This window comes from Neisseria sp. P0021.S007 (assembly GCF_051956855.1).
This window is the reverse complement of the sequence record NZ_JBQCXA010000002.1, coordinates 343,882-453,918: the sequence shown is the minus strand read 5'-3', so window position 1 is coordinate 453,918 and position 110,037 is coordinate 343,882. Positions and strand designations below refer to the sequence as shown.

Genomic DNA, 110,037 nt, shown 5'->3' with positions numbered 1-110,037 from the left:
GCACCAGTTGCACCGGTTGCACCATCTTTAACGACAGTAGTAGTGGTGTTACCGTTACCGTCTTTGATGGTTACAGTGTGAGTACCGTCGCCGTTGTCTTTAACTTCAGCTTCAGCGTTCTTACCGTCGGCACCAGTTGCACCGGTTGCACCATCTTTAACGACAGTAGTAGTGGTGTTACCGTTACCGTCTTTGATGGTTACAGTGTGAGTACCGTCGCCGTTGTCTTTAACTTCAGCTTCAGCGTTCTTACCGTTTTCACCAGTTGCACCGGTATCGCCTTTGGCACCAGTTGCACCGTCTTTAACGATAGTGGTAGTAGTTTTACCGTCACCGTCAACGATGGTCACTGTATGAGTACCGTCGCCATTGTCTTTAACATCGGCCTTGGCATTCTTACCATCGGCACCAGTTGCACCAGTATTACCAGCTTCACCTTTAGCACCAGTTGCACCGTCTTTAACGATGGTAGTAGTGGTATTACCGTTACCGTCTTTGATGGTTACAGTGTGAGTACCGTCGCCGTTGTCTTTAACTTCAGCTTCAGCATTCTTACCGTCGGCACCAGTGTCACCTTTAGCACCAGTTGCACCGTCTTTAACGATAGTGGTAGTGGTGTTACCGTTACCGTCTTTGATGGTTACAGTGTGAGTACCGTTGCCGTTGTCTTTAACGTCGGCTTCAGCGTTCTTACCGTCTTTAACGATAGTGGTAGTAGTTTTACCGTCACCGTCAACGATGGTCACTGTATGAGTACCGTCGCCATTGTCTTTAACATCGGCCTTGGCATTCTTACCATCGGCACCAGTTGCACCAGTATTACCAGCTTCACCTTTAGCACCAGTTGCACCGTCTTTAACGATGGTAGTAGTGGTGTTACCGTTACCGTCTTTGATGGTTACAGTGTGAGTACCGTTGCCGTTGTCTTTAACGTCGGCTTCAGCGTTCTTACCGTCGGCACCAGTTGCACCATCTTTAATGATGGTAGTAGTGGTGTTACCGTTACCGTCTTTGATGGTTACAGTGTGGGTACCGTTGCCGTTGTCTTTAACGTCGGCTTCAGCGTTCTTACCGTCGGCACCAGTGTCACCTTTAGCACCAGTTGCACCGTCTTTAACGATGGTAGTGGTGGTGTTACCGTTACCGTCTTTGATGGTTACAGTATGAGTACCGTCGCCGTTGTCTTTAACGTCGGCTTCAGCGTTCTTACCGTCGGCACCAGTTGCACCATCTTTAATGATGGTAGTAGTGGTGTTACCGTTACCGTCTTTGATGGTTACAGTGTGGGTACCGTTGCCGTTGTCTTTAACGTCGGCTTCAGCGTTCTTACCGTCGGCACCAGTTGCACCATCTTTAATGATGGTAGTAGTGGTGTTACCGTTACCGTCTTTGATGGTTACAGTGTGAGTACCGTTGCCGTTGTCTTTAACGTCGGCTTCAGCGTTCTTACCGTCGGCACCAGTTGCACCAGTTGCACCAGTGTCACCTTTAGCACCAGTTGCACCGTCTTTAACGATGGTAGTAGTGGTGTTACCGTTACCGTCTTTGATGGTTACAGTGTGAGTACCGTTGCCGTTGTCTTTAACGTCGGCTTCAGCGTTCTTACCGTCGGCACCTGTTGCACCAGTTGCGCCGGTATCGCCTTTGGCACCAGTTGCACCGTCTTTAACGATAGTAGTAGTGGTGTTACCGTTACCGTCCTTGATGGTTACAGTGTGGGTACCGTCGCCGTTGTCTTTAACGTCGGCTTCAGCGTTTTTACCGTCGGCACCAGTTGCACCAGTATCGCCTTTGGCACCAGTTGCACCATCTTTAATGATGGTAGTAGTGGTGTTACCGTTACCGTCTTTGATGGTTACAGTATGAGTACCGTTGCCGTTGTCTTTAACGTCGGCTTCAGCGTTCTTACCGTCGGCACCTGTTGCACCGGTAGCGCCGGTATCACCTTTGGCACCAGTTGCACCGTCTTTAATGATGGTAGTAGTGGTGTTACCGTTACCGTCTTTGATGGTTACAGTGTGGGTACCGTCGCCGTTGTCTTTAACGTCGGCTTCAGCGTTCTTACCGTCGGCACCTGTTGCACCGGTAGCGCCGGTATCACCGGTATCACCTTTGGCACCAGTTGCACCGTCTTTAACGATAGTGGTAGTAGTGTTACCGTTACCGTCTTTGATGGTTACAGTGTGGGTACCGTCGCCGTTGTCTTTAACGTCGGCTTCAGCGTTCTTACCGTCGGCACCAGTTGCACCGGTGTCACCTTTTTCACCGGTTGCACCAGTAGCGCCAGTAGCACCGTCTTTACCATCTTTACCGTTTTTACCGTCTTTAACGATGGTAGTAGTGACTGAGCCATCACCTAGATTAGTAATAGTGATGGTATGGGTACCGTCACCATTATCTACAACTTCACCTGTGATGCTGTCGCCTTTGTCGCCTTTAGCACCGGCTGCGCCAGTGTCACCTTTATCGCCTTTAGCGCCGGCTGCGCCAGTAGCGCCGTCTTTACCATCTTTACCGTTTTTACCGTCTTTAACGATGGTAGTAGTGACTGAGCCATCACCTAGATTAGTAATAGTAATGGTATGGGTACCGTCACCATTATCTACAACTTCACCTGTGATGCTGTCGCCTTTGTCGCCTTTAGCGCCGGCTGCGCCAGTGTCACCTTTGTCGCCTTTAGCACCGGCTGCGCCAGTGTCACCTTTATCGCCTTTAGCGCCGGCTGCGCCAGTAGCGCCGTCTTTACCATCTTTACCGTTTTTACCGTCTTTAACGATGGTAGTAGTGACTGAGCCATCACCTAGATTAGTAATAGTGATGGTATGGGTACCGTCACCATTATCTACAACTTCACCTGTGATGCTGTCGCCTTTGTCGCCTTTAGCGCCGGCTGCACCAGTGTCACCTTTGTCGCCTTTAGCGCCGGCTGCGCCGGCTGCGCCAGTGTCACCTTTGTCGCCTTTAGCGCCGGCTGCGCCAGTGTCACCTTTATCGCCTTTAGCGCCGGCTGCGCCAGTAGCGCCGTCTTTACCATCTTTACCGTTTTTACCGTCTTTAACGATGGTAGTAGTGACTGAGCCATCACCTAGATTAGTAATAGTGATGGTATGGGTACCGTCACCATTATCTACAACTTCACCTGTGATGCTGTCGCCTTTGTCGCCTTTAGCGCCGGCTGCACCAGTGTCACCTTTATCGCCTTTAGCACCGGCTGCACCAGTGTCACCTTTGTCGCCTTTAGCGCCGGCTGCACCAGTGTCACCTTTGTCGCCTTTAGCGCCGGCTGCGCCAGTGTCACCTTTGTCGCCTTTAGCGCCGGCTGCGCCAGTGTCACCTTTGTCGCCTTTAGCGCCGGCTGCGCCAGTGTCACCTTTATCGCCTTTAGCGCCGGCTGCGCCAGTAGCGCCGTCTTTACCATCTTTACCGTTTTTACCGTCTTTAACGATGGTAGTAGTGACTGAGCCATCACCTAGATTAGTAATAGTAATGGTATGGGTACCGTCACCATTATCTACAACTTCACCTGTGATGCTGTCGCCTTTGTCGCCTTTAGCGCCGGCTGCGCCAGTGTCACCTTTGTCGCCTTTAGCGCCGGCTGCGCCAGTGTCACCTTTGTCGCCTTTAGCGCCGGCTGCGCCAGTAGCACCGGTATCACCTTTAGGGCCAGCAGGACCAGTATCGCCTTTGTCGCCTTTAGCGCCGGCTGCGCCAGTAGCGCCGGTATCACCTTTAGGGCCAGCAGGACCAGTATCGCCTTTTTCGCCTTTAGGGCCAGTTGCGCCAGTAGCACCAGTTGCACCGGTATCGCCTTTAGCACCAGTTGCACCAGTATCGCCTTTAGGACCAGTCGCGCCGGAAGCACCAGTAGAACCACCACCGATTACGCTCAGGGTGTATTCGTTAGTGCCGTTTGAGGTCATTGTCAAACCGTTACCGGCGATCAGTTTCAGGGTGTTATTGGCATTTGATTTAGGATCGTATTTGTAAGTACCTTCAGCAGGTGAGCTACCGCTACCATTGTGGCCTGAGAATACAAATGGATTCAGGTTTTCGATGCGATTTGCAACAGCGTACAATTGAGAGCCGTTGATTGCATCGGTAGAAGTTGCAGAGATACGGCCTGCGGCAACGTTTTGAATTTGACGTTCTTTACCTGCAGAACCTACAGACAATACTGCGCCATTGCCCAAACCGCTGGTTGCACCTGCGAAGCCGCTGTAAGTGTAGCTGCCAACAGTAGCAGTGTTAGTAGGTACGAAGTTGCTGGTTGTAGAACCGTTACCCAGAGCTACGCTGTTTTCGATAGTAGATTTAGCTTCAGTACCCAAAGCCAGAGTGTTTTTAGCTGTTGCTTGAGCACCGTTACCCAGAGCAGTTGCATATTCACCGCCATTAGCTTGAGCACCACGGCCCAATGCAATTGCTTGTTTAGAAGCAGCGTTACTTTGTACGCCCAAAGCTACTGAGTATTTACCAGTTGCTGTAGCAGCAGGACCGAATGCTGCAGCAGAAGTACCATCAGCTACGGAACCACGACCGATTGCTACGTCAGAACCTTGTTTGGCTTGAGCGTCGCCACCCAATGCTACCGCGCCGTTTGCCAGAGCTTTAGAGCGCTCACCGATGGCTGTTGCTACGATACCGGTTGCTTGAGCTTCTGTACCGATTGCCATTGCCGAACCGGCATTATTTACTACGCCGTCGCCATCAGCGCCAGTAGAAGTACCGTCAGCTGTAGCAGCATGACCTACGGCAACGTCAGCAGCTTGCTTAGCAGTTGCACCGTTACCTTGAGCGATAGAGTTATTGCCAGCAGCTTTAGATTGAGTACCCAAAGCGATAGAGTTGTTACCGATTGCTTTAGCAGCAGTACCTGCTTTATTACCCAGAGTACCATCCATCGCACCGCCAATAGCTACAGAATTTTCACCTGTTGCTTGAGCGGATGCACCACCAGCAAATGAGCCTGTGCCATTAGCTTGAGACAATACGCCGATAGCGGTACCACGGTTAGCAGTTGATTCAGCATAAGCACCGATACCAATTGCGTTATCGCCTCTAGAAACTGTTTTAGTACCGACAGCAATGGAGTTATTGTTAGACGCAGTGGCAGTTTGACCCACAGCAATAGAGTTAGACTCAGCAGCAGTAGCGTTAGAACCTACAGCAACTGCAGCTTCTTTATTGGCTTGCGCATATGGACCAACTGCAACTGTCAGATTACCTTCTGCTTTTGTATATGAACCAACGCCGACAGCTTGAACACCTGACGCATTTGAGCTGGTACCCATTGCCATCGCATGGTCTTTACTTGCTACAGTATCTTTACCGACAGCAATAGCATTGGTCCAAGCACCATGAGCGTTATTACCAATAGCGATAGAATCTTGTTTTTCGGCGTTTGCATGCGTACCTACAGCAACTGCAGCAGCATTTGCATTGGAGTTATCACCAATAGCTGTTGCAAATTGTGCACCAGCATTTGCACGGTTACCGAATGCACTTGCGGAGTCTTGAGTAGCAGTTGCACGGTTACCTACTGCAGTCGCACGAATTTGAGTTGCTTGGGCTACATTACCGATTGCAACAGAAGCTTCACCACTTGCAACAGAGCTTACACCCATTGCAGTCGATGCACCGCCGGTTGCGATATTGTTATTACCTACTGCCAATGCTGCGTTTGCAGTCGCAGTATTGTTAGCACCGTAAGCGATAGTGCCATCTTGACTGCTGGCAGTATTTTGATAACCCACTACAACAGAGTTGACACCAACGTTTCTGTTAGAACCGTTGTAAGTACCATTTGGAGTAATGTTTACCGCACTACCACCCAAATCTACACCTGCCTGAGCAGCACTAGAAGCCATCAACGCACCTGCCGCTGCAACTGCAGCAGCTACGGCTTTACGCTTGTCAGAAGCGGATTTTTTGCCGTGTGCATGGCTGATTTCGGAAACCGCGGTCCATGTCTGGGTCGCGTGGTTCCAAATGACTTTAAAGACTTTATTCATATCGATTTTCCTGTAAGGGGTTTGATTTCTTTTGGGACGTTTGCTCGGCTATAAACCGCCTGCCCATACATATGCCGCACTTCAGAGTTTCCCCTTTATGCGGTTTTACGTCGTAATCTCTTGTATGCAATTCCCGTGCCAAAAGTTTCCACTCGGCCGAATGGCAGCTAAATTCCTGTTTTATGGGATTTTATGCTGATACATTTTGGGAAGCTTGTGAAGTTTGGGAAACGATGTGCCGTTTTTTGTCAGCTTGTTTCTTAACCAGTCACTTTTTGTCAGCTTCTTTCAATGCATTCGGAATCCTTGTCCAAATTTTATATGCGTTTGGTTTTACAAATCAACTCTTCCGATAAAGTGTTACTTTTTCGGCCTCAACGGTCATGCCCGTTAAATTTACTTGTTGCTTTTTTTAAACGGTTTTTCTAGCTATTTGATTTTACTTTTTTATTCTCAAACAATAATGATTGATAAATAATATATAATTTGAATAGTTTCTTTAGTGATAGATTTAAATGTGGGCTTTTATTTAGAGAATTAATGAAATTTGTATTGAAGATCGGCTTAAAACGTGTGATAGGTTTATATGGCCTGTTTTCAGACGACCTTTGACGTTTCCTAACATATAAATAGTAACCAAATGATACGAATTTATGCGCTATTGAGCCGATGGACAGCGTTAAAAAGGCAAGTGTAAAACTTGCCTTTACGTTTGGAATCGGTCTGTTTTTATGGTGTAACACCATGCCGTATTTCAGACGGCCTTACCAACGGAATGTTTGGGTTACGCCTGCGGAAGCGCCGTTGTTGCCTGCATAGCCGTAGCCGCCGGTATGGCTGGAGGCGCAGGCGGTGAGTGTGGCGAGGGTCAGGATGAGGAGGATGTGTTTCATGTTTTTTTCTCTGAGTGGGTTGGTTTTAGACTTGGGACGTTTTGTTGCCGTATGAATCGGAATGGATATGGCTTTGTTGCTTTGTCTTGATTTAATGTATTGAAAAAGGCCGTCTGAAATCGGTTTTCAGACGGCCTTTATTTTATATCAGCTTATTAGTGGCGGAAATGGCGAATACCCGTTACTACCATCGCAATACCGTGTTCGTCCGCTGCGTCGAAGACTTCTTGGTCGCGCATGGAGCCTGCAGGGTGGATGATGGCTTTGATGCCCTGCTCGGCAATGACATCTACGCCGTCGCGGAATGGGAAGAAGGCATCGGAAGCGGCACAGGCGCCGTTGAGGTCGAGATTGGCATCTTGCGCTTTGCGGGCGGCGATACGGGTGCTGTCCACGCGGCTCATTTGGCCTGCGCCGATTCCGTAGGTTTGACCGCCTTTACCAAAGACGATGGCGTTGGATTTGACGTATTTGGCGACGTTCCATACAAACATCAGGTCGTTCCATTCTTGCTCGGTCGGTTGGCGTTTGGAGACGACTTTCAAATCGGCACGGTTGAGGCGGTGGATATCGGGGGTTTGTACCAACAGTCCGCCGCCGACGCGTTTGAGTTCAAAGCGGTTGGCACCTGCTTCGAGCGGAACTTCCAATACGCGCACGTTTTTCTTGGCAGCGGCGATTTCGAGGGCTTCGGCGGTGAACTTCGGCGCCATGAGGACTTCCATAAATTGGTTGTCGGTAATTTGTTTGACGGTTTCGCCGTCCACTTCGCGGTTGAAGGCGATGATGCCGCCGAATGCGCTGGTGGTGTCGGTGGCGTAGGCGAGTTTGTAGGCGGTCAAGGTATCGGCGGCAACGGCTACGCCGCACGGGTTGGCGTGTTTCACGATCACGCAGGCCGGCGCATCAAAGGATTTGACGGCTTCCCATGCGGCATCGGCATCGGCAATGTTGTTGTACGACAATTCTTTGCCTTGCAGCTGTTTGTAGGCGGAAAGGCTGCCTGCGGCTGGATAAATATCGCGATAGAACGCGGCGCGTTGGTGCGGATTTTCGCCGTAGCGCATGTCTTGCACTTTAATCCAGCTTTGGTTGAACTGGCTTGGGAATTCGCCGATTTGGGGCTGACCGCTCAAGACGTCGTCTGAAAGCGAGGTCAGGTAGTTGGAAATCATGCCGTCGTATTGGGCGGTATGGCTGAATGCTTTGCGTGAAAGGTTGAAACGGGTTTTGTCGCTCAATGCGCCGTTGTTGGCTTCGAGTTCGGCTGCGATGGCCGGGAAATCGGCGGTGTCGGTAACGATGGCGACGTGTTTCCAGTTTTTCGCGGCGGAGCGCACCATGGTCGGGCCGCCGATGTCGATGTTTTCAATCGCGTCTTCCAATGTGCAGTTTGGTTTGGCGATGGTGGCGGCGAAGGGGTAGAGGTTGACGCACACTAAATCGATATTGCCGATGCCGTGTTCTTCCATCTTAGCGACGTGTTCGTCCAAATCGCGACGGCCGAGGATGCCGCCGTGGATTTTCGGATGCAGGGTTTTCACGCGGCCGTCGAGCATTTCGGGAAAACCGGTATAGTCGGCAACTTCGATAACGGGAACGCCTGCATCAGCCAAGAGCTTTGCTGTACCGCCGGTAGAAAGGATTTCTACACCGAGCTTGGTCAGGGTTTGGGCAAATTCGACTGCGCCTGTCTTGTCGGACAGGCTGATCAGGGCGCGTTTGATGGAAGACATGAGATTTCCTTTGTTGAAGGTTTAATCGATATGGGATGAATTTTCAGGGCGGTATTATCCGCTATTTTCGCCTTTTTGGCAGTAGGTTTTTATAGATATTGTTGACAATTTTATTGTAAAAGGCCGTCTGAAACTCGGTTTCAGACGGCCTGATGTTTTTGACTATTTAAATCCCATTTTCTTCGCCACGCATACTGCGCCTGCCATGCCTGCGCATAAGGGCATGAGCAAGGCAACGGGGGCGTAGGTGAGTTCTAAAACAAAGACGATGGCCGTCAGGGGCATTTTGAGGGAAACGCCGAGGAAAACGGCGGCGCCGACAACGGCCGCGCTTTCGGAGGACATGGCAGGAAAGAAAGTATTCCACGCGGCTGCGGCGGCAAAGGCGATGGTGCTGCCGAGCATCATGGACGGGGTAATCAGGCCGCCGTATGCGCCTGCCGCCAGCGCCATCAAGACGACCAGCCATTTGACGGCGGTCAGCTCAAGGCTGTGTTGCCAGTCGGTCAATCCGCCAAAGGTCAGTTGGTTGCCTGCTTTGCCGTTGCCCAAAATTTCGGGAAACCAAACAGCAATCGCGCCGATGAGTGCAAACATGCAGACGGCCAAGGGAATGATTTTGATGTTGTCGCGCTTGATGAAGGGGAATTTTTGGGCGGTGCGCTGGAAAACGACGGCGGTTGCGCCCAGTATCGGGCCGATGATGACGGAAAACCAAAGTAATGATGTGTTGATGGAAAGGTTGGCCGGATGATATTGCTGTACGTCGCCCAAGCCGATGCGCGCGACGGCGGTGGCGATGACGGAAGTCAGCAATGCGGCAGCGACGGCTTGCTGCGTCCATACGCCCAGCATGGCTTCGAGGATGAAAAGTGTGGAGGCGAGCGGCACGTTATACACGGCCGCCAAACCTGCACCCGAGGCGCAAGCAATGACCAGCCTTGCGTCGTCTTCGCTCGATCCGAAACGGTTGACACCGACTGAGGCGAAAGCGGCGGTCATTTCGCGCGGCGCAACTTCGCGGCCGAGCGGCGAGCCCAGCCCGACAGTAATGATTTGCAACAGGGCATGGCTGACGGTTTCAAAAAACGGAAAACCGGCAAGCGGATTTTTAACCACGGCTTTGATACCCGGTTGCGGCCTGCCGTAGCGTTTGAGCAACCACCACCCCAAGCCGACCACCACGCCGCAACAGGCCACGACCACGATACGCCGCGCAGGACTTGCCTGCGCTACGCCCTCTCGGAATGAAACGTATAGGCCGTCTGAACCGTAACCGTAGGCAAGATGTTGAATCGTATGCATGATTTCGGTTAATACAATGCCGACCATGCCGCCGATGATGCCGGTAATGATGAGGGCGGCCCAAAGTTTATGCGTTTCTTTCACGGGATTTGACTTGAGGTAGTAGTGGTTTGATCAAAGCGTTTTTCGAGGGAACTATTGTCCGCCCAAGGGATAGTTTTTGGGGGCGACGTGGGTTTTGCCGTTATAAGGGAAAATATATTTCTGATTTTTATAATTTTTCTTTCCTGATACGCCGCTGAGTTTTGCAGTCAGCGCCCATACGCCGGATACGGCAGGACGGCTTTTGTCAAAAGCAATTTTGGCTTCCAGACTGGTATATCTGTCTTTGCAGAGGCGTTTTTCACGCCCTTTCAATTCATCGCAATCGCCAAAATATGCGCCGTTATCGTTACCGCTGATCATGACGCTGTTGCGGATTCGGTTGCTATCATCGGTAAACAGGAAGTTTTGCGAAGTCGTCGTGTCGCCTTGGCCTGTATAACTTGATTCGGCAACATAGCCCCAGTTTTGTGCGCCCACCTGAACAAACTTCCATTCCTTATTCTCCGGCGGCTCGCCCCATGCGCCGATTTTATCTTTTCCGTGCTGTTTGATTGCCCACTTGCCGTCTGTTTTCTCCAAAACAAACAATTCTGCCAGACCGGAAGAAACATGAGCGTCCTGTTTTACTTTTTGTTCCATATCGTAGGCAAAACCTGTGTACAACACATAGCGCGCGGCTTTGCCGTTGCGCGTTACGGTATGATTGGCAACAGGTTTCATGCAATACATAATGTTGTCAGATGCTGTCTCACTGTCTTTCGGCGGCTTGGCGAGCTGGCATTTGTGCGCGGCAAGCGGTCGGTTGTAATACTTGGCAATGACGGCCTGTACAGCGGCTTTGTCGTTATCGGGTGCAGCCGACGTCAAAATAGGGCAGGCAAGCAAAAGCAGGGAGATAATGCGTTTCATAGAAATTTTCCCAAAATGTTTATTGAAAAAAGATACTGCTTACTTCAGGCCGTCTGAAACCGTTTTCAGACGGCCTTTTTGTGTTTGTTGCTGACACGCGCCAACATACCGGCGACAAAAGTGGACGCAATAACAACGGTAATGCCCATCGCAGACATAGCACTTAAATGTTCGCCCAAAATTAACACCGCCATGATAACGCCGATGACAGGCTCAAGCGAAATCAGCAGGCCGGAGACGTTGGCAGGGACTTTGTTCATGCCTTTGTTCCACAACAGATAGGCAAGCCAACTGCAACCGATCCCCATATACAAAATCGACAGCGTACCGCCCCATGACCAGTTGATTTGATAACTGTCTGCCAACACCAGCGAAAACGGCAGACACAATACCGCCGCCACCGCCATGGAAGCCACGGTAAATGCAGGCGCACCGATGCGGGCAATCATCTGCTGGCTCGGTCGTATCACGCCTGCAAAACCCAATCCCGCAAGCAAAATCAGCAAACAGCCGAACCAATCAATCGTGCCGCCTTCTTCTGCACCGCCCATTACCATCATGCCCACGCCGGCAAACGCCACCGCGCCGCAAATCCAGTGGTAAATTTTCGCTTTGTCGCTGAAAAAGAAATGACCGACAAAAACCACCAGCAAGGGTTCCAGCCCGACCATGGTAATCGCGCTGGCGGCAGACGTGTATTTCAAACCGATAAACTGAAGCATCAAAACGACAACGTAGTTGACAAAGGAAATCCATAACAACGGCTTCCACTCGCTCCGCGGAATCCTTCCCAAATGACGGCGGCACGACGGCAGTACCATCAACGCGGCAATCAACAACCGTGCCTCAACCATCAGCGCAGGGTCGATCATCTCGTAAGAATACTTGGCAGCGATAAAAGAGCTGCCCCAAATCAGCAGGGCAAGTATTTGATAGAACATGGTCCGACCTTTTAAAAAGGGTTAATCGTTTCTTCTCTATATTTATTATTCAGACGGCCTGGAGGGTTGGCCTTTTTTATTTTGTCTGCGTCAGAGAATCCAAAAAGTCGAAGAGTTTGGCATTCATTTCACTGAAATCCGCCGCTTCGATTTTATCCGGATGCTGGACATAAGTTTGGGCTTGGCTTTGTTCGGCCACATTTTCGCGTCCGTCCGCCGCAATCAGCAGCCCGACGGCTTCACGGTCAAACTCCAAATGGGCCTGGAAGGCATAATGTTTGGGCGCAAAACGGATAATCTGGCGCGGACAGCCTTTGCTGGTTGCCAACACAACCGCCTTATCCGTCAAACCGGGCATATCGCCGTGCCAATGGCCGGTATTCAGGGTTTTGCCCAACAGGGAAACATGGGCATCCGCCAAACCTTCCGCCGTCAGCTCAATCGGATAAATGCCGATTTCACGCTCAGGGCTGCGTGTGTGGCGCGCGCCGTAGGCAACGGATAAAAGCTGCGCACCCAAACACACGCCGACAATATATTTATCCGCCGCCATCGCCTGACGCATCAGGCGCAGCTCGGATTCGGGGTCGTAATACGAGAATGCCTGCCTGTCTTCATCAGGCGATTGCGGCCCGCCCATCACAATCAAAAAATCTATATCGTCCACATTGTCAGGCAGGGTTTCCCTTTCGTACACTTTGGTTGTACTGATGTTATGTCCGCGCCATTGCGCCCATTTCAAATATGCTCCCGGCACTTCAAATGCCTCGTGCAAGATGAAATGGATATTTAATTTATTCGGATTTTGCATTGTTATTTCTCCTTCGACCGTCAGGACGGATTGCCCTGCCGTATTACAGCATACCGTGCTGTTGTAATTTTTTACGCAGGGTATTGCGGTTCAAACCCAAAATAACGGCCGCTTTAGACTGGTTTCCGCCGCATTGCTCCATCACGCAGGCAAGCATCGGCTTTTCCACTTGATGCAATACCATATCATACACACCGCAAGGTTCCGTACCATCCAAGTCTTTGAAGTATTGTCGTAAGTTTTGTTCAATACATTGCGCAATGTCAGTCGTCGTTTGATTCATCGTGATTGTCTTTCTTTAGATTTGTTTTTAGATGATGAGTCCGTCTGAACATTCAGACGGCGTTTATTTAATTTGATTGAGAAATTTACTCTATTCAATTCTTATTTTTTATCAAAATCTTATACTGCAATAGATTTCTGTAATTTACTATCCCAAAATGCCCGCCATATCCCGTTTTCTTGAGCCAGATAGATAACAAATTCATTATTGGCATGATCGGCAACGTAACGAATGGAATACGGTTTTTCTTCACAATTGACTATCCAAACATGAAATTTCCGTGCTTTTTCCCAAGATTGGCGGTTATATCCTATTTCTTGATACGCTCTAGGAATAGGCGATTGAGCCTCTTTTTCCAGAGAGGTTTGAACCTGATTATCCCATGCGTTCAAACGCTGCAGGATTTCCATACATTGAGCTTCATCCCCTGAGGCAAAATACAGCAGGATATTATGCGCTCCCTCACTTAACTCCAGCTCAACCGTATTACCCTGCTCGTCATAATGCCCTTCATCATTGACCAGCCGACGAGTGGCATCAGCCAATTCCTGTTCCCAATCCACATGTTCGAAACGATTGCGCGGAAACATGGAATCAGCTTGATGCTTTTTAGAAAATATACGTTTAATCAACTGAAACATAGGGTTTCCTGAAACCATCTCCTCACACAACCTACTGCTCAAAGCAAGTAATCTTGCCAACCTTTTCTCCGTCAGGTTCGATTTCTGCTACATTATCTCCATATTTATTACCCCAAAAGAAACGCCCGTTCTACTCATACCAAGGCTTGCCCAGTACATACCAAGCCTTGTCCAAACTGTCACCGGGGCGGATGGTTTCGCATGTTGCTTTATCCTTACCTGCACTCAGCATACAAGCATCATGTTGACGACAATCAGGATTCATGCACCTGCTCTTGTCTTCATTCCAATAGCGATCCATTAATTTACAGGCTATCAGATTGTAGTCATAAGCATAAATACCAAATCCTGTCAGCAACAGCACGGCTATGCCGAAGCGTTTGAACCGTGAGGTCAATTTCATATTTACTTCCCCAAAAGAAAAATGCCGTCTGAAACCCTTTAGCCTTCCCGATAGTGGCATACCCAACGGTCGGTTTTCTCTGAAAGCGTCTCAAGATAGGCGGCAAGGGTGTCGTATTGTGCTGCGGCGCTGTCCAAGCGGTTGATGTCTCGGCGTGTTTGCTCGCCGTTGGGCATTTCATCGATGTACCAGCCGATGTGTTTGCGGGCGATGCGTACGCCGGCCACTTCGCCATAAAATTCATACATAGCGCGGATGTGGTTCAAAATGGTGGCGTTGCATTCTGCCAAGCTTAAGGCCGGCGGCAAAACGCCGTGTTCGGCGTAATGTTTTAAATCACGGAAAAGCCACGGACTGCCTTGTGCGCCGCGCCCTATCATGATGCCGTCTGCGGCGGTTTGCTTGAGGACGGCGGCAGCTTTTTGCGGCGAAGTAATATCGCCGTTGACCCAAACGGGAATGTTCAGACGGCCTTTGGTTTCGGCAATCAGTTCGTAACGCGCTTCACCTTTGTACATCTGCGTACGGGTGCGGCCGTGGATGGCAAGGGCTGCGATGCCTGATTCTTCGGCGATTTTGGCAATGGTCGGCAAATTTTGATGTTCATTGTGCCAGCCCAAACGGGTTTTGAGGGTAACGGGTACGTCCACCGCGTTGACAACGGCTTCCAAGATTTCGGCAACCAAAGGCTCGTTTTGCATCAATGCGCTGCCTGCCTGCACATTACAGACTTTTTTGGCCGGACAGCCCATGTTTATATCAATCACCTGAGCGCCCAAGCCGACGTTATACCGCGCGGCTTCCGCCATCTGCTGCGGATCGCTGCCGGCAATCTGCACGGCCACCACTCCGCCCTCGCCTTCAAAATCGCTGCGGCGCAAAGTTTTTTTGGTATGGCGCAAGCTCGGATCGCTGGTCAGCATTTCGCATACCGCCCACCCTGCGCCAAACTCGCGGCAAATCCGGCGGAACGGTTTGTCCGTAATGCCTGCCATGGGGGCGAGTGCGATGGGGTTGTCAATGAAATAGCCGCCGATGTGCATGATGTGTGCGCCAAATTGAAAGGGCTGAAATTGTACAATTTTTAAGCAATTTTTCCAATTGTATTTACATGTTGCACAATGAAAAAGGCCGTCTGAAACTGAGTTTCAGACGGCCTTTTCAGCCAAAACATTTAAATAAACAACATGACAACCATCCGCACTGCGTCCTGAATCATGGCAATAATCGGCCAAATCAGTTTGGCCAGCAGGCCGGTAAACAACAGGATCAGGATAATCCATGTGCCGTATGGCTCGATTTTACGGAACTGCATGGACTGTTTGGCGTTGAGAAAGGTATCGATAAAAATACCGCCGTCCCAAGGCAAAATCGGAATCAGGCTGAATGCGACCCAAATCGAGTTCACCATCACGCCGTAACCGGCCATCTGCGCCAAGGGCGCTTGATAAGACTCAGGCACATACGCGGCAAGTACGACGACAAAACCCCAGAAGAACGCCAAAATCAGATTGGCTATCGGACCCGAAATCGACACCCAACGCCACGCGCGGCGCGGATCACGGAAATTGCGCGAATCGATGGGCATGGGACGCGCCCAGCCGAACAGAAAACTGCCTATCATCAGACACACCAACGGCACGACAATCGTACCGACAGGATCGATGTGCGGCAGCGGATTGAGCGTCAAACGCCCAAGCTGCTCGCCAGTATGGTCGCCCCAATACCGCGCCGTATAACCGCGTGCCACTTCGCGCACGGTAATGGCCAACAACACGGGCAATACTGCCAGCAGAAATACGCCTAAATCAAAATTTGCAAACATGGTTTTCCTTATCAAACATGCCGTCTGAAAACAGAAAATATCCTTTCAGACGGCCTGAGGCTTTAATCTTCTTCTGTCTTATCCGAATCGAAAGACTCTTTCAGCTCTTCCCAAGTAATGCCTTTACCTTGAGGATTAAATTTGAAGACTGGTTCACTATAAAGTAATGGCGAATATCTTTAATAAAAGGCCTGTCATGCTGAAATTTAACACGCAATACCGATTCCATAAAGGTTTTCAAACGGCATGATTTATTGCTTCTCGCTATCATACCTAATTCAATTGCCCTATCTATTTCAAGCCTAAAGGCCGTCTGAAACTTCAAATCCAGTTTCAGACGGCCTTTGATTTCCTATTTAAAATGCCTCAGCTGTTTTACAGGCTGTAATACATTTCAAATTCCAGCGGATGAGGTGCCATGCGGATACGGCGGACATCTTCCTCTTTAAAGGCAATGTAGCTGTCGATCCAGTCTTTGCTGAATACGCCGCCGCGCAGGAGGAATTCGTGGTCGGCTTTGAGGGCGGCCAGTGCTTCTTCCAAAGAGGCGCAAACGGTAGGCACCAATGCATCTTCTTCCGGAGGTAGGTCGTACAGGTTTTTATCGGCAGGGTCGCCCGGATGGATTTTGTTTTGAATACCGTCCAAACCGGCCATCAACAAAGCGGCAAACGCCAAGTATGGGTTGGCGGTCGGATCAGGGAAACGCGCTTCGATGCGGCGTGCCTTGCTGCTGTTCACGGACGGAATACGGATGGAAGCGGAACGGTTTTTGGCGGAATATGCCAGTTTGGTCGGTGCTTCAAAGTGCGGCACGAGGCGTTTGTAGGAGTTGGTGGACGGATTAGTAATCGCGTTCAGGGCTTTGGCGTGTTTGATGATGCCGCCGATGTAATAAAGGGCGGTATCGGACAAACCGGCATAGCCATCGCCTGAGAACAGGTTTTGACCGTCTTTCCAAATGGATTGGTGAACGTGCATACCGCTGCCGTTGTCGCCCATGATGGGTTTGGGCATGAAGGTAGCGGTTTTGCCGAAGTTGTGGGCGACGTTTTGAATCACGTATTTCATGTCTTGGGTTTGGTCGGCGCGTTTAACCAAAGTGGCAAAACGGGTGCCGATTTCCATTTGGCTGCCGGTACCGACTTCACTGTGGTGCACTTCCACTTCGATGCCGAGTTCTTCCAAAACATTGACCATGGAAGAACGCAGGTCTTGACCGCAGTCAATCGGTGCAACAGGCGCGTAACCGCCTTTGACGGTCGGACGGTGGCCGGTATTTTGACCGTCCATGTGCAGGCCGCTTGACCATGCGCCGCTTTCGGAAGTGATTTCGTAACGGGTTTTGTGCATGTCGGTTTCGAACTCTACGCCGTCGAAGACGAAGAATTCAGGTTCTGGGCCGAAATAGGCGGTGTCGCCGATACCGGAAGATTTCAAATAGGCTTCGGCGCGGCGTGCGATAGAACGAGGGTCGCGGTCATAACCTTGGCCGTCAGCAGGGTCGATAACGTCGCAGGTAAAGACAACGGTGGTATCGTCGTAGAAAGGATCGACGAAAGCTGTAGACGCATCGGGACGCAACTGCATATCGGAAGCCTGAATACCTTTCCAACCGCCGATGGACGAACCGTCAAACGCTTGACCGTTTTCGAACCATTCTTCGGGATCGTCGAGAACGATGCGGGCGGGGATGGTAAAGTGGTGCTGCTTGCCTTTGGTATCGGTAAAGCGCAAATCTACGAAGCGGGCTTCGCTTTCTTCAATCAGTTTTACAGCGTCTTTGATGGACATCTTCAGCTCCTGAGGGATTGGGTTTAAGTTGTTATTCTATCACGGTAAGGCCGTCTGAAATACATCAGGGCACCCGTTTTTACGCAATGAAATATAGTTTCAGACTGTTTAATTGTCAACAATTTTACATTACGCTTTCTTAACATAAAGACCGCTATAATAAGCACTCTTTTCTTTTGTTTTCTCAGACCCATTTTATGAACAACACTCCGCGTTACGCCGTTTTCGGCAACCCCGTCGCCCACAGCAAGTCGCCGCAAATCCATCGGCAGTTTGCCCTTCATGAAGGCATCGACATCGAATATGAGCGCATTTGTGCCGAAATCGGCGGTTTTGCCGAGGCTGTTGCGGCGTTTCGTGCCGAGGGCGGGCAAGGTGCGAATGTAACTGTCCCATTCAAGCAGGAAGCTTTTGCGCTGGCGGACGAGCATTCTGACCGCGCTTTGGCTGCCGGCGCGGTCAATACGCTAGTGTGGTTGGAAGACGGCAGGATACGCGGCGACAATACCGACGGTATCGGTTTGGCCAACGACATCACGCAGGTCAAAAATATTGCCATCGAAGACAAAACCATTTTGCTTTTGGGCGCAGGCGGCGCGGTACGCGGCGTGATTCCTGTTTTGAAAGAACACCGCCCTGCCCGTATCGTCATTGCCAACCGCACCCACGCCAAGGCCGAGGAATTGGCGCGGCTTTTCGGCATTGAAGCCGTCCCGATGTCGGATTTGAACGGCGGTTTTGATATCATCATCAACGGCACATCCGGCGGCTTGAGCGGTCAGCTTCCTGCCGTCAGCCCTGAAATTTTCCGCGGCTGCCGCCTTGCCTACGATATGGTTTACGGCGAAGCGGCTCAGGCGTTTTTGAACTTTGCCCAAAGCAACGGCGCGGCCGAAGTTTCAGACGGCCTGGGCATGCTGGTCGGTCAGGCTGCCGCCTCTTACCATACTTGGCGCGGATTTACGCCCGATATCCGCCCTGTTATCGAATACATGAAAGCCCTGTAACCATGTTCCGCATCATCAAATGGCTGATTGCCCTGCCCATCGGCATCTTCATTTTCTTCAACGCTTATGTGTACGGCAACATCATTACCTACCGCGCCGTCGCGCCCAGCAAAACCGCCTTCATGTCCATGCGCATGAGCCAGTTTGCAAAAGAAGGCCGCGATGTCAAGCTGGATTACCGCTGGGTGCCTTACGACCAAATTTCCGTCAACCTCAAAAAAGCCCTGATTGCTTCCGAAGACGCCAACTTTGCCGAACACAGCGGCTTTGACTGGAACGGCATCAAATACGCCATGAAACGCAATAAGCAAAGCGGCGAAGTCAAAGCCGGCGGTTCGACCATCAGCCAGCAGCTGGCGAAAAACCTGTTTCTCAACGAAAGCCGCAGCTACATCCGCAAAGGCGAAGAAGCGGCAATTACGGCAATGATGGAAGCGGTTACAGACAAAGACCGCATTTTTGAGCTGTATTTAAACTCAATCGAATGGCACTACGGCGTATTCGGCGCGGAAGCGGCGTCCCAGTATTTCTACAAGAAACCTGCCTCTGCCCTCACCCGCCAACAAGCCGCCAAACTCACGGCGCGCGTTCCGGCTCCGCTGTTTTACGCAGACCACCCTAAGAGCAAACGGATGCACAACAAAACCAATATCATCCTGCGCCGCATGGGTTCGGCAGAATTACCTGAAAGCGATATGGATTAATGAAAAAGGCCGTCTGAACATTTCAGACGGCCTTTGTTTTTAGGCTTTCTCTTCCGGCTCCGGTACGTCAAACACTTGGCGCAGGTAAGCGAGGAAGGTGTTGTTGGTGGTCATGGTTTTGCCCGGGGAGTCGGAGAGCTTGGCGACGGATTGGCCGTTACACTCGACGAGCTTCAAAACAATGTTCAAAGGCGTGTGTCCCAAGTCGTTGGTCAGATTGGTACCGATACCGAAACTGGTTTTGAAACGGTCTTTGAAGTATTGGTGCAACGCCCATGAACGCTCAATATCGAGGCCGTCTGAAAAGGTCAGCATTTTGGTGCGGCTGTCGATTTTAAGTTTTTTGTAATGCTCGTAGGCTTTGTCGCCCCAAACATAAGGATCGCCGCTGTCGTGGCGCAGGCCGTCGAAGAGTTTGGCGAAGTACAGGTCGAAATCACGCAAGAAGGCATCCATGCCGACTACGTCGGTCAGGGCGATACCGAGGTCGCCGCGGTATTCATGTACCCAGCTTTCCAGCGCGGCTTTTTGGAAATTACGCAAACGTACGTCCAAGGCTTGGAAGGCTTGGAGGAACTCGTGTGCCATGGTGCCGATGGGTGTGATGCCGAGCTTTTTGGCCAGATAAACGTTGCTGGTACCGCGCACGATGTCGGGAGCGGCTTCCAACAAGGTGCGGATAACGTGTTCCTGCCATGCAAGGGTGTAGCGGCGGCGTGTGCCGAAATCGGAAATAAGGAACGGCGGATCATTCGGATTTTGTGTAGCCGCAATTTCCTTCAGCTGTTGCGCTTTGGCCTGCAAACGGCGCTCGCCTTCTTCGATGACGGCAGGCGTTTCCAAGCGGCGGAAATAGAGTTCGTTGACGATGGCAAGAATAAAAATCTCGAAGAACATCGCCTGTACCATCGGGCCTTCGATGCGGATGTTCAGACGGCCTTGATCGTCAGGGCTGACTTGGACGAAGCGGCGTTGGAGTTGAAAAAGTTCGAGATAATCGACAAAATCGCTTTTGATAAAACGCAGGCTGCGCAGATAGTCGAGTTCGTCATGGGTAAAGCGCAGCTGGCACAGGGCGTTGAGCTCGCGTTCCAAGTCTTCTTGAATATCGGCCAGCGGATACACCATCTCTTTGTTGCGGCAGCGGAATTCGTAGAGGCTGTGGGTTTGCGGGAATTGGTGCAACACGACTTGCAGCATGGTGAATTTGTACAGGTCGGTATCAAGCAGGGATTGGATAATGGGCTGATAAGCAGACATAAGTTTTCTCTGAGTAAACGTGGGCGTTGAGGTATCAATTTTAATGGGAAAGGCCGTCTGAAAGAAACCTTATTCAGACGGCCTTTATCTTATTAATCCAGCTGCGCTACGGAAACCGGCAAAGAGCGGATGGTAGACAACATCGTGCTGGCATCTTTTTGCTGTTTGCGGAACGCGGCCATATTGGTCGGGGTCAATTTCGGCGTCGGCAGGGCGACGGTAGTCGGGTTGACCGGCTGGCCGTTGACGCGTGCTTCGTAGTGCAGGTGCGGGCCGGTCGAACGGCCGGTTGTACCGACAAAACCAATCACTTCGCCGGCGCGGACTCTGCCGTCGGCAGGGCTGAACGCGCTCATGTGGCCGTACAGGGTTTCCACACCGTTGGCATGTCGGATCATCACGGTATTGCCGTAGCCGCCTTTCCAACCTTTGAAAATCACTTCGCCGTCGGCAGCAGCCTTAATAGGCGTACCGGTCGGCGCGGCATAGTCGATACCGGTGTGCATACGAACGGTATGCAAAACCGGATGGACACGGTAGCCAAACGGGGAAGAAATGCGCGTGTATGCAACAGGCTCGGTATTAAAGCCTTCTTTTTGTTGCAGGGACTTACCGTTTTGGTCGTAGTAGCTGCCGCTTTCTTCGTCGCCTTTGCCTTGGCTGTAATAATAGGCTTGGTAGGTTTTGCCGTCTTTAACCACTTCAGCCGCCAAAATATCGCCGACCGCCATTTGTTGGCCGCGGAAATACATGCTGTTGTACAAAAGACGCACGGTATCGCCTTCTTTCAAATCGCTCATATTAAACGAGTCGGCAAAGATTTCTTTGAGCTGGATATACACTTCGGAAGGGATTTCGGCACGGAGCATATCGCCGATGGCGGAAGTGCGGATTTGCACAGAACGCAGGGTCGGCATGGTTTTCATGTCGATTTCGGCATTGGAGATGCGCCATTTACCTTTGACTTTTTCCAAAGCCACCAAGTTGCGTTCCAATTCTTCATCAGTAAAGAATTGAACGTCGGTCACTTGGCCTGAAGAATCGATGCGGATGTTGACGGATTGGTTGGTCCGCAGGTTTTTCATGTCGAGGTTGGCATTGTTTTTCGCCATGATTTGCTTGATGTCTTCTTGGTTGACACCCATACGTGTCAAAACGTCTGCCAAAGAGTCGCCGGCTTGGACGGCTTCTTGCGCCCAATAGCTGGATTGATAGGTATTGGTTTCCACATAAACGGCAGGCAGCTCTTCGGAAATACGCTCGACTTTAAAATCGGTTTGTGCAGGTTGAGGGTCGGTAATGGCGTATGCGGTCATGATGCCTGAAGCCGGCAGCAGAAACGCTAAGAGGGTTGCTTTGAATCGAGTGGAATATTTGTTTTTAATCACGCGTTATCCTTAATGGGGCGGTCTGTTTTTGAGGTTTGCAGAATGCCGGCACATCCGGCCTGCTGCGACCGCCTGCTGGTTTAAACAGTTTTGGGGATAAAGGACTTTGAGTCTTTTTTCCGATCTGAAAATCAGGTTTTCATTCGGAATGAATGAGGTCGTGTTTGAGATTGACGTTATTATCAGGGCTATTGTGTTGATTTACACCCTGTTTTTCTGAAATTTACGCCACGCATTTTAGCATGGCAGCCCGTTTTTTCCAAACCGGCCGTCTGAACGGCTCTTTTTGAGTACGTGAGGGCAAGGTTCCGAAACGCATCATTTGTCGCGTAAAATAACGGTTTTTCTATCTATTTGCGCTTATGAAGCTGACCCTCGCCCTCCCCTCACTCAACCGCTTTGCCGACGAATCCGTCCCTGAGCTTGCCTTACCTGCTTTTAACCGTCTTTTGCGTTACGGCACATTACGCAAAGAAACACTCAGGCCGTCTGAATTTTACGGACGCCATTTGTGGGGCGGCAGCCTCATTGCCCAAGTGCAACGTTTACGCCACACAAGCCAAAAACGCACAGCCGCTTTTGCCTCTCCGGTTTGGCAACAGATGGGCATGCACCATGTCAACATTATCAGTGGCGAGTTTATCGGCATCCAAAAAGAGGAGGCGCAACGGTTATGTGCGGACTTGTCGGCGTTTTATCAAGATAAAGATTGGCAATTCGAGCCGCTTTGCGAAAGCATGTGGCTGCTCAGTATGCCGACGATAGAAGATTGGGGGGCGGAATGTGTTTTGGATGTGTGCGGGCAGCCGGAAATGGACGGTCAGGCGCACGGCAAAGATGCGGTGTCTTGGTTGGCCGTGCAGACGGAAATCCAAATGTTTCTCCACTCGCATCCGATTAACCAAGCGCGTGAACAACAAGGATTGCCGGAAATCAACGGTTTGTGGCTGTGGAACGATGCGAACGGCACACAGTCTGCGGATATTGTCGCCTCAGACAGCGCATGGGCGCGTTTTTTAGATACGCCCAAACTCGATGCGCCGTATGATTTGAAGGCTTGGTTTGAGATGGTTCAAGAAACAGGCAGCACAGTTTCAGACGGCCTTATCTTTTTGGACGACTTGGTTTCCACCTTACAGACAGGCGATGTTTGGGCATACAAAGATATTTTGGAAAGCTGGGAAACCCGTTGGTTTTCGCCTTTATGGGACGCACTCGCCTCAGGCCGTCTGAAAACTGTATGCATTACCACAGACGGCGAAAACGGCGGCACGCTGGAAATCGGCCGCCGTTCCAAATGGGCATTTTGGCGCAAAGCTAAAACGTTTAACGGATCGTGGTAAGCGGTTTTAAGCCTCCAACGCCTCCAATTTGGCAGAAATTCTATCCCACACATCCTGCAAAGGAATCGCTTTCAACAAACGTGTCGGATCGTTGGTATCGATACTGTCGGGGTGAGGCAGTTCGGCATAATCGCCGGCATAAATGACTTCGGCCTGCTCGGAATACGGACGCCATTTATCCACCCATGATGCGCCAAACAAAGCGATTTGCGGTTTATCCAAAGCTGCAGCGATGTGCATCGGTGCGGAATCGACACCGACAAACAGCTTGGCGCCCTCAATGGCCGCCGCCAATTCACGCAGGCTCAAACATCCGGACAACACATATACTTTTCTGCCTTCCGGAATATTCAGACGGCCTATAATTTCCTGAAGCATGTATTGTTCGACAGTGTCGGGAGAAGCAGTCAATACGACATTCTGTCCGCTGTTGAGCAGAAGTTGTACGATGGCGGCGTTTTTGCCGTCTTCCCAACATTTGAAATGCCAACGCGCACCCGGGTGCAGTAACACATAATCTTCACCGCTCCACCCCTGCTCACGCAATTTCTGCTGCATGCTTTCCCTTGCATCTTGTGCTACCCAAAGGCGTACCTTCGCATCGGCGACGTCTTCAGGCTGGATAAGCGGCGCAAGGATATTCAATTGGTTTTCAACGATATGATGGCTGGGATCAAGCTCATGGTTGATAAAATCATGACAGAAACGCCACCAAAAACCGTCGCGCTTGATGCAGTCAAAACCCACACTGCAACGGGCGCACAGTTTGGCGATTATTGCCGCGCGCCATTGGTCGGACAGGTTGAAAGCCCAGTCGTAATCGCGCGCCTTCAGCTTAGACAAAAGGTTTTTCTCACACGCCAACTGCTTGAATACGCCTAGCTTCTTCCAATTTCGATCAATGGTCAAAATCTGCGCAATCTGCGGATTATCAGCAATCAGCTGCTCCGTACCGGCATACACCAGCATATCGATTTCGCAATCGGGGAAACGGGTTTTCAGCGCATCGACCACCGGCGTGCTCAAAAGCACATCGCCATGATGGCGCAATTTGATGATCAGAATACGTTTGGGTTGGGCTAAAGACATACAAAACTTTCAGACGGCCTGTTGATTGGCTGCTATTGTAAAGCGGAAAACAGGTTTCATAAAATACAAAACAGGCCGTCTGAAAGCTATCCTGCTGATTCATCGCTATAAAATCCGCACAAGTCATGCAATTTATATTACAATCCGCACCCCGTGGTTCGAAAACCTCCCACATTAAAAAACTAAGGAAACCTCATGTCCCGCAACAACGAAGAGCTGCAAGGCATCTCCCTTTTGGGCAACCAGAAAACCCAATACCCAAGCGAATACGCGCCTGAAATTTTGGAAGCGTTCGACAACAAACATCCAGACAACGACTATTTCGTCAAATTCGTCTGCCCCGAGTTCACCAGCCTCTGCCCGATGACTGGCCAGCCCGACTTTGCCACCATCTACATCCGCTACATCCCCCATATCAAAATGGTGGAAAGCAAATCACTGAAACTCTATCTCTTCAGCTTCCGCAACCACGGCGACTTCCATGAAGACTGCGTCAACATCATCATGAAAGACCTCATCGCCCTGATGGATCCGAAATACATCGAAGTATTCGGCGAATTCACACCGCGCGGCGGCATCGCCATTCATCCGTTTGCCAACTACGGCAAAGCAGGCACAGAGTTTGAAGCTTTGGCACGCAAACGCCTGTTTGAGCACGATGCACAATAATCCTATTCAGACGGCCTAACGCCCTTTTCATTGCAAGACTTTCTCTATTGCACGGTCTCGCAAGGCTTCATGCCGTCTGAAAAAACTTCCGAAAGATTTCCATGTACGAATTTACTGCCGCACAGCAGAAGAAAGCGCTCTTCTGGCTGGTGCTTTTCCATATTTTTATTATCGCCGCCAGCAACTATCTGGTGCAGTTCCCCTTTCAAATTTTCAGTATCTTTACCACTTGGGGCGCATTTTCCTTCCCCTTTATCTTCCTCGCAACCGACCTGACCGTGCGCATTTTCGGCGCACCGTTGGCGAGACGGATTATTTTTTGGGTGATGTTCCCCGCCCTGCTGCTCTCTTACGTCTTCTCCGTCCTCTTTCATGACGGCAACTGGACAGGCTGGGCATCTTTAGCCGAATTTAACACCTTCGTCGGCCGTATCGCATTGGCCAGCTTTTCTGCCTATGCGCTCGGGCAAATCCTCGATATTTTCGTGTTCAACAGATTACGCCGTCTAAAATCATGGTGGATTGCCCCCACAGCTTCTACCGTTGTCGGCAACGCTTTGGATACGCTGGTGTTTTTCGCCGTTGCCTTTTATGCGAGCAACGATGAATTTATGGCGGCAAACTGGCAAGGCATCGCATTTGTCGACTATCTATTCAAACTTGCCATCTGCACCCTCTTCTTCCTGCCTGCCTACGGCATCGTATTGAGCATCTTGACCAAAAAACTGACTTCCTTAAACGTCCGTCAAGAAATGCCCGAATCGGTTTTAGCCAAATAAGCAGTAGATAAAAAACAAGGCCGTCTGAAACTTTAATCGTTCAGACGGCCTTTTATGTTTTAAACAATTAACCGGTTAATTGTTTGGTAATCAGTTTTTTCAGCGGCGGGAAGTTATTGCTTGCACGCAATACCAAACCGCGCAGCAGTTTTGCCGGAGCAGTTTCATTGGTAAAGAGTTTCAGCAGCATATTGGTGCCGTGGTAAATCGGATGGGCGTGTAGCATATGCTTGGTGCTGTATTTTTCCAGCAGGCTCTTCGCACCAATATCCTGACCGCGTTGCTCGGCTTCAAGAACCAATTTAGCCAAAAGATCGGCACTTGCCAGACCCAAGTTGAAACCGTGCGCAGTAACCGGATGCATACCGACTGCGGCATCGCCGATCAACGCGCTGCGTTTGCCGTAGAAACGTTGGGCAATCATGCCGACCAAAGGATAATTGTGAATGGTGCTGACCAATTCCATATCACCCAAACGGCCTTTGAGTTGCTCTTTCACGCTGGCTGCCAACTCTTCCGGCGACATGTTTTTAATCGTCTCGGCTTTATCGCTGTCCACCGTAATCACCGTATTGGTTAAATGCTCTTCCAAAGGCAGCAACGCAATGGTACGGCCGTAGTGGAAGCATTCATATGCGGTATGCAGATTAGACAAAGTATGCTTCATGCGGCACACAAACATAGTGCGGCTGTAATCGTGCATATCGGAAGAAATGCCCAATTGACGGCGCGTTTGCGAGAAGCGGCTATCGGCGGCCAACAACAGACGGCCGGTCAATACTTCGCCGCTTTCCAAAATAACTTGCGCCTCATTGTCGGAAGTTTTAACTTCTTTAACATTGGTGCCGGTCAAGATTTTGACGTTATCCAATTTGGACACGACTTCATAAGCGGCTTTACGGATGTTGTGATTGGAAATCAAATAGCCCAAGCAGTCCGCAGGCTCACCGCGTGCCTCTGTCGGTTGCGGGAAGTGGAGCTGGTAATCGGAATGACCGTTCAACACTTTGGCATCGCGCAAAGGATAAATTTCGTCTTTTGGAATCAAATCCCACATACCCAATCGCTGCATGATTTCGCGCGACAAGTGCGTCAGTGCGATTTCACGGCCGTCATACGGCGGATTTTGCAACACTTCTAAAGGACTTCTTTCAATCAGGGTTATGTTCAAACCGCTTCCGGCCAACTCTGCGGCAAAACTTAATCCGGCAGGGCCTGCGCCGACGACGAGAATATCACTGTGTAAGCTCATGGGAGGAATTCCTTGTATTCAACTGATACGGATTTTTTCAGACGGCCTTAAGTTTACTGTGTTTAGCTACATGAGGGTAAATCAAAGGCATTTGATAGATTATATAGAAAGCATTGATAGAATAAAACAAATGTTATCAATTGTAAGCGCGTTTTTACTTTGGCCTTAATATAAATCAAGCTTCACGACATACGGATTTTATCAAACGGACAAACATTCAGATAAACAAAAACCGCATTCCGAAAAGGGAATGCGGCTTTCAATCGTAAAACGATTATTCTTCAGAACCGGTGTAAGGACGGATGCTGACAGTTTTACGGTTCAGCGCGCCTTTGGTTTTGAATTCAACGTAACCGTCGACTTTAGCAAACAAAGTGTGGTCTTTGCCCATGCCTACGTTGTCACCTGCGTGGAATTTAGTACCGCGTTGACGAACGATGATGGAGCCTGCCGGGATCAGCTCGTTGCCGTAGGCTTTAACGCCCAAGCGTTTGGCTTCTGAATCGCGACCGTTGCGGGTGCTACCGCCTGCTTTTTTACTTGCCATTTGTAATACTCCTGAACTTACTTGAAATTAGGCGATTGCCACGATTTCGATTTGGGTGAAATTTTGGCGATGGCCTTGGCGTTTTTGGTAGTGTTTGCGACGACGCATTTTGAAAATGCGTACTTTCTCGCCACGACCATGAGCAACGACTTTGGCTGTTACTTTTGCGCCTTCGATAAAAGGTGCGCCTACTTTTACAGATTCGCCGTCAGCAATCATCAAAACTTCAGTCAGTTCGATTTGGCTGTCGAGTTCGGCTGGTATCTGTTCTACTTTCAATTTTTCGCCAACGGAAACTTTGTATTGTTTACCGCCGGTTTTTATGACCGCGTACATACTCAACTCCATGAGAATTAGGTTAACATTCCGCACACCATGTGCGAAACGAGCTATTCTATTTCTATTTGCCTATTTTGTCAAAATTTATTTTATTTACAACTGAAAAGGCCGTCTGAAAGATATGTTGCATGCTTTTTAACTGATATAATCACGCGCTGGATTGCTGATATCTTTATGCAACGTTATTACCCCGACCGAATGTACGGGTTTAAACAGATTCATTGGAGCCTCCGCTCCGTTTTATCAACAGAGAATGTTTTATGCTCGAAAACCTGCCTTACTTCCAACGCCACCTGCCCGATGACCTTGCCAAAGTGAACGCGGTCATCAACCAAGCTGTTCAATCCGATGTCGCGCTGATTTCGCAAATTGGCACATACATCATCAGCGCGGGCGGTAAGCGACTGCGTCCGATTATTACCATTTTGGCAGGCAAAGCAGTCGGGCATGACGATGAAAAGCTGTATTCGCTGGCAGCGATGGTGGAATTCATCCACACCTCCACCCTCCTGCACGACGATGTCGTTGACGAAAGTGAATTGCGCCGCGGCCGTAAAACCGCAAACAATCTCTTCGGCAACGCAGCGGCCGTTTTGGTCGGCGACTTCCTCTATACACGCGCCTTCCAACTGATGGTCGGTTCAGGCAGTATGCGTATATTGGAAGTGATGGCCGATGCGACCAACATCATCGCCGAAGGCGAAGTCATGCAGCTGATGAACATCGGCAATACGGATATTACCGAAGAGCAATACGTCCAAGTTATCCAATACAAAACAGCAAAATTGTTTGAAGCGGCCGCGCAAGTCGGCGCAATTTTGGGCAAGGCTTCCCCCGAACACGAGCAAGCCTTGAAAGACTACGGCATGTACGTCGGTACGGCTTTCCAAATCATTGACGATGTTTTGGACTATTCAGGCGAAACCGAAGAAATCGGCAAAAACGTCGGCGACGATTTGGCAGAAGGCAAACCTACCCTGCCATTGATTTACCTGATGCGAAACGGCTCCGAGCAGGCCGCCAACGATGTGCGCTATGCTTTGGAAAATGCCGACCGCAGCTATTTTGAAAAAATCCACGACTATGTCGTCAACTCCGACGCTTTGCCGTATTCGATTTCTGAAGCGAAAAAAGCCGTTGACAAAGCCATCGCTTCATTGGACGTGTTGCCTGACAGCGAAGTCAAAGAAGCCATGATCCAACTGGCAAAAGAATCTTTAGCCCGAGTATCTTAATCCGATGAATTTCAGCTTTGTCCCTTTGTTTCTGGTTACGCTGATTTTTTTGGGCGTCGTCAGCAACAACAACTCGATTACGATTTCGGCGGCGGTATTGCTGCTCATGCAGCAGACGGCCTTGTCGCAATATCTTCCCTTGGTGGAAAAACACGGTTTGCATCTGGGCATCATCCTGCTGACCATCGGCGTATTGAGTCCGTTGGTTTCCGGTAAAATCCAGATTCCGCCGGTTTCCGAGTTTATCAATTTCAAAATGATTGCTGCCGTCCTTATCGGCATTTTGGTTGCCTGGCTTGCCGGACGCGGCGTTCCATTGATGAGCGAACAGCCTGTTTTGGTAACCGGATTATTAATCGGCACGGTCATCGGCGTTGCCTTTGTCGGCGGCATTCCGGTCGGCCCTTTGATTGCCGCCGGCTTATTGTCTTTTTTTGCTGGAAAGGTTTAAAATCCCCTCCTTTACCGCCTCGCCATAGTTCAACGGATAGAACGTATGCCTCCTAAGCGTAAAATACAGGTTCGATTCCTGTTGGCGAGGCCACAGTTTCAAGAAAAGCCTTCATACTTTGAAAGGCTTTTTTATTATCAACAATAAAGGCCGTCTGAAACTTTTCAGACGGCCTTCTCATTTCGCCAAACCGTTAACCCGGACGACCATCCGAACGCGGACGGATCAGCCAAGGAATATATTTCCATGCGTACAACAGCAAAGAGGCGGCAAACAAAGCGGCGGAGCAACGAATACTGTGCGTGTATGCCGTACCGCTCACAAAGGTAGCCAAAACACGGACAACCGTTGCGGCAATCATCAGCCAAAAGGCGACAGGAACCACTTTAGGCGGCGGATAAATGGAGTTGCCGGTATGGCCAAGCGCAGTTCGCGCCATCATGCCCAAAGTCAGCACGCCGATACCGCCAACGCCGATAAGGTGCACACCCAAATTCAGGAAACTTGGAATCCAATAAGAAAGACCGACCGCAATCAAGCCCAAGCCAGTAAACAGATAGCCGGCAAACAAAATCCAAAGCATAGGCTCTTTCAGCACGGCTTTATACCACCAGCGGTACACCTGCACGGTAAAAATCACACCGGCAGCCAACGCAAACAACGCGGCCAGTCCCGGCAAAATGTTATGCGCCATCAGCATGGCGGTCAGCATAGGCAGCCAAAGTGAAGCATGCGCCACCCATTGAGGGCTGGGGATTTGCGGCACGTTCAGGCGTTTGGACGTAAAGAACGAGATAATCCGCATACCGATCAAACCAATAAAACCGGCCACCATAATCAAACCGGATTGCAAACCGGTCATCAGCGCAATGGCATCAAACGGCTGCACTTTCAGATGGAAGGCGAAATGGGTGCCGCCCAAAACAAAAATAGCGAACACGGCAACATAGTTGCGCTTGTTTTGAGAACGAATTACCGGCAAAGCCATGCATACCGCGCCATACCAGAAAAAGATCGTACCGAATATGCCGCTTGCCGTTACCCCCCAACCAGGAATAAACATACAAATGCGGGCCAACAGCCAAAATGCGGTCAAACCGGCCAAAGCCTTACCGCGTGTCGGCGGCTGGCCTGTCCAAGTCGCCACGGCCGTCAATAAAAATGCAATGACAACCAATCCGGCATAGCCCCAAATCATTTCATGGGCATGCCAATAAAAACCCGGCAACTCAGGCGTACCCTGAAAGCCGAAGCCCCAAAGCAGTATAGACAATGCGCCATACAAAGCCGCCAACGAATAAAACGGGCGGAAGGCCATTGCCCAAACCGGGTGTTTGAACAAATCGGTCATGGTGGTTCCTTCAATTTTTATATCATCATAAAACAGCAACAGAGGCCGTCTGAAACTTTTCAGACGGCCATCAATTCCCTTTCCTGTTACACATTCTCAGGCAAAGGCAAAAAAGGTTCAATCGCAGGGAAAAGCTCGCGCTCCTCAAAGCGCGCATGATCGCGCAAAGTGACAGCAAACTCCTTATTCCATGATTCATTCATATATTCAGGATGCGCCATCATCGCGCGTAATTTGGCATGATCGCCTTCAAAACGCTGCCGCAACGCAGGGTCAATTTTATCCCAATACGGCGCAAACATGGTTTCCTCTTCCCAAAAATGTGGCTCAAGCTCAACAAAATGAGGCTCCAGCTCCGCCTGATGGCTTTGATCGGGCGTACGCAGAAGACGGACGCACAACGACAGCGAACCATGATGTTCGCGGGAAAGTTCTATTAAGGCAGGATGGCGTTTCAAGGGCTTCATAAGTTCGTTATAATGGCAACAGTCTGTCAAACTGGATTAATTCAAATGTTTCAGATATTATGAAACCCAATCCCACATAAAGTCAAACAGCCCCTCACCAAGCACTACGCTTTTGACATATAATAAAAATATCTAAAGAGCCAGCCATGTATCTGACCCAACATACCGATTACGGATTGCGCGTATTGGTTTATACCGCCATCAACGACGACACCCTCGTCAATATCGGCACTATTGCCGAGACTTACAATATTTCCAAAAGCCATTTGATGAAAGTGGTTACCTCATTAGTCAAAGGCGGTTTTCTGGTCAGCGTGCGCGGCAAAGGCGGCGGTTTGCGCTTGGCAGACAATCCTGAAAACATCAATATCGGTGCAGTGGTACGCCATCTTGAGCCGATGCAGGTTGTCGAATGCATGGGCGACAACAACGAATGCCTCATCACCCCATCCTGCCGACTGACCGGTATCATCACCGGTGCCATCAAAGCCTTCTTCAATCATTTAGATCAATACTCACTGCAAGATCTGCTGGACAAGCCGACTTACGACATACTTTATACACCGCGCATCCCAATCAACGAAATACGCGGAACGGCCGACTAAATCTTCAGGCCGTCTGAAATAAAGATTTTCAGACGGCATTGGTTTACAAAACATTCTACAACTTAAATAGCTGACTTTCATTTGATAGGTTATTTTTTATACTAAATATGTTGAATATAAGACAACAGAAAAACCCAAAATAAGAATAATCATAGCAACCGTAAAATTTATTCTTAATATTTTCAAATAAAATTTATTGGATATTTTTTGTATTCCAAATAGCACTCTGAAAAATTTAAATTGCATACTTCCAATAAATAGATATTCAAAAAAACCTATATCTACCCCTTCTGATTTTAATATTTTATATACTATTACTGAATTAATTATAATTGCAATAAAATACAAAAATACTAAACAAAACAGAAAATAAGGCAATAACTCCACCAAACTACTCCTTCTTTTTTAAAAAGAATTTTCCCTAAAAAATATATTGGACGACATAACCGAATTTCTATACTCGACATTATATTCCAACCCTTCACAAACCAATAAATACAAAAATGCCCGAAGCCAAAAGCCTCGGGCATTTTTAATATTTGGTGGGTCCGGTGGGTTTCGAACCCACGACCAAGGGATTATGAGTCCCCTGCTCTAACCCCTGAGCTACAGACCCGTCAAGAGTAGATGCGGATTATAGCATAACTTGTTGCTTGTTCAAGATGCCGAGCAAATGTTTCAGACGGCCTGTTGGTTTTCTATTCGGGCATTATGCCGATACGCCCAATGCTTCCCAAACTTTCAAAGCGTCCGATGTTGCTTTGACATCGTGAACACGGATGATTTGCGCGCCTCTAGCCACTGAGGCCAAAGCAGCTGCGACGCTGCCGTGTACGCGTTTGGCGGCATCTTGTTCGCCTGTCAGTTCGCCAATCATACGTTTGCGCGATACGCCGATCAGAAGGGGGAATCCGGTTGCTTCCATCAATTCAGGCAAATGTTTTATCAGGGTGATGTTGTGTTGCAGGTTTTTGCCGAAACCGAAGCCGGGGTCCAGCGTGATGCGTTCAGGGGCAATGCCTGCTTGAACGCATTCTGCCGCGCGTGCTTTTAAATAGCGCGCGACCTCTTCGACGACATCTTGATATTGCGGATTAAGCTGCATGGTTTTGGGCAAACCCTGCATGTGCATAAGACACACGCCCGTCTTCGGCTGTTGCGCCAACAAGGCGACTGCGCCTTCATCACTCAATGCGGCAACATCGTTGATAATATCGACGCCGCCTTGTGCCAAGGCTTTTTCCATAATCGCCGTACGGCGCGTATCCAAGCTGACGGGAACATTCCACTTGGCCACTTCCACTAAAACCGGCTGCACCCTGGCCCATTCTTCTTCGAGAGAAACATCATCCGAACCCGGGCGGGTAGATTCGCCGCCGATATCGAGAATATCCGCGCCGTCTTTCAGCAGCTGCTCGGCATGTGTCAATGCTATTGAGACATTTTGCGAATAGGTGCCGCCATCGGAAAATGAATCGGGGGTCAGATTGACGATGCCCATGATTTTCGGTTTGTCCAAGGCGATTTCAAATCGGCCTGCCTGCCAAATGCGTGTGTTCATAATGCTTCCATTGATGAAATAATAGGATAGAGGCCGTCTGAAATTTTTCAGACGGCCTTTAGGTTTTAACTTCAAACAGTCAATTACATTCCGCCGTAATTCGGACCGCTTGCGCCTTCGGGGCAAATCCAAGTGATGTTTTGCGTCGGGTCTTTGATGTCGCACGTTTTGCAGTGGACGCAGTTGGCAGCGTTGATTTGCAGGCGCGGACTGCCGTTTTCTTCGACGATTTCATATACGCCGGCCGGACAATAGCGGGTTTCGGGCGAGGCGTATTCTTTGTAGTTTACGTCTATCATGACTTGCGGATTTTTCAGTACCAAATGGTCGGGCTGGTTTTCTTCGTGCGCAAGGTTGGCAAGGAAGACGCTGCTCAAACGGTCGAAAGTCAACACACCGTCGGGCTTCGGATAATCAATCGGCTTGCATTCGGCGGCTTTTTTGAGCTGCTCGTTGTCTTTGCCGTGATGTTTCAAGGTCCACGGGGCTTTGCCTCTGAAAATCATTTGGTCGATGCCGGTATAGATTGAGCCGAGGTAAACGCCCCATTTAAATGACGGACGGACATTGCGCGCGGCGTAAAGCTCTTGATACAGCCAGCTTTGTTCAAAACGTTGCTGATAATCCGCCGCCTCTTTGCCGCTGTCGAAGCTTTCCACTTCCTCGAGGTTTTCCAACATAGGGAACACGGCTTCTGCGGCAAGCATGGCGGATTTCATGGCCGTATGAATGCCTTTGATGCGCGGCATATTCAGGAAACCCGCCGCATCGCCGACCAAAACGCCACCTTTAAACGAGAGTTTCGGCAGGCTTTGCAAACCGCCTTCAATCAACGAACGCGCGCCATAAGCGATACGGCGGCCGCCTTCAAAGGTTTTGCGGATTTCAGGATGGGTTTTGAAACGTTGGAACTCTTCAAACGGCGACAGATAAGGGTTTTGATAATCTAAGCCGACCACAAAACCGACAGCGACTTTGTTTTCATCAAAGTGATAAATAAACGAGCCACCGTAGGTTTTGCTGTCCAACGGCCAGCCTGCGCTGTGCATGACCAAACCGGGCTGATGTTTTTCAGACGGCACTTCCCAAATTTCTTTAATGCCCAAGCCGTAAGTTTGCGGTTCGCTGTTTTGGTCGAGCTTGAATTGTTCAATGACTTGCTTGGAAAGCGAGCCGCGACAGCCTTCGGCAAACAGGGTTTGCTGCGCCCAAAGCTCCATGCCGGGCTGAAATGAATCGGTCGGTTCGCCGTCTTTGCCCACACCCATATTGCCGGTCGCAATGCCTTTGACCGAACCGTCTTCGTGATACAGCACTTCGGCGGCGGCAAAGCCCGGATAGATTTCCACGCCCAAATTTTCCGCCTGCTCTGCCAACCAGCGCACGACTTCACCCAAGCTGGCAATATAGTTCGCATGGTTGTCGAAATTCGGGGTAACCGGCAAGTTGAAGGCTTTTTTCTCGGTCAGGAACAAAACCCTGTCCTTCGTCACTGTACGCGTCAGCGGCGCGCCTTTTTCTTTCCAATCAGGAATCAACTCATTCAAAGAAATCGGATCGATGATGGCACCGGCTAGCGAGTGCGCACCGGCCTCCGAACCCTTCTCCACCACGCAAACGCTGATTTCGCGTCCATTCTTTTCGGCAAGCTGCTTGAGTTTGATGGCGGCAGACAAACCCGACGGGCCTGCGCCGACAATCACGACATCGTATTGCATACTGTCGCGCTCGATGGTTTCTGTCATAGTGGTTCCTGTATTGTCATTATTCAATTTAATCCGCTAATTATACAGCCTGGACATATAGTTACCAAATACAACAAAAGGCCGTCTGAAACTTTACTCAAATTTCAGACGGCCTTTACTGTATTCAAAAGATTACTGCGCTTTGGTTTCCGTTACAAAACCGATTTTGCTGATACCGGCTTCGCGCGCCGCTTGCAGGGCTTGGTTGACATAATCGTATTCAACCGCTTTATCCGCCGCAATCGCCACAATCACATCTTCGTTTTTCGCTTTGGCTTCTTTCAGCTTGGCAGTTACCGTTGCCAAATCCACTTTGTTATCCGAATCTCCGCCAACAACATAAGCACCATTGGCATCAATGCTCAAACGCAAAGGATCTTTAGGCTGCTGCTTATCCTCTTTCGCCGCTTTTTCCGAAGCAGTCGGCAACTCCAAAGGAATCGAGTGGGTCAGCACCGGCATGGTAATCATAAATACAATCAGCAACACCAGCATCACGTCCACCAAAGGTGTAACGTTGATATCCGACATCGGCGCATCATCGCCAGAATTCATTGATCCGAAAGCCATGATTTAATCCTTTTGATTCAGAAGGCGGACATGCAGGTCATGTGCAAATGCGTCCATATCTTGCGCGATGGTTTTTGTACCGCGATTGAGGAAGTTGTATGCCAATACAGCCGGAATCGCTACAAACAGGCCGACGGCAGTCGATACCAAAGCCTCACCAATCGGACCGGCTACCGCAGCAATGCTCATTTGACCGCTTTCGCTGATGCCGATCAGGGCATGGTAAATACCCCAAACAGTACCCAACAGGCCGATAAACGGAGCGGTTGCGCCGATGGAGGCCAACGCGGTCATGCCATAGTCGAACTGACGCATGGTTTGTGACATGCTGTTGCGGATGTGAACGACCAAGTATTCATTCAAAGGCAATTCGTCAATCAGCGATTTGCTTGTCGTTTGACGGTAGTTTTGGTATGCGCGCAGAGACTCATCGGCAACATTGCTCATCGGTGCTTCTACCGCTTTGGCTTTTTGTACGGCATCAGCCAGCGTAAACGCATTCAACATCAACTCTTTTACCTGAGCATTGCCTTTTTTCGCTTTGCGGTATTTGATGCAGCGAATCACAATGACACTCCAAGTCACCACACTCATCAACAACATCAGGACAAATACACCAATCAGTACCACATCACCTGATTTGAAAACTAAACTTAAATCCATAATTTTTCCAAGTTAAAAATAAAATTAAAATTTCTATCGGGTCATTTAAAAATATTCCCCAACAGCATATATTTTCCAATCAATCAGCTTAGTCCTAGATACTTATTCAAGCGTGAATTTGACAGGTACTTTAAATTCAGTCCAAACGCTTGCATGACAGCTACCATCTTTAACGGCTTTACGCGCTGCATTATCCAGACGACTATAACCACTTGATTTATTCACACTAATTGAATCCACTTTACCGCCGGGACCAACCAAGACTTTCAAAACAACCAAGCCCTCTTCGCCATTTTCAGTGGACAGTGAAGGATACGGAGGTCTCGGAATATGGCAGGTTCCTTTTGCCGGATTGCCTTTACTGCTGCCGGCACCTGTACCGCTGCCACCACCTCCGCCACCGGTACCGGAACCATGTTCGCCTTTCGCACCGCCGCTACCGGATCCGCCGCCTTCGCCACGGCCGCTGCCTGTACCTTTCGTACCGCCGCCGTTGCCTTTTCCTTCTCCACTCAAGGCTTTGCCTTCGCCGTTGCCTTTACCGTTTTCAGCAGTGTTCGGCCCGGTTTTGCTGCCTGAGTATTCAGATGCTTTAGGAGATGGTTTAGGTTCTGCCTTCGGCTCTGGTTTTGGTTCAGGTTTTGGCTCGGGCTTCGGCTCAGGTTTGGGTTCCGGCTTAGGCTCGGGCTTAGGTTTCTCGATAGGTTTCGGTTTTTCCTTTTGCTGCACGATATCCGCTTTTTCTTTTTTCGTTACCACAGGTTTGATAACAGGTTTGGGCGGTTCGACAGGCTTAGGTTTGGGTTTCGGCTTGGGTTTCGGTTGTTCTGGAGTAGGCTCGGGGGCTGCAGGTGCGCCTTCGCCCTCAGGACTACCGTCGCCACCGCCGAAATCGCCTAAATCGACAAATTCAATATTCGCCATTTCGACAGGAGGCGGTTTGTGCGCGTGCCATAAAAGTGCAACCAAGCCGACGTGAATCAACGCAACGGAAGTCACGACGGCTGGAGTTAAAATTCGTTTTTTATCCATAATTCCGTTATGTTAATAGCAACAATTCCCGTTTGCAAGTCGTTTTACAGTCAAAATAAGCATTAATGCTTATAGAGAAAGTTTATAGACCTGCTGTTTTAAAGGCTGCATATCATAATATGATATTAGCTCTCATTACTAATATTATCAAACAAAAGGTCGTTTTAAAAGATAAACGGTAAGACAAAACAGCCTATTCTTCCGGCGTTTATGCTATCCGCACATTAAACCAATATCGAAACCTCATCAGACCGATCAAAATTCAAATGGTTTCAAATCATCTGTATAAAACATCAGGCCGTCTGAAAACATTCTTTCAGACGGCCTGATTCAAACAAAATCATTTTTTCCGTTTCGCCCTTGGGTGCGCCTCATCATAAACGCGCGCCAAATGGTCAAAGTCCAGCTTTGTATAAACTTGCGTAGCGGAAAGGTTGCTGTGACCCAACAATTCCTGTACGGCGCGGATATCGCCCGATGCCTGCAAAAGATGGGTTGCATAGCTGTGGCGCATCATGTGCGGCGAGATATGGCTGGCGCTGCCCACGCGCACTGCCCACGCCTGCAGGCGTTTTTGAATTTGACGTTGCCCCAGCCTGCCGCCGTTCTTATTAGTAAACAAGGCCTGCTCGCCCTCTTTGGCAATACGCACTGCCAAATAATCACGCAATGCCGCAATGCTCTTGCCCACCAAAGGCACTTGCCGCTGCTTGCCGCCTTTACCCTTCACACTGACCCAGCCTTCGTCCAAAACGATACCGTCCAGATTCAAACCTTGTATCTCGCTCAGGCGCAAACCGCTACCATACATCAATTCAAACATGGCCTTATCGCGCACGTCCAATTCGTCATCAACAGGCGCATGGTCAAGGATATGGTTTAAAGGTTCTTGCGGTAGTGCTTTAGGCAAGCGTTCGGGCAGGCGCGGCGCTTTCATATTAAATGTCGGATCGCTTTCCATGACTTCTATCTGCACCAGCCAACTGCAATACTGCCGCCATACCGACAATTTCCGCGCCAAGCTGCTTTCGCTCAAGCCCTTTTGCGACAGCTTTTTCAATACCGCCACAAAATCACGGCGCGTCGGCAGACCGTTTTCCAGATTATCGGGCAATAGGCGCATCAATTCACTCAAATCGCGCCGATAAGCGGAAACGGTATGCTCCGACTTGCCTTGTTGCAGCAAGGTTTTCAGATAGCGTTCAAGATGAAGCGCAAAATTATTTGATTCCGCCATTTCAGACGGCCTCCAATGCTGCTTTCAAGGCCGAAGGCAGACGGCAGACGCGTTGTTTGCCATAATCAAAACACACCATGCCTGTCTGTACTTTCGCCAGCACAAGGCCGTCTGAAATCCTGCGGATACGGTACAACAAAGAAAAGCCCACACCGGCCATGCCTGCCGCCCCCATTTCTACCGACAGCTCATCGCCATGATGACCTTGCGCCAAATACTGCACCGCCGCATCCGCCATAATCAGGCCTGCCCCTCCAGCATCCATTTCGCTCCAACCCAGCTTCGCCAACCAACGCATCCGCACTTCATGGCACAAACGCAACACAGCATCGTTCGCCAAATGGCCGCCATAGTTCACATCGCCCACCTGCACCGTCAAGGCCGTCTGAAACAAAGGCTTATCACACTTGGCCACCGAAATCCTATCCATTTTGCACACCCGTTTTCAATACCACGCCATTATAAACCGAGACCCTGTTCGTTAATATATAAAAACAATGTAGCAGCTTGTAGTTTTTCATTTCAAAAAACATTATAATTTATCGGATAAATTTACCCTTCACTACTTCAGGAGCTTCTCATGGCACTCGTATCCATGCGCCAATTATTGGACCATGCTGCCGAAAACAGCTACGGTCTGCCCGCATTCAACGTTAACAACCTCGAACAGATGCGCGCCATCATGGAGGCGGCCGACCAAGTCAACGCCCCCGTTATCGTTCAAGCATCCGCAGGCGCACGCAAATACGCAGGTGCCCCATTCCTGCGCCATCTGATTTTGGCCGCAGTTGAAGAATTCCCGCACATCCCTGTCGTAATGCACCAAGACCACGGCGCATCTCCTGATGTGTGCCAACGCTCCATCCAACTGGGCTTCTCCTCTGTGATGATGGACGGCTCGCTGATGGAAGACGGCAAAACCCCTTCTTCTTACGAATACAACGTCAACGCCACCCGTACCGTCGTTAACTTCTCCCACGCTTGCGGCGTGTCCGTCGAAGGCGAAATCGGCGTATTGGGCAACCTCGAAACCGGAGAAGCCGGCGAAGAAGACGGCGTCGGCGCAGTGGGCAAACTTTCCCACGACCAAATGCTGACCAGCGTCGAAGATGCCGTACGTTTCGTTAAAGATACCGGCGTTGACGCATTGGCTATTGCCGTCGGTACCAGCCACGGTGCATACAAATTCACCCGTCCGCCCACAGGCGACGTATTGCGTATCGACCGCATCAAAGAAATCCACCAAGCCCTGCCCAACACCCACATCGTGATGCACGGTTCCAGCTCCGTTCCGCAAGAATGGCTGAAAGTCATCAACGAACACGGCGGCAAAATTGGTGAAACCTACGGCGTACCTGTAGAAGAAATCGTCGAAGGCATCAAACACGGCGTGCGCAAAGTCAACATCGATACCGACTTGCGCCTCGCCTCTACCGGTGCCATCCGCCGCTTCATGGCAGAAAACCCATCCGAATTCGACCCGCGCAAATACTTGAGCAAAACCGTCGAAGCCATGAAACAAATCTGTCTTGACCGCTACCTCGCATTCGGTTGCGAAGGCCAAGCCGACAAAATCAAACCGATTTCTTTGGAAAAAATGGCAACCAAATACGCCAAAGGCGAATTGAACCAAATCGTTAAATAATCCGTATCTCGGATTCACACTAAGGCCGTCTGAAAACTTGAAAATAAGGTTTCAGACGGCCTTAGCTTTTGGGAAATTTATAGTAAAATCTTCCACCGACTACACATCAAAACACATCGAAAGCAAACATGAAACTCGCCGTTATTTTGCCGGCCTATTGTGCCGAAGCTTATTTGCCCGAATGCTTGGATTCGGTATTGAATCAAACATTCCGTGACTTTTTCGTCATCGCCATCAACGATGCTTCAACAGACAAAACCGGCGAAATCCTCGAGGCTTACGCAGCTAAAGATTCACGTTTGCAGGTTTTCCACCTTCCGGAAAACAGGGGCGAGCCGTTTGCCTGCCAATTTGCCATGGATATGCTCAAAGACGTAAAGGTCGAATATGTGGCACGAATGGACGCAGACGATATTTGCGCCTTGGATCGTTTTGAAAAACAGATTCAGTTTTTAGACAGCCATCCCGAAATCGATATTGTCGGCAGCCAAGCCACCATCTTTTTCGACGACCAAACCGGAAGAGAACCCGTTTTAAGCGACCTCCCCCTGCTCGACAAAGACATTAAAGCCTTTCTCTCCTTTGCCGCCCAAAACATGTTCAACCCCACCACCATGTGGCGGCACGATAGCATTAAAAACCTTGGGATAAACTACACCGCGACAGAAACCGCTCCCGATTTCCATATGTGGGTACAATGCGCCCTACATGGCAAAACCTTTGCCAACCTGCCCGAGTCTTTGTTGTCATACAGGATACACACAAATCAAGAAAGCAAAAAAAGAGACAAAATCAACAGATCCGTCCAATACACCATGGAGTTGTGGATCAGTCATCTCTTCCCTGATTTGAACGCGACGGAAGTAACGCTCTTAAGCCGCATCTTGTACGAAAAGCAACTGCGCTTGACCACCGAAGAGCTGAAAACCATTTTTGCCGCGTATGACAGAATCAGTAAGGACCGCAGCATTTCTTTGTTTGGCGAAGACCGCAATACGATGTTCGACATGATAGACAATTTCTTCAATTTCTTAAAAAGCCGGTTGAAATTCACTTAAATTATAAAAGGCCGTCTGAAACCTCGTTTCAGACGGCCTTTATCTATTTCAAAATCAATCTAAATCAGAACAAGCCATGAATCACGCCGTCTGCATCCACATCGATTTTCTCGGCAGCTGGAACTTTCGGCAGACCCGGCATCTTCATCATGTTGCCGCACAGCGCAACGATGAAGCCCGCACCGGAAGAAACGGTAATACCGCGCACGGTAATGCGGAAGCCTTCAGGGCAGCCCAAGAGTTTGGCGTTGTCGCTCAAAGAATATTGGGTTTTCGCCATGCAGACCGGCATTTTGTCCAAGCCCAGTTTTTCCAGTGAAGCGATTTCGGCAGACGCTTCTGCGCTGAAATCGACATCTTCCGCGCCGTACACTTTTTGGGCAATCGCACGGATTTTGTCTTTAATGCTCAACTCAACATCGTAGGCAAAATTGAAGTTATTCGGTTGATTTTCGATGGCGTTGACGACTTTGTGCGCCAAGTCTGCACCACCCGCGCCGCCTTTACCCCACACTTCGGTCAAGGAAACTTCGACGCCGTGTTCCGCACAGGCTTTTTCAATCATGGCCAACTCGGCATCGGAGTCGGACACAAAGCGGTTGATGGCAACCACCACAGGCAGGCCGAATACGTTTTTCAGGTTGGAAATGTGTTTCAGCAGATTAGGCAGGCCTTTTGCCAAGGCTTCGAGGTTTTCTTCGCCGAGATTGGCACGCTCCACGCCGCCGTTGTATTTCAAAGCGCGGACGGTAGCCACGACAACAGCCGCATCAGGTTTCAAATCCGCCAGACGGCATTTGATGTCGCAGAATTTTTCCGCGCCCAAATCCGCGCCGAAGCCTGCTTCGGTTACGGCGTAATCGGCAAGGTGTTTCGCCAAACGGGTAGCGGTTACAGAGTTACAGCCGTGGGCGATGTTGGCGAACGGGCCGCCGTGTACAAAGGCCGGAGTGCCTTCGATGGTTTGTACCAAGTTAGGCTTAATCGCATCTTTAAGCAATGCCGCCATCGCGCCATTCGCTTTTAAATCTTTGGCGTAAACAGGGCTGCCGTCTTTGGCATAGGCGACAAGGATGTTGCCCAAACGCTCTTTTAAATCGCTGATGTCTTTGGCAAGACAGAATACTGCCATCACTTCGGACGCAACGGTAATGTCAAAACCATCGGGACGCATCACACCGTCAACAGGTTTGCCCATACCGTCGATAATGTTGCGCAACTGACGATCGTTCATATCGACCACGCGACGCCACAGCACGCGTTTCGGATCGATGTTCAACTCATTGCCTTGATAGATATGGTTGTCGAGCATGGCGGCGAGCAGGTTATTCGCCGCACCGATGGCGTGAAAGTCGCCGGTAAAGTGCAGGTTAATGTCTTCCATCGGCAAAACTTGGGCATAGCCGCCGCCTGCCGCACCACCTTTAACACCAAACACCGGACCCAAAGAAGGCTCGCGCAGGGCGATAACCGAGTCTTTGCCGATATGGCGCAATGCGTCCGCCAAACCGATGGTTACGGTGGTTTTACCCTCACCCGCAGGAGTCGGATTAATGGCGGTAACCAAAATCAGACGGCCTTGTTTTTCCGGCAGCTTGAATGCCTCGGCAGGATTGATTTTGGCTTTGTAATGACCATAGGGCTCGATGTTGTCAACGTTCAAACCCAGCTTGGCGGCAATTTCACCAATCGGGCGCATGGTGGAAGACTGGGCAATTTCAGCATCGGTTTTGAAGCTCATGATTTTCCTTTATTGAGAGAGGGAAAGGCCGTCTGAAACAATATAATAAAGACGGCTGGAAGAAAAAGAATATTAGTTCTATTATAGCGTTTTCCAAAGACAAACCGCAGTGAAAATTTCGATATTTCATCAACAAGCGGATTCATATTGTCAACAATTTGAAACAAAGGAATAAAACATGAGCAGTAACGCATGGCTGTTTTGGGCATTGGCATCGGCAGGCTTCGCCTCATTGACCGCCATTTTCGCCAAAATGGGTTTACAGGGCATAGATTCAGATTTCGCCACCTTTATCCGCACCTTGGTCATCCTCGCCGCTTTGGTATTGTTTTTAACCTACACCGGCAAATGGCAGGGTGTGAACGGCTTTACCGGCCGCAACTGGACATTCCTCATCCTATCCGGCCTCGCTACCGGCGCATCTTGGCTTGCCTACTTCAAAGCCCTGCAACTGGGCAACGCCTCACAAGTCGCGCCCGTCGACAAATTCAGCCTGGTCTTGGTTGCCCTGATGGCCGTCGTTTTCTTAGACGAGCGCCCAAGCACGCAGGAATGGATAGGCTTAGGCTTGGTAACCGCAGGCGTATTGACTTTGGCTTTGAAACGATAAAAATTGGGACATCAAAAAAGGCCGTCTGAAAAATTTCAGACGGCCTTTGCTTTGCTTCAAACAATCAGCTCACAATTAATTTGAACCGACTTTGATTTTTTGCCACAAGTTGACAGACAGTTTTTTCGCATCTGCGCTCATTTGAGGCATGACGAAACCGTCTTTCATGTCTTGCTCGTTCGGGAAAATAGAACGTGTATTCACCAGCTCTGCAGGCATTTTTTCGCGTGCCGGTTTGCTGGCCGGGGCGAAGGTCACGGCAATACCGTTTTTCGCAGCCACTTCGGGATCAAGTGTGTAGTTGATGTATTTGTGGGCATTAGCGATGTTTTTTGCATCAGCCGGAATCAACCAAGATTCAATCCAGAAGCCCATGCCTTTCGGTGTCAACACTTCAATGCCGACGTTGTTTTTCACTTCTTCGGAACGCGCTTTGGCCAAGTTCAAGTCGCCGCCGTTACCTGCCGCCAAGCAGATATCGCCGCGCGCCAATTCGTCAATGATGGAAGGGCTGAAACGTTTCACGTCAGGACGGATAGACTTCAACACTTCCGCCGCCGCTTTCAAATCTTCAGGATTCGAGCCTTTAGGATCTTTACCCAAGTAGTTCAACAAGATTGGGAACATTTCGCTCGGGGTATCCCACAAAGCGATGCCACAAGATTTCAGCTTGTTGGTGTATTCGGGTTTGAACAGCAAATCCCAGCCGTTTTCAGGCAATTTTCCGCCCAAAAGCTCTTTGCCCTTCGCCGTAATCGCAATCGTATTCACACCTGAGAAGTATGGAACGGCGTATTGATTGCCAGGGTCGGCGGTTTCCAACATCTTCAGCAATTCAGGGTCGATGTTTTTGTAGTTCGGAATCAGATCCTTATTGATTTTTTGGTATGCACCTGCCTCAATTTGGCGCGGCAGGAAGGCAATACCGGGTACAACCAAGTCATAGCCGGATTTGCCGGTCAGCATTTTGGCTTCCAACGTTTCGTTGTTTTCATACAAATCGTAAGTCAGCTTCAAATTGTTGGTTTTTTTGAAGTCTTCGACTGTACTTTCGTCAACGTAGTTTGACCAGTTGTAGATATTCAAAGTATCGGTGGCGGCTGCTTCGGTATTGGCAGCAGGCGCGCTGCCTGCTTGAGGTTGCTCGGCTTTTTTCTCGCCACCGCCGCACGCGGCCAAAGACAATGCGGCCAATACGGCTAATACGGATTTTTTCATACGGGCAGATTCCTGATGAAAGAGTGGTTAATGTCAATAAATAAGAAACCCTGCACCCCATAAACACCCCGGCGCAGAGTTAGGTTATTGTAATGGAAACGTAAGCAAACGCAAAGCAATATCCATCTGATTTTTATTGAAATAAGGCAAAGCAACACCATCTTTTTACCAAAAGCGTTGCACCGGCTGTAGTTTTTGGGCAAAATACGGCTGATTTGCGCGCGTTATAGAGAAAAAGCTTGCATATAAGGAAATCTGTCTTTAAAATTGCGCGTTTACAGAATTTATTTTTCAGGAGATATTCAATATGGCAAACAGCGCACAAGCCCGCAAACGTGCCCGCCAGTCGGTTAAACAACGCGCCCACAACGCCAGCCTGCGTACTGCATTCCGTACCGCTGTGAAAAAAGTGTTGAAAGCAGTTGAAGCCGGCGACAAAGCTGCTGCTCAAGCAGTTTACCAAGAATCCGTTAAAGTCATCGACCGTATCGCTGACAAAGGCGTATTCCACAAAAACAAAGCAGCCCGTCACAAAAGCCGTCTGTCTGCTAAAGTAAAAGCTTTGGCTTAATACTGATGCAGATGCTGGAAGTCCTGATAACCAAAGCAGGATAATCGAGCTGATACGATGCCCCTGAGGTCTTGCCTTTCAGGGGCATTGCCGTATTCACAGTCCAAACCAACTAAATAAAACCATTTACCCTTTCATCAGGCCGTCTGGAAAACAACGGAAACTCTCATGAACAAGATGTTGAAACATTCCCTAAGTATCGGATTCATTGCCGCCGCCCCGCTGGCCGCCGCCGATACCGCCCTACACTGCACCACCATTCAAGACAACGCCACCCGTTTGGCGTGTTACGACAACATCTACTCGGCGCAACTCCCCCCTCAATTCCCACTGCCGCAAGCGCAAACCGAAACCGCCAAAACACCAGTTGACCTCGAACAAAGCGTCCGCAAGAGCATCGAGAAAAAAGAAGCGGCCATCGTATTCGACAACCCTACCCATCCGAATATTTCAGACGACGTATTAAGCGAAACTACCGACAGCTACACACCTTTAAGCCTGATGTACGATTTGGATAAAAACGACACACGCGGCCTGTTGAGCGTACGCGAGCACAACCCTATGTACCTCATGCCCGTTTGGTACAACAGCAGCCCCAACTATTACCCGGAATCCCCCAGCCGCGGCGTAACCACACAGGAAAAATTCAGCGAGCAAAAACGCCTCGAAACCAAAATGCAGGTTTCCTTCAAAAGCAAGATTGCCGAAGATTTATTCAAGACCCGTGCCGACGTATGGTTTGGCTACACCCAAAAATCCGACTGGCAAATCTTTAACCAAGGCCGCAAATCCGCTCCGTTCCGCAATACCGACTACGAGCCTGAAATCTTCATTACCCAACCCGTTAAAGCAGACCTGCCTTTCGGCGGCAAACTGCGCATGGTTGGCGCAGGTTTTGTTCACCAATCCAACGGTCAAAGCCGCCCCGAATCACGCTCATGGAACCGCGTTTACGCCATGGCCGGTATGGAATGGGGCAAGCTGACCGTTATTCCTAGAGTTTGGGTGCGTGCCTTCGACCAAAAAGGGGATGACGATGACAATCCGGACATCAACAAATACATGGGCTACGGCGACTTAAAAGTCCAATACCGTTTCAACGATAAGCAAAATGTTTATTCCGTCCTGCGTTACAACCCGAAAAGCGGACGCGGTGCCGTTGAAGCGGCCTATACTTTCCCCATCAAAGGCAAACTCAAAGGCGTTGTCCGCGGCTTCCACGGCTACGGCGAAAGTCTGATTGACTACAACCACAAACAAAACGGCATCGGCTTCGGCCTGATGTTCAACGACTGGGACGGCATCTAAATGACCCCATATTATTTCAGACGGCCTTTGCAATCAAGGCAGCCGTCTGAAACAATGAAACAAAACAAGCCATTCGTTTAAAATACTCGTTTCCTAGCGTCCAAACGCGTATAATGCAAAGTTTGGGCAAAACTTGCCGGAATGAAACAAAGATGACAGAAGCCGCAGCCGAAAGCGGAAAAATCGCCAAGGCTTTAAAGAAATACCTGATTACAGGCGTGCTGGTTTGGTTGCCGATTGCCGTAACCATCTGGGCGATGAGCTATATCATCTCCGCCGCCGACAAACTGATCAACCTATTACCGGAAAGCTGGCAGCCCCAGCATTTCTGGGGGTTCAACATTCCCGGCTTGGGCATCGTCGCCGCCACAGTCGTCTTGTTCGTTACCGGTGTATTCGCCGCCAACGTATTGGGCAGACGGATTCTCGGCGCATGGGACAGCCTTTTAGGACGCATTCCCGTCGTCAAATCCATCTACTCCAGCGTTAAAAAAGTTTCCGAATCCCTGCTCTCCGACAGTAGCCGCTCGTTCAAAACCCCCGTACTGGTTCCCTTTCCGCAACCGGGCATTTGGACGATAGCCTTTGTTTCCGGCCATATCCCCGACAAACTCAAAGGCAGCCTGCCGCAAGATGACGACTATATTTCCGTTTACGTCCCAACCACGCCCAACCCGACCGGCGGCTACTACATCATGGTTAAAAAAAGCGACGTTCGCGAGCTGGACATGAGTGTGGATCAGGCATTGAAATATGTAATTTCACTGGGCATGGTGATGCCGGACGACTTACCAGTTAAAGCCCTACCTGCCCAAAAGCCGTCTGAAGACGGTGATACCGAACACAACAATTAAGGTCTTCTTTTTTTCAGACGGCCTTTCCTTCTTTTCAAATTGAACAATATAAAAAGGTGATTTTATGCGTACCAACTATTGCGGCCTTATCAGCGAGCAATACTTAGACCAAACCGTTACCGTCAAAGGCTGGGTACACCGCCGACGCGACCACGGCGGTGTGATTTTTATCGACCTGCGCGACCGCGAAGGCATCGTTCAAGTCGTTATCGACCCTGATACTCCGGAAGCATTTGCCGCTGCCGACTCTTCCCGCAACGAATACGTTTTAAGCATTACCGGCCGCGTACGCAACCGTCCAGAAGGTACAACCAACGACAAAATGATTTCCGGCAAAATCGAAATCCTTGCCAAAGAAATCGAAGTCTTGAACGCTGCCGCTACGCCTCCGTTCCAAATCGACGATGAAAACATCAGCGAAAACGTTCGCCTGACCAACCGCGTTATCGACTTGCGCCGTCCTGCCATGCAACGCAACCTGCGCCTGCGTTACCAAGTGGCCATGGGCGTTCGCCGCTACTTGGACGCACAAGGCTTCATCGACATCGAAACACCGATGCTGACCCGCTCCACTCCGGAAGGCGCGCGCGACTACCTCGTACCAAGCCGCGTTCATCCGGGCGAATTCTTCGCGCTGCCGCAATCTCCACAATTGTTCAAACAATTGCTGATGGTTGCCGGTTTCGACCGTTACTACCAAATCACCAAATGTTTCCGTGACGAAGACTTGCGTGCCGATCGCCAACCTGAATTTACTCAAATCGACTTAGAAACCTCGTTCTTGAACGAGGATGAAATCATGGACATCACTGAAGGCATGGCCAAACAAGTCTTCAAAGATGCTTTAAACGTAGATTTGGGCGACTTTCCTCGCATGCCTTACTCTGAAGCCATGTTCTACTACGGCTCTGACAAACCGGATATGCGCATCAACTTGAAATTCACCGAGTTGACCGACCTAATGAAGACCGAAGAATTCAAAGTCTTCCGTGGTGCAGCCGACATGAAAGGCGGCCGCGTAGTCGCTCTGCGCGTGCCTAACGGTGCGAAATTCAGCCGCAAAGAGATCGACGAATATACTAAATTTGTCGGCATCTACGGCGCGAAAGGTCTGGCATACATCAAAGTAAACGATGTCAGCAACCTCTCCAACGGCGAAAACAGCGGCCTGCAATCTCCAATCGTGAAATTCCTGTCCGAAAACGCCCTGAAAGAAATCATCGAGCGTACCGGCGCGCAAAACGGCGACATCATCTTCTTTGGCGCAGACAAAACCAAAGTTGTGAACGAAGCCATCGGCGCATTGCGTATTAAAGTCGGCTTGGAACACGGTAAAGACAACGGCTACTTCGTAGACGAATGGAAACCTTTGTGGGTTGTCGATTTCCCAATGTTCGAATACGACGAAGAAGCCAACCGCTACGTAGCCGTACACCATCCGTTTACAGCGCCTAAAGAAGGTCATGAAGACCTGATGGTTTCCGACCCTGCAAACTGCCTGGCCCGTGCCTACGACATGGTATTGAACGGCTGGGAAATCGGCGGCGGCTCTATCCGTATCCACCGCGCAGACGTACAAGAGAAAGTGTTTGCCGCGCTGAAAATCAGCCCTGAAGAGCAACAAGAGAAATTCGGCTTCCTCTTGGACAACCTGAAATTCGGCGCGCCTCCGCACGGCGGCCTTGCATTCGGCCTCGACCGTCTGGTTACCCTGATGACCGGTGCAGAATCTATCCGCGACGTGATTGCCTTCCCAAAAACACAACGTGCACAATGTCTGCTGACCAATGCACCTAATGTGGTCGACGACAAACAACTTCGCGAGTTAAGCCTACGTCTGCGTCAGAAAGCAGTTGAAACAAAAGAAGCATAATTTACCGGCTTAACCTTTAAAATATCAAGGCCGTCTGAAATTTTTGAAATTTCTTTCAAATTTTTCAGACGGCCTTTCTACATTTTGGTCGTTTATATATAATCAACCCGCAAACTGTTTTATTTTAAATGTTCACTTTAATGACGTTAGAGTATGAAAAACAACCGTTTGTAAGAAAAACAAACAAATAAGCTCCACAAGCACTATCATGACTGTTACAACAATAAAGGAACCAAACAATGTTTCTGATACTGACGGGGCTGATACTGACTTTTTTTATTTTGTTGTTTATTATTACTTCAATTATTCACAAAAAACAGTTTGCCTATAACACACACCAAGACTATAACTATCCCTCCCTTCCCTCTACCGCGCATGCTACCCTCAAAGGCGGCAGCCTAACCTTGCCCGCCACTGTCAGCGGACAGGATACCGTCATTGCCAAAATCCGTATCAAGTCCAACTGGATGGGACTGCTGTTCTTGCCTTTTATCGAAACCATTTCATCCAAAGGCAAATGGAAGCAATATTTCGAATACGGCGCAAAAGGCGTGCGCTATATCAATCTGAGCGACACCTTCTCCGACAGTGACAAAACCATCCGTTTGGAAGGCAAATACCTGTCCTTGCCCGATCAAGAAATCGAACTCTCCGTTTATCCGCGTGAAAACCTCGACGGCAAAAAAATCCTTGTCCTCGCGCCCCATGCCGACGATGCTGAACTCAGCGCATACGGTTTGTACGAAAAACACGCCGCCAATTCAATGATCTGCACCTTAACCGCTAGCGAAGGCGGCAGCTTCCACTATGGCAACCTTTATAGCACGTGCGACTGCGACACCCAGGCACAATATCTGCAAAAAGGCCGGATGCGCGTTTGGAACAGCCTGACCGTTCCCCTTTTGGCCGGTGTGCCGTCTGAAAACATCCTGCAACTGGGCTACTTCGACAGCACATTGACCGCCATGCGCCAAAATCCGGAAAAAGAGATTAAATCGACCAAGATCGATACGACCGACGTCTATATTTTCCGTCGTGCCAATACATCCCCATTGGCGAAACACCTCAAACCCGGCTCAACTTGGAACAGCTTGGTAGACAACCTTGGCTATCTGATAGAAACGTTCCAGCCGGATATTATCGTGTCGCCGTCCCCCAATATTGATGCGCATCCCGACCACCAACATACTGCGCTGGCCGCCATCGAAGCCCTGCGCAAAATCGATTACCGCCGCGGCAATCTGTTTTTGCACACCATACATTATCTGAGCGACGACTTCCCTATCGGCAAAGTAGGCTCTTCCCTCAGCCTGCCGCCATCCTCCGAGCAACCGTTTTACTTCCAAAGCATCTATTCCCATCCTTTGGATAGAGAAGAGCAAAACCGCAAACTTCTCGCCCTTGACGCCATGAACGACATCCGTCCTAATTCAGACGGCTATATGCGTTGGAGTACCATGATATTCAAAGGCCTAAACAAACTGCGACACCATGTCCTCCATCTCGACAAAGACTTGGTCAACCGCTTTGTCCGCAGCAACGAATTCTTCTATACCGTCCCCATCAGCGACTTGTACCAAGAAGATACGCTGAAACAAATCACTTATCAGGGCAAAGCCCTATAAACCACAAAGGCCGTCTGAAAAGATGTTTCAGACGGCCTTTATCACACCAAATCAAAACAATAAAATCACTACATTACAAACGAAAAACACCAAACCCAACCAAACGCGACAACCCAAGTTATAATAAAACCCTTCCCACACGTCCCACATCATCATGCCGATTTACTTCATCGCCGATTTGCACCTGAGCGAATCCCATCCTCAACTGACCGCACTCTTCCAGAAATTTATCCAAGAAAAAGCCGTTCATGCCCAAGCCGTATACATTCTTGGCGACCTTTTCGATTTTTGGATCGGCGATGACGAAAACAGCCCTTTGGTTCAAATCATCAAGCAAACCATCCGCAGCCTGACCGAGCGTGGTGTCGCCTGCTATTTCATCCACGGCAACCGCGACTTCCTCATCGGCAAAACCTTCGCCCGCGATACCGGCATGACCTTACTGCCCGAGTACGCCGTTATCGACTTGTTCGGCACACCCACCCTGCTCTGTCACGGCGACACCCTCTGCACCGACGACCATTCTTATCAAAAATTCCGCCGTACCGTCCATCAAAAATGGCTGCAACGCCTGTTTCTGCTCCTGCCGCTCACACTCCGACTGAACATCGCCACCAAAATCCGCAAACAGAGCAAACAGGACAAGCAACACAAAACCGCCGACATCATGGATGTCAATCCGGCCTTTACCCACGAAACCGTCCAACGCTTCCACACGCCCCTGCTCATCCACGGCCATACCCACCGCGAAAACATCCATCGCAACGCCGATTACACCCGCATCGTACTTGGCGACTGGCGCGACAATTACGCCTCCATTCTCGAAGTCGATGCCGAAGGCTACCGTTTTATCGCCTTATAAAACATCAGGCCGTCTGAAAACCGGTTTCCCGATTGTTCAGACAGCCTGACTGACAAATATCCTCAACCGGTTTACGCAAACCAACCGCGTATCCGCTCCAAACCACCAAAGCGCACACACGCATCCGCATTCGCCTCAGTTTTCGGTTTCGCCCGATAAGCAATGCCGAATCCCGCCTCCCTTATCATCGGAATATCGTTCGCACCATCACCCATCGCCACCACCTGCCACGGAGCCAAACCCAGACGCTCACGGTATTCACGCAACAAATCCGTCTTAGCCTGTGCATCGATAATCCGCCCTTTCAGACGGCCTGTCAGCTTGCCGTTTTCCACTTCCAACACATTCGCAAAATGGAAATCCAAGCCCAAACGCCGTTGTAGGCGTTCCGTAAAGAACGTAAATCCGCCCGACACCAGCATAAACTTCACATCATTCCGTTTACACTCTTCCAACAAAAATTCCGCGCCCGGCGACAGCTGCAACACATTCTCGTACACCTCTTCCAACACGCGCTCGTCCAAACCGGCCAGCAAAGCCACACGCTTGCGCAAAGACTGCTCAAAGTCCAGCTCGCCGCGCATCGACTGCTCCGTAATCTTGGCCACCTCATCTTTCAGCCCGACACCGGCCGCAATCTCATCCACGCACTCAATCGTAATCAGCGTCGAATCCATATCGCTGACAATCAGCCTCAAATCAGCAAAAGCCATATCCGGCAACATCGCGCCATCTATCTGCTGCGCAATCAACGCCGCACGCATCTCGTCCGTCAATTCAAAATCATCCGAAACCGGCACACGCAACACCGACTTCCCTGATGGCGCAGACACCAAACCGCCAAACGCCGACCAGTCGCACGCGCCCAAATCCCCATGTTGCAACACCAAAACTTTCTTCATCTCATTCTCCTCATACCCCAAAACCTTTGCAAACAGATCGGGTACACATTCAGCCTAAAACCCCGAAACCGTATTTTTGCGAAGACCTTAAAAAACCAAAACAGCATTATAGCCAACCACCCCGAAAATTTTTAGACGGCCTGGAAACAAATTCAGCTAGAGCTACCAACCCCTGCATCAACCAAGTAATTACTCAAAAATTTGATTTTAGGCAAGCCGACTAAAAATTTTTGCCAGTAACAGGCAACTTGTGTTGATTTTTCTTACAGTTTCGATATAGTTACTTATAGCTAGTTTGGCACTACTCCTTATATCTAGCTTTCATTGCATTACCACCTCCATTCGTTGCCAACGACTTCCTTTCCGGTGGCAACCTTTTTTTTGGCTCGATGGTTTGACAATATCAAATTTAAATGAAATAAAATGATTCAGGGATCTATATTTAAAAACAAACCCTTCCTCATCTGCGCACGCATTTCATGCCTTGCAGCTATTTTATCTAACAGTTTGAAGAAGCCCTCACTTTAACTCAATTCGGTTAGTCAGGAGATTTCAGCTTTCCCCCCCCGACCGACTCAATCAATATGGCCATGTACACACACATCAGAGTAATGCTCAGAGTATGGCTGCTCCCAATCACTGATGCCTGCCGTTTTAATTGTCCTTAGCCTATCCTCTATTACCATCATCTCAAGATTCAATCCCTATCTGATAACTCACTGAATTTGAATGAAAAAATTATTTAAATGTTAAAATGTGCAAAACGCTTGCTTTCAATCCTAACAAGAGATATAGTACTAAATAACTAGTTCTTATTGATGAGAGATACTCCTTGGATACTTGCCTCCGGTCCTCCAACCCGGGGGCATTTTTTTACATTTTTATTTTGTGTTCGTATGGATAGGATAAAGACGAAACACCCACCACAAATCAACAAACAAATCGAACCGCAAACTGCGTTTTCCAAACGCTCAGGCCGTCTGAAACCCGCTCTCGAATATTATTCATGCCATATTTCAGACAGCCTGTTTAACCCTCTATTGCAAAGCTTGGCACAAGCACCTCTGACCGACGGCAATTAATTACTATATAATCAAACGCATCATCATCCCTACAAAGGAGCCACACCATGACCACAAAAATTAAAATTGGTATCGTCGGTGCAACCGGTTACACAGGCGTTGAATTGTTACGCCTGCTCAGCAGCCACCCCAACGCAGAAGTCACTGCCGTCACCAGCCGAAGCGAAGCCGGTATTGCGGTTGCCGACTACTTTCCCAGCCTGCGCGGCATTTACGACCTTGCATTCCAAACGCCCGAAGATGCCGGGCTTGACCGTTGCGACCTCGTGTTCTTCGCCACACCCAACGGCGTGGCCATGAAAGAAGCACCGTCCCTTGTCGAAAAAGGCGTACGCGTGATTGACCTGTCTGCCGACTTCCGCATCCGCGACATCTCAACATGGGAACAATGGTACAAAATGACCCATGCCGCGCCGCAACTCGTTTCCCAAGCAGTGTACGGTTTGTGCGAACTTCACAAAGACGACATCGCCAAAGCCATGCTGGTGGCCAATCCGGGCTGCTACCCCACCTGCGTTTCCCTGCCCTTATTGCCACTGCTTCAGGCTGGCCGTCTGAAAGCCAATGCGCCGCTGATTGCCGACTGTAAATCCGGTGTTTCCGGTGCAGGCCGCAAAGCCAGCACCCACGCCCTATTGTGCGAAGCAGGCGACAACTTCAAAGCCTACGGCGTCGGCGGCCACCGCCATCTGCCTGAAATCCGACAAACCCTGTCCGGGCTGCAAGACCATGTTTCAGACGGCCTGATTTTCGTGCCACACCTTGTTCCAATGATACGCGGTATGCACGCCACCCTGTATCTGCACCTGCAAGAACATACCGATCCTGAAGCCTTACTGCGCGAATACTACCGCGACAGTCCTTTTGTCGATATCCTGCCTTCAGGTTCGACACCTGAAACCCGCAGCGTGCGCGGCGCCAACCTTTGTCGTATCAGCGTTCAAAAAGCGCCCGAACAAGACGATGTGTGGATTGTTCTTTCCGTCATCGACAACTTGGTCAAAGGCGCAGCCGGTCAAGCCGTGCAGAATATGAACATCATGTTCGGCCTACCCGAAACCACCGGCCTGACTAATGCACCATTGATGCCTTAAGCCATCATTATTAAAAACACAAGGCCGTCTGAAACTTTGATCATTCAGACGGCCTTTATCGATTCATTCACAAACATCACTCATACACTACGCCGGCAAGCATTTCTTCTTCATTCAAGTTGCCGTACTGTTGCTCCCAATCGTGGGTAGCCTCCACCATATCGCATTCTTTGGCAAAAGCCAGCAGCCTGCCGTCCATCTGATCCAGACTCAAGCTGCCCAAGCGTTCGCATTCCGAAGCCGTCAGATTACCGTCCGCCTCATGCGCCTCCGAAGATCCGAAAGGCAGAGCAAAAAAACCCAGTACCAACGCCAGCAGCACCCAAAAAGTATTTTTACGCGAACGAGTCATTTCACACCTCTCATCATAATCATATAGCAGGTTTAAATCAGAAAAACTAAACCAAATAAAATTAAACTAAGAAAAATCGAACAGAAATTTAGAAATATCGATTTATCTAAGACAAAACGAATAATACTAAGAAAAAATAGAATATGCAATACTTTTTCTTAGATGAAGTAATTTTTTTCTTACAATTTTATAAAAACTAAGGTAAAATACACTCAAATCGTCCAAACCATATAAAAAACATACCTCCACAAAGGCATAAACATGGATACCTTTAAAGACCGCCTGGCTTTCTTATGGAAAGATGAAGCCCGCCAAGCCAAAATTGCCGCCGACATCGATATGACCATCGCCGGATTCAGCCGTATCTGGAACGAAGGAGGCCTGCCGAAATCGGAAACGCTAAAAAAAATCAAACAACTTAAAGGCTGCAGCATAGACTGGCTTTTAACAGGCGAAGGTTCTCCCTTCCCTGATTCCGAAGCCCCAAAGGCCACAGCAACCGACACACTAGGCAACCCTGTCGATATAGACGAATTTGTCTTCGTACCGCGTTACGACATCCAGGCCGCGGCCGGACACGGCCAGCTCGTCGGCGATGAGCAACCCATATTCGCCATGGCGTTCCGACGCTATTGGATTGAAAATTATGTAACGCGAGACATCAAAAACCTTTCCGTTATCTCAGTCAAAGGCGACTCGATGGAAGGCGTGCTGAATGATGGCGACACCATCCTCATCAACCACGGCCAAACCACGCCGCGCGACGGCCTCTATGTTTTACGCCTCAATGAAAACCTTTTGGTCAAACGCCTGCAACTGATACCCGGTGGCATCGTCAACGTCATTTCTGCCAACGAAGCCTACCCTACTTTTGAAATCGACTTGAAAAACCCGACCGACGACGTTGCCATCATCGGCCGTGTAGAATGGTTTGGCAGAAGCATCTAAATCTGACATACTGGTGCTTGAAATTTCTGCCATGCCCTCCATGTAAGCTGGCAGACCCTGTCTGCACAAACTTGCCTTGGCTAACGGTTTGAGCGACAATAGTAAAAATATTCATATAAAAGGAATCACATCATGTCAGACGAAAGCCCTATTATCTTTACTGACAGCTGCTGCACCAAAGTTGCCGACCTGATCGCCGAAGAGAACAATCCCGATTTGAAATTGCGCGTATTCGTCAACGGCGGCGGTTGCTCCGGCTTCCAATATGGTTTTACCTTTGATGAAATCAAAAACGACGACGATTTCGAAATCCAAAAAAACGGCCTGACGTTCTTGGTCGACCCGATGAGCTACCAATATCTGGTTGGTGCAGAAATCGACTACACCGAAAGCCTGCAAGGTTCTCAATTCGTCATCCGCAATCCGAATGCCGAAACAACTTGCGGTTGCGGCTCGTCCTTCTCCGTATAAATAATCCGTTTCTTCATGAAAAACAGGCCGTCTGTATCTTCAGACGGCCTTTTGTGTGAATTTATTTTAAACAATATTGGATTTATCTTATAATAATAATATCGGGCGTGAATATTTACTCTACAATAGACATAACATTGGACATGCATATTGCCATATAAATAAAAAATCATTGTCCAGCCGATTAACGACACAAAGGCACCCCCTATCCGGTCTGCCTAAGACTGCGGCCTCTGTTTTTGCCTGCATCGCAAGCCAAAACAGCTCAAACACAATAACAAAACCTCAGACCCAACCCATTTGGTTGATGCAGTCGAAATATTCATGGGATATCAATGAGCAAACAAGAAAAATTTTTCGACGTATACGTTTCCTATCCGCCGAACACGGATAGGGAGCGCATCCATGCCTGCCTGTATGACAACCTGCCTGAAAACGAAGTCGAGAGTCTGATTCAAGCTTTGGCCGAGCGTCCGCAAGCTATTGTGGCCGAGAAATGCACCCAAGACGAGCGCGAAAATGCGCAGCATTACTTCAGCTATTTAGGTTTGGACGTAATCGTCCGTCAGGCTATGGAGTTGGAAGCGGTTGAAGAAGAACCCGTGTTGGCAGTCAACACGCCCGACCCTATCCAATGCCCAGTCTGCATGACGATTATCGACGAACTCGACGCACAGGAATGTAAAACCTGCCACTTTGATTTGACAGAAAAAAATGAGCTGGCCATCCAGCGCAAGCGCATTGAATGGCAGGAAAAAATCTCTTTCGAGCATAAAAAACAAACCGAAATTGCCCACAAGCTCAAATATGAACGCGAGCAGGAAGAGAAAAAGCTGCGCAAGAAAATCCGTGCTGAATTGGAATCCCAACTACGCGAAGAGTTAGGCCAAAATCCTGAGCTGGCCGCACTTGCAGCAAGGAAGAAAACACAGTTTCTGCTTACAATGGCTATCGTATTCGCCGTTTTGAGTCTGCTTGCACTCGGCTATATCGCTGCAAAATTCTTCTAAACTGATTCCAAAACTTAAGGCCGTCTGAAAAACAGATTTTCAGACGGCCTTTTATTTCTATATTGATTGAATCATTTCAATCAAGCCTCTTGCACATCAACGTCCACCGACCATCGGATTTTGCCGTCCCTGTTTTGCTGTAACACTTGTACCCACAAACTCACGGCGCGATGCAAATCTTGTCGAGATGTCGATTCGAGGAAAACTTGCGCACGTTCGCGTTCGGCAAGGCGCACCATCAGCATGGGGGCGGCGCCGAACTGGGAGACGCTTTCAGGCAAAAGCGGAGCAATGGTTTCTTTGGCGGCGTTGAGAAACTCCATCGCATCGGCAACGCGCGGCGCGTCGGCGCGGACGGCAGTCTGGAAACCGAAGGGCGGCATGGCGAACATTTGTCGCTCGTTCAATTCGTTTTCGGCAAACACGGCGTAGTCCTGCGCTTTGACGGCGGCGAAGACGGGATGTTCGGGCAGTTGGGTCTGTATCAACACCTTGCCGGGTTTGTCGGCGCGCCCCGCCCTGCCGGACACCTGCATCAGCTCGGCGAACAGCCTTTCCGGCGCGCGGAAATCCGCGCTGTATAGACTGCCGTCGGCGTTTAACACGATAACAAGGTTGAGTCGCGCGAAATCATGACCTTTGGCGAGCATCTGCGTGCCGACCAGAATATCGATTTCGTTGTCGGCGATGCGGCGGTACAAATCCGCCCAGTCATTTTTGTGCGCGGTGCTGTCCCTGTCGACGCGGACGACGGCGGCCTTGGGCAGGAAGGCGCGCAGGGTTTCTTCGACGCGCTGCGTGCCGTGGCCGACGGCGGTCAGGTCTTGGTTGCCGCAGTCGGGGCATTTGAATGGGATGGGTTCGCGGTGGTCGCAGTGGTGGCAGCGCAGTTGGCGGGCGCGTTGGTGCAGCACCATCTTGGCGGAGCAGTTCGGGCAGCCGAAGGTATGGCCGCAGTCGCCGCAAAACAGCGCGGGCGCGAAGCCGCGCCGGTTGAGGTACACCAGCGACATGCCGCCTGCTTCAAAGTTCTGTTTCAAAAGCTGCAAGGCTTGCGGCGAGAAGCCGTTGTCGAGTTTCAGACGACCTACGTTGAGGATGTCTACTTGCGGCAGTTGCGCAGTGGTATGGGCGCGTTCGGTCAGTTGCAGCAGGCGGTACGCGCCGCTTTGCGCCTTGTGCCAGCTCTCCAAGCTGGGCGTGGCGCTGCCCAAGACGACGGGACAGCCGCTCTGCTTCGCCCGCCACACCGCCAAATCGCGGGCGTGGTAGCGTAATTCGTTGTCCTGTTTGAACGAGCCGTCGTGTTCCTCATCGACCACAATCAGCCCGACATCATCCATCGGTGTGAACACCGCCAGCCGCGTGCCGATGACCAATTTCGCCTGTCCCAACATCGCGCGCAGATAATCCTGCGTGCGTTTGCCTGCCGCCATTTGGCTGTGCAACACAGCGGTCGGCACATCGGCAAAACGGTCTTCCACCCGCTTCAAAAGCTGCGGCGTGAGGTTGATTTCGGGCAACAGAAACAACACCTGCCGCCCCTGCGCCAACACTTTCGCCATCGCATCGAAATATACCTCGGTCTTGCCGCTGCCGGTGATGCCGTACAGCAAAAACGGCTGAAATTTACCGAAGGCCGTCTGAATTTCATCGGAAGCCTTCTGCTGGTCAGCATTTAATACAAATTCAGAGTGCGAAGCCTGCCCATTGCACGACCTTAAAACGGGTTTCGCCGCTTCCATAGTTTCAATCCAACCCTGTTCCGCCCAATCTTCAATTAATTTCGCCGCCTGCGCGTTCACCTGCTTCAACGCCGCCATCGTCATCCCGCCCGACAGCAGCGCGTCCCACAAAGCCGCTTTTTTGTTGAACCGAGACGGCGGCGGCGTTTGCGCCCTACCCGCTTCGTTCAAAGCGTAAAACAACGGCGGCTGCGGCATTTCCACCACGCGCGTTTCCTTCAAACCTTGCGGCAATGCGGCAAACACCGCCTGCCCGGTCGGATAGTGGTAATAACGCGACGTAAATGCCAACAAATCACGCCAGCTTTGAGGCAACGGCTTTTCTTCCATAAAGGCCGTCTGAACACTCAAAATCCGCGCCGTATCCATATCCGGCGCAATATCCGTTTCCCACACAACCCCAACAACGGTTTTATTGCGGAAAGGCACAAGCACCCGCGTTCCCGGAGGAAGCGGCTCGGAATAGGAATACGTCAAAAGGCCGTCTGAAAGCGGCACGTTTACGGCAATACGGTGGTAGATCATACAAACAATCAAATCATTTTTTCGTATTTTAACAGCCGAAAGCTATTTTCAGACGATAATTTGAGCCTTAGTACAATGCAGACATGACAGAGGTTTGATACAATGCCTTACTTTCAACACACGCAAGTCTCTCGCATGAAAACCAAGTTAATCAAAATCTTAACGCCGTTTGCCGTCCTTCCTTTGTTGGCATGCGGTCAACCTGCCGTATCCAACGCCAATGCGGCGCCTGCTCCGGCCGCCAAAGCGGAAGCGCCTGCCGACAAATCCGTTGCCGCTTCTTTGAAAGCGCGTCTGGAAAAAGTCTATGCCGCCCAAGATTTGAAAGTTTTGAGCGTCAGTGAAACACCGATTAAAGGCATTTATGAAGTTGTCGTCAGCGGCAAACAAATCATCTATACCGATGCTAAAGGCGACTATATGCTCGTTGGCGACCTCATCAACGTCAATACGCGCCAAAGCATGACTGAAGAACGCGCCGCCGATTTGAACAAAATCGACTTCGCTTCCCTGCCTTTGGATAAAGCCATCAAAGAAGTACGCGGCAACGGCAAACTGAAAGTCGCTGTTTTCTCCGATCCGGACTGCCCGTACTGCAAACGCTTGGAGCATGAGTTTGAAAAAATGACCGACATCACGATTTATACATTCATGATGCCGATTCCGAGCCTGCACCCTGATGCCGCGCGCAAAGCCGAGCTGTTGTGGTGTCAACCTAATCCGACCCAGGCATGGATCGACTGGATGCGCAAAGGCAAACTCCCAAGCGGCAAAGCAAACTGCGAAAACCCTGTTGCAGAAACCACTTCATTGGGCGAACAATTCGGCTTCAACGGCACACCGACCGTGGTCTTCCCTAACGGCCGCAGCCAAAGCGGTTACAGCCCTATGCCTCACCTCAAAGAAATTATCGAGAAAAACCAGTAATACAGGGTTTAATCTCCATAAAGGACGCTTTACGCGTCCTTTTTTCATGTCACCCGCCATCAACTGCCTTCAGACGGCCTCGATACTGACAAGTACAAAAAAGGACGTGTCCAACACGTCCTTTTTTCTCTTTACCTTACAGGTAGAATTTTTCAATCACTTTCAGGTTTTCATCCAATTTGTACACCAGCGGCTGACCGGTTGGGATTTCCAAGCCCATGATGTCTTCGTCGGAAATGCCTTCGATGTGTTTTGCCAACGCACGCAGGGAGTTGCCGTGTGCCGCAACCAATACACGTTTGCCGCTCAAGATGGCCGGAGCGATTTGGTCTTCCCAGAAAGGCAGGACGCGCTCGAGGGTAACTTTGAGGTTTTCGCCATCAGGTACGACATCGCTAGGCAGGTTGGCATAGCGGCGGTCGTTGTGGGCGGAGTTAGGATCTTTAGGATCGAGCAGCGGAGGCAGGGTGTCGTAGCTGCGGCGCCAAATGTGGACTTGCTCGTCGCCGTATTTTTCTGCGGTTTGTTTTTTATCCATACCTTGCAGCTGACCGTAGTGGCGTTCGTTCAAACGCCATGATTTGATTTGTGGAACAAACAGTTGGTCGGATTCTTCCAAAACGATGTTACAGGTTTTGATGGCACGGGTCAGAACGGAGGTAAAGGCGATGTCAAACTCGTAGCCTTTCTCTTTCAGCTTTTTACCTGCTGCTGCGGCTTCTGCCAAACCTTGCTCGCTCAGCTTGACGTCGCGCCAGCCGGTGAAAAGGTTTTTCGCGTTCCATTCGCTTTGTCCGTGACGGATGAATACTAATTCCATGATAGTTTGCTCCAATGAAGTTTGGGAAAGGGTATTTATATCACACTTTGCCGCCGCGCTGATAACGCCGGCGGTTTCTTTTGATATGTTGCAAGTTTGCTTTTAGTCTTCAGACGGCCTTGTCGGAAGGTAAACGTCAAAACGCGTGCTTTTGCCTGTATATTGATAAGCAGGTTTGCGCCTATCGAGAAATTCACCCAAGCGCGGGCGTTTGACGACAATGCGCTTTTTGGCGGTATTCAATGCAACGTTCAGAAGCTCGGCTTCGTCTTGTGCCGCACCGACCAAATCGTGAAAGTAAGCCATTTCTTTTTTCACAGCGGCGGTTTTGCGACGCTCCGGATACATCGGGTCGAGGTACACCACATCGGGGCTGCCGTTTTGCGTGGACAATTCCTGCATTAAATCAACGGCATTGCCGAAGTGCAAAATAATTCGCTGGGCAATCTCCCGTGTCTCTTCACTTTGCCCTGCCCTGTTGAGGCCGTCTGAAAGTAGACAGGCAACAGCAGGATTTTGTTCAAAAGTTTGTACATTCAAGCCCAACGAGGCAAGCACAAAACTGTCGCGCCCCAGTCCGCCGGTAGCGTCCCAGACAGTCGGTTGCGCAGTATGGTTGACGGCTTTGGCAATCAACTCGCCTCCACCTTTAGTGCGCCGATAATGGGCGGCACCGCCATCAAAATCAACGCGAACACGGCCTTTTTCACCGGCGCGGCACAAACTGATGCCGCTTTCGTCAGCGATAAGGAAACTGCCTTCTTCAGGCTGCCGATCAATAACGGTCAGCCCGAAAGGTGCAGCAAGGCTGCGAAGTTCGGTAGATGCGGTTTCGTCAAAATAAATCTTGTACATAAGGCTTATGTTTCAGACGGCCTTGAAAACTCAGGCCGTCTGAACGTTTTAATTGATGTCCAAGCGTTCCATACGGTAGCGCATAGAGCGGAAGCTGATGCCCAAAAGCTTGGCGGCTTGGGTACGGTTGTAACGGGTTTGCTGCAAAGCCTGCTCGATGATGCTGCGTTCCACTTGGTCGAGGTAATCCTGTATCTGCATGGTGCGTGGATCAAACGGTGGAATGGGACTGTGATTGAGCGTAGTTTCACGCGCGTCGGGTTCGGCAATATCGTCAAAAGAGAAGCCGCTGCGTTCTGCCTTAACCTGCGGAGCATTTTGAATCTGCAAGTCGTCCACTTGTATCACTTGGCCTACCGTTAGCGCAACGGCGCGTTCGAGGATGTTTTCCAACTCACGGAAGTTGCCGGGATAGCTGTAATGCAACAGGGCTTCTTGGGCTTTCGGGCTGAGTTTGTAGGTTTGATTGCCGTGACGGTGTTTATACAGCAGATACAGAATCAGCGCGCCCAAGTCTTCGCGCATTTCGCGTAAAGGCGGCATATGCAGAGAGACTACGTTGAGGCGGTAATACAAGTCCTGACGGAATGCGCCGCTTTCAACCAAAGCTTCGAGGTTTTTATGGGTCGCACAAATAATGCGCACATCCACAAAGGTTTCCCGCGCATCGCCGATACGACGCACGGCTTTTTCTTGAATGGCGCGCAGGAGTTTGACCTGCATGGCAAGTGGCAAATCGGCAACTTCATCAAGGAACAAAGTGCCGCCGTCAGCGTGTTGGAAAAAACCTAAACGGTCTTGATCCGCACCGGTAAAGCTGCCTTTTTTGTAGCCGAAAAATTCGCTTTCCATCAGGTTTTCAGGAATGGCACCGCAGTTGACGGCAATAAATGGTTTGTCGGCGCGGTCGGACAGCTCGTGAATCGTGCGCGCCGCCTGCTCTTTACCCGTACCGGATTCACCGGAGATATAAACAGGAACAAGGCTGCGGGCCAATCTGCGAATCAGGTGGCGTACTTCGACCATTTGCGGCGAAGTACCCAACAGGCGCGGCATATCGTCCTCGCCTTCCAATACAGGTGCGTCTTGTTGCAAAGCAGGATTGATGCTGCCGGCCGAAAAACGCTCTTTTAAGGAATTGAGCCCTTCCGGAACAGTCAAAGGCCGGTTAAATTCACTCTGTACGCTCTTAGGAGGCGTAACGACAGGCTTAGCCGGCTGAGGTTCGGGTTTATACAGGGCGGCAGAAACAGGCGCAGGCTGCGATTTGACTTTTTCAGACGGCGTGGGTTCGGCAGTATTGTCTGAAACCGACACTGCCGATTTAACCAATGAACGCAACTGCGACAGCGTAATCGGTTTTTGCAGATAATCAAACGCCCCTGCTTTCAAGGCTTCAACAGCTTGGTCGGCATTGCCGAAAGCCGTAATCACGGCGACGGGCGTATCGAGCATCAGTTCATCGATGTATTGGACAACCTCGAGGCCGGAGCCGTCAGGCATACGCATATCGGTCAACACCAGCGAATAATCGTTGTTGTCCAGCTTGTCTTTAGCCTCTTCAACACCAGCCGCAGTATCGACGTGCAGACCCATTTTCATCAGGGTCATTTCCATCAGGTCGCGGATGTCTGCCTCGTCATCGACAACCAAAACCGGCTCTTGCAATTTATTCATCCTGCGCTTGCTCCTTCGGTAAAATCAATTCAAACCCGTTCATTTCAGGGTGATAATGCAGCTGCCCCATATTGGCGTGTGCCAACTCGCGTGCGACGTAAAGCCCCAAGCCGGTGCCTTGTTTTTCGGTGGTGTAAAACGGCTCGAACAAATGATTTCGTACATCGGGCGGCACGCCTTTGCCGTTGTCCGCCACGACGATGGAAATATGCATCCTGCCGCTTGAACGGATAAGGACGGTAATGGCGTTTTCGTCCTGACGGCTGTGTCTCCAAGCGTTGTTGCACAAGTTCCACATCACTTGCTGCAAATGCATGGGGTCAACCAATACGGTCAGATTGTTGCCGTCCATATTCATACGCAGACAACCGATGGCATCGGGATTATTCAAGGTAAATTCCTGCTTGAACTCTAACCAGAATTTCATCAGATTAATCGGCTGGCGGCTGATGTTGTCTCGTTTGTTAAGCAGGGATACGTCTTCCAACATCTTGTCGATACGTTGGATATTGCTGTCGATGATGTTGTAGAGCTTGGCCTTGAGCGGATCTGCCTCATCGCCTTCCTGCAACAAATCGCTGGCATGACGGATGGCGGACATCGGGTTGCGGATTTCGTGGGCGAGGTTGGCAGTCAACTGTCCGAGCGAAGTCAGCTTGGTGGACATGGCCTCCGCAGCCACTTCACGCAATGAGCGGACGTACAACATCAGCAGCTCGGTTTGCTCCTGAATCAGCGGAACGGCTCGGACGTGCATGGCGTGTTGGAAAATATGGATATCGGTTTCAAAAGGTTTGTCGGGTTGACGCTGCCAGCGAGCCACCAGTTCGCCGAACACGATTTCCTGCTGATCGATAATCAGGCTGGGGAAATAGATTTTTGCCTGTTTGTTAAACAGCCACACGCGTTGGGTCGCATCAATCACCACAACCGCTTCCTGTACGCGGTTCAAAACCAAATGGTTCAAGCCGCTGATACGGCGGTAGGCCAGTTGATGGCGGCTGGCGGACTCTGTGGCCTGCTCCAGATAACGGGCGGCAAACGAGGTCAGCATCGCCACCAGATAGCTGGCGCCGATCAGCATCAAAGAATTCGCCACTGATTTTGCATCCCAATTAAATGAATCGAAACGCATACTGCCGTCTAAAAACAGGTTCAAAATAAACAACATTGCCGTATAGCCTGCATACAGCATAGGATAGTGGCCATAACTGAGCAGACACGACGTGGCGACAAACGGCAAAACCAAAATTCCGAAACCAGAAGCCGTACCGCCGGAGATATACACCAAAACCATCATCATGGTGATGTCGACCACGGCACTGGCATTGGGCAAATCCAAAGACTGCCACTGCCAGCCCGGGCGGAGCACGGAGAGCATAATCAGGAAGAAATACAGCGTTACCCAGATATAAAACTCAACGGCCGGCAACGAAACGCCAATCAGGTTGCCACCCGTGTAGCTGCCGAACGCGTGCAAAACCAAAAGCGGCAAGACGATGGCTATTCGGGCAATGTTGATTACACCGGGAATCCGCTCCCTCAGATTACCCAGTTCTTGAAGATTGGCTCTGTTCATAAGTGAACCTTTTTTATTATCATGCAATGTCGTATAAATTTAATTTATTTAGATATATTTGTTCTTGTTTCAGGACAAACTTTTCAGACGGCCTGATATTTCCAATACCTTGCCTTTTTTACCGCGTTTGCCGTCAATATCGGCAATACGCAGTTTTTCCTGATGTTCTGCGCCGCGTCGGCCGACCGATACAACGGTAAACTCAGGAGAGGTCGTCACCATAATGTGTTCCAAAGATGCACCCTCAGCCAACGACATCAGCTGCAAACCGCGGCCTTTAGGCATGACTTTGAGTTCGCCGATGGAAAACGCCAAGAGACGGTGGTCGCTGCTGGCCAGTACGACTTTGCAGTCGGGATTGATCAGCGAAGAAGCATAGACGGCAACCGGCGGCAGGACGGTTTCGCCGCTGTCCACGGTCATGATCACTTTACCCGCTTTCACGCGTCCGATCATATCGGCCAACTTGGTGATAAAGCCGTAGCCGCCGCTGCCTGAAAGCAAGTAATGCTGTTCGGGCTGACCAGTGAGCATGGCGACGGGTTTCGCGCCGTTTTGCAGCTCGATTAAGGATGAAACCGGCACGCCGTCGCCGCGTCCGCCGGGGATTTCGGCGGCATCAAGCGTATAGGTTCTGCCCAATGAATCCAGGATGACGACGGGTAAAACCGTGCGGCCTTCGATGGTTTGCTTGAGGCGGTCGCCTTCTTTGAACGCGGTTTGGCTCAAATCAAGGTTGTGTCCGGCACGGCTGCGTATCCAGCCTTTTTCCGACAGAATCAGCGTGATGGGTTCGTCGGCGGTGGTTTGTGTCAGCACGGCGCGTCCGGCCTCTTCCACCAGCGTGCGGCGCGCGTCACCAAACTGCTTCATGTCCGCCTGCATCTCTTTGATAATTAGCTTACGTTTTTCGTTTTCGTCGCCCAAAAGAATATTCAGACGACCTTGTTCTTCGCGCAACTCGTTCAATTCTTTTTCGAGTTTGAACCCTTCCAATCGCGCCAACTGACGCAGGCGGATTTCCAAAATGTCTTCGGCTTGGATTTCGGTCAGCCCGAACGCCGCCATTAAATCGGCTTTCGGATCATCTGATTCACGAATGACTTTAATCACTTCGTCAATGTGCAGAAAGACTTTCAGACGGCCTTCGAGGATGTGCAACCGTTTTTCCACTTGACTCAAACGGAATTTCAGACGGCGTGTTACGGTAACGACGCGGAAATCCAACCATTCCTGCAAAATCGTTTTCAGGTTTTTCTGCGCAGGGCGGTTGTCCAAACCCATCATTACCAAGTTCATGGACACATTGCCTTCCAGAGAAGTCTGCGCCATCAGCGTGTTGATGAAAGTATCCGTATCGATGCGGCTGGATTTTGGTTCAAATACAAGACGCACAGGATGTTCGCCGTCTGACTCGTCGCGCACGCGGTCGATTAAATCCAGCATCAGCTTTTTGGTGTTGAGCTGGTCTTGGTTGAGCTGCTTTTTTCCCGCTTTCGGTTTCGGGTTGGTTTGTTCTTCGATTTCGGCAAGGATTTTGGCGGAATTGGCGTTCGGCGGCAGCTCGGTCACAATCACGCGCCATTGTCCGCGCGCCAGCTTCTCGATTTCATAACGCGCACGCACGCGCACGCTGCCTTTGCCGGTTTCGTAAATCCGACGCAATTCGTCTGCCGGCGTGATGATTTGACCGCCGCCGGCAAAATCGGGCGCAGGGATATACTGCATCAGGTCGGCGGTTTCCAGCGTCGGTTTCTTCAACAACGCAATCGCCGCCTGTGTGACTTCGTTTAAATTGTGCGATGGGATTTCGGTCGCCATACCCACCGCAATGCCCGACGCACCGTTGAGCAACACCATAGGCAGACGGGCGGGCAGGTGTACAGGTTCGTCAAACGCGCCGTCGTAGTTCGGCACAAAATCCACCGTCCCCTGATTGATTTCGGACAACAGCAATTCCGCAATCGGCGTCAGCCGCGCTTCGGTGTAACGCATCGCCGCCGCCCCGTCGCCGTCGCGCGAACCAAAGTTGCCGATGCCGTCGATTAAGGGATAGCGCAAGGTAAAATCCTGCGCCATGCGAACCATCGCTTCATAGGCAGAACTGTCGCCGTGCGGATGGTATTTACCCAAAATCTCGCCGACCACGCGTGCCGATTTCACCGGCTTCGCCCCCGCCGTCAAACCCATATCGCGCATGGCAAACAAAATACGCCGTTGTACAGGCTTTTGGCCGTCTGAAACTTCAGGCAGCGCGCGGCCTTTGACCACGCTCATGGCGTATTCGAGATAGGCGCGTTCGGCGTATTGACCTAACAGCAGGTAGTCTTCACCGACAGGAGATGGACTTGGAGCGGAAATGTGTTCTGTCATCAGGATGGTAAAACGAAATAAATTAAAGAAGGATATTGTAAAGCAAAATCGGTAGTCATAGCCAATTTGAGTGATGAACGGTAGCGCAGCGACAATAAGGCTTTCCGAATCAGGTCAGCAAATGGAATCCGTTTCGACAAAAAAGGCCGTCTGAAACCCTTTCATGTTTCAGACGGCCTTTTCATTTTGGTTTTAAATCAAAACTTCGTTATTCTGCAGTAGCCGGTTTGGCCGCAGTTTTAATGGTTAAGGTCACCGCTGCGGCAATGGCCAGGGAAACACCGGCAAAAGTCATCGCGTTGGCAGGGTTTGAACCCAAGAAAGTTCTGTACACCCAGCCGAAAGATACGGTTTCAATCAGCATTGGAATCACAATCATCATGTTCACAATACCCATGTACACGCCGTAACGTTCTTTCGGAATAGAACCGACCACAATCATAAACGGCACGCCCATCATACTTGCCCAACCGACACCGAAACCAATCATCGGCGCAAACATCAGGTATTTGTTGCCGATGTGCGGAATGGTGAGCAAGGCTAGTGCGGCAAGGGTTACGGCAAAGGCGTGAACATATTTGGCGGCGTATTTGCGCGCCATCCACATCAGGCCAAAGGCGGAGATAAAGGTTATCACGTTGTAAAAACCGTTTACCAGGCCGGTCCATGCAACCGCTTGGCTATACGCTTCGGTATTTTCAACGGTCGAATCCCAGACGGATTGGACGATACTGTGGGAAATATATTGCCAGTAGATGAAGAGCGCGTACCATTGGAAGAGATACACCAAGGCCAGTTGCCACAGGGCAGTCGGCATTTCGCGCACGGCAACGACAATATCTTTAACAGCATGGGCCGGACCGCTCGGCTGGGCTTTAATGGCCGCCATTTCTTCAGGGCTGGGCTCGCGTTCGGCCGTTGATAAAACGGTAATCAAAACCGAACCGATGGAGCAGACCGCACCAATATAAAACGAACCGAATACCCAATACGGAATGCCTGCTTCGGAAGTTTGTTGCAACCAGCCGATTTGTTGGAAGATATAGAGGGAAACGTTGGCCAGGGTAATGCCCAAGCCGGTAAACACAGACTGCATCAAGAAACCGGTGGATTGCTGGTGTTCAGGAACGGTATCGGCAATGAAGGCACGGAAAGGTTCCATTGCAGTATTATTACTGATGTCCAAGAGCCACAGCAGCAATACGGCCACCCACAAGGCGGTAACGTGCGGATAGATAAAGAGACAGAGACTGCAACCAATGGCGCCAATCAAGAAATACGGACGGCGGCGGCCCAATCCGGGCACCCAAGTGCGGTCACTCATCGCACCAATCATCGGCTGCACCAGCAAACCGGTAATCGGGCCTGCCATATTCAAAATCGGCAATTGGCTCGGATCGGCATGAAGAAAGCTGAAAATCGGGTTAATCGCAGTTTGCTGCAACCCGAAGCTATATTGAATACCGAAGAAACCGAAGTTCATCAGCATAATCTGGCGAAGTGTCATCGCCACTTGTGGGGAGATTTTCATAGTAAGGCTACTCCTGGATAATAAACTATGGAAACAACAAACTCCAATTTCAGCGGTATGACGCTTTTATTGTATTGGGCCGCCTTTTTAATGAGGCAATCCTGTTTTCAGACGGCCTTTATTTTGACCGTTTACATAATCTTATTTTGATGTGTGTTTGCGTTGTTTAAAGCTTATTTTCAGGCCGTCTGAAACTATTTATTAATCACAGACTGACGCCAGATGGTTTCCCCAACGACCTTGACTGACTGAACCGAGCCGGTCGGGTGTTCAATGTATTGAAACAGCAAATCCGCCGCCATCGCGCCCATGCGCAGATAAGGCAGCTCGGTACTGGTCAACGGCGGAAACAGCGTCTCCGCAATCGCGCTGTGGTTATCATAGCCGGCAACCGAAACTTGCTCGGGAACCCGCACGCCGCGCGTCCTCAAAATCCCGTACACGCGTACTGCCATTTCATCGTTACCGCAGCAAATGACCGTCGGCGGAAGCGTCAAAGACAACAGTTTCAAAATAGCCGAAATCAAAGATCCGCTGTCATTGCTGAAGTCAGGATAACCAGTTTGCACCAAATCAGGATCGAAGACAATATCCGCATCCGCCAAAGCCCGGCGGTATCCGGCCAATCTCAATCTCGTTGCTTCTACGCCCGGCTGCAAAGTCACATAAGCAATCCGTTTGTGTCCGCTTTGGATAATCCGGCGCACCAAGCCATACTGCCCTGCTTCATCGTCCGGCAAAACCGACGGCGTACCTGCCAAATCGAAACAGTTGACCAACACCATCGGGCAACGGTTGGGCACTTCCGGCAGCAATACTTCCTGATGGAAACCGGCCACATATAAAATCCCCTCGGCACGATGCTCCATAAAGGTACGGATCAGCGGCTCCATCTGACCGGGCTGCCCTGGCTTGTTGTCGATGTCGGCAATCATCAAAATCTTGCCTTGTGCACGAATCTGCTGCTGAATGCCCTTAATCAAGAACATATCCGGTATGCCGTGTCCGCCCGTATTCTCGCCTGTCCGCGAAATGGCGCCGGTAATCAGACCGACCAAGCCGGAACGGTGTGACCGCATAATCCGCGCCGCAGAAGACGGGATATAGCCCAAAGCAGCAATCGCTGTTTCTACTTTAGAACGGGTTTTATCACTGACCGGCGCATCGCCGTTAATCACCCGGCTGACCGTCTTGGGAGATACCCCGGCATAAGCAGCGACATCATAAATTGTAGCCATCTTACGGACCCGTCCCGACAAGATTTCAATAATGTTACATAGGATAACACAGCAGACATCGGTGTCATACCCCTTTTTTTTACAGAAACTTGATGATAATCAATCATTTCTTTTTCATTTTGCATACATTTCTTAAACAAAAACACCCCCGCCACCTCCCAAAACCTGTTCAAATTTGTTAAACTACAAGCCACTACAAAAAAGCAGGAAATACCTATCTATCCTGCTTATTTTACCGTTACATACTAAGGAAACGAGATGACCGCATACTCAGACGCATGGCAGGCCTTGGAAGCCCATCATGCCGATACGCAACACGTTACCCTGCGCGAACGTTTCGCTGCAGATGCCGAACGTTTCAACAATATGCACGAAATTCTGCACGGTTTGTTATTTGATTACAGCAAAAACCGTCTGGATGAAAATACCCTTGATTTATTGTGCCAACTGGCCGAAGCAGCCGATTTGCCACAATATATGCAGGCCATGAGCAGCGGTGAAAAAATCAACACCAGCGAACACCGCGCCGTTCTCCACACTGCTCTGCGCCTGCCTGCCAATGCCAAACCTGTTTACGTTGACGGCGAAAACATCGTGCCCAATGTTCATCACGAACTCAACCGCGCACTCGAGTTCGCACGCCAACTTTTAGACGGCACCCACGCAGGCATTACCGGCAAACCGATTACCGACCTGGTTCACATCGGCATCGGCGGCTCCGATTTAGGCCCGCGCATGGCCACACAGGCGCTGCAACCCTATTGGCAGAACATCCGCGTCCACTTTGTCAGCAACTCCGATGATGCCGACCTGACCCAAACCCTTCTCGGTCTCAACCCCGAAACCACCGTATTCAGCATTGCCAGTAAATCATTCCGCACACCAGAAACCCTGCTCAATGCCTATGCGGCGCGTACTTGGTACCGTGATGCAGGTTTGCCTGATTCCGGCATCTACCGCCACTTCTGCGCCATTTCCGCCGATGTGGCCGCAGCCCAAAATTTCGGTATCTCCCCCGACAAAGTCTTTGCTATGTCCGACTGGGTCGGCGGCCGCTATTCCGTCTGGTCGCCTATCGGCCTGCCGCTGATGGTTGCAGTCGGCGAAAAAGCATTCCGCAAAATGCTGGCCGGTGCACACGCGATGGACACCCATTTCTTCGAGGCCCCATTCCGCCGCAACATTCCCGTCCTGATGGCACTCATCAATGTTTGGTACAACAACTTCCAACATTCAGACGGCCAAACCGTTGTCCCATACAGCCACAATATGCGCCTCTTTACCCCATGGCTCAACCAGCTCGATATGGAAAGCCTCGGCAAACAGCGTACTTCAGACGGCCAACCCGTTTCCTGCACCACCGGCGGCATTGTCTTCGGCGATGAAGGCGTCAACTGCCAACATGCCTACTTCCAGCTTCTGCACCAAGGTACGCGTCTGATTCCCGTTGATTTCATCGTCCCCATGACCACAATCTACGGCAACCACCGCCAACACCGCTTTACTGTTGCCAATGCCTTCGCCCAAGCCGAAGCGCTGATGAAAGGCAAGACCTTAGACGAAGTACAAGTCGAATTGGCCGCACTGCCCCAAGACGAACGCGACCGTCTTGCGCCGCAAAAAGAATTCCCCGGCAACCGTCCGAGTAACAGCTTGCTCATCGACAGCCTGACACCTTTCAACCTCGGCATGCTGATGGCAGCCTACGAACACCGCACCTTCGTTCAGGGCGTAATTTGGCGTATCAACCCCTTCGACCAATGGGGCGTGGAATACGGTAAAGAGCTGGCCAAAACCATCGAACCCGAACTCGAACGCGGCACCCCGGCACACGACAGCTCCACCAACGGTCTGATTGCCTTCTACCGCAACTGCAACGCAGCATCGAAGGCCGTCTGAAAATAAAATATCCGTAAAACAAACATATCTGCCTGTCTTACGGACATTTCAAAAACCTATCGGCTTGTTCCAACAAAAGGCCGTCTGAAACTTAATTTGTCAAAGTTTCAGACGGCCTTTTATTATTCAATAAAGATAGCAGAAGTTCATTCGCCATATCCCCCATCTTTGCTACAATATCCCTTTTCTTTTTTATTGATTCCACTATGACCAACGCACCCCAAACCAGCACTATGCAGCGAATTTTCTCGCGCAAAATGCTGATCTGCATTTTCACAGGCTTCACTTCGGGGTTGCCGCTTTATTTTCTGATCAACCTGATTCCGGCATGGTTGCGCAGCGAACATGTCGATTTGAAAACCATCGGCCTGATGGCACTTATCGGGCTGCCTTTCACTTGGAAATTTATCTGGTCTCCCGTCATTGATTTGGTCAGATTACCTTTTTTAGGACGGCGACGCGGTTGGATGCTGGTTACGCAAATTGGTTTGCTGCTGACCTTGCTCATTTATGCCTTCCTAAATCCTGCTCAGCATTTATATGTAATTATGGGCTTATCGTTGGTGGTCGCTTTTTTCTCTGCCAGCCAAGATATTGTATTGGATGCATTTCGCCGCGAAATTTTGTCAGATGAAGAATTAGGCTTAGGCAACTCTATCCACGTCAACGCCTACCGTATCGCCGCTTTGGTACCCGGATCGCTCAGCTTGATTTTGGCCGACTTGATGCCTTGGCACAACGTATTCATCATTACTGCACTATTTATGCTGCCCGGTCTGCTGATGACCTTGTTTTTAGCTAAAGAGCCTGACATTCCACCATCTGTGTCGCGTACATTTGCCCAAACAGTCTCTGACCCTTTCAGTGAGTTCTTCTCCCGCAAAGGAATCAAACAGGCCATATTGGTATTGCTGTTTATCTTTCTCTACAAACTGGGCGACAGCATGGCCACTTCTTTGGCTACACCTTTTTATCTGGACATAGGCTTCAGCAAAACCGACATCGGCCTCATCGCCAAAAATGCCGGTTTATGGCCTGCTGTCATTGCCGGTATTGTAGGCGGTATTTGGATGATAAAGCTCGGTATCAATAGAGCTTTGTGGATTTTCGGCGTGGCGCAATGGGTTACTATTCTAGGCTTTGCTTGGTTGGCAAATTTTGGCAAGTTTGAAACCATCACACTGACAGAGCAAATGATGCTTGCGGCCGTGATTGGGGCAGAAGCAGCGGGCGTAGGTCTGGGTACAGCGGCGTTTGTTGCCTACATGGCTCGTGAAACCAATCCTGCATTTACGGCCACACAATTAGCCCTCTTTACCAGCCTGTCAGCCGTTCCACGTACATTTATCAATGCTTCGGCAGGCTATCTGATTGAAGCGATGGGCTACTTCAATTTCTACTGGCTGTGTTTCGCTTTGGGCATACCGGGCATGTTGCTGCTGTTTAAAGTGGCACCGTGGAATGGTGAAAAAGTGAGTAACTAGATTGCCAGTCTAAAACATCTAGCAAAACAAAAGGCCGTCTGAATATTCAGACGGCCTTTATCATACAAAAACTTTATTCGGCAGCAGGTTTGACAGTACTGCGGACATCGCCGCTTTTTTCTTTATGTTTCAAAACAGCGCGGTCGAGTTTGTCCATCAAAACATCAATCGCGGCATACATATCCTGTTCAATCGCTTCAACGTGCAAATCTTTGCCTGCCAAATGCACATCGGCTTCGGCTTTCTGGCTGACTTTTTCCACCGAGAGCGTGATGGTCACGGAAATGATGTTGTCGGCGTGGCGACTGATTCGTGCCAACTTGTCGGAAACGTAGTTTTTGATGGCTTCGGTAACATCAAAATTCAGACCGGTGATTTTCAGATTCATGATACAGCTCCTTCGGTTGGTTAGTCCGTCAAAACGGATCGGAATATATCTACTCGGTAAATTTTCGTTTGTGTGCCGGTGGGATGTCTAATGATTCTCTATATTTAGCAACTGTACGTCTGGCAATTTCAATGCCGCGTTGTTTTAATAATTTGACGAGGGTCTCGTCCGAATAGGGTTTGCTGCTGTCTTCACTTTCAATCAACTGGCTCAATACGGCTTTGATTGCGCCTTGGCTGAACCCTTCGCCATCATCATCGGCATTGACTGCCTGTGTGAAGAAATAGCGTAACGCAAACAGGCCGCGCGGGCAAGACAAATATTTCTGATTGGCGGCACGCGAGATGGTACTTTCCGCCAAACCCAATTCGGCGGCGGCATCTTTCATCAGCATGGGAGACAGGCCGATTTCTCCGAAGATGAAAAAATCTTCCTGATTTTTGACGATATACTCGGCAAGGCGGAGGACAGTGCTTTTACGCAGCTCCAAAGAATCAATGCGCTGCTTGGCTTCGTTGATTTTTTCCTTCCACTCCGGTGCGCCCTCTTCCTCTGATTTCATCAGGTCGCAATATTCCTGATTGAGCTGCAGCTTCGGCCAAGCCGCTTCGTTGCTGATGACTTCCCAGCCGTCCTTGCCCTCTTTGACCCAAACGTCAGGCTGAATATAAGGCGTAGGCGTGGCAGAGGCGAAGCCGTAGGCTGGATAGGGATTGAGCCCGGCAATCATATCGAGCGCGGCTTCTATGGTTTTGCTGTCGGTATCGGGATAAAGTTTGCGGAAACGCAGAACGTTTTGTTTGCGGTTTTTGCCTAAGTCTTGAAGCGAACTTTGCACCAAATGCGCGGCCATTTGTCGGGCAGGAGAAGCCGGCAAACGCATTAACTGCAACATAAGCGACTCGGTCAAATCCGCCGCCGCCACGCCGGGCGGCTCAAAGGTTTGCAATACATCCAGCGCGTTTTGCAGGGCTTCTTCGTCCAGCATCCATTCCAACGGCGTGTGGTCGATAATTTCTTCGAGGCTGTCGGTGAGGTAGCCTTGTTCGTCCAAAAAATCAATCAAGACGTGAACATAGGCCGCTTCCACTTGCGAGAGCGGATGCTCGCACACTTGGGCATGCAGATAGTGTTTGAAATCCTCTTCTTCGGCGATGTTGCTCCAAATATCTTCGGCATCGTCGCCGCTCAACTGCTGACCTGCGCGCGGCATGGTTACCGCACGGTTGAGCCCGCTATCGGCAAATTCATCGCTTTCCGGACGCTCAAGCAGAGGATTGTCTGACAACCAGTCTTCCACTTCGCGCTCAAGCTCAAGACCCGACATCTGCAAGATGCGCAGAGACTGTTGCAGCCGCTGGTTGAGCTGCTGGGTCTGTTTGAGTTTAAGGACGAGTGAAGACATAGTGTTTAATTCGAAATGTATGGATAGTTTTTCAGACGGCCTTTATACGGCAGGCCGTCTGAAAGATTAGTTTATCGGTATTATATTTGTATTTTTAGTGATTATTCCAATATTTATAGCCGCCCTCAATTGAAATGAGGGTCTCATATACCGTCAAATATGCATTCAATATTTGAAATTTTCACCCAAATAAACCGAACGGACTTGTTCATTGTTGACTAAATCATCCGGCTTGCCTGAAGCCAATACCGTACCGTCGCTGATGATGTAGGCACGGTCGCAGATGCTGAGGGTTTCGCGCACGTTGTGGTCGGTAATCAATACGCCGATACCGCGTGATTTGAGGAACTCGATGATTTTCTGAATATCGATGACGGCAATCGGGTCAACGCCGGCAAAAGGTTCGTCCAACAAAATGAAACGCGGCTGCATGGCCAACACGCGCGCGATTTCGACACGGCGGCGTTCGCCACCGGACAAGGACGGCGCAGGGTTGTTGCGCAGGCGCTCAATATTCAAATCTGCCAACAGTTTTTCAAGTTCGGCATCGATGCGGCTTTTGTCCTTCATGCTGATTTCCAAAATGGCGCGGATATTTTGTTCCACGGTCATTTTGCGGAAAATCGAGGCCTCCTGCGGCAGATAGCCAACGCCGAGGCGGGCGCGTTCGTGAATGGGCAGGTGGCGCAATTCTTGGCCGTCCAACATTACGCTGCCTGCATCGGCGGCAATCAGGCCGACTATCATGTAAAAGCTGGTGGTCTTACCCGCGCCGTTGGGGCCGAGCAGGCCGATGACTTCGCCGCTTTCGATTTCAAGGGAGAAGCTTTTGACGACTTGGCGTTTTTTGAAACTTTTTTGCAGGTTTTGAACCACAAGACGGCTGTTGTTTGCGCTCATATTCTGTTGACTTTCGATATTGACCTCAGGCCGTCTGAAACTTTTTCAGACGGCCTTTTTGTGTGTTTTCTTATTTGTTTTTCTGCGTACTGGACGGCTGGATAACAACGCTGACGCGGCCGGATTTGGCGGCGGATTTCACACCGGATTTGGCGCTGCCGTTGATGGTGTAAACCTCGGTTTTGGTGTTGTAAGTGATGACCGCACCTTCGGCCACATCGCCGCCGCGCTGTACTTTGGCATTGCCGGACAGAGTAACGAGGTTGGCTGCGGAAGAATACATGACGGTATTGGCTTGGCCGTTGACTACGCCTTTGCCGCCGTCCAACTCTTGGCTGAATTTGACGGGCGAGCCGGTGGCTTTCATCAACTGCTCGCTTTTGTCGTTGCGCGAAACGGTCACGCTGCCGGCACGGATATTGAGCGTGCCTTGTTTGATGATGACGTTGCCGGAAAAGGTGGTGCTTTGGTTGTTTTGGTCAAGCGAGCCTTGGTCGGCTTCGATTTGAATCGGCTGCTTGCTGTCGCTTTGCAGGGCAAAGGCCGGGCTGGCGGCAAAAACGGCAACAAGGGCTAAAGTTTTACAAATTTTTTGTATCATAAATTGTGGCTTTCACTTTGGAAGGGAAATTCAGCAAACCGGTTTTGTGATCATAAGTCATGCCGTTTGCCTGACCGCTGGACTGTCCGTATTGGAAAGTAACGGGGCTGTCGGTATGGGCGTATTGCGCCTCGGTATCGACATTCAAGCGTTCGGTTTTGACGATGCCGGCCAAACGCTTGGCATCTGCCGCTTTGTTTAAGACAACATTCTGTTCAAAAACGACTTTCTTGTTTTGAATATTGTACGCTGCTTTGTCACTGCCGACTTCGTACAGCAGGCTGCCGTCGCGGTAAAACGAAAGATGTGGTTTGTCCAAATGCACGTCTGCGCTATTCGGATATTGGACGGCATCGACCGCGCTCAGGTTTTCTTTCAGACGGCCTTCTTGGTCAAAACGTTTGCCGTTGATGCCTTTCATCGAATATTGCGGCTCATTCGGATTGAGGACGACTTCTTCGACCTGCACTTCGCTGATGCGGCCGAGCCACGCCGCCAGTGCGCCGAGTGAAACGGCCAACACCAGCGGAAAGGCGATTCCGTAACGCCATCTGATTTTCATCGTACATACTCTTTCAAAGCAGGTTCAAGCGTACCTTGCGCCTGCATAATCAAATCGCACACTTCACGCACCGCGCCTGCGCCGCCGGAACGTCGGGTTACATAATGGGCGTATTGCAAAGTAAACCAATGCGCTTCCGGGACGGCGACCGCCAATCCGCAACGCACCATCACGGGCAAATCGACAACATCGTCGCCGACAAAGGCGCACTCATGCTCCTCCACACCGGCCTGTTCGCGTAATTGGGCGTAGGCGACACGTTTGTCATGAATGCCTTTGAAGTAATAGTTGATACCGAGCTGCTTCACGCGGATACCGACGGAAGGCGCATCGCGGCCGGTAATAATCGCCGTTTGCACGCCGCTGGCCTGAAGCATTTTCAAACCATGTCCGTCCAAAGTGTGGAACGATTTGATTTCTTCGCCGTTGTCGCGAATAAAAATGCGGCCGTCGGTCAAAACACCGTCCACATCCAGTATCAGCAGTTTGATGCCTGAAGCGCGTTGTTGCAGGTCGGAAGAGAGGTTTTGCATAAGGTTTCCTTGTTTCAGACGGCCTATTCTAGCATAAGGCCATCTGAAAACGTTTTTGCCGTCGATTCAGACAATTCGTGCCATCAATAAATCGTGCATGTTCAGCGCGCCAATCAGCACGCCGTTTTCTTCGACCACCAGCAAACCGTTCACATGGCCGCTTTGCATGGCTTTCAAAGCTTCGGTGGCGAGACGATCGGCAGAGATGGTTTTCGGAGAGGCGTGCATGATGTCGTCCACTTTCAAACCGGCAAAGCTGTCGCGTTCTTGAAACAGACGGCGCAAGTCGCCATCGGTAAATACGCCTTTCAGACGGCCTTCGGCATCGGTTACCGCCAACATACCCAAGCCTTTTTCACTCATGCGGACAATGGCTTCTTTTAACGGCGTGCCCAACAAAACGGCTGGCAGGGCTTCGTCTTTGTGCATGATATCCGCCACGCGCAGCAACAGGCGTTTGCCCAAGCTTCCGGCCGGATGGCTCAAAGCAAAATCATCCGGCGTAAACGCTCGCGCCTGCAGCAATACCACCGCCAGCGCATCGCCCAAGGCCATCACGGCGGTCGTACTGGAAGTCGGTGCAAGGCCGAGCGGACAAGCTTCTTTGGAAACCGCCGCGGTAATATGGATATCGGCATGACGCGCCATGGTCGAAGTCGGATGGGCAGTGATACAAATAAGCGTGATGTTTTTACGTTTCAACGCCGGAATAATCGCCGCAATTTCATCGCTTTCGCCGGAATTAGAAATGGCAACCACGACATCGTGGTCCACAATCATGCCCAAGTCGCCGTGTGCCGCTTCGGCAGGATGGACGAAAAACGCAGGTGTGCCGGTAGAAGCCATGGTTGCCGCCATTTTGCGGCCGATGTGTCCGGACTTACCCATGCCGGTAATGACGACCCTGCCCTTGCAGTGCAACAATGCTTCCGCCGCACGGATAAAATCATGGTCCAAAGCCGCCGCAATTTCGCGCAAACCTTCGGCTTCCGTATCCAATACATCGCGCGCCCAGTCGAGATAAAGTGTGTTTTCCGCCATCAAAGCCACCTTTCGTGCTTGAATTTAGGTTTGTTTTGCCCAAATTAATCGGCTGTAAACTGTTCAAATTCATCGAATCGGCGTAGCATTACCGCCACTTCACAAACAAACCTATTATGTAAAAGGAATCAGAGATGACTATTTTATCGGACGTTAAAGCATTAGGACAACAAATCTGGTTGGACAATCTCTCCCGTTCGCTGGTACAAAGCGGCGAATTGGCAGAAATGCTGAAGCAAGGTGTGTGTGGCGTAACTTCCAATCCTGCCATTTTCCAAAAAGCCTTTGCCGGAGATGCCCTGTACGCCGATAAAGTAGCCGCACTCAAACAGCAAAACCTGACCCCGAAACAACGCTACGAAACCATGGCGGTTGCCGACGTACAAGCCGCTTGCGACGTATGTCTTGCCGAACATGAATCCACCGGCGGCAAAACCGGCTTCGTCAGCCTCGAAGTTTCGCCTGAATTATCCAAAGACGCACAAGGCACGGTTGAAGAAGCGCGCCGCCTGCACGCCGCCATCGGCCGTAAAAATGTCATGATTAAAGTACCGGCAACCGACGAAGGCATCGAAGCGCTTGAAATCCTCGTTTCAGACGGCATCAGCGTCAACCTGACCCTGCTCTTCTCCCGCGCCCAAACCCTCAAAGCCTATGCGGCCTACACGCGCGGCATTGCCAAACGTTTGGAAGCAGGACACGACGTTTCCCATATCCAAGTTGTCGCCAGCTTCTTTATTTCCCGTGTCGATGCCGCATTGGACGCCACCCTGCCCGACCACCTCAAAGGCAAAGTCGCCATTGCACTGGCCAAAGCCGCCTATCAAGATTGGGCGCAATACTTCGGCAGCAGCGAATTTGCCGCACTTGCCGAAAAAGGTGCCAACCGCGTCCAACTTTTATGGGCATCTACCGGCGTGAAAAACCCTGCCTATCCTGACACGTTGTACGTTGATAGCCTGATTGGCGCCCATACCGTCAACACCGTTCCCGATGCCACACTCAAAGCCTTTATCGACCACGGCACCGCCAAAGCTACTTTGACCGAAGGTGTGGACGAAGCCAAAGCGCAGCTTGCCGAAACCGCGAAACTCGGCATTGATGTCGAAACTTTGGCAACTCGTTTGCAGGAAGACGGTTTGAAACAATTTGAAGACGCTTTCGCCAAACTACTGGCTCCCTTGGCTTAAGCGGATTGAACGGACGGCCGAGAAACTTAAATCATTTTGAAAAGTCTCAGGCCGTCTGAAACCCAAATTCGGACGTGTACGGCACGCCCTTTTCTATCACGATTTGAATACCGTGCAGGCATACTTCCCCTGCCCTACAAAACCACCCTGCCATGTATATAGGACGTTTCGCCCCCAGCCCTACCGGCCTGCTTCATATCGGCTCCCTACTGACCGCCGTCGCCTCCTATACCGACGCGCGCGCTCATCAGGGCAAATGGCTGGTCCGCATTGAAGACCTTGACCCCCCGCGCGAAATGCCCGGCGCCGCCGCCGACATTTTGCGCACGCTTGAAGCCTTCGGCTTTGAGTGGGATGGCGAAGTCGTCTATCAAAGCCGCCGTTACGACCTATATCAAGACACCCTCGACCACCTCAAAGCAGCCGAGCTGGTGTATCCCTGCTATTGCAGCCGCAAAGACTGGCAGGCGGCGGCAACACATGGCGCAGACGGATTTGTATATAACGGCCGTTGCCGCAATCCTCAGCAAAGACCCGATACGCAAAACAAAACTCCGGCATGGCGCATTCAAGTTCCCGATCGCGTGATCGGTTTTTCAGACGGCATTGTCGGACATTACGCACAAAATCTGGCACACGATATCGGCGATTTCGTCCTGCTCCGTGCCGACGGCTATTGGGCATATCAGCTTGCCGTGGTTGCTGACGATGCCGACCAAGGCATAACCCATATTGTCCGCGGTCAAGATTTGCTTGTTTCCACGCCACGCCAAATCTATCTGCAACAATGCCTCGGCGTTCCCACACCGGCCTACGCACACCTTCCCCTATTGACCAACAGCCAAGGGCAAAAATGGTCGAAACAAACCCTTGCCCCGGCTTTGGATTTGAATCAAAAAGAACAACTTCTCCGCCAAGTCCTAACCTACCTCAACCTGCCCGATGCACCTGCTATGAACCGTCCGCAGGAATTGCTCGATTGGGCGGTGGCACACTGGCAAATGGACAAAATCCCAAAATCGTCCATTATCACGGACTGAATTAGCATGATTACAACAAAATTACTCTGGGTATTACAATATTTCATAAAATTATGTAAGTAATCTTCCGACTCATCCCAAACCATGCCCAAGAAGCGAAAAATCATGTATATTTTAAAAATTTCCTAAAATTGTCACAAACTGATAATTTCAAGGTTGTAACAACATACGGCTGACGCGTTATTGAGGATGACAAAGCGCGGCAGATCTCCCACGATACAACAAAAAGAATACCGCTATGCCAAGTGCCATTATTGTAGAAGACGAAGTATTAGCAGCAGAACGCTTACGTGTATTATTGGAAGAGTGCAATGTCGTACTGCTCAACGTCTTTCACCATGCCATGCCAGCATTGGAGTGGCTGAGTGTCCACGAAGTCGACATCGTATTTGCCGACATCGGCATGCCGGAAATCGACGGTCTCGAGTTTGTCGAACGCATTAAGCGTACCGCCAAACGCCAGCCGGAAATTGTATTCACCACAGCCTACGAAGAACACGCCCTGCGCGCGTTTGAGCTGGCCGCCGCAGACTATCTGCTCAAACCGATCAAAATGACCCGCCTGCAAACCGCGCTTGACCGCATCATCGAGAAAAACCGCGAAAAAGCAGACAGTTTCACCCATTTCAAAGTGTACAACCGCGAACGCATGGTTGAAATCCCATGGCAACAGGCGCGTTACCTGATGGCGGAACACAAAACCGTCTATCTGTTTACCGGCGACGGCCACAGCTACGAATTACCGAAGACCTTGGTTTACTGGGAAGAATTGCTGGGCGACAAAGTCATCCGCATCCATCGCAATGCCCTCGTCTTCCGCCACACCCTCGACAGCCTGATTCGACTGGACGACGACGAAAACGACGAATACGCATCCACATGGGGCGCTAAAATTCTCGATATTCCGACCCCGCTGCCCGTCAGCCGCCGGCAACTATCCACTCTGCGGAAAATTATTAAAAACAGCATCTAACAATGCGCTCCTTGATTAGCTCTTTTTAAATCAAAGGCCGTCTGAAAAGATATTTTTCAGACGGCCTTTTAACTTCTTAGCCAAATAGTAGAAAATTAAAAAAGAATAGCCTAAGTCTGTCATTTAACTTTATCCAAGCTCTCAATTTGATCAAAGCTTGTTATATCCACAAACAAAGTTTTCCATTTTTTAATCCAGCATCTCTCAATTACTACCACTCAACAGAAAAGGCCGTCTGAAAAAATTCAGACGGCCTCGATGCTTAATCCTTACCAATTAAAAGAACAATTCACGCCAGCTGATGCGTTTGAGTCCGCATGTACGGCCTTGTACTTCCAGGCTAACCAGCTGGTTAGACAAGAGACTGCGATCGCCTTTGGTTGCAAAACATTTATTGTTTGGCACGCTCGGCGTAGCGTTCAACTCCTTATCCGTACCCGTGCCGCCGCTATCGCCATCGGCAGTTACCGGAGAATCATCGGCTTTGCTGGAATTTATATAAGTAAAGTTGATAACACCATCAAAAGTCATACCGTTGGCGTAATAAATCTGGCCATTATTCTCGCGTTTGATAAATGTACGATCCTTGCTGGAGATACGCGCATCACGCAAGCCCAAACGACCGCCATTTTCAGCATTTACACCCAGAATAATCGTTTTCGCTGTCGTTTGTGTGGATGTACTGTCCGGTAAACAAACATCGGTACTAGAAGAGTCAGTATGAATTGTTTTGGTTTCATACTTGCGGATGGTCACAACAGCTGTACGCAAAATCATCGTCGGCTTGACAGTCACACGTTCATTCGGATCTAAAGTCAGACTCCAGCCTTTTTTACCTTCACCAACCTTATTGTCGCTGACATAAATATGTTCGTCGTCACTTTCTCTGGTTTGCTGTTCCAACTCACTACTTTTTGCCAAAACCGCATCAGTAGATACATCATCGTAAATACCGTAAACGGCATTGATTTGTCCGTTAGTACCTTCTAGTTCATTCTGATAAATCTCGCTACCCGTACCAAAAATAACGACATACTTATCTTTACCACGACGTGATACCGCAGGCGCAGACGTAATCGGTTGATTCCCCGAACCTTGGAAAATCATTTGCGCCGACCATTCAGACTCGGTTTTACCTCTCAAGTCGAAGCGGAACATATTGCCGTAACGGTCACCGGCATAAGCAATATCAACAATACCGTCAAAATCGGTGTCTACCAAAGTAGGGGTAGAGAGGCCGCCTTTGCCATTCGGTGCAGGAATTCTAGCTAAGAGCTTGCCGGCTTTAGAAGAAGAAACATTAGTACCAGTATTTTTTGTCCCTGCCTCTTTCCCTGTCATATCATAAACATACAAAGCCGTTTCATTGTCGGCACTGTTCACATCCTCAGTACGATAGCCGCTAGCCAAGAAGCCCGCATAACGCACATTCGATTCCAGATTGACCGGAGTGGTATCGCGTTTGATGGAAACACGGCCGATTTGTGTCGAACCAATGGTATAACCCAGCTTATTGTCAAAGCCTTTTTTTGTTTCAAACAAAGGCACAGTCGTATTCCAACCACTACGATCGCTGTTAGCTACCGCACCAATATTCAACGCATACGCACCGCGTCCACCTTGACCCATCGCACCAAACATAAAGGTTTGCTTATCAGGTGTTTGGCGGAGAACAAAGCCACCATTAACCATATAACGGTGCGGCGTGCCAGAGCCGTAACCATCGCGTGCAATATCTTTCAGAACCTTGCCCAAAGTTGTCGCTTGACCTTGATCGTCCTCGCGCTCCATGCCTGCCGGAATATAGCTGAGTTTCAAGTCATAAGGATTGCTAGGCGTACCATTACGGAAAATATGTACCATGCCGTCATTGGCAGCAGAGACCAAAAACTCTTGACGGTTGTCGCGCTTATCGCCAATAGCTGCAACCGAACCATCTAAAATATCGCCTAAATTACGTTCATCTTTACTTGAATCAGCAGAATCTGTCGGACGAATTCGATAAGACTGGCTATAACCTTTTGTCTCTGCATCCGCTTTGATGGTTTCATCACTACCTACTCGGCCAGTCCATTTCAGCAATGCATTTTTCCATTCCAACTTATCTTTCGCACTACCGTCTGAAATGCCAAAATCGGCATTTGAAGCCTCATTATCTGCAACTCTATCGATGAAATAGGTCTTACTGCCGTCATTAACCAAAGTAAGGCGGTTATTAAATGATGGCTGAACAAACTCAGTCGTATTGATAGGTGTACCATCACGGTTCAATTTATAAAACCGCAATTGACTACTCCAAGAGCCGGTATTCAAATGAACCGTTGCCGCCATATCGGGAATACCCATACTGGTCGTTGCCGGAGCAGTAGAGGATACTCCTTCAAATTTCGTATTTTTGCTGTCATTTTCAATATTGTCGACAATGGTTTTAAAGGCTTCAAGCAAATCTTCTTTTTTCGCAGCATTAAAATACCAGTCTGGACGGCTCGCACCCTTTTCCAGATACTCTCTCCCAACTTCAGAGATCCCCTCACCAAAACCCACAGTAAAAGTCTGAACCAATTGCTTGCTGTAATCTATGCCTTTGGGATCGCTTGGATCACCATCCCAGCTCTTACCCGCAGCATCTGAACCGTCTTTTGCTGTTTTAATGTCTTTTTCTGCCAAAGTCTGGCTAAAGAAACGCATACCGCGTTTTTCATCCTTATAGTTCCTATCCCAATAAGGAACAATAATTTCGCCTGCAGCTACCCACATATACCTACCATAATTAGGATCATACTCATGCTTATATTTACTAGATTGACATAGCAATTTCTTTTCATTCTCAGGCAAGCCAAAATCATTATCATATTGATAAGGTAGAAAATCAAAGTATCCTTTGATACGACCTCCACCATTAAAGAATTTACCTTTCCCATAGCTATCATCATTAGCCTTCACTTCAGACGGACCAAAATATTGGTATGCAGACGTACCCGCACTACGTTCAATATCGCGGTAATAGTTTGAATAGTAATAATCCCTATCGTAGTTGAAGTTAGTATTACGAGATAAACGAGGATCTTCACCTGGAATCTGGTTACTACAACTCATATTGGCATCGCCGTCCGACATCACAATCACATAAGACTTCTGACAACGGTATTTGATATTGGGCATCACAAAGTTTTTGACTACTTCATAGTAGCGGCGCGTGATTGGCGTAGCATGGCCAGGATCAATGCCATCTACCCTCCTTTGAACATCCTTCCAATCATCGGTAAAGCCCCCCTCATCTGGAGTATCAGTACGACCATTGTTATGCAGAGTTTGCAAACCCCACTGGAATCGTTGTTTTTCGCCATACTCTTTCAATACCGATTTTAGGGCCTCCTTAGTAATCGTTATTCTTTTATCAGCCCGTACAGATGTTTCCTTACCTTGTACATTCCATTGCATACTGCCCGAGTCATCAATCAAAAACATAATATTGTGTTTGACTTTGGGTTGGCCGCTGACGTCGGTTTTGTTTTGCAGGTAAAAAGGAGTTTGGGCAAATTGCTGCGTATTTGCCTGAACGGAAATGCTGATAAGCGCTAAAGCGGAAGCGACGCTTGCATGAATGAGGCGATGGCGGCCTGATGGAGCGTTTTGCATAATGTGTTCTTTTTTCATCGGATAATCTCAGCTAAAAATGACGTTGTTTTTATTTTTTATAAGGTTACGATTCTAGCATAAACAGCCTGTTTCATGTTTGATTCGGCTGAATTTCCCGACACCTGCATTTCAAACACAACAAAAATGAAACAATCTGCCTGCTCAGTTTTAAGACGGCCTGACTGAATATTTAGTTCAACCTTATTCATCAGGCATTCCAAAAGCAAGGGACTGTACCGTAAAGATAAAACGTTTTTAAATTATCGATTATTGGCTCTACGCTTGAAATTCCTATTACTTTGACTTAAAATACACTGCTTCTACGGCATAGACCGCTATGTCTGAAAAAGCACGTTACACAGCAAAATCAATGCTGCGGAGCGTGTTTTTTTTTAGCCGAGATTTCCGAAGGCTGTCTTTTTTGTAAACAATTTTTATTTTTCAGACGGCCTGACCATTTTTTTCGAACCGACCATCATCAGGCAAACAGGATTCCATCATGACCACTCCGGCTCTTCTCGTTCTCGCTGACGGCAGCGTATTTCACGGCACATCAATCGGTTACGAAGGTTCGACTTCCGGCGAAGTCGTGTTCAACACTTCCATGACCGGCTATCAGGAAATCCTGACCGACCCTTCCTACTGCAAACAAATCGTTACCCTTACCTATCCACACATCGGCAACACTGGCACCAACGCTGAAGATGAAGAAAGCCGCAGCGTTTACGCCGCCGGTTTGATTATCCGCGACCTGCCGCTTTTGCACAGCAACTTCCGCGCATCCGAAAGCCTGCACGACTATTTGGTACGCAATAAAACTGTCGCCATCGCCGATATCGATACTCGCCGCCTGACCACCCTGTTGCGTGAAAAAGGTTCACAAGGCGGTGCAATCTTGACCGGTGCAGATGCCACCGTTGAAAAAGCACAAGAACTGATTGCCGCATTCGGCAGCATGGTCGGCAAAGACTTGGCAAAAGAAGTTTCCTGCACAGAAACTTACGAATGGACCGAAGGCGAATGGGAATTGGGCAAAGGTTTCATTACCCCTTCCGAACAGCCTTACCACGTTGTCGCCTACGATTTCGGTGTCAAAACTAACATCCTGCGCATGCTCGCCTCACGCGGCTGCCGCCTGACCGTCGTTCCGGCGCAAACTAGCGCGGAAGACGTGTTGGCACTCAATCCTGACGGCATATTCCTGTCCAACGGCCCCGGCGACCCTGAGCCTTGCGACTACGCCATCAAAGCCGTACAAAAACTGATGGAAAGCGGCAAACCGATTTTCGGCATTTGTTTGGGACACCAGCTGATCAGCCTCGCCATCGGCGCAAAAACCCTGAAAATGCGCTTCAGCCATCACGGTGCCAACCATCCAGTACAAGATTTGGATAGCGGCAAAGTCGTCATTACCAGCCAAAACCACGGTTTCGCCGTTGATGCTGACACTTTGCCTGCCAACGCACGCATTACCCACAAATCCTTGTTTGACAACACTTTACAAGGCATCGAACTGACAGACAAACCCGTGTTCTGCTTCCAAGGCCACCCCGAAGCCAGCCCGGGTCCGCAAGACGTCGGTTATCTGTTCGACAAATTCATTGACAATATCAAAGCAGCAAAACAATAAAGCTGATTGTTTCAGACGGCCACACTCAACTCAACAACAGGCCGTCTGAAAACCAAACCTCAAAAAATATAAATTCAGGTACACACTCTCTCAACATCTACACAGTCTGAAACCCAACCCTCTAATCAGAAAGGAAAAACCATGACAGAAAAGCAAATGCGCATTCTATCCGTCGTCGCCACCCTAACCGCCGTCGGTATGTACGTTTCCTATATCCCACAAATCCAAAACAACCTTGCCGGCAACCCCGGCTCGCCGTTGCAACCCCTCGTTGCCGCCATCAACTGCACATTATGGGTTGCCTACGGCTTTTTGAAAGAAAAACGCGACTACCCCGTCATGCTGGCGAACGCCCCAGGCATCATTTTGGGCTTGATTACGTTTGTCACTAGTTTTTAAGGAAGTTTTCAGACGGCCTGTGCAACATAAAAATGCAAAAGGTCGTCTGAAAAAGAGTCACCAAAATATCAACGGCAGGAATTTTTCAGGTAGCTTTTTATCGAAAGGCAGATGGAACAAACGCCGCGAGCATTTTTTCAGACGACCTTTGAACCCATCGGTAGGGTATGTGCCGCAAGGCACGCACGCGGTAGGTTGGAATTGCAGGAAAAATGGAGAACGCGTGCGTGCGTACCGCACACACCCTACATGTGGGCTACAGCTTGCTGGGTTAGCAAACCCGATGCTTTAGACAATTAAGCGGTTTGTGTTGGGTTTTCAACCCAACCTACGCTTGCTTTCTGTCATTCAATCTTTGTGGATAGAGAAATGGAATTTTCAAGAATTACTGCTGTTTGGCTGGATAATGCCAGCCCTCAAAATGAAGATAAATTTATTATTCTGACTGCATTAGAAAATAATAAAATTATTGAAGGAAGATGGTTTGGAGAACATAAACAAGCACAAAATACTTATCCTTTCATTTTAGATAAAGCTGCCAGTGAATTTAATTTTGGTTCATTCGATACTGAAATTTGGCATACTAATTTAGGCGAGAAAAAAATACAGCCAAACGAATTGTTTACAGTTTGGATTGACGACAAAGAATATATTTATCGGATTGAAACCACTTATAAATATTGAATAACCAACCCAAAGAGACCCACCCATGCCCAAACGTACCGACCTAAAATCCATCCTTATCATCGGCGCCGGCCCTATCGTTATCGGTCAGGCCTGCGAATTTGACTATTCGGGCGCACAGGCCTGCAAGGCTTTGCGTGAAGAAGGCTATAAAGTCATTCTGGTGAATTCCAACCCTGCCACGATCATGACCGACCCTGAAATGGCGGATGTTACCTACATCGAGCCGATTATGTGGCAGACGGTGGAAAAAATTATCGCCAAGGAGCGACCTGATGCGATTCTGCCTACCATGGGCGGCCAGACTGCGCTGAACTGTGCGCTGGATTTGGCGCGCAACGGCGTATTGGCGAAATACAACGTCGAGCTGATTGGCGCGACCGAAGACGCGATTGACAAAGCAGAAGACCGAGGCCGCTTTAAAGAAGCGATGGAAAAAATCGGTTTGTCTTGCCCGAAATCTTTTGTCTGCCACACCATGAACGAAGCTTTGGCAGCGCAAGAACAGGTCGGCTTCCCTACCCTGATTCGTCCTTCTTTCACGATGGGCGGTTCGGGCGGCGGTATTGCCTACAACAAAGACGAGTTCTTAGCAATTTGCGAACGCGGTTTTGATGCTTCGCCTACGCATGAGTTGCTGATTGAGCAATCCGTTCTCGGCTGGAAAGAGTACGAGATGGAGGTTGTACGTGATAAAAACGACAACTGCATCATTATCTGCTCGATTGAAAACTTCGACCCGATGGGCGTGCATACCGGCGACTCCATCACTGTTGCGCCTGCACAAACATTGACCGATAAAGAATACCAAATCATGCGTAATGCTTCGTTGGCAGTGTTGCGAGAAATCGGCGTGGATACCGGCGGCTCAAACGTTCAGTTTGCGGTAAACCCTGAAAACGGCGAGATGATTGTCATTGAGATGAACCCGCGCGTGAGCCGTTCTTCCGCGTTGGCATCTAAAGCAACGGGCTTCCCGATTGCCAAAGTAGCGGCCAAACTGGCGGTCGGCTTTACGCTGGACGAGTTGCGCAACGACATTACCGGCGGCCGCACGCCCGCGTCGTTTGAGCCTTCCATCGACTATGTCGTGACCAAAATCCCGCGTTTCGCATTTGAAAAATTCCCTGCCGCAGACGACCGCCTGACCACTCAGATGAAATCGGTAGGCGAAGTGATGGCGATGGGCCGTACCATTCAAGAAAGCTTCCAAAAAGCCCTGCGCGGCTTGGAAACAGGCTTGTGCGGCTTCAATCCGCGCAGCGAAGACAAAGCGGAAATCCGCCGCGAACTGGCCAACCCGGGCCCTGAGCGTATGCTTTTTGTAGCAGATGCGTTCCGTGCAGGCTTCACACTGGAAGAAATCCACGAAATCTGCGCCATCGATCCTTGGTTCTTGGCGCAAATCGAAGACTTGGTGAAAGAAGAAAAATCGGTTTCAGACGGCCAGTTGCAAGATTTGGATTACGCCGCTTTACGCCGTCTGAAACGCAAAGGCTTCTCTGACAAACGTTTGGCACAATTGTTGAACGTAAGTGAAAAAGAAGTCCGCGAACACCGCTATTCGCTGAAACTGCATCCGGTTTACAAACGCGTCGATACCTGTGCCGCCGAGTTTGCCACCGAAACCGCCTACCTCTACTCCACTTACGAAGAAGAATGCGAATCCCGTCCTTCCGATCGTAAAAAAGTGATGATTCTCGGCGGTGGTCCAAACCGTATCGGCCAAGGTATTGAATTTGACTACTGCTGCGTTCATGCTGCACTCGCCCTGCGCGAATCCGGTTTTGAAACCATCATGGTCAACTGCAACCCCGAAACCGTGTCCACCGACTTCGACACCAGCGACCGCCTATACTTCGAGCCGCTGACATTGGAAGACGTATTGGAAATCGTCCGCACCGAAAACCCATGGGGCGTGATTGTGCATTACGGCGGCCAAACCCCGCTCAAACTGGCCAACGCATTGGTGGCAAACGGCGTGAACATCATCGGCACATCTGCCGACAGCATCGACGCCGCCGAAGACCGCGAACGCTTCCAAAAAGTGTTGAACGACTTAGGTCTGCGTCAACCGCCTAACCGCATCGCCCACAACGAAGAAGAAGCCCTCGTTAAAGCCGAAGAAATCGGTTATCCGTTGGTTGTCCGTCCTTCTTACGTACTCGGCGGCCGCGCCATGCAGATTGTTCACTCTGCCGAAGAGTTGCAAAAATACATGCGCGAAGCCGTACAAGTTTCCGAAGACAGCCCTGTATTGCTCGACTTCTTCTTGAACAACGCCATCGAAGTGGACGTAGACTGCGTTTCAGACGGCCAAGATGTCGTTATCGGCGGCATCATGCAACACGTCGAACAAGCAGGTATCCACTCCGGCGACTCCGGCTGCTCATTGCCTCCATACTCTTTGGACGAAGAAATTCAAGACGAAATCCGCCGTCAAACCAAAGCCATGGCATACGCACTGGGCGTGGTCGGCTTGATGAACGTACAGTTTGCCGTACAAGACGGCGTGGTCTTCGTACTGGAAGTAAACCCACGCGCCAGCCGTACCGTACCGTTCGTATCCAAAGCCACCGGTGTACCGCTCGCCAAAGTCGGCGCACGCGTGATGGCAGGCATTTCGCTGAAAGAGCAAGGCGTAGAAAAAGAAGTCATCCCGGACTTCTACGCCGTTAAAGAAGCCGTGTTCCCATTCATCAAATTCCCAGGTGTGGACACCATTCTCGGCCCTGAAATGCGCTCTACCGGCGAAGTCATGGGCGTAGGCGCAAGCTTCGGCGAAGCCTACTTCAAAGCCCAACTCGGCGCAGGCGAACGCTTGAGCACAACAGGCAAAGTGTTCCTCGCCGTACGCGACGAAGACAAACCGCTCATCGTCAAAACCGCACAAAACTTCCAAGCACTCGGCTACGGTGTCTGCGCCACTCGCGGTACCGCCGAATACTTGAAAGAACACGGCATCATCGTGCAAGCGGTCAACAAAGTGCAGGAAGGCCGCCCACACATCGTGGACGCAATTAAAAACGGCGAAATCGCACTGGTGGTCAACACCGTCGGCAGCACAGTACAATCTGTTACCGACAGCCACAGTATCCGCCGCACCTCCCTCACCCAACGCGTACCGCAATACACCACCATCGCCGGCGGCGAAGCCATGAGCGAAGGCGCAAAAAGCCGCGAACACTTGGGCGTGTACAGCGTACAGGAATTGCATGGCCGTCTGAAAAACAAAGCCTAATCAATCCTATCGGATTTAAATAGCTAAAAGGCCGTCTGAAACCTGATTGCTCAGTTTCAGACGGCCTTTTCATATTTCAAATTCCAACCGTCTGTCCATCAAAACAACCTTTTCTGCCATCTCCAAACAAGCAATAGCAACATGAAATATAATTTCGTTATTGATTGGATTCATACGACAAAATTGTTGTTTTTTCATCATAATCCAAAAATATCGAGTTTAACGCCTATTCTCCTTGCTTTATAATGGCCGTCTGAAATAAAAATACAATTAAAGCAGAAGCATGTCTTTGCAACTTAAGCAGATTTGCATAATTAAATATATGCTTTAATCATAATAATGATAAAATAATACGGCTTTCCTCTAAATTAAAGGGAAAACTGCACAAGAAACGGAAAATAAAATGAGTGTCGGATTATTGCGTGTTTTGGTTCAAAGCCAGACCATCTCAAATCAACAAGCGGAACATTACAACAACCTTTTACAATCAGGCAAAGAAATCCTGCCCAACCTGTTTTCAGACGGCATCATCTCCCCTAAAGCTTTGGGGGAGTTAGTTGCGCGCGTATTCAGCTATCCCCTTTTGGATTTGCACTACTACCCGCGCAATAATGTAGTCAGCGACATTCTGACGGAAGAGCAAATGGTGCAAAACCGTTGCATTCCGATTTTCAAACGCGGACGCAAGGTTTATTTCGCCGTATCCGATCCAACCCAAATCCAAAACTTTCAAAAAATCGCTTTTGCTTCAGGTTTAAGTGTCGACTTGGTCGTAGTTCCCGACGACCAGCTCAGCTCATTGCTGGAATGGCTGGGTCAACGTTCGACAACCATTCTGAAAGAAATCAACGACGAACATGAAGCAACGCAGCAATCGCAATCGCTTTATATCGACAATGAAGAAGCTGAAGACGGCCCTATCCCCCGTTTCATCCACAAAACCTTATCCGATGCCCTGAACGCGGGCGCATCGGACATCCACTTTGAATTCTACGAACAAATGGCGCGCGTCCGTTTCCGTGTGGACGGGCAATTGCGTGAAGTCGTACAGCCGCCTGTCGCCGTACGCGGCCAGTTGGCATCGCGTATCAAAGTGATGGCGCGTTTGGATATTTCCGAAAAACGTATTCCGCAAGACGGCAGAATTCAAATTGCCTTCCATAAACACGGCCGTCCGATTGACTTCCGTGTCAGCACTTTGCCGACATTGTTTGGCGAAAAAGTGGTGATGCGTATCCTAAATTCCGATGGTACATCGCTCAATATCGACCAGCTCGGTTTGGAGCCTTTCCAAAAAGAAATGCTGCTGGAAGCCATCAACCGCCCTTACGGCATGGTATTGGTTACCGGTCCGACAGGTTCGGGCAAAACCGTTTCGCTCTATACCTGCCTGAGTATTTTGAACACAGAAGATGTGAATATTTCAACGGCAGAAGATCCGGCCGAGATTAACCTGCCAGGCGTCAACCAAGTCAACGTCAATGAAAAACAAGGCCTGACGTTTGCTGCCGCACTCCGATCCTTCTTGCGTCAAGATCCTGATATTATTATGGTCGGTGAGATTCGTGACTTGGAAACCGCCGACATCGCCATTAAAGCCGCCCAAACCGGCCACATGGTTTTCTCTACCCTGCATACCAATAATGCACCAGCCACGCTGTCCCGCCTTTTGAACATGGGTGTTGCGCCTTTCAACATCGCCAGCTCGGTCAGCCTGATTATGGCGCAAAGGTTGTTGCGCAGACTGTGTCCAAACTGCAAACGCGAAGTTGAGCGCCCGCCGGTTCCAGCATTGAAAAAAGCCGGCTTTACCGATGCAGACTTGGCTCAAGATTGGAAACTCTACCGCCCGGTTGGCTGCGACAGCTGCCGCGGCAAAGGCTTTAAAGGCCGCATCGGTATTTATGAAGTCATGCCGGTCAGCGATGAAATGCAAAAAGTCATTATGAACAACGGTACAGAAGTTGATATCATGAACATGGCCTATCAGGAAGGCATGGTAGACTTGCGTCGTGCCGGCCTCATGAAAGTCATGCAAGGCCTGACCTCGTTGGAAGAAGTGACTGCTCATACCAATGACTAAACTGCCATATTTTCGAAAATTAAAATAAAGCGGTACGGGGAAACAGTCCGCTTTATTTCTTACAAACAAGGGATAACTCATGGCTCAAGCAGAGCAAAAAAGAAGTCTGTTCGGCTCAAGAAGCAAAGGCAAGCGTTTTACATTTGAAGGAAAAAATACCGAGACCGAACGTCTTGTCCGTGGTGAAGTAGTTGCCAAAGACGAAGAAGAAGCACGCAAAAAACTCCAACGCAGAGGCATTCGCCCTTTGCGTATCAGCAAAGTTAAAACCGCACGCAAACGCCGTATTACCCAAGAAGACATCACGGTGTTTACGCGCCAACTGGCAACGATGATGAAGGCAGGCTTGCCGCTGATGCAGGCTTTTGAAATCGTTGCTCGCGGCCACTCCAATCCGAGCATGACCGAAATGCTGATGCAGGTTCGCTCCGATGTCGAACAAGGTAGCGCATTAGGCAAATCATTCTCCAAATATCCAAAATATTTCGACCGCTTCTATTGCAATCTGGTCAGCGCAGGCGAGTCCGGCGGCGTATTGGAAAGCTTATTGGACAAACTGGCTGTCTATAAAGAAAAAACCCAAGCCATTAAGAAAAAAGTCAAAACCGCACTGACCTATCCGATTGCCATTATCGTGGTGGCGATTGCGCTTATCTTCATCATGATGATGTTTGTGCTACCTGCCTTTAAAGAAGTTTATGCCAATATGGGTGCAGAGTTACCAAGCCTTACCCAACTTGTCATGAACTTGTCTGATTTATTCGTCGACTACGGCTGGATTATGATCATCCTTTTGATTGTTTCGGCCTTCGGCCTGTACAAACTCCATGAAAAATCGCCTACTTTCCAAAAACGAATCGATGCTTTGATTTTGAGACTGCCTGTTTTTGGCACCATCGTCCGAAAAGCGACCATCGCCCGTTGGGCGCGTACGACTTCCACCCTCTTCGCAGCCGGCGTTCCTTTGGTGGAAGTATTAGATTCAGTTGCAGGCGCATCCGGCAATATTCTCTATGAAGAAGCCACTCAAGATATTCGAGCCAAGGTAACCCAAGGCCTGTCGCTAACATCCAGTATGCAAAGTACAGATATGTTCCCAAATATGGTGATCCAAATGGCAGCCATCGGCGAAGAGTCAGGCTCTTTGGACGATATGCTGAACAAAGCAGCCGAATTCTACGAAGATGAAGTAGACAACTCCGTCTCCCGCTTATCTGCCTTGATGGAGCCTATCATCATGGTGGTATTGGGTTCGCTCATCGGTATCTTGCTGATTGCCATGTATCTGCCTCTGTTTAACTTGGGTAATGTCGTAGGTTGATATGCTTGATAGTATTTACTCTGCCATCGACGCCCTCTCCGTTCTTGCGCCATTCGCTATTCCTTTAGCCGTTATTTTGGGATTACTGATTGGCAGCTTTCTGAACGTTGTTATTTATCGCACGCCGATAATGATGGAACGCGAATGGACACAATTTTCTAAAGAGCATTTGGGCATCGAGCTGAAAGACGAAGAAAAACAGCCATTTAATCTGCGCAAACCGGATTCACGCTGCCCCAAATGCAAAAGCCCAATCAAACTTTGGCAAAACATCCCCATCCTCAGCTATGTTTTCCTGGGAGGAAAATGCCACTCCTGCAAAACCGCTATCGGCATACGCTATCCGCTGATTGAGCTGCTGACAGGTGTCTTATTCGGTATTGTCGCATGGCAATACGGCTGGTCATGGGCAACTATTGGCGGATTCATTCTGACTGCCATATTGATTGCGCTGACCTTTATCGATGCCAATACTCAATATTTACCCGACAGCCTGACTCAGCCCCTAATTTGGATCGGCCTGCTGTTTAATCTGAATGATACATTCGTGCCCCTGCATTCAGCCGTTTTAGGCGCAATCGCAGGCTATATGAGCCTTTATACTTTATGCGCCGTCTATAAACTTCTGACCGGTAAAATCGGCATGGGCAATGGCGACTTCAAACTTTTGGCTGCGCTTGGTGCATGGCTGGGCGTAGGAATTTTGCCTGTTCTGATCTTCATGGCTGCCTTAGTCGGGCTGGTGGGCGCACTCATCGCCCGTGTCGGCAAAGGCCAATATTTTGCTTTTGGTCCCAGTCTTGCTGTGGCAGGATGGATTATTTTGGTTGCCAATGCACCTATTACCCAACTGGTACAATGGTGGCTCGTACAATCAGGATTCCGATAATGACATTATGGATAGGCTTGACCGGCGGTATCGGTAGTGGCAAATCATCTATCGCCCAAATGTTTGCCGAACTTGGCGTACCCATTATCGATGCTGATGCCATCAGCCGCTCACTGACCGCTGAAAACGGCGAAGCCCTTCCTGCCATCCGCCAGCTTTTCGGGGATGAGGTTTTTGATCATAAAGGCCGTCTGAATCGTATGGCTTTACGGGAAGAAGTTTTCAGACGGCCTCAATCTAAAAAACAACTGGAAAACCTGCTTCTGCCATTAATCTTAAACAAAATCCAACAGCAGAAACAAAAACTTGCCTCATCCGCCTACGGCATTGTCGATGTACCGCTTTTGATTGAGAATCCGGCATTTAAAGCGGAGACCGACCGTATTTTGGTTGTAGATGTTCCAGAGTCCGTCCAAATCAAACGCGTACACCAGCGCAATGGTTTTTCAGAAGAACAAACGCGTCAAATCATGGCCACCCAAGCTTCTCGACGTGACAGACTGCTGCATGCCGACGATGTATTGGACAATACCCATAGCATGGAAGAAGCAAAAATCAAGGTTGCCCATTTGCATCAATACTATCAATCCATTGCAAAAACTCTGAAAGAAACTGCATGACCGCTCCTGTTGTAAAATGTCCGACCTGCCACAAAAAAGTCGTTTGGAACACCGACAGCCCCTACCGCCCTTTCTGCAGCAAACGGTGTAAACTCATTGATTTAGGCGAATGGGCGCAAGAAAAATACACTGTTTCTTCAGAAGACGACCCTTTTTCAGACCTATTGAACAGCAAATAACCTACGCCGCTTCCTTCAGCCTATCCAAAACAAGCTCAAAACAGTAAAATACCCTCTTTATTCCAATCTATTCCATCCACCATGCTCACCTTCCAACAAATTATTTTCAAATTACAAAACTACTGGGCAGACAAAGGCTGCACCGTTATCCAACCTTTCGATATGGAAGTCGGTGCCGGTACTTCGCATCCAGCCACCTGCCTGCGCGCATTAGGCCCGGAGCCTTGGTTTGCCGCTTACGTTCAACCCAGCCGCCGCCCCAAAGACGGCCGCTATGGCGACAACCCCAACCGCCTGCAACACTACTATCAATTCCAAGTTGCGCTCAAACCAGCTCCCGCCAATATTCAAGACCTATACCTCGACTCCCTGCGCGAATTGGGTATCGACCCTAAAGTACACGACATCCGCTTTGTCGAAGACGACTGGGAAAACCCTACTCTCGGCGCTTGGGGTTTGGGTTGGGAAGTTTGGCTCAACGGTATGGAAGTAACCCAATTCACCTACTTCCAACAAGTCGGCGGTATCGACTGCTCCCCTGTACTTGGTGAAATCACCTACGGTATCGAGCGTCTCGCCATGTATTTGCAAGGCGTAGAAAACGTGTACGACCTCGTTTGGGCAAAAACCCTTGATGGTAACATCGTCACTTACGGCGACGTTTATCATCAAAACGAAGTCGAACAATCCACCTACAACTTCGAATACAGCGATGCCGATTGGCTCTTGCGCCAATTCAACAACTACGAAGAACAAGCTAAACGCCTGCTTGCAGTTGAAGACACCAGTCTTGCCCTACCTGCTTACGAGCTTGTACTCAAAGCCGGCCACACGTTCAACCTCTTGGATGCACGCGGCGCCATTTCCGTTACCGAGCGCGCAACCTACATCGGCCGCATTCGTGCACTGAGCCGTATCGTTGCGCAAAAATTCGTTGAAAGTCGCGAGAAACTGGGCTTCCCATTACTTAAAAACCAATAAGCCCTCACATACATGCCACGCCGCCCTTTGATACATTCAAGTGGCGGCGTTTCTATTTTCAGACGGCCTTAACGTCGATGCCATCGCAAACACTTCCTGCCTGCTTTCAGGTAAAATAAGCCCTTTATTACATAAACCGTCTGAAAACATGAGTTCATCCTCTTCTGCAAAAACGCCCTTTTTCTTACTTTCCCTCGTTGCCATCATTCTTGACCAACTGAGCAAATGGGAAATCTTGAAACACTTTACCGAAGGCGAACGCCTCAATATCATTCCAGACTTTTTTGACCTGACGCTTGCCTATAATCCAGGCGCGGCATTCAGCTTTTTGGCAGACCAAGGCGGCTGGCAAAAATTCTTCTTTTTAGGTCTGGCCGTCGTCATCAGCCTGTATTTGGCCCGTGCCATCTGGCGCGATGAGTTTGGACGCTGGGGCAAACTGGGGGCAGCCATGATTATCGGCGGCGCAATTGGCAATGTGGTTGACCGTCTGATTCACGGCCACGTTGTCGATTTTCTGCTTTTCTATTGGCAAAACTGGTTCTACCCCGCATTTAACATTGCCGACAGCTTTATCTGCGTTGGCGCAGTTTGCTTGGTAATAGACGGTTTGCTGCACAAAAAAACACCTTCAAACGACACAAAGGCCGTCTGAAAACGGAACGCACATGACTCAAAAAACCATTATCCTTGCCAATCCCCGCGGCTTCTGTGCCGGTGTTGACCGTGCCATCAGCATTGTTGAACGTGCACTCGAAGAATTCGGCGCGCCCATTTACGTCCGCCATGAAGTCGTTCACAACAAATTCGTCGTGGACAATCTGCGGGCAAAAGGTGCCGTCTTTGTCGATGACTTGGCGGATGTCCCAAAGGGTGCCACACTGATTTACTCTGCTCACGGCGTATCCAAAGCCGTACAGGAAGAAGCGGCACAACGTGGTTTCCGCGTTTTTGATGCCACCTGCCCTCTGGTCACCAAAGTTCATAAAGAAGTAGCCCGCCTCGATGAGCAAGATTACGAAATCATCATGATCGGCCACAAAGGCCACGTCGAAGTAGAAGGTACAATGGGACAGTTGCCCCCGGGTAAAATGTTTTTGGTTGAGACAGTGGAAGATGTAGCCGGACTGAACATCAAAAATCCTGACAAACTTGCCTACGTCAGCCAAACCACTTTATCGGTGGACGAAACCAAAGACATTATTGCTGCTTTAAACCAACGCTTCCCCAATATCCGCAATCCGCACAAAGAAGATATCTGCTACGCCACAACCAACCGTCAAACTGCCGTTAAAGAATTGGCGGAAGAATGCGATATTGTGATTGTTGTCGGCTCGCCCAACTCTTCCAACAGCAACCGCTTACGTGAAGTAGCCGCATTGCGAGGAGTTGATGCCTATATGGTCGATAATGCTTCCTACCTGAAAAAAGAATGGTTTGAAAACAAAACCAAGGTCGGTGTCACTGCCGGGGCATCTGCGCCCGAAGTCTTGGTTCGAGAAGTCTTACAAACCATTCAAGACTGGGGACACGAGACCATACGCGAAGGAGAAGGTGCGGAAGAAAGCATTGTATTTGTCTTACCCAAAGAGTTGCGTCGTGAGGGTGAAAACAAGCAAATTCTCAATAAAGGGTAAGTTTGTTATTTGCCTTATTTGAACTTAAGGCCGTCTGAAAACTTTCAGACGGCCTTAAGTTTATTTTACTCATAAAAAAGACCTGCCTTAAAAGCAGGTCTTTTCATACATGATCCTGATTATTTATCAGAAGTATGTTGCTGACGGCGCAAGATAGCTGGAATTTCAAAGTCATCCAGTACAGACTGGTTGCTGAAATCAGCAGCAGTCAGATTCATAGAACGGATATTGCGGTTGGTACGAACCAGGCTTTCAGCACTACTTTGGCTTTGAGCTTGAGGTGCTTCTTCCGCACCGCGTACCAATTGTTGGGTACGGGCAGCAGCACGCAGTTGGTTGTCAGTACCGTTTTCTTTCAAGCCGGTAGCAATAATGGTAATACGGATAGCATCTTCGCTCATGCTCTCGTCTTCGGCAGCACCAAATTTGCATTCCACTTCAGGGTGTGCATTTTGGTTGACGATACGCATAATCTCGTTGAACTCAGACATTTTCAGGCAACCAGGAGCAGTGGTAATGTTTACCAATACACCGCGTGCGCCATCCAAAGTAACGTTATCCAAGAGCGGGCTGGAGATAGCTTGATCGGTAGCCAAACGGGCACGGTCGATACCTTGCGCGAAACCTGAACCCATCATGGCGATACCGCGATTGCTCATCACGGTTTTCACGTCGGCGAAGTCCAAGTTGATCATGTCGCTCGGGCAAGTCACCACTTCGGAAATACCGGCAACAGCATCACGCAGTACATTGTCGGCCGCACGGAAAGCTTCACGCATGGTCACGTCTTCGCCCAAGGCAGTCATCAATTTGTCGTTAGGGATAATAATCAGGGAATCGACACGCTCTTTGAGCTGATCCAAACCTGCTTGAGCGATATGTACGCGTTTGCCTTCGTAAGCAAACGGACGGGTTACAACCGCAACGGTCAGGATACCCATTTCTTTAGCGATTTCAGCCACAACAGGAGCAGAGCCGGTACCTGTACCGCCACCCATACCGGTCGTGATGAACAGCATGTTTGCACCACGGATAGCATCTTCGATGGCTTCACGATCTTCTTGAGCAGCGGCGCGGCCAATTTCAGGATTTGCACCGGCACCTAAACCGCGAGTCAGGTTTGTACCCAATTGAATGCGTTTAGCCGCATTGTTTTTAGCCAATGATTGCGCATCGGTATTGGCACTGATGAACTCAACACCATGAATAGTGTTGGCAACCATGTTGTTGATGGCATTACAGCCGCCACCACCCAAACCGATAACTTTAATAACAGCAGGGCTCGTTGCTGATTCTGCTACGTCGTAAACAAATTCCATTCAATAATCCTCCGCGCCCCGCTTTATAAGGACGGTTCAAAAATAACTCATTATCCGTATTATATAAGAAGTATTCAGATACTGGCAAAAATCTTCTTACCATTCGGCTGTCGGCGTTATATTTTTACTACATTTTTTAACAGAAAATATACAAGTTTTAAATTATTCACTTGGCAATTATTTAAAACTGTTTAATTCCACTTAAATATTCAGGACAAACGGTTGCTGCACCGCCTGCCCTGAAAACTTTTATCAGAAATTATCTCTGAAGAATCTTTGGATTTTTTCCCACAGACCCATTTTTTTGCCTGAATCATTCAGTGCAATCGCACCGGTTCGGCTGGTTTGCTCACCCTCTTCGGCAGCATAGGCCGTCTGAAGCAGGCCGATCGCTGTTGAATAGCGTGGATTACGAATACGCTCGGATACGCCGCCCATTTCTTGTGGAACACCGATACGCGCCGGCAGGTTGAAGACTTCTTCCGCCAACTCAACAATACCGGTCAACATAGAAGCACCGCCGGTCAAAACGATACCGGAAGTCAGCACTTCTTCTGGGAAACCGGAGCGGCGCAATTCGTTCAGCGTCAACTCCAAAATTTCTTCTACACGCGGGCCGATGATTTCAGCCAATACACGACGTGAAATTTGACGTGATTGACGGTCGCCAACACTAGGAACTTCAATCATTTCATCCAAGCCGTCCATAGTCGGAATAGCAGCACCGTAATGGATTTTGATGTACTCGGCTGCACTGTGCGGCGTACGCAAGGCTTGAGCCAAGTCTTTGGTAATCAAATCGCCGGCAACAGGAATAACCGCAGTATGACGGATGGCGCCATTGGTATAAACCGCGATGTCGGTTGTACCGCCACCGATATCGATGACGCACACGCCCAAATCTTTTTCGTCTTCAGTCAAAACGGCGTGACCGCTTGCCAAAGGCTGAAGCATGATTTGATCCATTTGCAGGCCGCAACGTTGGATACATTTTTGGATATTTTGCAAAGCAGTGTTCGCACCGGTGATGATGTGTACACGGGTATCCAAACGCACGCCGCTCATGCCGATAGGCTCTTTCACACCGGGTTGGTTGTCGATGATGTACTCTTGAACCACGGTATGTAAGATATTGTGATCAGGCGGAATATTGATGGCTTTGGCTGTTTCGATGGCACGATCGATGTCGGCTTGCGATACTTCGCCATCTTTAATTTTGACCACGCCTTGTGAATTCAGGCTGCGGATATGGTTACCGGCAATACCGGTGACAACGTGGGAAATTTTGGTATCTGCCATCAGCTCGGCATCTTCTACCGCCTGACGAATGGCTTGCGCGGTAGCGTCGATATTGGTCACCATACCTGCACGCAGGCCGCGTGAAGGGCTTTGACCCAAGCCAACAATGTGGATTTCGTTATCTTCCCGAATCTCGCCGATTAAGGCGATGACCTTGGACGTACCAATGTCTAAGGCACTGATATATTTATTTTGTTGTTGTTCCATAATTGCTCGTTCGCTATGTTGTCTGACTGACGGTTTGATTATTTTTGAAACAAGATTGCTTCACGTCTAATCGGCTATTCACTCTCGGAAGGGTTTTCAGACGGCCTGTAACGGACTGAAAAACCATCCTTATAACGCATATCGACATACTCGATACGACTTTGTTTTTTACGCAGCAGCGATGGCCAAATCTGGACAAACTGCTGCAAACGTTTGATTTCGTTTTCACGCCCCAAGCGCACGGTAATGCCGTTGTTCAATACAAGCAACCATGCCGACCGCGGCGTGTAGATCAATTCTTTGATAGTCAGTTTCAACGGACTCAAAATACCGGAAAAGTCCGCATAATGTTTGACCATGTCTTTGCCTGTCCCCTGCTGCCCTTCAAATATAGGCAGGTCCTGTTTCAGACTTGCGGCAAACACATTGCCCTTACTGTCCACCAAGCCGCCAGCGCGCCAATGCGCAACCGGCACACGCTCGGTCAGGATAATTTCCACGGTTTCCGGAAAACGGCGGCGTACCATTGCCGAGTCAATCCAAGGCAATTCCTGAAAAGCGGCCTGCGCCGAATCAATATCGGCGCGGAACATATTACCCCTGATATGCTCTCGTGCAACGGTTTGCAATTCTTTGTTGGAAGCATATTTCAGCTTACCCTGAATGGCAATCTGTTTCACAGGAAAATATTTGGAATTGTAAAGCCAAGCTATGCCCGAACCTATCAGTAGAAAGGTCATCAGCACCAATAGCCGGCGGGTCAGCCGACCCAATGCGCCTGCATCATCCCACATGAGCGGTCTTCAAAATCTCAATACATAAATCAGCAAAATCTACGCCGGTATGGGCTGCAGATTTTGGCACCAAACTGTGGCTGGTCATACCGGGCAAGGTATTGATTTCCAAAAGATACAGCTTACCGTCCGTATCTTTTAGGAAGTCCACGCGCGAACAACCGTCCGCACCAATCGCCTGCGCGCCACGCACGGCCAGTTCGCGCATCAGGTTTTCCTCATCCTCACTCAAATCTTCCGACGGGCATTGATAAACCGTATCGTCGCGGTTGTATTTAGCCTCGTAGTCGTAAAACTCAGTAGCTGGAATAATATGAATGCTCGGCAGGCCTTTGCCGTTCAATACCGGGCAAGAATACTCGCCGCCTCCGATAAAGCGTTCGGCAATAATTTCACCCTGCAAATGTTTCAATTCTTCGTAAACGCTTTTCAGACGGCCTTTTTCTTTTACTTTTACCACACCGACGCTGCTGCCTTCCGCGGCAGGTTTCACAAACATCGGCAGGCCCAATTTTTCTTCAACAGCATCAAAGTCGCTGTCGTCATGCAATACAGCAAACTCAGGAACAGGCAAACCCACGGCCTGCCAAATCAGTTTGCAGCGGTATTTGTCCATACCCAGCGCGGAAGCGGCCACACCACTGCCGGTGTAAGGAATACCCATCAGTTCCAACGCGCCTTGAACCGCGCCATCTTCGCCGAAAGTACCGTGCAGAATATTGAAGGCCGTCTGAAAACCTTGTGTTTTCAATTCAGACAACGGAGTTTCTTTGGGGTCGAACGCATGGGCATCGACGCCTTTGCTTTTCAAGGCAGCCAAAATAGCGGCGCCGCTGTCCAGAGAAACTTCGCGCTCGCTAGAGAAGCCGCCCATCAACACGGCCACTTTGCCAAAATTCTGCATAATTTCCACTTTCTTAAATACTGATACAGGCCGTCTGAATATTGTTCAGACGACCTATCTGCCCTCAAAGACCAATATGCCCGTTTATTATGATTGTTTCGACAATTCCACCAATGCAGACGGAACGCGGTTGATGCTGCCGGCACCCATATTCAACACAACATCGCCGTCCTGCAAAACATTCAGCAGCATTTGCGGCAAGTCGGCAACGTTTTCGCAGTAAATCGGCTCAAGTTTGCCCAATATGCGGATGGCGCGTGCCAAGGCGCGGGAATCGGCTGCGGCAATCGGCTCTTCGCCTGCGGCATAAACTTCGGTCAACACCAGCGCATCAACGGTATTGAGGACTTTGGTGAAATCTTCGAACAAATCACGTGTGCGGGTATAGCGGTGTGGTTGGAAAGCCAAGACCAAACGTTTTTCAGGGTATGCACCGCGCGCAGCGGAAAGGGTTGCTGCCATTTCAACAGGATGATGGCCATAATCGTCCACCAGCAAAGCAGTTCCGCCGTTTGGTAATTTAATGTCGCCATATTTTTGGAAGCGGCGACCGACACCTTCAAAGCCGAGCAAGCCTTTTTGAATGGCTTCAACCGATGCGCCAACTTCCAGCGCAACGCCGATAGCCGCCAACGCATTGAGGACGTTGTGGCGGCCGGGCATATTCAAAACAACTTCAAACGGCTCTTGCTCGTGTCCTTTCATTTGAACATGAACGGTAAATTTCATTTGCGCGCCGACGTTTTCAATATTGGTCGCATAGATATCGGCAGTATCGTCCAAGCCGTAAGTGGCGTAAGGTTTGCTAATTTTCGGTAAAATCGCGCGGACGTGTTCGCTGTCGATACACAGAAAGGCTTTGCCGTAGAACGGCATACGGTGGATAAAATCGACAAACGCCTGATGCAGTTTCTCAACGCTGTGGCCGTAAGTGTCCATGTGGTCTTCGTCGATATTGGTCACGACGGACATAATCGGCGTCAGATACAGGAAAGAGGCATCGGATTCGTCGGCTTCGGCAACAATGTATTCGCCTTTACCCAAACGGGCGTTGGTACCAGCGGCGTTGAGCTTGCCGCCGATAACGAAAGTCGGGTCAAGTCCTGCCGCGCCGAGAATAGAAGCGGTCAGGCTGGTGGTTGTGGTTTTGCCGTGCGTACCGGCAATGGCGATACCATCGCGGAAGCGCATCAACTCTGCCAACATCAGCGCGCGCGGAATCACGGGAATCTGCTGTTCCAATGCGGCAACAACCTCAGGATTGTCTTTTTTGACCGCAGTAGAGGTAACAACCACGTCGGCGCCATTGACGTGTTCGGCAGTATGACCTGGGTAAACTTGGATGCCGAGAGCGCTCAAATGCTCGGTAACGGCATTACGCGCCTGATCCGAACCGGAAACTTTAAAGCCCAAATTGTGTAAAACTTCGGCAATACCGCTCATGCCGACGCCGCCGATTCCGACAAAATGGATGTTGGTCACTCGATTTTTCATCATAACGTTGCGTTCCGGTTGGTTTTTAGTGCGTAAAGGCGTTATTTTAAAGGGCTATCCGCTTCTGCGCTATGCTTTTATTGTAAAGGAATTTTAACAAAAGCAATAAAGGCCGTCTGAAACGCCGTTAATCAACTTTTCAGACGGCCTTGAATCGAAGTCTGCCTGCTTATTCGGTACAAGAGATGGCAACTTCCACCACATCGTCCGCGCTGTGCGGCAACGCCAGCGTACGGGCATTTTTCGCCCATTTCAGGCATTTTTCACGGTTTAATCCGCCGAGGATTTCGGCCAGTTTTTCTGCCGTCAGTTGGGTTTGCGGCAGCAGCAAACCAGCTTCGGCCTGCACCATAAAGCGCGCATTGGCTGTTTGATGATCGTCCACTGCGTGCGGATATGGCACCAGCAATGCACCCAAACCTGCAGCCGTCAACTCGGCAATCGTCAGCGCGCCGGCACGGCAAATCACCAAATCGGCATCGCGGTAGGCAGATACCATATCGGTAATAAATTCAACGCACTCGGCTTGCACACCCAATGCATCATAATCCGCCTGCAGGTTACCCAATTTATTGCGGCCGGACTGATGATACATTTGCGGACGGGCAGCCTCAGGCAATAATGCCAAAGCTTGCGGAACGGTTTTGTTCAACACATCCGCACCCAAACTGCCGCCGACCACCAAGATTTTCAGACGACCTTCACGCCCTTGGAAGCGTTCGGCAGGCTCAGGCAGGTTGGCAATATCCGCGCGGACGGGGTTGCCGACCAAACCGCCTTCGTGACTGAACGCTTTCGGGAAAGCGTATAACACCCGTTTCGCCCAGCGCGACAGTTGGCGGTTGGACAAACCTGCCACGGCATTTTGCTCGTGAATCACAATCGGCACACCGCACAGTTTTGCCGCCAAACCGCCGGGGAAGGTAACGAAACCGCCAAAACCGATAACACACTCGACACGGTGTTTCTTAATAATCTGCTGCGCCGCACGGACGGTTTTATACAGCGTAAACGGCAACATCAGCTTGCGCTTAATACCGTTGCCACGAATACCTTTAATGGCCAGCGTTTCCAAGCGTATGCCGTATTGCGGCACGATACGCTCTTCCATCGAATCCTGACTGCCCAGCCAAATCACATGATGGCCGTGCTTTTGCAGCGACTCGGCAACCGCCAATGCAGGGAAAATATGGCCGCCCGTACCGCCGGCCATCAGCATAAAAGTTTTACCGCTCATGGTTTTACTCCACCGAATAACCGCGCATTTTTTGGCGGTTTTCATAATCAATGCGCAATAACAAAGTAACGCACACCAGCATGATAAAGACAGCCGAACCGCCGTAAGACATAAACGGCAAAGTCAGACCTTTAGTAGGCAGGATACCGATGTTTACACCGATATTGAAGAAACTTTGAATACCAATCCAAATACCGATACCGTTGGCAATATACGCGCTGAACATCAAGCCCGAATCACGCGCCTGCTTGCCGATGGAAAACGCGCGCCACACCAGCCAGCCGTAGCAGAACACCAAAACCAGCATCCCGACAAAGCCAAATTCTTCACCGATAACGGCAAAAATAAAGTCCGTATGCGCTTCAGGCAGGTAGAAACGTTTTTCCAAACTTGCACCCAAGCCCTCGCCAAACCAGCCGCCGCGCGCAATCGCCATCAAGGAATGCGTCAGCTGATAGCCTTTACCCAAAGGATCGCTCCAAGGGTCCAAAAACGCCGCCACACGCGCCATACGGTAAGGTGCGGCCAAAATCAACAAGCCCATACCGCTCACAACGGTCGCCACCAATACGGCAAAATACTTCCACGGAAAACCTGCCAAAAACAGCATACCCATGGTAATCACGACAATCACGACAAACGAGCCAAAGTCCGGCTGACCCATAATCAAAACCAAACCGACCGCCACCAACATAATCGGCAGAATCAAAGTCTTAAACTTGCGGAAGCGTTCCTTTACCCTTACCCACGCGTCACTTTTAAAAGGGCTGCACACCAAATCGCCAATACCGGTAAACAAAGACGACCAACCCAAAGAATCCAAATCGCGCAACATTTCTTCACGGCGCGTAAACAGGCTGGACAAATACAAAACCGTTGCCAATTTGAAAAATTCAGTCGGTTGCAAGTTGAGCGGCCCGATATGAATCCAGCGCGTCGCGCCATTAATCTCACGGCCGACAAACAAAACCAGCAACAACAGCAAACCTGAAACAGCAAAATAAAACGGAATAATCCGCCGCCAGAAACTCATCTTCAGCAGGAAAAGCGGCAAGCATATAGCCACTGTAAACAGGATAAACATTGCCTGTTTGGACACAAAAGAAAACTGGCTGCCCCCTTCCGATGCTGCATACGCAATAGAAGCCGAATAAATCATAATCAGGCTGAAGACCGTCATTAAGACGACCATCCACAAGAGAGAAACATCAAACTTCCGACCATCGCGCGCAATCGGCCGGTCAAGCATTTTGGAAAGACTAATCATGAAAACATCCGTAACGGCTTGAATAAAATATTCAGACGGCCTGCAAATGGGCAAGAGGCCGTCTGAAAAAATGAATTAACGTTATTTTAAAGGTTTATTTCCAAACCAACAATTCAGATTCTTTAAAGATGTCGGATTCTGACGTTCTTTGCGCCCTCCCCTACCCTTTGATATCGGCAAAAGGTCGTCTGAAATCGCTTTTATGTTTTCAGATAGCCTTGTATAAATCTTTTCTTCAGGAAATAGGCTACTTTTTATCCCATGCAAACCCTACGCCAACTGCGGTATTTCCGCCCACGGCTGTATCTGTTCCAACTGCGCGGCGAGGCTAAGCAGCGTGTCTTCGCGCCCGTGTGCGGCGGCGAACTGGGTACCGACAGGCAGCCCGTTATGCCGGTAAAGCGGCACGCTCATGGCGGGGTTGCCGCTCATGTTCAGCGGCGACGTATAACCGACGTATTGCAGCGTCGTGGCGGCTTCTTTTTCTAAAAACGGGTTGTTTTTCAACAGAAAACCCAAGCGCAGCGTGCCGAACAGCAGGCGCATGGCTTTTTGTGCGGCGGGCGGCGGCATCATTTCGCCGATTTTCGGCGTGGTGCGCGGGCAGACGGGCGTCATCAACACGTCGTAGCGTGTGAAAAATGCTTTGGCGGCACGTTCCTGCGCCAGCATCACGTCGCGCGCCCATGCCATTTCGCCCGCACTGATTTGCCGACCCTGCACAATCATTGCCCACGTTGTCGGCTCAAGCAGGCAGTGCGGCAGTTTTTGTCCGGTTTCGTATTGATATTGGTAGAACAGTTTTGCCGTTT

98 protein-coding genes, 2 tRNA genes and 1 riboswitch (1 of these 101 only partly in view) are annotated in these 110,037 nt (G+C 49.8%); of the genes, 41 read left to right on the top strand and 59 right to left on the bottom strand.

The genetic code is table 11. The features are described 5' to 3' along the window. From ACTHUR_RS05180 to glnA, 13 genes are all read right to left on the bottom strand, one after another. Window positions 1-6,011 (bottom strand): collagen-flanked surface repeat-containing protein (locus ACTHUR_RS05180; protein ID WP_440392565.1); only part of this gene is annotated, 6,011 nt, incomplete at its 3' end. Between the two features lie 764 nt (window positions 6,012-6,775). Continuing rightward, complete coding sequence (locus tag ACTHUR_RS05175; RefSeq protein ID WP_256388401.1) at window positions 6,776-6,904, bottom strand: hypothetical protein; 129 nt, start codon at window positions 6,902-6,904, stop codon at window positions 6,776-6,778. Between the two features lie 155 nt (window positions 6,905-7,059). Beyond that, on the bottom strand, window positions 7,060-8,640 hold the full coding sequence (purH, locus tag ACTHUR_RS05170) for a bifunctional phosphoribosylaminoimidazolecarboxamide formyltransferase/IMP cyclohydrolase (RefSeq protein WP_295698640.1): 1,581 nt from the start codon (window positions 8,638-8,640) through the stop codon (window positions 7,060-7,062). Between the two features lie 162 nt (window positions 8,641-8,802). Continuing rightward, entirely contained in the window at window positions 8,803-9,972 is a 1,170-nt protein-coding gene (locus tag ACTHUR_RS05165; protein WP_314574835.1) for a chloride channel protein, read from the bottom strand. Window positions 9,973-10,080: 108 nt separating this feature from the next. After that, window positions 10,081-10,899, bottom strand: coding sequence for a hypothetical protein (locus ACTHUR_RS05160; RefSeq protein WP_004518783.1), 819 nt, complete (start codon window positions 10,897-10,899; stop codon window positions 10,081-10,083). A gap of 65 nt (window positions 10,900-10,964) precedes the next feature. Beyond that, a complete protein-coding gene (locus ACTHUR_RS05155; RefSeq protein WP_288971014.1) occupies window positions 10,965-11,840 on the bottom strand; it encodes a DMT family transporter in 876 nt (291 codons plus the stop codon). Between the two features lie 76 nt (window positions 11,841-11,916). Further along, complete coding sequence (locus ACTHUR_RS05150) at window positions 11,917-12,651, bottom strand: glutamine amidotransferase-related protein (protein ID WP_004518785.1); 735 nt, start codon at window positions 12,649-12,651, stop codon at window positions 11,917-11,919. A gap of 43 nt (window positions 12,652-12,694) precedes the next feature. Further along, on the bottom strand, window positions 12,695-12,934 hold the full coding sequence (locus tag ACTHUR_RS05145; protein WP_003684241.1) for a Fis family transcriptional regulator: 240 nt from the start codon (window positions 12,932-12,934) through the stop codon (window positions 12,695-12,697). Between the two features lie 119 nt (window positions 12,935-13,053). Beyond that, entirely contained in the window at window positions 13,054-13,575 is a 522-nt protein-coding gene (locus ACTHUR_RS05140; protein WP_004518786.1) for a hypothetical protein, read from the bottom strand. Window positions 13,576-13,705: 130 nt separating this feature from the next. Further along, window positions 13,706-13,978 carry a hypothetical protein gene (locus ACTHUR_RS05135; RefSeq protein ID WP_004518787.1) on the bottom strand — a complete coding sequence of 91 codons (273 nt, stop codon included), beginning with the start codon at window positions 13,976-13,978 and terminating at the stop codon, window positions 13,706-13,708. 38 nt (window positions 13,979-14,016) lie between these two features. After that, entirely contained in the window at window positions 14,017-15,021 is a 1,005-nt protein-coding gene (dusB, locus tag ACTHUR_RS05130; protein ID WP_004518788.1) for a tRNA dihydrouridine synthase DusB, read from the bottom strand. A gap of 131 nt (window positions 15,022-15,152) precedes the next feature. Further along, a complete protein-coding gene (locus ACTHUR_RS05125) occupies window positions 15,153-15,803 on the bottom strand; it encodes a site-2 protease family protein (protein ID WP_004518789.1) in 651 nt (216 codons plus the stop codon). Between the two features lie 375 nt (window positions 15,804-16,178). Continuing rightward, on the bottom strand, window positions 16,179-17,597 hold the full coding sequence (gene glnA / locus ACTHUR_RS05120; RefSeq protein WP_004518791.1) for a type I glutamate--ammonia ligase: 1,419 nt from the start codon (window positions 17,595-17,597) through the stop codon (window positions 16,179-16,181). Window positions 17,598-17,794: 197 nt separating this feature from the next. Here glnA and aroE point away from each other — a divergent pair, with 197 nt between their 5' ends. Both aroE and mtgA read left to right on the top strand, forming a co-directional pair. Further along, window positions 17,795-18,604: a shikimate dehydrogenase gene (gene aroE, locus ACTHUR_RS05115; RefSeq protein WP_004518793.1), complete on the top strand. Its 810-nt coding sequence runs from the start codon at window positions 17,795-17,797 to the stop codon at window positions 18,602-18,604. A gap of 2 nt (window positions 18,605-18,606) precedes the next feature. Then, window positions 18,607-19,308 (top strand): monofunctional biosynthetic peptidoglycan transglycosylase, encoded by a 702-nt coding sequence (gene mtgA, locus ACTHUR_RS05110; RefSeq protein ID WP_004518794.1) that lies wholly within the window; start codon window positions 18,607-18,609, stop codon window positions 19,306-19,308. Between the two features lie 39 nt (window positions 19,309-19,347). On the opposite strand, the gene pncB is transcribed toward mtgA, so the two are convergent. Both pncB and ACTHUR_RS05100 read right to left on the bottom strand, forming a co-directional pair. Beyond that, entirely contained in the window at window positions 19,348-20,568 is a 1,221-nt protein-coding gene (gene pncB / locus ACTHUR_RS05105) for a nicotinate phosphoribosyltransferase (RefSeq protein ID WP_039861840.1), read from the bottom strand. A 92-nt stretch (window positions 20,569-20,660) separates the two neighbouring features. Beyond that, window positions 20,661-21,956 (bottom strand): M23 family metallopeptidase, encoded by a 1,296-nt coding sequence (locus ACTHUR_RS05100; protein WP_003748435.1) that lies wholly within the window; start codon window positions 21,954-21,956, stop codon window positions 20,661-20,663. Window positions 21,957-22,318: 362 nt separating this feature from the next. Between ACTHUR_RS05100 and ACTHUR_RS05095 the strand changes: the two genes are divergently transcribed. Continuing rightward, entirely contained in the window at window positions 22,319-23,299 is a 981-nt protein-coding gene (locus ACTHUR_RS05095) for a hypothetical protein (protein ID WP_049337014.1), read from the top strand. Between the two features lie 6 nt (window positions 23,300-23,305). Here ACTHUR_RS05095 and rfaQ read toward each other — a convergent pair whose 3' ends face one another. Beyond that, on the bottom strand, window positions 23,306-24,388 hold the full coding sequence (rfaQ, locus tag ACTHUR_RS05090; RefSeq protein WP_049337016.1) for a putative lipopolysaccharide heptosyltransferase III: 1,083 nt from the start codon (window positions 24,386-24,388) through the stop codon (window positions 23,306-23,308). Between the two features lie 147 nt (window positions 24,389-24,535). After that, window positions 24,536-24,580: riboswitch (PreQ1 riboswitch) on the top strand. Between the two features lie 3 nt (window positions 24,581-24,583). Between rfaQ and queF the strand changes: the two genes are divergently transcribed. Beyond that, a complete protein-coding gene (gene queF / locus ACTHUR_RS05085) occupies window positions 24,584-25,057 on the top strand; it encodes a preQ(1) synthase (protein ID WP_003748427.1) in 474 nt (157 codons plus the stop codon). A 101-nt stretch (window positions 25,058-25,158) separates the two neighbouring features. Beyond that, window positions 25,159-25,836, top strand: a complete 678-nt coding sequence (locus tag ACTHUR_RS05080; protein WP_049337017.1) for a 7-cyano-7-deazaguanine/7-aminomethyl-7-deazaguanine transporter — start codon at window positions 25,159-25,161, stop codon at window positions 25,834-25,836. A 67-nt stretch (window positions 25,837-25,903) separates the two neighbouring features. Here the strand turns inward: ACTHUR_RS05080 and ubiM are convergent, their stop codons facing one another. From ubiM to rplU, 3 genes are all read right to left on the bottom strand, one after another. Beyond that, the gene (gene ubiM, locus ACTHUR_RS05075) at window positions 25,904-27,088 is read right to left on the bottom strand and encodes a 5-demethoxyubiquinol-8 5-hydroxylase UbiM (protein WP_004518804.1); all 1,185 of its coding nucleotides are present in this window, start codon (window positions 27,086-27,088) and stop codon (window positions 25,904-25,906) included. 274 nt (window positions 27,089-27,362) lie between these two features. Further along, on the bottom strand, window positions 27,363-27,635 hold the full coding sequence (gene rpmA, locus ACTHUR_RS05070; RefSeq protein ID WP_002212328.1) for a 50S ribosomal protein L27: 273 nt from the start codon (window positions 27,633-27,635) through the stop codon (window positions 27,363-27,365). A gap of 27 nt (window positions 27,636-27,662) precedes the next feature. Beyond that, window positions 27,663-27,971, bottom strand: coding sequence for a 50S ribosomal protein L21 (gene rplU / locus ACTHUR_RS05065; protein ID WP_100066624.1), 309 nt, complete (start codon window positions 27,969-27,971; stop codon window positions 27,663-27,665). Between the two features lie 263 nt (window positions 27,972-28,234). On the opposite strand from rplU, the gene ispB reads away from it, so the two are divergent. The 3 genes from ispB to ACTHUR_RS05050 all read left to right on the top strand — a co-directional run bounded on the left by ispB (window position 28,235) and on the right by ACTHUR_RS05050 (window position 29,753). After that, window positions 28,235-29,209, top strand: coding sequence for an octaprenyl diphosphate synthase (ispB, locus tag ACTHUR_RS05060; RefSeq protein ID WP_004518806.1), 975 nt, complete (start codon window positions 28,235-28,237; stop codon window positions 29,207-29,209). A gap of 4 nt (window positions 29,210-29,213) precedes the next feature. Next, window positions 29,214-29,660, top strand: a complete 447-nt coding sequence (locus tag ACTHUR_RS05055; RefSeq protein WP_004518807.1) for a DUF441 domain-containing protein — start codon at window positions 29,214-29,216, stop codon at window positions 29,658-29,660. An 18-nt stretch (window positions 29,661-29,678) separates the two neighbouring features. Further along, a tRNA-Arg gene (locus ACTHUR_RS05050) sits at window positions 29,679-29,753 on the top strand. 100 nt (window positions 29,754-29,853) lie between these two features. Here ACTHUR_RS05050 and ACTHUR_RS05045 read toward each other — a convergent pair. Next, window positions 29,854-31,011: an NnrS family protein gene (locus ACTHUR_RS05045; RefSeq protein WP_049344489.1), complete on the bottom strand. Its 1,158-nt coding sequence runs from the start codon at window positions 31,009-31,011 to the stop codon at window positions 29,854-29,856. A gap of 86 nt (window positions 31,012-31,097) precedes the next feature. Beyond that, on the bottom strand, window positions 31,098-31,478 hold the full coding sequence (locus tag ACTHUR_RS05040) for a hemerythrin domain-containing protein (protein WP_049344491.1): 381 nt from the start codon (window positions 31,476-31,478) through the stop codon (window positions 31,098-31,100). A 146-nt stretch (window positions 31,479-31,624) separates the two neighbouring features. On the opposite strand from ACTHUR_RS05040, the gene ACTHUR_RS05035 reads away from it, so the two are divergent. Continuing rightward, window positions 31,625-32,083 carry an RrF2 family transcriptional regulator gene (locus tag ACTHUR_RS05035; protein ID WP_004518811.1) on the top strand — a complete coding sequence of 153 codons (459 nt, stop codon included), beginning with the start codon at window positions 31,625-31,627 and terminating at the stop codon, window positions 32,081-32,083. Between the two features lie 540 nt (window positions 32,084-32,623). Here the strand turns inward: ACTHUR_RS05035 and ACTHUR_RS05030 are convergent. From ACTHUR_RS05030 to ACTHUR_RS04995, 8 genes are all read right to left on the bottom strand, one after another. After that, a tRNA-Ile gene (locus ACTHUR_RS05030) sits at window positions 32,624-32,699 on the bottom strand. Window positions 32,700-32,792: 93 nt separating this feature from the next. Beyond that, complete coding sequence (gene folP / locus ACTHUR_RS05025) at window positions 32,793-33,644, bottom strand: dihydropteroate synthase (RefSeq protein WP_070695213.1); 852 nt, start codon at window positions 33,642-33,644, stop codon at window positions 32,793-32,795. Between the two features lie 83 nt (window positions 33,645-33,727). Then, a complete protein-coding gene (locus ACTHUR_RS05020) occupies window positions 33,728-35,389 on the bottom strand; it encodes an electron transfer flavoprotein-ubiquinone oxidoreductase (RefSeq protein ID WP_070695214.1) in 1,662 nt (553 codons plus the stop codon). A 132-nt stretch (window positions 35,390-35,521) separates the two neighbouring features. Beyond that, window positions 35,522-35,959, bottom strand: coding sequence for an ExbD/TolR family protein (locus ACTHUR_RS05015; RefSeq protein WP_049344497.1), 438 nt, complete (start codon window positions 35,957-35,959; stop codon window positions 35,522-35,524). Window positions 35,960-35,962: 3 nt separating this feature from the next. After that, entirely contained in the window at window positions 35,963-36,622 is a 660-nt protein-coding gene (locus ACTHUR_RS05010; RefSeq protein ID WP_049332314.1) for a MotA/TolQ/ExbB proton channel family protein, read from the bottom strand. Window positions 36,623-36,724: 102 nt separating this feature from the next. Beyond that, a complete protein-coding gene (locus tag ACTHUR_RS05005) occupies window positions 36,725-37,654 on the bottom strand; it encodes an energy transducer TonB (protein WP_049344498.1) in 930 nt (309 codons plus the stop codon). A 340-nt stretch (window positions 37,655-37,994) separates the two neighbouring features. Next, window positions 37,995-38,891: a tyrosine recombinase XerC gene (locus ACTHUR_RS05000; protein ID WP_070625055.1), complete on the bottom strand. Its 897-nt coding sequence runs from the start codon at window positions 38,889-38,891 to the stop codon at window positions 37,995-37,997. A gap of 1 nt (window position 38,892) precedes the next feature. Next, on the bottom strand, window positions 38,893-39,321 hold the full coding sequence (locus ACTHUR_RS04995) for an acyl-CoA thioesterase (protein ID WP_070588022.1): 429 nt from the start codon (window positions 39,319-39,321) through the stop codon (window positions 38,893-38,895). A gap of 150 nt (window positions 39,322-39,471) precedes the next feature. Here ACTHUR_RS04995 and fba point away from each other — a divergent pair, with 150 nt between their 5' ends. Both fba and ACTHUR_RS04985 read left to right on the top strand, forming a co-directional pair. Then, the gene (fba, locus tag ACTHUR_RS04990; RefSeq protein WP_003686828.1) at window positions 39,472-40,536 is read left to right on the top strand and encodes a class II fructose-bisphosphate aldolase; all 1,065 of its coding nucleotides are present in this window, start codon (window positions 39,472-39,474) and stop codon (window positions 40,534-40,536) included. Window positions 40,537-40,664: 128 nt separating this feature from the next. Next, window positions 40,665-41,594, top strand: coding sequence for a glycosyltransferase family 2 protein (locus ACTHUR_RS04985; protein WP_004518819.1), 930 nt, complete (start codon window positions 40,665-40,667; stop codon window positions 41,592-41,594). 64 nt (window positions 41,595-41,658) lie between these two features. Here the strand turns inward: ACTHUR_RS04985 and ACTHUR_RS04980 are convergent, their stop codons facing one another. Then, entirely contained in the window at window positions 41,659-43,335 is a 1,677-nt protein-coding gene (locus tag ACTHUR_RS04980) for a formate--tetrahydrofolate ligase (protein ID WP_004518820.1), read from the bottom strand. Between the two features lie 178 nt (window positions 43,336-43,513). Between ACTHUR_RS04980 and ACTHUR_RS04975 the strand changes: the two genes are divergently transcribed. Further along, window positions 43,514-43,945, top strand: a complete 432-nt coding sequence (locus tag ACTHUR_RS04975; protein ID WP_003680126.1) for an EamA family transporter — start codon at window positions 43,514-43,516, stop codon at window positions 43,943-43,945. A 75-nt stretch (window positions 43,946-44,020) separates the two neighbouring features. Here ACTHUR_RS04975 and ACTHUR_RS04970 read toward each other — a convergent pair whose 3' ends face one another. Beyond that, window positions 44,021-45,163: an extracellular solute-binding protein gene (locus tag ACTHUR_RS04970; RefSeq protein ID WP_004518822.1), complete on the bottom strand. Its 1,143-nt coding sequence runs from the start codon at window positions 45,161-45,163 to the stop codon at window positions 44,021-44,023. 307 nt (window positions 45,164-45,470) lie between these two features. On the opposite strand from ACTHUR_RS04970, the gene rpsT reads away from it, so the two are divergent. From rpsT to lpxH, 6 genes are all read left to right on the top strand, one after another. After that, entirely contained in the window at window positions 45,471-45,734 is a 264-nt protein-coding gene (gene rpsT, locus ACTHUR_RS04965) for a 30S ribosomal protein S20 (RefSeq protein WP_002212556.1), read from the top strand. Window positions 45,735-45,902: 168 nt separating this feature from the next. Next, window positions 45,903-47,042 (top strand): phospholipase A, encoded by a 1,140-nt coding sequence (locus ACTHUR_RS04960; RefSeq protein ID WP_004518824.1) that lies wholly within the window; start codon window positions 45,903-45,905, stop codon window positions 47,040-47,042. Between the two features lie 152 nt (window positions 47,043-47,194). Next, complete coding sequence (locus ACTHUR_RS04955; RefSeq protein WP_039861915.1) at window positions 47,195-47,896, top strand: DUF502 domain-containing protein; 702 nt, start codon at window positions 47,195-47,197, stop codon at window positions 47,894-47,896. A gap of 64 nt (window positions 47,897-47,960) precedes the next feature. Next, window positions 47,961-49,769: an aspartate--tRNA ligase gene (gene aspS, locus ACTHUR_RS04950; RefSeq protein WP_004518826.1), complete on the top strand. Its 1,809-nt coding sequence runs from the start codon at window positions 47,961-47,963 to the stop codon at window positions 49,767-49,769. A 239-nt stretch (window positions 49,770-50,008) separates the two neighbouring features. Continuing rightward, a complete protein-coding gene (locus tag ACTHUR_RS04945) occupies window positions 50,009-51,394 on the top strand; it encodes a PIG-L deacetylase family protein (protein ID WP_004518827.1) in 1,386 nt (461 codons plus the stop codon). Window positions 51,395-51,545: 151 nt separating this feature from the next. After that, window positions 51,546-52,256: a UDP-2,3-diacylglucosamine diphosphatase gene (gene lpxH / locus ACTHUR_RS04940; protein WP_198400576.1), complete on the top strand. Its 711-nt coding sequence runs from the start codon at window positions 51,546-51,548 to the stop codon at window positions 52,254-52,256. Window positions 52,257-52,327: 71 nt separating this feature from the next. On the opposite strand, the gene serB is transcribed toward lpxH, so the two are convergent. Continuing rightward, window positions 52,328-53,158, bottom strand: coding sequence for a phosphoserine phosphatase SerB (serB, locus tag ACTHUR_RS04935; RefSeq protein WP_039861844.1), 831 nt, complete (start codon window positions 53,156-53,158; stop codon window positions 52,328-52,330). Between the two features lie 896 nt (window positions 53,159-54,054). On the opposite strand from serB, the gene ACTHUR_RS04930 reads away from it, so the two are divergent. Both ACTHUR_RS04930 and argC read left to right on the top strand, forming a co-directional pair. Beyond that, complete coding sequence (locus ACTHUR_RS04930; protein ID WP_004518831.1) at window positions 54,055-54,240, top strand: hypothetical protein; 186 nt, start codon at window positions 54,055-54,057, stop codon at window positions 54,238-54,240. A 47-nt stretch (window positions 54,241-54,287) separates the two neighbouring features. Next, on the top strand, window positions 54,288-55,334 hold the full coding sequence (gene argC, locus ACTHUR_RS04925) for an N-acetyl-gamma-glutamyl-phosphate reductase (RefSeq protein ID WP_004518832.1): 1,047 nt from the start codon (window positions 54,288-54,290) through the stop codon (window positions 55,332-55,334). 76 nt (window positions 55,335-55,410) lie between these two features. Here argC and ACTHUR_RS04920 read toward each other — a convergent pair whose 3' ends face one another. Further along, on the bottom strand, window positions 55,411-55,686 hold the full coding sequence (locus ACTHUR_RS04920) for a hypothetical protein (RefSeq protein ID WP_003680156.1): 276 nt from the start codon (window positions 55,684-55,686) through the stop codon (window positions 55,411-55,413). A 261-nt stretch (window positions 55,687-55,947) separates the two neighbouring features. Between ACTHUR_RS04920 and ACTHUR_RS04915 the strand changes: the two genes are divergently transcribed. The 3 genes from ACTHUR_RS04915 (at window position 55,948) to ACTHUR_RS04905 (ending at window position 58,115) form a co-directional block, all read left to right on the top strand. Next, entirely contained in the window at window positions 55,948-56,634 is a 687-nt protein-coding gene (locus ACTHUR_RS04915) for a S24 family peptidase (RefSeq protein ID WP_004518834.1), read from the top strand. 132 nt (window positions 56,635-56,766) lie between these two features. After that, window positions 56,767-57,105, top strand: coding sequence for an iron-sulfur cluster insertion protein ErpA (gene erpA, locus ACTHUR_RS04910; RefSeq protein ID WP_003680162.1), 339 nt, complete (start codon window positions 56,767-56,769; stop codon window positions 57,103-57,105). A gap of 335 nt (window positions 57,106-57,440) precedes the next feature. Beyond that, window positions 57,441-58,115, top strand: coding sequence for a hypothetical protein (locus tag ACTHUR_RS04905; RefSeq protein ID WP_004518836.1), 675 nt, complete (start codon window positions 57,441-57,443; stop codon window positions 58,113-58,115). An 80-nt stretch (window positions 58,116-58,195) separates the two neighbouring features. Here the strand turns inward: ACTHUR_RS04905 and ACTHUR_RS04900 are convergent, their stop codons facing one another. Next, on the bottom strand, window positions 58,196-60,385 hold the full coding sequence (locus tag ACTHUR_RS04900; protein WP_004518837.1) for a primosomal protein N': 2,190 nt from the start codon (window positions 60,383-60,385) through the stop codon (window positions 58,196-58,198). Window positions 60,386-60,520: 135 nt separating this feature from the next. On the opposite strand from ACTHUR_RS04900, the gene ACTHUR_RS04895 reads away from it, so the two are divergent. Beyond that, complete coding sequence (locus ACTHUR_RS04895) at window positions 60,521-61,312, top strand: DsbC family protein (RefSeq protein ID WP_004518838.1); 792 nt, start codon at window positions 60,521-60,523, stop codon at window positions 61,310-61,312. 136 nt (window positions 61,313-61,448) lie between these two features. Here ACTHUR_RS04895 and ACTHUR_RS04890 read toward each other — a convergent pair whose 3' ends face one another. The 7 genes from ACTHUR_RS04890 to ACTHUR_RS04860 form a co-directional block, all read right to left on the bottom strand. Then, the gene (locus ACTHUR_RS04890) at window positions 61,449-62,132 is read right to left on the bottom strand and encodes a 2,3-diphosphoglycerate-dependent phosphoglycerate mutase (protein ID WP_049337039.1); all 684 of its coding nucleotides are present in this window, start codon (window positions 62,130-62,132) and stop codon (window positions 61,449-61,451) included. Window positions 62,133-62,234: 102 nt separating this feature from the next. Beyond that, window positions 62,235-62,987, bottom strand: coding sequence for a class I SAM-dependent methyltransferase (locus ACTHUR_RS04885; protein WP_004518840.1), 753 nt, complete (start codon window positions 62,985-62,987; stop codon window positions 62,235-62,237). A 48-nt stretch (window positions 62,988-63,035) separates the two neighbouring features. Continuing rightward, entirely contained in the window at window positions 63,036-64,664 is a 1,629-nt protein-coding gene (locus tag ACTHUR_RS04880) for a sigma-54-dependent transcriptional regulator (protein ID WP_004518841.1), read from the bottom strand. Continuing rightward, a complete protein-coding gene (locus ACTHUR_RS04875) occupies window positions 64,657-66,243 on the bottom strand; it encodes a two-component system sensor histidine kinase NtrB (RefSeq protein WP_004518842.1) in 1,587 nt (528 codons plus the stop codon). The genes ACTHUR_RS04880 and ACTHUR_RS04875 overlap by 8 nt, the downstream gene beginning before the upstream one ends. A gap of 69 nt (window positions 66,244-66,312) precedes the next feature. Beyond that, window positions 66,313-68,616 carry a DNA topoisomerase IV subunit A gene (parC, locus tag ACTHUR_RS04870; RefSeq protein WP_004518843.1) on the bottom strand — a complete coding sequence of 768 codons (2,304 nt, stop codon included), beginning with the start codon at window positions 68,614-68,616 and terminating at the stop codon, window positions 66,313-66,315. 208 nt (window positions 68,617-68,824) lie between these two features. Beyond that, window positions 68,825-70,147, bottom strand: coding sequence for an MFS transporter (locus ACTHUR_RS04865; RefSeq protein ID WP_049344509.1), 1,323 nt, complete (start codon window positions 70,145-70,147; stop codon window positions 68,825-68,827). A gap of 194 nt (window positions 70,148-70,341) precedes the next feature. Continuing rightward, complete coding sequence (locus ACTHUR_RS04860; protein WP_049344511.1) at window positions 70,342-71,385, bottom strand: LacI family DNA-binding transcriptional regulator; 1,044 nt, start codon at window positions 71,383-71,385, stop codon at window positions 70,342-70,344. 258 nt (window positions 71,386-71,643) lie between these two features. Here ACTHUR_RS04860 and pgi point away from each other — a divergent pair, with 258 nt between their 5' ends. Together pgi and ACTHUR_RS04850 are read left to right on the top strand one after the other, a co-directional pair. Further along, window positions 71,644-73,284, top strand: a complete 1,641-nt coding sequence (gene pgi / locus ACTHUR_RS04855) for a glucose-6-phosphate isomerase (RefSeq protein ID WP_070695292.1) — start codon at window positions 71,644-71,646, stop codon at window positions 73,282-73,284. Window positions 73,285-73,517: 233 nt separating this feature from the next. Then, window positions 73,518-74,768: an AmpG family muropeptide MFS transporter gene (locus ACTHUR_RS04850; RefSeq protein ID WP_191620593.1), complete on the top strand. Its 1,251-nt coding sequence runs from the start codon at window positions 73,518-73,520 to the stop codon at window positions 74,766-74,768. A 73-nt stretch (window positions 74,769-74,841) separates the two neighbouring features. On the opposite strand, the gene hpf is transcribed toward ACTHUR_RS04850, so the two are convergent. The 7 genes from hpf to ACTHUR_RS04815 form a co-directional block, all read right to left on the bottom strand. Continuing rightward, the gene (gene hpf, locus ACTHUR_RS04845; RefSeq protein WP_004518850.1) at window positions 74,842-75,156 is read right to left on the bottom strand and encodes a ribosome hibernation-promoting factor, HPF/YfiA family; all 315 of its coding nucleotides are present in this window, start codon (window positions 75,154-75,156) and stop codon (window positions 74,842-74,844) included. A 49-nt stretch (window positions 75,157-75,205) separates the two neighbouring features. Beyond that, entirely contained in the window at window positions 75,206-76,561 is a 1,356-nt protein-coding gene (gene rpoN, locus ACTHUR_RS04840; RefSeq protein WP_004518851.1) for an RNA polymerase factor sigma-54, read from the bottom strand. A 165-nt stretch (window positions 76,562-76,726) separates the two neighbouring features. Further along, window positions 76,727-77,461: an LPS export ABC transporter ATP-binding protein gene (gene lptB, locus ACTHUR_RS04835; protein WP_003679854.1), complete on the bottom strand. Its 735-nt coding sequence runs from the start codon at window positions 77,459-77,461 to the stop codon at window positions 76,727-76,729. A gap of 70 nt (window positions 77,462-77,531) precedes the next feature. Then, the gene (gene lptA / locus ACTHUR_RS04830) at window positions 77,532-78,062 is read right to left on the bottom strand and encodes a lipopolysaccharide transport periplasmic protein LptA (protein ID WP_004518852.1); all 531 of its coding nucleotides are present in this window, start codon (window positions 78,060-78,062) and stop codon (window positions 77,532-77,534) included. Continuing rightward, the gene (lptC, locus tag ACTHUR_RS04825) at window positions 78,043-78,624 is read right to left on the bottom strand and encodes an LPS export ABC transporter periplasmic protein LptC (RefSeq protein ID WP_004518853.1); all 582 of its coding nucleotides are present in this window, start codon (window positions 78,622-78,624) and stop codon (window positions 78,043-78,045) included. Before lptC ends, lptA begins: the two co-directional genes overlap by 20 nt. Beyond that, on the bottom strand, window positions 78,621-79,157 hold the full coding sequence (locus ACTHUR_RS04820) for a KdsC family phosphatase (protein ID WP_004518854.1): 537 nt from the start codon (window positions 79,155-79,157) through the stop codon (window positions 78,621-78,623). The genes lptC and ACTHUR_RS04820 overlap by 4 nt, the downstream gene beginning before the upstream one ends. A gap of 66 nt (window positions 79,158-79,223) precedes the next feature. Beyond that, window positions 79,224-80,198 carry a KpsF/GutQ family sugar-phosphate isomerase gene (locus ACTHUR_RS04815; protein WP_004518855.1) on the bottom strand — a complete coding sequence of 325 codons (975 nt, stop codon included), beginning with the start codon at window positions 80,196-80,198 and terminating at the stop codon, window positions 79,224-79,226. A 134-nt stretch (window positions 80,199-80,332) separates the two neighbouring features. Here ACTHUR_RS04815 and tal point away from each other — a divergent pair, with 134 nt between their 5' ends. From tal to ACTHUR_RS04800, 3 genes are all read left to right on the top strand, one after another. Further along, on the top strand, window positions 80,333-81,388 hold the full coding sequence (gene tal, locus ACTHUR_RS04810; RefSeq protein WP_004518856.1) for a transaldolase: 1,056 nt from the start codon (window positions 80,333-80,335) through the stop codon (window positions 81,386-81,388). A 152-nt stretch (window positions 81,389-81,540) separates the two neighbouring features. After that, window positions 81,541-82,428, top strand: coding sequence for a tRNA glutamyl-Q(34) synthetase GluQRS (gene gluQRS / locus ACTHUR_RS04805; protein ID WP_440361234.1), 888 nt, complete (start codon window positions 81,541-81,543; stop codon window positions 82,426-82,428). A 238-nt stretch (window positions 82,429-82,666) separates the two neighbouring features. Beyond that, window positions 82,667-83,401, top strand: a complete 735-nt coding sequence (locus tag ACTHUR_RS04800) for a LytR/AlgR family response regulator transcription factor (protein ID WP_003686784.1) — start codon at window positions 82,667-82,669, stop codon at window positions 83,399-83,401. Between the two features lie 276 nt (window positions 83,402-83,677). Here the strand turns inward: ACTHUR_RS04800 and pilC are convergent, their stop codons facing one another. Beyond that, entirely contained in the window at window positions 83,678-87,040 is a 3,363-nt protein-coding gene (pilC, locus tag ACTHUR_RS04795; RefSeq protein ID WP_224783384.1) for a PilC family type IV pilus tip adhesin, read from the bottom strand. 499 nt (window positions 87,041-87,539) lie between these two features. Here pilC and carA point away from each other — a divergent pair, with 499 nt between their 5' ends. After that, entirely contained in the window at window positions 87,540-88,670 is a 1,131-nt protein-coding gene (gene carA, locus ACTHUR_RS04790) for a glutamine-hydrolyzing carbamoyl-phosphate synthase small subunit (RefSeq protein WP_150540610.1), read from the top strand. 141 nt (window positions 88,671-88,811) lie between these two features. Beyond that, window positions 88,812-89,069 carry a SemiSWEET family transporter gene (locus ACTHUR_RS04785; protein WP_049331825.1) on the top strand — a complete coding sequence of 86 codons (258 nt, stop codon included), beginning with the start codon at window positions 88,812-88,814 and terminating at the stop codon, window positions 89,067-89,069. 57 nt (window positions 89,070-89,126) lie between these two features. Here ACTHUR_RS04785 and ACTHUR_RS04780 read toward each other — a convergent pair whose 3' ends face one another. Further along, window positions 89,127-89,309, bottom strand: coding sequence for a hypothetical protein (locus ACTHUR_RS04780; protein WP_168165176.1), 183 nt, complete (start codon window positions 89,307-89,309; stop codon window positions 89,127-89,129). 129 nt (window positions 89,310-89,438) lie between these two features. Here ACTHUR_RS04780 and ACTHUR_RS04775 point away from each other — a divergent pair, with 129 nt between their 5' ends. Both ACTHUR_RS04775 and carB read left to right on the top strand, forming a co-directional pair. Next, a complete protein-coding gene (locus ACTHUR_RS04775) occupies window positions 89,439-89,753 on the top strand; it encodes a hypothetical protein (RefSeq protein WP_070695289.1) in 315 nt (104 codons plus the stop codon). Window positions 89,754-89,778: 25 nt separating this feature from the next. Beyond that, complete coding sequence (gene carB / locus ACTHUR_RS04770; RefSeq protein WP_070695288.1) at window positions 89,779-92,994, top strand: carbamoyl-phosphate synthase large subunit; 3,216 nt, start codon at window positions 89,779-89,781, stop codon at window positions 92,992-92,994. A gap of 69 nt (window positions 92,995-93,063) precedes the next feature. Here carB and ACTHUR_RS04765 read toward each other — a convergent pair whose 3' ends face one another. Beyond that, the gene (locus ACTHUR_RS04765) at window positions 93,064-93,192 is read right to left on the bottom strand and encodes a hypothetical protein (RefSeq protein ID WP_440347298.1); all 129 of its coding nucleotides are present in this window, start codon (window positions 93,190-93,192) and stop codon (window positions 93,064-93,066) included. Between the two features lie 205 nt (window positions 93,193-93,397). On the opposite strand from ACTHUR_RS04765, the gene pilB reads away from it, so the two are divergent. The 8 genes from pilB to ispH all read left to right on the top strand — a co-directional run bounded on the left by pilB (window position 93,398) and on the right by ispH (window position 100,704). Continuing rightward, window positions 93,398-95,077, top strand: a complete 1,680-nt coding sequence (gene pilB / locus ACTHUR_RS04760; protein ID WP_004518864.1) for a type IV-A pilus assembly ATPase PilB — start codon at window positions 93,398-93,400, stop codon at window positions 95,075-95,077. Window positions 95,078-95,156: 79 nt separating this feature from the next. Then, window positions 95,157-96,398, top strand: coding sequence for a type II secretion system F family protein (locus tag ACTHUR_RS04755; protein ID WP_004518865.1), 1,242 nt, complete (start codon window positions 95,157-95,159; stop codon window positions 96,396-96,398). A 1-nt stretch (window position 96,399) separates the two neighbouring features. After that, window positions 96,400-97,287: a prepilin peptidase gene (locus ACTHUR_RS04750; protein ID WP_004518866.1), complete on the top strand. Its 888-nt coding sequence runs from the start codon at window positions 96,400-96,402 to the stop codon at window positions 97,285-97,287. After that, window positions 97,287-97,907, top strand: coding sequence for a dephospho-CoA kinase (gene coaE / locus ACTHUR_RS04745; RefSeq protein ID WP_004518867.1), 621 nt, complete (start codon window positions 97,287-97,289; stop codon window positions 97,905-97,907). Before ACTHUR_RS04750 ends, coaE begins: the two co-directional genes overlap by 1 nt. Beyond that, entirely contained in the window at window positions 97,904-98,086 is a 183-nt protein-coding gene (gene yacG / locus ACTHUR_RS04740; RefSeq protein ID WP_004518868.1) for a DNA gyrase inhibitor YacG, read from the top strand. Before coaE ends, yacG begins: the two co-directional genes overlap by 4 nt. Window positions 98,087-98,167: 81 nt before the next feature. Further along, window positions 98,168-99,067, top strand: coding sequence for a glycine--tRNA ligase subunit alpha (gene glyQ / locus ACTHUR_RS04735; RefSeq protein ID WP_004518869.1), 900 nt, complete (start codon window positions 98,168-98,170; stop codon window positions 99,065-99,067). 148 nt (window positions 99,068-99,215) lie between these two features. Continuing rightward, on the top strand, window positions 99,216-99,722 hold the full coding sequence (gene lspA / locus ACTHUR_RS04730; protein ID WP_039861846.1) for a signal peptidase II: 507 nt from the start codon (window positions 99,216-99,218) through the stop codon (window positions 99,720-99,722). A 13-nt stretch (window positions 99,723-99,735) separates the two neighbouring features. Further along, a complete protein-coding gene (gene ispH, locus ACTHUR_RS04725) occupies window positions 99,736-100,704 on the top strand; it encodes a 4-hydroxy-3-methylbut-2-enyl diphosphate reductase (RefSeq protein WP_440361233.1) in 969 nt (322 codons plus the stop codon). Window positions 100,705-100,823: 119 nt separating this feature from the next. Here the strand turns inward: ispH and ftsZ are convergent, their stop codons facing one another. From ftsZ to ACTHUR_RS04685, 8 genes are all read right to left on the bottom strand, one after another. Then, window positions 100,824-102,023, bottom strand: a complete 1,200-nt coding sequence (gene ftsZ, locus ACTHUR_RS04720) for a cell division protein FtsZ (RefSeq protein WP_063076120.1) — start codon at window positions 102,021-102,023, stop codon at window positions 100,824-100,826. A 252-nt stretch (window positions 102,024-102,275) separates the two neighbouring features. Further along, entirely contained in the window at window positions 102,276-103,529 is a 1,254-nt protein-coding gene (gene ftsA, locus ACTHUR_RS04715; protein ID WP_003682483.1) for a cell division protein FtsA, read from the bottom strand. 74 nt (window positions 103,530-103,603) lie between these two features. Further along, entirely contained in the window at window positions 103,604-104,323 is a 720-nt protein-coding gene (locus ACTHUR_RS04710) for a cell division protein FtsQ/DivIB (protein ID WP_049335319.1), read from the bottom strand. After that, complete coding sequence (locus ACTHUR_RS04705) at window positions 104,313-105,227, bottom strand: D-alanine--D-alanine ligase (protein WP_049335322.1); 915 nt, start codon at window positions 105,225-105,227, stop codon at window positions 104,313-104,315. Before ACTHUR_RS04705 ends, ACTHUR_RS04710 begins: the two co-directional genes overlap by 11 nt. Window positions 105,228-105,314: 87 nt before the next feature. Beyond that, window positions 105,315-106,724, bottom strand: coding sequence for a UDP-N-acetylmuramate--L-alanine ligase (murC, locus tag ACTHUR_RS04700; RefSeq protein ID WP_049335324.1), 1,410 nt, complete (start codon window positions 106,722-106,724; stop codon window positions 105,315-105,317). Window positions 106,725-106,890: 166 nt separating this feature from the next. Continuing rightward, window positions 106,891-107,958, bottom strand: coding sequence for an undecaprenyldiphospho-muramoylpentapeptide beta-N-acetylglucosaminyltransferase (gene murG, locus ACTHUR_RS04695; protein WP_049335327.1), 1,068 nt, complete (start codon window positions 107,956-107,958; stop codon window positions 106,891-106,893). Window positions 107,959-107,962: 4 nt separating this feature from the next. Further along, window positions 107,963-109,225: an FtsW/RodA/SpoVE family cell cycle protein gene (locus ACTHUR_RS04690; RefSeq protein WP_049335329.1), complete on the bottom strand. Its 1,263-nt coding sequence runs from the start codon at window positions 109,223-109,225 to the stop codon at window positions 107,963-107,965. 270 nt (window positions 109,226-109,495) lie between these two features. Continuing rightward, on the bottom strand, window positions 109,496-110,037 hold the 3' end of the coding sequence (locus ACTHUR_RS04685; protein WP_049335331.1) for an amidase. It continues 955 nt past the right edge of the window; only the last 542 of its 1,497 coding nucleotides appear in the window; its start codon lies beyond the right edge, outside the window — the gene reads right to left on this strand; the stop codon is at window positions 109,496-109,498.

Excerpts from the sequence above, each read along its gene's own strand:
- ACTHUR_RS05175 (WP_256388401.1), bottom strand. The coding sequence starts at position 6,904 with ATGAAACACATCCTCCTCATCCTGACCCTCGCCACACTCACCGCCTGC.
- purH (WP_295698640.1), bottom strand. The coding sequence starts at position 8,640 with ATGTCTTCCATCAAACGCGCCCTGATCAGCCTGTCCGACAAGACAGGC.
- ACTHUR_RS05165 (WP_314574835.1), bottom strand. The coding sequence starts at position 9,972 with ATGGTCGGCATTGTATTAACCGAAATCATGCATACGATTCAACATCTT.
- ACTHUR_RS05160 (WP_004518783.1), bottom strand. The coding sequence starts at position 10,899 with ATGAAACGCATTATCTCCCTGCTTTTGCTTGCCTGCCCTATTTTGACG.
- ACTHUR_RS05155 (WP_288971014.1), bottom strand. The coding sequence starts at position 11,840 with ATGTTCTATCAAATACTTGCCCTGCTGATTTGGGGCAGCTCTTTTATC.
- ACTHUR_RS05150 (WP_004518785.1), bottom strand. The coding sequence starts at position 12,651 with ATGCAAAATCCGAATAAATTAAATATCCATTTCATCTTGCACGAGGCA.
- ACTHUR_RS05145 (WP_003684241.1), bottom strand. The coding sequence starts at position 12,934 with ATGAATCAAACGACGACTGACATTGCGCAATGTATTGAACAAAACTTA.
- ACTHUR_RS05140 (WP_004518786.1), bottom strand. The coding sequence starts at position 13,575 with ATGTTTCAGTTGATTAAACGTATATTTTCTAAAAAGCATCAAGCTGAT.
- ACTHUR_RS05135 (WP_004518787.1), bottom strand. The coding sequence starts at position 13,978 with ATGAAATTGACCTCACGGTTCAAACGCTTCGGCATAGCCGTGCTGTTG.
- dusB (WP_004518788.1), bottom strand. The coding sequence starts at position 15,021 with ATGCACATCGGCGGCTATTTCATTGACAACCCCATCGCACTCGCCCCC.
- ACTHUR_RS05125 (WP_004518789.1), bottom strand. The coding sequence starts at position 15,803 with ATGTTTGCAAATTTTGATTTAGGCGTATTTCTGCTGGCAGTATTGCCC.
- glnA (WP_004518791.1), bottom strand. The coding sequence starts at position 17,597 with ATGTCCATCAAAGACGCTGTAAAACTGATTGAAGAAAGCGAAGCCCGC.
- aroE (WP_004518793.1), top strand. The coding sequence starts at position 17,795 with ATGAACAACACTCCGCGTTACGCCGTTTTCGGCAACCCCGTCGCCCAC.
- mtgA (WP_004518794.1), top strand. The coding sequence starts at position 18,607 with ATGTTCCGCATCATCAAATGGCTGATTGCCCTGCCCATCGGCATCTTC.
- pncB (WP_039861840.1), bottom strand. The coding sequence starts at position 20,568 with ATGTCTGCTTATCAGCCCATTATCCAATCCCTGCTTGATACCGACCTG.
- ACTHUR_RS05095 (WP_049337014.1), top strand. The coding sequence starts at position 22,319 with ATGAAGCTGACCCTCGCCCTCCCCTCACTCAACCGCTTTGCCGACGAA.
- rfaQ (WP_049337016.1), bottom strand. The coding sequence starts at position 24,388 with ATGTCTTTAGCCCAACCCAAACGTATTCTGATCATCAAATTGCGCCAT.
- queF (WP_003748427.1), top strand. The coding sequence starts at position 24,584 with ATGTCCCGCAACAACGAAGAGCTGCAAGGCATCTCCCTTTTGGGCAAC.
- ACTHUR_RS05080 (WP_049337017.1), top strand. The coding sequence starts at position 25,159 with ATGTACGAATTTACTGCCGCACAGCAGAAGAAAGCGCTCTTCTGGCTG.
- ubiM (WP_004518804.1), bottom strand. The coding sequence starts at position 27,088 with ATGAGCTTACACAGTGATATTCTCGTCGTCGGCGCAGGCCCTGCCGGA.
- rpmA (WP_002212328.1), bottom strand. The coding sequence starts at position 27,635 with ATGGCAAGTAAAAAAGCAGGCGGTAGCACCCGCAACGGTCGCGATTCA.
- rplU (WP_100066624.1), bottom strand. The coding sequence starts at position 27,971 with ATGTACGCGGTCATAAAAACCGGCGGTAAACAATACAAAGTTTCCGTT.
- ispB (WP_004518806.1), top strand. The coding sequence starts at position 28,235 with ATGCTCGAAAACCTGCCTTACTTCCAACGCCACCTGCCCGATGACCTT.
- ACTHUR_RS05055 (WP_004518807.1), top strand. The coding sequence starts at position 29,214 with ATGAATTTCAGCTTTGTCCCTTTGTTTCTGGTTACGCTGATTTTTTTG.
- ACTHUR_RS05045 (WP_049344489.1), bottom strand. The coding sequence starts at position 31,011 with ATGACCGATTTGTTCAAACACCCGGTTTGGGCAATGGCCTTCCGCCCG.
- ACTHUR_RS05040 (WP_049344491.1), bottom strand. The coding sequence starts at position 31,478 with ATGAAGCCCTTGAAACGCCATCCTGCCTTAATAGAACTTTCCCGCGAA.
- ACTHUR_RS05035 (WP_004518811.1), top strand. The coding sequence starts at position 31,625 with ATGTATCTGACCCAACATACCGATTACGGATTGCGCGTATTGGTTTAT.
- folP (WP_070695213.1), bottom strand. The coding sequence starts at position 33,644 with ATGAACACACGCATTTGGCAGGCAGGCCGATTTGAAATCGCCTTGGAC.
- ACTHUR_RS05020 (WP_070695214.1), bottom strand. The coding sequence starts at position 35,389 with ATGACAGAAACCATCGAGCGCGACAGTATGCAATACGATGTCGTGATT.
- ACTHUR_RS05015 (WP_049344497.1), bottom strand. The coding sequence starts at position 35,959 with ATGGCTTTCGGATCAATGAATTCTGGCGATGATGCGCCGATGTCGGAT.
- ACTHUR_RS05010 (WP_049332314.1), bottom strand. The coding sequence starts at position 36,622 with ATGGATTTAAGTTTAGTTTTCAAATCAGGTGATGTGGTACTGATTGGT.
- ACTHUR_RS05005 (WP_049344498.1), bottom strand. The coding sequence starts at position 37,654 with ATGGATAAAAAACGAATTTTAACTCCAGCCGTCGTGACTTCCGTTGCG.
- ACTHUR_RS05000 (WP_070625055.1), bottom strand. The coding sequence starts at position 38,891 with ATGGCGGAATCAAATAATTTTGCGCTTCATCTTGAACGCTATCTGAAA.
- ACTHUR_RS04995 (WP_070588022.1), bottom strand. The coding sequence starts at position 39,321 with ATGGATAGGATTTCGGTGGCCAAGTGTGATAAGCCTTTGTTTCAGACG.
- fba (WP_003686828.1), top strand. The coding sequence starts at position 39,472 with ATGGCACTCGTATCCATGCGCCAATTATTGGACCATGCTGCCGAAAAC.
- ACTHUR_RS04985 (WP_004518819.1), top strand. The coding sequence starts at position 40,665 with ATGAAACTCGCCGTTATTTTGCCGGCCTATTGTGCCGAAGCTTATTTG.
- ACTHUR_RS04980 (WP_004518820.1), bottom strand. The coding sequence starts at position 43,335 with ATGAGCTTCAAAACCGATGCTGAAATTGCCCAGTCTTCCACCATGCGC.
- ACTHUR_RS04975 (WP_003680126.1), top strand. The coding sequence starts at position 43,514 with ATGAGCAGTAACGCATGGCTGTTTTGGGCATTGGCATCGGCAGGCTTC.
- ACTHUR_RS04970 (WP_004518822.1), bottom strand. The coding sequence starts at position 45,163 with ATGAAAAAATCCGTATTAGCCGTATTGGCCGCATTGTCTTTGGCCGCG.
- rpsT (WP_002212556.1), top strand. The coding sequence starts at position 45,471 with ATGGCAAACAGCGCACAAGCCCGCAAACGTGCCCGCCAGTCGGTTAAA.
- ACTHUR_RS04960 (WP_004518824.1), top strand. The coding sequence starts at position 45,903 with ATGAACAAGATGTTGAAACATTCCCTAAGTATCGGATTCATTGCCGCC.
- ACTHUR_RS04955 (WP_039861915.1), top strand. The coding sequence starts at position 47,195 with ATGACAGAAGCCGCAGCCGAAAGCGGAAAAATCGCCAAGGCTTTAAAG.
- aspS (WP_004518826.1), top strand. The coding sequence starts at position 47,961 with ATGCGTACCAACTATTGCGGCCTTATCAGCGAGCAATACTTAGACCAA.
- ACTHUR_RS04945 (WP_004518827.1), top strand. The coding sequence starts at position 50,009 with ATGTTTCTGATACTGACGGGGCTGATACTGACTTTTTTTATTTTGTTG.
- serB (WP_039861844.1), bottom strand. The coding sequence starts at position 53,158 with ATGAAGAAAGTTTTGGTGTTGCAACATGGGGATTTGGGCGCGTGCGAC.
- ACTHUR_RS04930 (WP_004518831.1), top strand. The coding sequence starts at position 54,055 with ATGGATAGGATAAAGACGAAACACCCACCACAAATCAACAAACAAATC.
- argC (WP_004518832.1), top strand. The coding sequence starts at position 54,288 with ATGACCACAAAAATTAAAATTGGTATCGTCGGTGCAACCGGTTACACA.
- ACTHUR_RS04920 (WP_003680156.1), bottom strand. The coding sequence starts at position 55,686 with ATGACTCGTTCGCGTAAAAATACTTTTTGGGTGCTGCTGGCGTTGGTA.
- ACTHUR_RS04915 (WP_004518834.1), top strand. The coding sequence starts at position 55,948 with ATGGATACCTTTAAAGACCGCCTGGCTTTCTTATGGAAAGATGAAGCC.
- erpA (WP_003680162.1), top strand. The coding sequence starts at position 56,767 with ATGTCAGACGAAAGCCCTATTATCTTTACTGACAGCTGCTGCACCAAA.
- ACTHUR_RS04905 (WP_004518836.1), top strand. The coding sequence starts at position 57,441 with ATGAGCAAACAAGAAAAATTTTTCGACGTATACGTTTCCTATCCGCCG.
- ACTHUR_RS04900 (WP_004518837.1), bottom strand. The coding sequence starts at position 60,385 with ATGATCTACCACCGTATTGCCGTAAACGTGCCGCTTTCAGACGGCCTT.
- ACTHUR_RS04895 (WP_004518838.1), top strand. The coding sequence starts at position 60,521 with ATGAAAACCAAGTTAATCAAAATCTTAACGCCGTTTGCCGTCCTTCCT.
- ACTHUR_RS04890 (WP_049337039.1), bottom strand. The coding sequence starts at position 62,132 with ATGGAATTAGTATTCATCCGTCACGGACAAAGCGAATGGAACGCGAAA.
- ACTHUR_RS04885 (WP_004518840.1), bottom strand. The coding sequence starts at position 62,987 with ATGTACAAGATTTATTTTGACGAAACCGCATCTACCGAACTTCGCAGC.
- ACTHUR_RS04880 (WP_004518841.1), bottom strand. The coding sequence starts at position 64,664 with ATGAATAAATTGCAAGAGCCGGTTTTGGTTGTCGATGACGAGGCAGAC.
- ACTHUR_RS04875 (WP_004518842.1), bottom strand. The coding sequence starts at position 66,243 with ATGAACAGAGCCAATCTTCAAGAACTGGGTAATCTGAGGGAGCGGATT.
- parC (WP_004518843.1), bottom strand. The coding sequence starts at position 68,616 with ATGACAGAACACATTTCCGCTCCAAGTCCATCTCCTGTCGGTGAAGAC.
- ACTHUR_RS04865 (WP_049344509.1), bottom strand. The coding sequence starts at position 70,147 with ATGAAAATCTCCCCACAAGTGGCGATGACACTTCGCCAGATTATGCTG.
- ACTHUR_RS04860 (WP_049344511.1), bottom strand. The coding sequence starts at position 71,385 with ATGGCTACAATTTATGATGTCGCTGCTTATGCCGGGGTATCTCCCAAG.
- pgi (WP_070695292.1), top strand. The coding sequence starts at position 71,644 with ATGACCGCATACTCAGACGCATGGCAGGCCTTGGAAGCCCATCATGCC.
- ACTHUR_RS04850 (WP_191620593.1), top strand. The coding sequence starts at position 73,518 with ATGCAGCGAATTTTCTCGCGCAAAATGCTGATCTGCATTTTCACAGGC.
- hpf (WP_004518850.1), bottom strand. The coding sequence starts at position 75,156 with ATGAATCTGAAAATCACCGGTCTGAATTTTGATGTTACCGAAGCCATC.
- rpoN (WP_004518851.1), bottom strand. The coding sequence starts at position 76,561 with ATGTCTTCACTCGTCCTTAAACTCAAACAGACCCAGCAGCTCAACCAG.
- lptB (WP_003679854.1), bottom strand. The coding sequence starts at position 77,461 with ATGAGCGCAAACAACAGCCGTCTTGTGGTTCAAAACCTGCAAAAAAGT.
- lptA (WP_004518852.1), bottom strand. The coding sequence starts at position 78,062 with ATGATACAAAAAATTTGTAAAACTTTAGCCCTTGTTGCCGTTTTTGCC.
- lptC (WP_004518853.1), bottom strand. The coding sequence starts at position 78,624 with ATGAAAATCAGATGGCGTTACGGAATCGCCTTTCCGCTGGTGTTGGCC.
- ACTHUR_RS04820 (WP_004518854.1), bottom strand. The coding sequence starts at position 79,157 with ATGCAAAACCTCTCTTCCGACCTGCAACAACGCGCTTCAGGCATCAAA.
- ACTHUR_RS04815 (WP_004518855.1), bottom strand. The coding sequence starts at position 80,198 with ATGGCGGAAAACACACTTTATCTCGACTGGGCGCGCGATGTATTGGAT.
- tal (WP_004518856.1), top strand. The coding sequence starts at position 80,333 with ATGACTATTTTATCGGACGTTAAAGCATTAGGACAACAAATCTGGTTG.
- gluQRS (WP_440361234.1), top strand. The coding sequence starts at position 81,541 with ATGTATATAGGACGTTTCGCCCCCAGCCCTACCGGCCTGCTTCATATC.
- ACTHUR_RS04800 (WP_003686784.1), top strand. The coding sequence starts at position 82,667 with ATGCCAAGTGCCATTATTGTAGAAGACGAAGTATTAGCAGCAGAACGC.
- pilC (WP_224783384.1), bottom strand. The coding sequence starts at position 87,040 with ATGCAAAACGCTCCATCAGGCCGCCATCGCCTCATTCATGCAAGCGTC.
- carA (WP_150540610.1), top strand. The coding sequence starts at position 87,540 with ATGACCACTCCGGCTCTTCTCGTTCTCGCTGACGGCAGCGTATTTCAC.
- ACTHUR_RS04785 (WP_049331825.1), top strand. The coding sequence starts at position 88,812 with ATGACAGAAAAGCAAATGCGCATTCTATCCGTCGTCGCCACCCTAACC.
- ACTHUR_RS04775 (WP_070695289.1), top strand. The coding sequence starts at position 89,439 with ATGGAATTTTCAAGAATTACTGCTGTTTGGCTGGATAATGCCAGCCCT.
- carB (WP_070695288.1), top strand. The coding sequence starts at position 89,779 with ATGCCCAAACGTACCGACCTAAAATCCATCCTTATCATCGGCGCCGGC.
- ACTHUR_RS04765 (WP_440347298.1), bottom strand. The coding sequence starts at position 93,192 with ATGAAAAAACAACAATTTTGTCGTATGAATCCAATCAATAACGAAATT.
- pilB (WP_004518864.1), top strand. The coding sequence starts at position 93,398 with ATGAGTGTCGGATTATTGCGTGTTTTGGTTCAAAGCCAGACCATCTCA.
- ACTHUR_RS04755 (WP_004518865.1), top strand. The coding sequence starts at position 95,157 with ATGGCTCAAGCAGAGCAAAAAAGAAGTCTGTTCGGCTCAAGAAGCAAA.
- ACTHUR_RS04750 (WP_004518866.1), top strand. The coding sequence starts at position 96,400 with ATGCTTGATAGTATTTACTCTGCCATCGACGCCCTCTCCGTTCTTGCG.
- coaE (WP_004518867.1), top strand. The coding sequence starts at position 97,287 with ATGACATTATGGATAGGCTTGACCGGCGGTATCGGTAGTGGCAAATCA.
- yacG (WP_004518868.1), top strand. The coding sequence starts at position 97,904 with ATGACCGCTCCTGTTGTAAAATGTCCGACCTGCCACAAAAAAGTCGTT.
- glyQ (WP_004518869.1), top strand. The coding sequence starts at position 98,168 with ATGCTCACCTTCCAACAAATTATTTTCAAATTACAAAACTACTGGGCA.
- lspA (WP_039861846.1), top strand. The coding sequence starts at position 99,216 with ATGAGTTCATCCTCTTCTGCAAAAACGCCCTTTTTCTTACTTTCCCTC.
- ispH (WP_440361233.1), top strand. The coding sequence starts at position 99,736 with ATGACTCAAAAAACCATTATCCTTGCCAATCCCCGCGGCTTCTGTGCC.
- ftsZ (WP_063076120.1), bottom strand. The coding sequence starts at position 102,023 with ATGGAATTTGTTTACGACGTAGCAGAATCAGCAACGAGCCCTGCTGTT.
- ftsA (WP_003682483.1), bottom strand. The coding sequence starts at position 103,529 with ATGGAACAACAACAAAATAAATATATCAGTGCCTTAGACATTGGTACG.
- ACTHUR_RS04710 (WP_049335319.1), bottom strand. The coding sequence starts at position 104,323 with ATGTGGGATGATGCAGGCGCATTGGGTCGGCTGACCCGCCGGCTATTG.
- ACTHUR_RS04705 (WP_049335322.1), bottom strand. The coding sequence starts at position 105,227 with ATGCAGAATTTTGGCAAAGTGGCCGTGTTGATGGGCGGCTTCTCTAGC.
- murC (WP_049335324.1), bottom strand. The coding sequence starts at position 106,724 with ATGATGAAAAATCGAGTGACCAACATCCATTTTGTCGGAATCGGCGGC.
- murG (WP_049335327.1), bottom strand. The coding sequence starts at position 107,958 with ATGAGCGGTAAAACTTTTATGCTGATGGCCGGCGGTACGGGCGGCCAT.
- ACTHUR_RS04690 (WP_049335329.1), bottom strand. The coding sequence starts at position 109,225 with ATGATTAGTCTTTCCAAAATGCTTGACCGGCCGATTGCGCGCGATGGT.